Genomic DNA, 115,343 nt, shown 5'->3' on the forward strand with positions numbered 1-115,343 from the left:
AAACTATGCGCAAACATTCCACAAAAGACAACAAAAGAACAGTTTCATATTTTAACAATTGATACAAAACAAAAAAGCCACTCGATTTGAGTGGCTTTTCGTGAACGCAGAAGGATTCGAACCTTCGACCGCCTGCTTAGAAGGCAGGTGCTCTATCCAGCTGAGCTATGCGTCCTTTTTCGACTTAATCTTAATATTCAATAGAAATAATTACACTTATTTCCACAACCTAAGACTCTATAAAATAAAAAACCCGCTCGTTTGAGTGGGTTCTTATGTGAAGGCAGAAGGATTCGAACCTTCGACCGCCTGCTTAGAAGGCAGGTGCTCTATCCAGCTGAGCTATGCCTCCATTTGTTTTAAAACTCAATGAAAAGTTTTAGTCGGGGTGGCAGGATTCGAACCTGCGGCCTCCTGCTCCCAAAGCAGGCGCGATAACCGAGCTACGCTACACCCCGAAGGCAAAATTTTTATGCGGAGAGACAGGGACTCGAACCCTGGCACCGATCACTCGATGACAGTTTAGCAAACTGCTCCATTACCACTCTGGCACCTCTCCAAGCTCAGAGAAACGTGTCTCGTTTTGCGGTTGCAAATCTAAGACATCATTCCGTATCTCACAACTATTTCAAAGACTTTTTTCAATATTTTTTCATCTTTTTTCAAAATCACTTCACTATCAAACAAATAGAATTATATAAATTTTACTAATAATTTAAAAATAGAATCAAAACACTCAAAATTTGAATTTGTTTAAATAAAGATTAAATTTGCTTCATTAACTAAATCACACAGAAAATGAACAAAAGAGTTGTTATTGTTTCTGCCGTTAGAACCCCTATCGGAAGTTTCATGGGAGGATTATCTACAGTCTCAGCCCCAAAATTAGGTGCTGTTGCTATTAAAGGAGCTTTAGAGAAAATACAATTAGACCCCAATTTAGTTGATGAAGTATTCATGGGTAACGTAGTACAAGCAGGAGTTGGTCAAGCTCCAGCACGTCAGGCAGCTTTATTTGCCGGATTATCTAATGAAGTAACTTGTACGACTGTAAACAAAGTTTGCGCATCAGGAATGAAAGCAGTTATGTTCGGTGCTCAAGCAATTGCTTGTGGGGATGCCGAAATCGTAGTTGCTGGAGGAATGGAAAACATGAGTTTGATTCCACATTATGTACAAATGCGTAATGGTACTAAATTTGGTCCAACTACAATGGTTGATGGAATGCAAAAAGATGGTTTGACGGATGCTTACGATAACAACGCAATGGGAGTTTGCGCTGATTTATGTGCAACTGAATACAACATCAGCCGAGAAGAACAAGATAATTTTGCCATTCAATCATACGAAAGAAGCGCAAAAGCTTGGGACGCAGGAAAATTTGATTCAGAAATCGTTCTCGTTGCAGTACCACAAAGAAAAGGAGATCCAATAATCGTATCAAAAGACGAAGAATACACTAATGTTAAGTTAGATAAGATCCCTTCATTAAATGCAGTTTTCACCAAAGACGGAACTGTAACTGCTGCAAACGCTTCAACTATAAATGATGGTGCAGCTGCTGTAGTATTAATGTCCGAAGAAAAAGCGATTGCCCTAGGTTTAAAACCGCTTGCTTACATAAAAGGTTATGCAGATGCTGCACAAGAACCAAAATGGTTTACAACAAGTCCGGCAAAAGCATTACCAAAAGCATTAGACAAAGCAGGAATCTCAATAAGCGATGTAGACTATTTCGAATTCAACGAAGCTTTTGCTGTTGTTGGATTAGCAAATTCAAAAATATTAGATCTAGATAACGATAAAGTAAACGTAAATGGTGGTGCGGTTTCATTAGGTCACCCACTAGGTTGCTCAGGAGTTCGAATTATCGTAACTTTAATCAATGTTTTAGAACAAAACAATGCCAAAATTGGCGCAGCTGCTATTTGTAATGGTGGTGGTGGAGCTTCGGCAATTGTAATCGAAAGAGCATAAACAAATATAAATCAGGAGTTATATAAACAATAACTCCTGATTATTAACTCATAATACATCTTAAATGTTCGGAATTTGTAATCTAGCCATAGTGCCTGTTCGATTTGAACCAAGTGACAGAAGCGAAATTGTTACCCAACTTTTATTTGGAGAACATTTCGAAATTCTAGAACAGCAAAATCAATGGTCTAAAATTAAAATCCAATTCGACGATTACGAAGGTTGGGTTGATTCCAAGCAATACCAAATAATATCCGAAGCAAATTATAACTTACTATCATCTGATGCACTAATTTTAAATGCCGATTTAATCGATTATATCACATCTCCTGATAATTTACTTTTACCTATTCCGCTTGGAGCATCGCTAACTTTTTTAAACAATAGCGAAATAAACACTTCCAATTTTGAATTCGAAGGCACAAAAACCAGCGGTATAAAACCTAAAAGCAGCTTAATTAACACTGCATTTATGTACCAGAATGCACCCTATCTTTGGGGAGGAAAAACTCCTTTTGGGATAGATTGCTCTGGTTTTACACAAATGGTTTACAAATTAAACGGCTATAAAATTCATCGTGATGCCTCACAACAAGCATTACAAGGTGAAGCTTTAAGCTTCATCGAAGAAAGTGAAGCCGGCGATTTGGCCTTTTTTGATAATGAAGAAGGAAATATCATTCACGTAGGCATAATCATGAACAATAATTACATCATTCATGCCAGCGGAAAAGTACGAATTGACCGTCTAGACCACCTGGGAATCTACAATCCCGAAACAAACAGACATACTCATAAACTACGTGTCATCAAAAAGATTATCTAATTCCTCTTTTTCAAATTACAGAAACTTTAGAGCTAATTTATACATCGTAAAAGTAACTTACGTATAAAAATCAGACTTAACTTAAAAATAATTAGAATGTCAAATGCACCAGAAATAATTGCAGAAATTGATAATTTTTTAGATAAGTATTCACTGAAGAAAAATAAATTAACCACTCAGGATTTAATTAGTTATATCGAAGAGAAATGGCATCAGGCAGACGATGAAAAATATAAGATCCACCAGGGAAGTATTTTTATTGGCCGAATGATTAATGAATATATAGAACTACAAGACTATAATAATATGCAAAGGTGGCTGGATATGATGGATCTTCATTCTCTATCTCAAAAACACCCAGGTTATATAAACAATTATTACAGTGGCGAATGTTGTTTAGAATGCGGAAACGAAGAAAAGGCATTAGAATATTTTCATTTATCCTATAATGAAAATCCAGATTATATATTTACCTGTGCACCATTTTGCATTGAGTTTTTCAATAAGCATCTTGAAAACACTAGAGAACTTCCAGAAAAGCAAGAAGAAGAATCATACTACAATATTATTGAGCTAAAAGATTGGCAATTATTCTTTAATGAAGAAAACGCATCAATAGAATATGTAATACTAGACGGAGATTCAGATGAAATTGAAGAACATTCAATCGAGCATAATAACGGAATTGAATATCTACAAAACAACCAGACAACAATCCTAGAAAGTATCCTTACGAAACTTTTAAGTAAGTATCCCGAATTACAAGAAATCTATGATTATCCCGAGGAGGAAAAACAGGATTTCATGCCAGATGTAACTCAAATAAAAGATTTTTCAGACCTATTATCACCATCCACGATTTATATAACATCAGTATTCAAAGATGGTATTCCGTACATTGGCTATATGTTTTCATGCTCTTGGGATTCAGAACACGGATTAGGTGTAATGACACATAAAAACAGAATAATCGAAATAGGCGGAGCAGATACTGCATTCTCAACTTGGTCAGCAGAAGAAGACTTAAACAAAAACTAAGAAATCTTTTTAATCCATTTAATCTGTGGCAAAAAAAATTAACCGCAAAGTACACAAAGATTTACGCAAGGTTCGCAAAGCTTTTAAAATCAAACACTTTTAGGGCAATTTGTGTAATTCTCGGCTAAAACCTTTTAATACAAATCTCCATATTTAATTAAGACGTATCACTTTTCTAAACTCCGAAGGACTATTCCCCCTCTGTTTCTTAAAGAATTTATTAAAATGACTTTCATCCGCAAAACCAAATTCATATGCAATCTCATTGATACGTTTATCACTAAATTGCAAACGATGCTCAATCAGTTTCGTTTTATAATTACTAATATACTGCTGCATCGTTTCATTAGCGTGTTTCTTAAAGTAACGTCCTAAATACGTATTCGAAATCCCGAAATAATCACTAATCGATTCCGCTTTAATTCGTTCAGGATAATAAATATTATTCTGAATATATTGCAAGATATCCATTGCTTTAGCCTCACAACCAATATTTACCTGCTCAGGCAAATACTTTGCAATGTTTCTGGCAACCACAATAATTAAAGTATTTACCAATTGCTGAATCAGCTCTTTATTATAAACATCCTTATCCTGATGTTCACGACAAATTGCTTCAATCATTACCTTAACCAGACATTTATCAGCGTGATTTTTTAAAATACACCCAGGCTGATGATTGGCATTTTGCAAAATATACTCTAAACGCTGAATATTCTCATTCTGCAAACTAGAATTCTTCAAGTAAATATCGTTGAATCTCAAAAAGAAAAACTTCGTTTTAGACTCAATTGTGAAATTATGACAATCTTCAGGAGTCAACAAAAACATATGTCCCGCATCATATTCAAAAATATTTTTGTTGATACATTGCGAGCCCGTTCCTTCTAAAATATAAACCAGTTCAAAGAAATTATGACGATCTCCAACATCAGGATATACATCCAGTGTTTCAAAAGAAACAGTAAACGGTTCATATAGATTTTCTTTTTTCATAACGCCACTTAAATAATTGATTTTGCAAATGTACCTAAAAAACACAAAAATATACAAATAAACAGCCGTAAAAATGGTATAATTTTGTCAAACAATTTTCAAGCATATAAAATACAATATTATGGAATATAGAAAACTAGGTAATACCGAACTAGAATTATCAGCAATTACATACGGAGCATTTGCCATTGGAGGCACAATGTGGGGCGGAAACGAAAAAAAAGATTCAATAGCATCAATACACGCCTCAATCGATAATGGCGTAACAACATTAGACACCGCACCATTCTACGGATTTGGATTAAGCGAAGAAATGATTGGCGAAGCCCTAAAAACACAAGACAGAACAAAAGTACAATTGCTAACCAAATTCGGACTTGTTTGGGACGGCAGCAATCAAGGCAAAGGAGAATTCTTTTTTAATGCCGAAGACAACGGAAAACAAATTCCTGTATATAAATACGCTTCCAAAACCAATATTATCAAAGAAGTCGAAGAAAGCTTAAAACGCCTTCAAACAGATTATATCGACTTACTACAAATTCACTGGCCAGACTCCACTACTCCAATTCAGGAAACAATGGAAGTTTTAGAAACCTTAATCCAACAAGGAAAAATCAGAGCAGCAGGAGTTAGTAATTACAATCCCGAACAAATCAAAGAAGCCCAAAAAACAATACACTTAGCATCAAATCAAGTTCCTTTTAGCATGTTGAATCAGGCAATTCAAACCGATTTAGTACCGCTTACAATCGCAGAAAATATCGGAATCATCGCTTACAGTCCAATGGAAAGAGGTTTATTAACCGGAAAATATTTCACCGACAGCAAACTAAAAGATAACGATCACAGAAACGGATATTTCGGTCAGTTTGATCTTCAAAAAGTAAAAACTTTAGTCGAAGAACTAAGCTCTTTAGCCAATACCAAAAATGCAACAGTAGCACAATTAGTTTTACGCTGGACAACATTACAAAAAGGAATTACAATCGTTCTCGCAGGTGCACGAAATGCCGAACAAGCAATTTCTAATGCAAAAGCAATGGATTTCAACTTATCAACTTCAGAACTTGACTTTATCGATCAGGCAATTTCAAAAACAAAATAAGAAACATTTGGGTGTGACCCGTAAAAAACGGGTCGGGTCATCCGCTAAATCTTTTATTTTTTAAAGAAAAAAATAAAAGGATACCGCTGCTCCCCCTCACACAAAACCAATAACTACACATTAGAAGATTAAAAATGAAAAAAATATTTATTATCAACGGAAGTCAAAATTTTGCACATTCAGGTGGAAAATTCAATGAAACCGTTACCGATTGGACAATTGAATACTTAAAAAGCAAAAATTACGAAGTAAAAACAACCGACATAAAACAAGAATTTGACCTTGATGAAGAAGTCGAAAAATTTGTTTGGGCAGATGTAGTCGTTTATCACACATCCGTTTGGTGGTTTCAGGTACCAAATGGCTTCAAAAAATACATCGACGACGTATTTACAGCAGGACACAACAAAGGAATTTACAAAAGTGATGGTAGAACCAGAACAAATCCAGATATCAATTACGGAACTGGCGGACTTTTGCACGGACGCAAATATATGCTAACTACAAGTTGGAATGCCCCTGCAACAGCTTTTACATTACCAGAAGAATTCTTCGAGCAAACATCTGTAGATGATGGGGTAATGTTTGGCTTTCATAAAATGAATAAATTTGTAGGAATGCAAAAATTAGATGGATTTCATTTTCATGACGTCGAAAAAGGTGCAACTGCAGAAAATATTGGTATCTTTAAGCAGAATTACACTACACATTTAGAACAAACTTTTAAAACCTTATAATCATGATTTCAATTACAGCCATTATTAAAAGTAAAAAAGAAAACATCGAACAAGTTAAAACTTTAATCGAAAATCTGATAAATCAAACCCGAAAAGAAGACGCTTGCGTGCGTTACGATCTACACAACGCCGAAAATGTTTTTATCATTTGGGAAGAATGGAAAGATCAATCAGATCTTGACATACACGACAATCAATCTTACTTACAAGAATTCATTACAAATAGCGAGAACTTACTTTCGGCACCAATTCAGGTTTATAAAACAGCACAAATACTATAACAATGAGAGCACTTTTTATAAATACTTACGAATCAGAATTTGTAAGCACACAAGTAGAAAAACCAACTCCAAAAAAAGGAGAAGTTTTGGTTAAAATACATGCAAGCGGCGTAAATCCAATCGATAACAAAATCAGAATTGGAGTTTCTCCTTATGCATCACCCATGTTACCCGCTATTTTAGGAACAGACCTTGCCGGAGTTATCGAAGCAATCGGAGAAGGTGTTACCCGATTCAAAGTTGGCGACGAAGTTTACGGACTAGCAGGTGGCGTTTTAGGACTTCAAGGAACTCTAGCAGAATATACCGCTGTTGATGCCGATTTGTTAGCCATTAAACCAAAAAACCTAACCATGAAAGAAGCTGCCGGAATTCCGCTAGTACTACTTACAGCATGGGAAGGTTTAATCGACAGAGCAAAAGTAAAAAAAGAAGATAAAGTCCTTGTACATGCAGGCGCAGGCGGAGTTGGGCACATGGTTGTACAACTTGCAAAAACATTTGGTGCAGAGGTTTATGCAACCGTTTCTAAACAAAAAGAAGAAATCGTAAAATCGTACGGAGCAACTCCTATTGATTATAAAACCACTCAAGTCGAAGAGTATGTAAACCAATACACAGACGGAAAAGGTTTTGATATTATTTATGATACCGTAGGAGGTCAATCTCTTGATGATTCATTAAAAGCCATTCGTCATTACGGACAAATTAGTAGTTGCGCCGCCTTTGGCACACATACTTTAGCAACAAGTTCACTACGTTCAGCAAGTATTCACGGTGTTTTTGTATTATATCCAGCAATTAGTGGCGAAGGAAGAAAACATCACAGCGACATCCTAACGGAAGCAACAAAATTATTCGAAGAAGAAAAATTAAAACCTCTTATTGATTCTCGAAAATTCACTTTAGACAATGCCATAGAAGCGCATAAAGCAGTGAGTGATGGTTCTTCTACTGGACGAATTGTTGTAGATATCGTTTAAGTTTTATAATAAGACTTACAGGTCTTCAATTTCCATGACTTCCCGTTGGTTTTAACCAACGGTTTAATAACAATAATAAAAAAGGCTTTAACCGAATCACTATAGATTCGGTTAAAGCCTTTTTTAGTTTATTTAATCCCGCCAAAAGCACCAAAACACATATTCTTGTGTAAGATTTCGACACTCTTAAAACCTACTTTTTTCATTAAATCAAGTTGATAATTCATCGATCTGGGAGAATCTTCTTTGGCAACATAATCCAATACATTTTTACGATATTCCTTTCCTCCTAAACCTTCTAGATAATCACCATATCTTTCCCAAGTATATTCATTTAGCAACTCCGTATCTTGAGTAATTAAATCTGAAATCATAAAACATCCTCCAGGTTTTAATAGTTTAAAAATCTTAGTAAAGGTAGTTTCCCAATCCTGATCATCACGTAAATGATGCAAAACTGCACCAGCCAAAATAATATCATAGTGGTTTTCCTGTAGTCCGACTTCACGAATATCCCCATGCTTCACTTCTACCCTTCCGTTAGTTTCATCAGAAACTCTTTCAAAAGCTTTATCCAGCATAGGTTTGCTCAAATCAACCAAAGTACAATTCAAATCTGGTACTTTAGACAACATCATTAATGTATAATTTCCCGCACCGCAACCTATATCCAAAACATTTTTGGCATTAGGAACAATCCTCTTAGATGCTTCCGTAATAAGTTCCAACGAAATTTTTGCATCAATTGTAGATAATTGACCCGTATCTAAATTTGAAAATCGTTCGACATCATTATCAAAGCGTTCCCTAATTTCTGCAGTAGTTGATTTTTCCATAGTTTTTTGTTTTAGGTTTTCACGCAGATTTGGCAGATTAAACAAATAATCATAGACATTAAAATCTTTATATCCCAATCACAATCAGGAGTGGCTAAAAAATAATCCGCTCAATCTTCCAAATCTGCGTGAAACATTTTTTTCATAAAGATATTCTTTTGCTATTCCCAAATAGCAAACAGAATTTATAAAACTACGTTATCTAAAATATTTTTCGGCTCAAGCCAAAGAATTAAATACGATCAAATTAACCCGAAAACATTACTTTCCTAAAACCAAAAGTCAAGAAACGATAAAATCAAAATACGAAACACAAGCACATTTATTTATCCAAATTAAATTACTCAGGCTATAAAACATTATGCTTATCGCGAACTTTTAAATACCTTAGCAAAAAATAATATTACCTCATAAAAACAATCAAAATGGCTGAGCAATCTTCAATTCAGTGTCCAAATTGCGGAACAACAATCGATGTAAATGATATCTTAAAACATCAATTGGAAGATAGCATCCGTAAAGAATTTCAGCAAAAAGCTACAGCACAGTCAAAAGAACTGGAGCTCAAAAACGAGCAATTCGAAAAAGCCAAAGCCGAATTTGAAGCCAAGAAAAAACAAGAAAACGAACTTTTTACAGAACGTTTAGACCGTGAAAAAAAGATTGCTGAAAAAGAAATCACCGAAAAACTAAAAACAAAACTAGACGAAGAAAACAAAGACCGTTTACTTTCGATGGAAAAAGAACTTTCGGAGAAATCTGAAAAATTACGTGAACTAAATAAAATGGAGGGCGAAATTGCCAAACTTCAGCGTGAAAAACTAGAAATAAAAGAAGCAATCGAAGCCGAATCTCAAAAGCAACTCAACGCTACTTTGGTTCTGGAACGCGATAAAATTCGCAAACAAGAAGAAGAAAAAAACGAGTTAAAGATAAAAGAATACCAGAAACAATCCGACGACCAAAAGAAGCTTATCGAAGAAATGAAACGCAAGCAGGAACAAGGTTCTATGCAATTGCAAGGCGAAGTAATGGAATTAGCAATTGAAGAATGGCTAGCTTCTAATTTTCCTCTGGACAGTATCGACGAAGTAAAAAAAGGAGCCAATGGAGCCGATTGTTTGCAAATAGTAAACACCCGCGAATTACAAAATTGTGGTTCTATATATTACGAAAGCAAGCGTACCAAAGCTTTCCAACCCGCTTGGATTGAAAAATTCAAAAATGATATTAGAGACAAAAAAGCCAATATTGGAGTTCTTGTTACCGAAGTAATGCCAACCGGCATGGATCGTATGGGAATGCGCGACGGAATCTGGATTTGTACTTATGATGAATTTAAAGGATTAAGCGCCGTTTTACGTCAGTCCTTAATACAAGTGAGTCAAGCTGTACAAGCACAAGAAAACAAAGGTGATAAAATGGCAATGCTATACGATTTCTTAACCAGTAACGAATTCCGCTTACAAATAGAAGGTATTGTAGAAGGATTTACACAAATGCAAAGCGACCTAGATTCCGAGAAAAGAGCCATGCAACGCATCTGGAAACAACGCGAGAAACAAATAGAAAAAGTAGTAAATAATACATTAGGAATGTACGGATCTATTCGTGGTATTGCCGGAAACGCAGTTCAAACCGTAAGAGCTTTAGAGCTAGATTTTATTGAAGATCAAACAGAAGAATTAGAGTAAATTAAGGTGCAAAGGTTCCGAGGTTCTTATACAAGAAAAAAAATACTTTTTAGACAACATATCACACAAACTTGTCTTTCTGGAATCTCCACGAGTAGCTCCAATAGTTATTGATCTATTTGCGGAGATTTTTACTTCATAAAAGCAAAAAAAGAGAACCACTTTTATACATGAAACCATATTAAAGAAAAAATCTCCGATACTAATTCGACTTTGCGCCAAATTACTATCGGAGATTTTATAGTTCTTCCGAATAAATATCTACATCAAGATTACTTAGTCAACTTTTCTTAAAACCAAAAGCAACCCAGATGGATTTGACAATGATAATCTATTATTGCCTACAGTATAAGTTGTAGTACTTTGAAGTGCTTGCAAAAACTCCCCTTCTTTATTGTTACCACTGCAAGCCATTAACGTTGAAGCTACATTTGTGAAACGCAATAAATCTTTCTCATAAAAAATACTTCCGTTAACTTGATTACATCCTGCAAAGCCTGAAAATCTATTCTCAGAACTATAAATTTCGATTCTTGGCAATTCCTTTTGAAAATCAGCTACTGCAACTTTTTTTCCATTTAATTGTTCTAAAACCCAGATATCATGCAAGCGATAATCAGTAATATATCTTCCACAACCTTCAATGTTTTCTACGCTACCATCGCTACTATTAGTAATCTCGATTTTAACATTGTAAGGCGATTTATCTCCAGACATTGTATCTGTACAATCCATTTGTTGGATAGTAATACTCATACTAACCGTTTTAGTACTAAAACGATACAACTTAACATTTGCATCCATAGCTGCTATAGGATCAACATAAGGAGAACTAACTTCTTCTAATCCTGCGATCAGCGATGTAAATCTGATTGATTCTTTTCCTATTTTCAAACCCCAAAAAGGTTCATTTCCAGTAGCTTTAAAAAACATAGAACCATCATATTCGTCTGCATTATTTGTATTCATAGATGCAGGATTATCCTCTTTTGGTTGTGTTAAAGGTTTTACTGTCGTTTTACAGCTAAAAGACAAAATTGCGACCGAGACTAATAAAAATAGTTTTTTCATGTGTGTAATTTTAAAATTAATGCATTGATTTTCAAAACATTAACTTCTTCAATAAATAAAATAAATTTACGGCTAATTTACAATAAAAAAATAAGTGCAACAATCAGCAGTAAATAAGCGCTAATTCATTTGTACTCTCCCTAGTACGATTCCTGTTGACTTTTAGATTATTTATATATCTTAAATTATGTATCTTTGATTGTATATATCCCTTATAAATGACAACACCTTTTCAAAAAGCAAGCGAATGGATTGATGCCGAAAATGCTCAGGATCCATATCATGAAATCGATAAAAATACTACGTATCCGAAAGAGTTATTATACTCTAACAGAATGTACGCTAAATTGATGTTTTTTTATCCAGAAGCATCGCAAGAAATACAAATTGCATCTAAAGCCCAACATATTTGCAGATGGAAAGTTACCCGAGAATCTTACCCAATGGATCGTGTGGGATATTTAAAATGGAGAGAAGATCTGAAGAAATTTCATGCCAAAACTACTGCTGTAATCTTAGAAAAAGCAGGCTATAATCCGGAATTTATAGCTCGTGTATCTTTTTTAATCGAGAAAAAATTACTTAAAAAAGATGCTGAAACTCAATTGCTAGAAGATGTAATTTGTCTTGTGTTTTTAGAATATTACCTTGACCCATTTGTACATAAACACGATGAAGAGAAACTAAAAAACATCATCAAAAAAACGTGGGATAAAATGTCAGATAAAGGACATCAAGAAGCTTTAAAAATAAATTATAACACAGAAAATCTAGAATTAATAAAAGCTTCTTTAGGCTTGTAATTTTATACAATTTTCTTCTATTAATATCCTCTATTTTAATTTTTAGAGGCGCTTTGTTACGCAGTTATTTTCCAAATCTTGAACAACTGATATGATTATAAAACCGAAACAAGATTCTAAATAAATAATTTCAATAAATATTTATATATTACTTAAAGAACTTAGGTTAGTTCATCGCTATTTATTGTATTATTTTCACTTATATGCTTGCAATAAAGATGCGTCTAATTATCATAAAAGCCATAAAAAAAAGGGCATCCGTTTATCAAAAATGACAAACGCACAAGAATACACACTAAAACATTCATTATATGACTTTTATCACTAAACAAGCCATATAAATCCTATAAATTTACGCCACATATAAATAACTCATTAATGAAAAAGATAAAAATTATCGCTTTATTACTATTAGGAGGAATAAGCGTTGATATGCAAGCACAAGAATTTGATGCAAATTTACAGATTAGACCACGTTACGAATTCAGAAATGGATATAAAACCCTTTTACCAGAAGGTCAAGCAGGAACCTCTTTCGTTTCTCAACGTTCCAGATTAAATTTAAACTTTGCACAAGACCAACTAAAAGTAAAATTAACACTTCAGAATACAAGAACTTGGGGAGACGTTGCAAATGCTAATGTTACTGACAAAAATGGAATTGCAGTATTCGAAGGATGGGCACAATATGATTTTGATAAAAAGTGGAGTACCCGTGTGGGCCGTCAGGTTATTTCATACGATAATCAACGTATACTTGGAGAAATGGATTGGGCGCAACAAGGACAAAGTCATGATGCATTAATGGTAAGCTTTCATCCTAAAAATCATCAGTTGGATTTAGGAGCTGCTTACAATTCTAATGCAGAAAATGTAATCGAAACCCCATATACAGTTTCTAATTACAAAGCAATGCAATATGCTTGGTATCATACTAATATTGATGCAGTAGGCATAAGTTTGTTAATGTTGAATACCGGTTATGAATATGCAGATCATGAAAATAAATTATTGGTAGATTACAAACAGACTTTTGGAACGTACTTAACCTATAAAACTAAAAAGCTAGATGCAAACCTTGGCGTTTATGGGCAAACTGGTAAAAGCACAGACAGAAGTGTAAGCGCCTGGTATGCTGGAGCAAATTTAGGCTATGCCGTAACCGATGCATTTAAAGCTTCATTAGGTTATGAATTTTTATCCGGAAAAGATATGAATGATGGAAGTGCAGTTATAAAATCATTCAATCCTATCTTCGGAACCAATCATGGTTTTAATGGTTATATGGATTATTTTTATGTAGGTAATCATCAAAATAGTGTTGGTTTACAGGATGCCTATTTGAAATTAAGTTATAATGTCAAAAAATGGCAATTTGCTTTAATACCTCATGTATTTCATGCACCAAACAAAGTTATAACTCCAGCAAATGAAGAACTTGAATCCTATTTAGGAACAGAGGTTGATTTAACTTTTGGTTATGCTTTCAAAAAAGACATCTCAATTACAGGCGGTTATTCTCAAATGTTTGGTTCTAAAACCTTAGAATTCTTAAAAACAGGAGATGCTGGCCATACTAACAATTGGGCTTGGCTAATGATTTCAGTAAACCCTAGAATTTTTACTTTAAAAAAATAGGGCTTTTATTATTAAAACTCATTTTTCATCACTTACCCTTTGTCCCAAAACAAAGGGTATTTTTTTATAATCTATAAAATACTTGTAACCATTAAACATATATTTCATGAATATTTAGCCTAATTGAATTACCTGATATAATATTAATAAGACATACAATTCTTTATTTTATTATTTAAAAAAAGTGATAGCTTTATTATTAAGGAAAAACTTAACATTGCCGTATATTTATATTGATTATATTTACTTAACTGAAAGTTAACATTTTAGAAACATCGTTACTCTTTTATCATTACTAACTTCAGAAGTTTTCAATTATAAAGTCTATATCATATGGAAAAAAAAGCAACAGAAGGTATTCCTCAAAATACTGATTTACCAAAGATCGATAACGTTCAACCAATCGTAGAAGACAAAAAGGAAAAAACTACAGCATCGGTAAAAAGTCCACAAAGAGCTCGTGTGAGAAAAACAACAGTAACTAAACCTGTTGTAAAAACCCAAACTAAGGTCACTACTTCACCTCAAAAAACTGTGCAAAAAGCTCCTGAAAAAGCAGTTGCAACAACTAAGCCTGTTGCAAAAACGCCAACCAAAGCTACTTCTGCATCAGTAAAAAAAGCAACTACACCAATTGAGAAACAAAAAGAAGTAACTCCTGTTGCGAAACCACCAGTAGTCTCAAAAGATAAAAAAATTACAGCACCAAGTACAGGTAATTTAGTTCATGCAATAGGAGAAATTATTAAGGATACATCAAAAGATAAAAAGAAGAAAAAGATGAAAGATAAGGACAAAGAGAAAGAAAAAAAGAAATTAGCTAAGAAAAAAGAAAAAGCTAAAAAGGATAAAAAGAAAGAGAAAGCTAAAAAAGCAAAACTTAAAGCTAAGGCCAAAAAGAAAGAAAAAACGAAGAAAGCAAAGGAAAAAGCTAAAGCTAAAAAAATAGCGAAAAAGAAGGCGAAAAAATCGAAATCGAAATCAAAAAAGAAAAAATAAATTTAAGATAGGGTTTGACTTTAAGGAGTTGAACCCTTTTTTTATTTGGAGAAGCTACGACTTTGCATAGTTTAACATGCGTTTAAATATTATAATATCGTTAGTCCCCCTGAGGCAGAGTCGAAGAATAATGAGAAACTCCATAATCTTTGTCAAGCTACTTAATGAGAGTCTTCATTCGTCAGAGATTCATTTTTTTTTGGTTTCACGCAGATCTCACAGATTTAAGCAGATTTTATTTTAAAATTAATTGGAATGAATTAGTGTAATTCGTGGCAGAAATTTTACCGCAAAGGAAGATAAGGTTTAGTGAAGCTGCACAAAGTTTCTCCTCAATTTTTTGTAAAACTAAAGTTCCTTACGCTCTTAGTTTTTTACTTTGACAAAGGTGTTTCGTAACGATTTACCCCCCAATAGTAATCATACTACGATTGTCTTGGTTTAAATTAGGGTTATTTAATTCCTTTATCGTAGTCATTCCTGCTCTCACTTTTTTCTTGCTGCTAATTGCTGCAGAAATCAAATTGGCAATCGTTTCTCCATTCCTAAAAGGAGTCAATAAATCAGTTTCGGCATTAGAGAACAAACAGTTTTTTATTTTACCATTTGCCGTAAGGCGGATTCTATTGCAACTATCACAAAACGGATTTGTTACTGAACTAATAATTCCAAAGCTACCTTGGTAATCTTTAATTTTAAAAGTTCTGGCTGTGAAGTTTTTTTCATCTGCTAACTTTTCAATCTGAGATGGGATGTAATAATTTGAAAGAGTTTCTAAAATCTGTTTTTGGGAAACCATTTTGCTTTTATCCCAAGCATTTCCTGCAAAAGGCATAAACTCTATAAACCGAATGGATAAGGGTAAAAACTCTGTTAGTTTAATAAAATCAATAACCTCATCATCATTAAATCCTTTTATTAAAACGACATTAACTTTTACATTAAAATCATTATTTAAAAGCAAATGCAGGTTGTCAATTACTTTCTCAAACTGGTTACGAAGCGTTATCGAATTGAATTTTGAAGCAATTAAAGTATCCAGACTCAAATTAATGTCCCGAACATTAAATTGCTTTAAAACGTCTAAATGTCGGTCTATCAAAATACCATTGGTGGTAATAGAAAGTTTAATATTAAGAGTCGCCAATTTTGAAATAATTTCAGGGAAGTCTTTTCTTAAAAGTGGTTCTCCTCCCGTTAATCGGATTTTATCAACACCGTTTTGTACAAATGTTTGTGCGATAGCAAAAACCTCATCGGCAGTCATTAACTCATTTTTTGGAGTTAATGTAATTCCATCGGCTGGCATACAATATGTACAACGCAAATTGCATTTCTCTATGAGAGAGATACGCAAATAGTTGTGCTTACGCCCAAAATCATCTATTAAAACTGTGTTATTTGGCATCATGATTATTGCCTTTTAAAATATGAAATACATGCAAAACATGCGGAAAAATAGCATCCATAGATTCTCTAGCTCCATTTGTTGATCCTGGCAAAGCCAACACCAAAGTCTTACCTAAAGTTCCTGCAACTGTACGTGATAACATGGCATACGGCATACGTTCTTGCCCGTAATTACGAACGGCTTCTTCGATACCCGGAATACGACTTTCTAATAACGGGGCTAGTGCTTCGGGAGTTACATCACGTGGCGATAAGCCTGTTCCTCCTGTAAAAATCACTAGCTGATTCTCTTTTGCGTAATCTTTCGTTCTTTCCTGAATAATATCAACTTCATCAGGAATAATCTCATAATGTGTCGTTTCTACACCACAAGATTCTAGTTTTTCGACAATAATTTTACCAGAACGATCTTCTTTATCCCCTGCAAAAATAGAATCGGAACATACAAAAACTGCTGCTTTTATAGTTGCTGGAAAACGATTCTTAAATGATGATTTCCCACCTTCTTTATTAATTAATTTTATTGTAGATATCTCAATCTCTTTATCAATTGGTTTAAGCATATCATACATTGTAAGCGCCACAATTGATGCTCCATGCATTGCTTCGACCTCTACTCCTGTTTTGTAAACCGTTTTAACTTTAAATATAATTTCGATAGTTAAACCTTCTATTTTATATTCTACAGATGTAAATTCGATTGGAATCGGATGACAATCCGGAATGGATAAATGGGTGTTTTTTACAGCAAATAATCCTGCTGTTTTTGCCATTTCCATTACATTTCCTTTTGGTACTAAATTATTAACAACTGCATCAATAGTAGCTTGTTGGCTTACTTTTACAATTGCGGTTGCGGTTGCTGAACGTAACGTATTTATTTTATGGGTAATATCAACCATTTTCTAGGTATTTTGCTTCCAGGTGAAAGTATCGTTTTCAAATAATTCTTTGCCAAAAATAGGCACATCGGTTTTTATCCAATTTACAATAGCTTCTGTAGCTTCATAAACTTGTTTGCGTCTTGTAGCCGAAACAAAAACAAATAAACAAATCTCACCCGCTTTTACTACGCCCAAACTATGATAAATATGCATGCATGTTAAATCATATTTGGCAAATGCTTTTTCTCGAATTGTATGCAAAGCCTCATTTGCCATATCAGTATAAGCCGAATAATCAATAGCGACTACTGTATTATCATGAATAACATCGGCACGAACTTGTCCTAAAAAAATATTGTGCGCACCAATAGTATGTTTTGATTGGTGTTTCGCAATAGATTCGGCGATAAATTCAGAAGAAATTGGCCCTTCTACAAATACATTTTTACTCATTATTTTTATTTTTATGTCATGGATAAAAGTTTTTTAGCCACGAATTTCTCTAATTCTATTTTATCTTCTTATCACTGATTACACAGATTTTCACAGATTTTTTAAATCCTTTTAATCTTTTAAATCTGTGACTAAAAAATTAACCGCAAAGTTCACAAAGATTTACGCAAAGTTCGCAAAGCTTAAAACTTAGAATCTCAGAGTCTTAGCACCTTAGTTCCTTAAAAAAAACCTTTGAACCTTTGAACCTCTATGCCTTTGTCCCTTCCTCCATCAATTGATTCAATACCAAAGCTCCTCCAATTATACTTTTTACATTTTTAAACTGATGCTTATTAAGTAATTCCATTGCTGTTTTACTTCTTATTCCAGACTGGCAAAAAACATAAATAGTTTGGTTTTTATCCAGTTTTTCTATTTCACTTTCTAAATTCAATAACGGAATCTGAATTCCATTTTTAAAATTCATTTTCGGAAATTCATCTGAATTTCTAATATCTAAAAAAAGAACTCCATCTGTATCTATTTTATCCAAAATAGTTTCGGCTGCTATTTCTTCAACTTGATTTTCAATTGTTTTATATTTTGCTTCAAAAGCAGATTTATCGATGACAAGGTTTTCCTTTTTTTCAAAGTCATACTTTTGTTGTTCGTTATTCAACAAATTATAAACCAATATTTTGCTACTCAACACCTCTCCTATTTCTAAAATCATTTTTATGACTTCATTTGCTTGTAACATTCCAATAATTCCAACCGAAATTCCAATTACGCCCGCATCATTACAGTTTAAAGATCGGCTATTTTCATCTGGATATAAGCAACGATATGTAGGTCCGTTTTTATAATTAAAGACCGAAACTTGCCCTTCAAACCTATAAATTGAGCCGTAAACTAATGGTTTGTTTACAATGCAACATGCATCATTTATCAAGTATTTTGTTAATAGATTATCGGTAGCATCAACTATTATATCATAATGTTTAAATAAATCGAGTGCATTTTTCCCCGAGAGCCTTTTGGAAATAGCATTTATTTTTGTTGTTGGATTTAATTCAGTTGCCATGCGTTTTGCTTGCTGCACTTTACTTTTTCCAACGGCATCATTTTTATAAATAACCTGACGGTGCAAATTACTCAACTCGATTACATCATCATCTACAATTCCTATTTCCCCCACGCCTGCAGCTGCCAAATAAGGTAATATAGCCGATGCTAAACCACCTGCACCAATTATCAATACTCTGGCTTTAAGTAATTTTTGCTGACCATTCTCTCCTACTTCTGGAAGTATAACTTGTCTATTATAACGTGATGCTGACATATCAAATGTATTTATCCACCTGCAAATGGTGGCAATAGAGCAATTATATCATTGCTTTTTAATTCATAATCAGTTGTTTTTGGCACTATCTTCTGATTGATTGCTATACTAAACGAAAGTGTATTTAACTGATATTTTTTATCTAAATCGCTTAATAATTGTTCCAATGATAAATCCCCCAAAGGAACTTTCTCTGTTGGACAATTTGTTTTATCAGCTACAGCACCAAAATATTTAACCTCTATCATGGCTTTAAATTTAAATTCTGATAAATAAACTCATCTTCCAAGTATTCTTCAAAGTAGGAGTTTAGTTCTAATATATTTCTTACTACTTCGCCAATAACTATTATTGATGGCGAAGCTATCTCTTTATCTTTAACCAATTTTACGATTGTACTAATCGTTCCTGTTACTTTCTTCTGATTGTCTTTTGTTCCGTTTTGAATAATCGTAATAGGCAAATCATCCGTTCTATTTTTTTGGTACAATGCAATTATTTCCTCTAGTTTATGCATCCCCATTAGAATAACAACCGTTGCTGCCGATTGCGATGCTAAATTTATATCTTTTGACAGCTTATGATCTGCAGTCGTTCCTGTAATAACCCAAAAGCTTTCGGCTATTTCTCTTTGTGTCAAACTAATTCCGTTTGTCGCAGGAACTCCTAATGCCGATGAAATTCCGGGAACAACATCTGTTTCCAGATTAGACTTTTGAGCATATTCTATTTCTTCAATACCCCGCCCAAATACAAAAGAATCTCCTCCTTTTAACCGAACAACATGACCGTAACGATTTGCCATCGATACAATCAATTCGTTTATCTGATCTTGACTATATGCATGACAGCCTAAACGTTTCCCTACAAAAACAATTTCTGCATTTGTAGCATATTTTAATAATTCTTCGTTTACCAAAGCATCGTACAAAACCACATCTGCACTTTCTAATGCTTTTATCGCCTTAATCGTAATTAACTCTACATCTCCTGGCCCAGCGTCTACTACGGTTAATTTAGGTCTTAATGATATCCTCATAACATCGTATTTAAATTGGCATTAAGATCATTTAATTCGTCTGGCGAATTGATATTGGTAAAATTAAGACTTTGACTTTCGTCAAAAGTTATAATTTGATGTGGCACTTTGGCAATCAGATTCATTAATTTCAAATCTCCCTGAGCAATTGCTTCTTTTATAATCGGAAGATTTTTCTTGGCATAAATCCCAATCAAAGGATGCATTCTGCTCTCTGATGATAAAACGGTAATCGCTGCTTCTTCATCATGTTTCTCGATTAACTCAGCTAATAATTCGGTAGATATTAAGGGAATATCACAACTCAAAATCATACTAAATTCGCTCTCTGAATGAAATAAAGCGGTATAAATCCCTCCCAGAGGTCCTTTGTCAATTTCGATATCACTTATTTTCTTATACTCCAAATAGTCATAATCATTTCCATTTGTAACCAAGAATATGTTGTTTGTAATAGGCAAAATAGCCTGAATGATATGTTCTATAAAGGGTTTGCCTTTAAACAATACTAATCCTTTCTCAGATTGCATCCGGGAACTTTTTCCTCCACATAGAATAAAAACTGCCAGATCTTTCATATCAAACCATTTATAAATTAAATCTTTTTTCTTTTTACCACATAGCTACATAGTTTTTAAACTTAAAAAGGCGTTCCACTTTACATGAATTCACATAGCTATGCGAGAATAATGTATTATCTATTTAATCTTCTTTCAAATTTCAACCTATGTTTCTATGTGTTAAATATTTTTCATTTTATGGAAATATCAATTTTACGCTTGCCAGCAGAATAACTACTCCTAAAACATATTTTAATGTTTTATTAGAGAAATACCCACTTCCGTAATAACCGCCTAAGATTCCTCCGAAAACCGCAATTGGTACTAAATAAAAACTATCTATAGGAATGGTTTTTCCTCCTAGAAAATAACCTGTTATTCCCGCTAGTGAATTTACGAAAATAAATAGACTTGAAACCGCTGCAGACTCTTTAACTGATGCCCAACCTAAAAATAATAAAATCGGACTTAATATAATTCCACCTCCAATTCCTAACATTCCAGACAATAATCCTATTCCAAAACCTAATGCCAATGCAAAAGGAAGTTTTATTACAACAGCTTCTTTTTCTTTAAAATTAAAAAAACCAAATAATCTAAAGGCTGCAAATACCAAAACTAATCCTAATATTACTTTGTAAACCGTATTATCTAATGTTATAAATCCTCCTATAAAAGCTGCTGGAATTGATGCTATCGCAAAAGGATAAAAGAGCTTGGGCTTAAAATAATTCATCTTATAATAAAAGAAGAAAGAGATACTGGACACAAACAAATTAAGCAATAATGCCGAAGGTTTCATTATACCAATCGGGAATGCAAAAATTGCCATAAGTGCCAAATAACCTGAAGCTCCACCATGACCAACGCTTGAGTATAAAAAAGCAATTACTACTAGTGCAATGCTAAAAATGATTAAATTTTCGGTCGTTAATATGTTCATAATTATATTTAATCTAATGGCAACAAGGTTACATCCTCACCTTTTTTAATTTCTGTGCTGTCGTAAGGTACAAAAAGTAAGGAATTTGCTGTTGCAAAAGTATTCAACATTGCCGAACTCTGACTGTCTAATACACTTACATGAGTTTCATCATACAGCGCTTTTAAAAATAATGTTTTCCCTGTGGTATTGATTACCGCTGTACTTAGTTTTCGAACAATTCTTTTTAAATGTATTTCCTCAAATCCCATCATCTTTTTTAATGCTGGTAAAACATACACATAAAAACTGGTAAGCGACGATGCTGGATTTCCGGGTAATGCAAAAATTAATTTTTCTTCTTTATTTCCAAAAAATAATGGTTTTCCAGGCTTTTGATTTATTTTATAAAATAACTCTTCTACTCCCTTTTTTAATAAAGCTTCTTTAACAAAATCATAATCACCAACCGAAATTCCTCCTGAAACAAGAATCATATCGTATTTTGATAAAAGCTTTTTGAGTACTTTTTTGGTGGCTTTTAAATTATCTTTTACTCTAAAAACTTTTACTTTTTTAATTCCTGCAGTTTCAAGAGCTGCTTGCAACATAATCGAATTACTCTCGAAAATTTTACCTAATTTTAATTTCTTCCCTGGTTGTACTAATTCGTTTCCTGTAACCAGAATTGCTGCTTTTGGTTTGCTATATACGCTAACTTCTGTAATTCCTAAACAAGCTAAAAAGCCAATTCCTGCTGGTGTTAATAGCGTATTTTTTTCGAGCATGATATCGCCTTCATTAACCTGTTCGCCTTTTGCTCTTACGTTTGCATTAGGCTCTGGCATTTTATCTATCATAATCGAATCTCCATTTACAGTAACATGCTCTTGCATTACTACGGTATTAACAGAATCGGGTACAAATGCTCCTGTAAAAATTCGTATTGCCTGATTTGCTTTAATTTTATATTTATCATTATCTCCTGCTTGCGAAATACCAACTACATCATATTGTTTGTTTTCTGAACGTGTAAAGGCATAACCATCCATAGCCGATTGGCGAAATGGAGGCATTGCAATAGGTGCATAAACCGTTTCTGCCAAAATATAGCCAAGTGATTTACAAACTTTAATTTTACGAACTGGCATTTTTATACTATTGTCAGCAATAATTGACAAGGCTTTATCTACTTGAATCATGGCGCTATTATTTGCAAGTAAAAATACTCATTAAGAGATGAATTAATAAACAAGTACTCTAAAAAATGGAAGTGTTTTTTGAAAAATAAATATTGAAAAGTTAGCTATTTCTTTTTGAAATTTCCAGTTGGTAAATAATACATCCATGAAAAACCTATTAAGAATAAAATAGCTGAAGCAATAAATGCTGGTAATAATATTTCTTTATTATTATCCAAAGCATTGTTAAGAGATGCATATAACAACCAAATTTGGATACTCACATTTAAAATCAAAATAAAAATGAGTGTCGAAAGTATATTATTCAACTTATTTGGGTTGGCACGATTCTGACTTCTTCTAAAAGTACTCATACTAATTATTTTAGGGTTATACTAGCTTTCTTTACGTTCTGCGAATGCTTTTACAAAAACACCTTTGTCTTTAAAAAACACTTCCAATTGTGGTAAAGCTCTTGGAGGAGGTCCTGCTATTACATCTCCTGTCATAGCATCAAATGAACCTTCATGGCAGGGACAATGTATTATTCCTGTTCCCGGTTTATAAAATACAGAACAGGACAAATGCGTACATTTTTGTTCGTATGCCTTAAAATCTCCACTTTCCAGATGTATTAAAATATAGGGTATTGTACTTCCTTCAATTACAAAACCTCTTGTTCCTCCTATCGGAACCTCATCTTTATTGCAAATAAAATGCTCTCCTTGAACTCCTTCTTTTGGCAACAAATAAGCTTTGGCAGCAACAAATCCGCTTCCGACCATTAACCCGCCAGAAACAAAAGTTAGGAATTTAGCAAAGTCACGTCGACTTACCTGAGTAGATTCTTGCTTTTTTATTGGGAAATCTTTTTTCCAGTTTTGATTTAAATTATCTTCTTTTGACATGGATTTAGATTTAATATATTCTTAATTCATTACTGCCTTTTGGCATCATAATGTTTACTTTGGTATGAACTGTTTCTTGTCCGAAGATGAATGTATTTATCGGAGTACTATTTGGTCTCATTTCTTCAATTTCGGCTCTTGTACCATAAAACAAAGCTCCACTTGGACAAACAGTTGCACACATAGGTTTTTTACCTACACTAGTTCTATCATAACACATCGTGCATTTCATCATTAAATCGTACTCTTCCATCTTTTTAGGAACACCAAACGGGCATGCCATAACACAGTTTGAGCAACCAATACATCTTTCGGTATTAGCAGTATGTACTATTCCGAATTCATCTTGCGAAATCGCATCGGCCGGACATACATTTGCACATACCGGATCCTCACAATGCATACAAACTTGTACCGTTGTTTGAATTGTTGATGAACGCTCAACATAATTCACACTAATCAATGATTCTTGCCCATTGGTTTCACATTCTGCACAAGCCATTTCACAGGCCTTACAACCAATACAACGTTGCAGATCTACAAAAAACTCTTCATTTCTATTGAAATTAGTTAAATTCATAATGTCTTTTTTATAGATTAAACACTTGCATAAGCTTCCGATTCTTTGGATGGAGGTGCTATTTTTCCTTGCGGATCTAATAGACAGGCACAAACTTTAAACTCGGGTATTTTAGAAATTGGATCTAAAGTTCCTGGTGTAAGTTGATTTGCCGATTTAGCTCCGGGCCAATGATAAGGTATAAAAACTGTATCTTTTCGGATAGTCTCTACAATATTTGCTGGAAAAATCCCTTCTCCTCTTCTTGTCGCAACTCTAACCAACTCTCGTTGTTTAATTCCGTATTTTAAAGCAAGTTCCGGATGAATCTCTACCATTGGTTCAGGAAATTGATCTACCAATTTACCTATTCGCCGTGTTTGAGTTCCGCTTAAATATTGCGAAACAACGCGCCCTGTAGTAAGAATTATAGGATATTCATCATCGGTAACTTCGCCCGGTAATTTATAGGGTGCTGGATTAAAATGTGCTCTTCCATCAGGAGTTGCAAATTTTTTATCTTCCCATAATCTCGGTGTTCCCGGATGATCGTCTGTTGGACAAGGCCAAAAAACCCCCATATTATCTTCTACCTTTTTATATGATATTCCAAAATAATCCGCTGTTCCTCCTTTTGAGGCAACTCGAAGCTCATTAAAAATTGCTTCACTATTTTCGTAAGTAAACTTATCTTCTTCTCCCAATCTTTTGGCTAATTCCAAAAATATCGAGGTATCTGTTCTCGCATCCCCCGGAGGAGTAACTGCTTGACGGATTCGGATAACACGTCCTTCTGCCGATGTAGTCGTTCCTTCTTCTTCCTCTTGTAGAGAACCTGCAAGAACAATATCTGCATGACGAGCTGTTTCGTTCAAAAAGAAATCGATACATACATAAAACTCTAACTTTTCCAGTGCAGATCTTACATAGTTATTATTCGGTAATGATACCAATGGATTAAAACAAATAGAAATTAATCCTTTGATCTCTCCACTATGGATTGCTTCAATAATTTCATAAGCCGTAAGTCCTTTTCCTGGCATATCTTTCTCATCTATTCCCCAAACTTTCGAAATATATTTACGATGTTCCGGATTTTCGATATCTCTATTTCCTGGTAATTGATCACATTTATGACCATGCTCTCTACCTCCCTGTCCATTTCCTTGTCCAGTTATTGTTCCGTAACCACAATAAGGTCTCCCGATTCTTCCTGTTGCAAGAACTAGATTAATACAACCTAATACATTATCAACACCTTTGGAGTGATGCTCAATTCCGCGTGCATGAAGTAAAAAGCTTGTTTTGGCTTTACCCCATAATTCTGCGGCTTCTCTAATTTTATTTTTATCGATACCTGTAATCTCTTCTGCCCATTCTAAGGTATAGTCTTTTACAGCATCTAATGTTTCTTGAAAACCCGATGTATGATTGTCTATAAAATCATGGTCCAACATATCATGATCTACCAAATATTTTAGCATAGCACCGTATAATGCCGAATCGGTTCCTGGTTTTACATCCAGATGAACATCTGCGGTTCGAGCCAGCGGAATCATCCTTGGATCTATAACTATTAATTTGGCTCCACGATCTCTTGCTTTCCAAATCCAATGGGTCAATGTTGGAAAAGTTTCACTAATATTTGCACCTGCAACAATAATTACTTCGGCATATTCTAAATCCGAATAATTATTTGAGGCACGATCCAATCCAAAAGCTTTTTTATTCCCCGCTCCTGCACTTACCATACAAAGCCTGCCGTTATAATCCAGATTTCTGGTCTTTAATGCAACACGTGCAAACTTCCCTACCAAGTAACTTTTTTCATTTGTAAGCGATACGCCCGATAACATCGAAAAAGCATGTTTGCCATATTTCTCCTGAATTCTTTTTATCTCGGATACCGTTTTATCCATCGCTTCATCCCAAGTCGTTTTTTCGAAACCTTTTCCTTCTACTCTTTTTATAGGATGTAAAAGACGATCAGGGTGATTATTTTGTAGATAACGCTGTACTCCTTTTGGACACAAACGTCCTTCGTTAAAAGGAAACTCCATCCACGGTTCAAAACCTACTACTTTATTTTCTTTTACTAATAATTGAATACCACACTGCATTCCGCAGAAACAACAATGTGTTTTTACCACTTCATCTGGTTCATCTCTACCTTGGTAACCATCTTTGGGAGCATAATTTAAATGCGGTCCAAAATCTTCAATAATCTTTTCGGTTGATACAGGTAATTTTGCCATGTTTGTTTTTGTTTGTTTTTGTTTAAAGCTTTCAGTCGCAGTTCTCCGTTTCAGTCTCTACTTAATCTGAAAACTGCGACTGGTACTGAACACTAAATAAAAATTATCCAAATAAGCTTCCGCCACTTTCTAATCTTGCTCTTAAATGTGCTTGCGCCAAACGGGATCTTTTTCCTTCTGGACTTAAATCAAGATGTGAAGTTCCATCTTCATGTGTAAAGTCAAATCCCAATTGTTTCGTAACAATTTTTAAATCGTTAATATGTAATTGAGTTGCAAATTCTTCTCCGGTATGCGGACAAACTGCCATTCCTTTTTTCATCCCTTCTTTCTTATAAATATGTGCACCTATTTGAGCAGGTCGCTGGATAATATGAAAGAATTTCCCAAAAGGAATCCATATTAAGAACATAATTACTGTTACAGCGTGAATTACAGCTAGAAAATCATACGCAAACCCTTTCATAAACTGATAGGAATAGGTAAGACATAACCCTGTAACCGATATTGCAATCAATAAAATAAGTGGTAATAAATCCCCTTCAAAAGATTGTGTAGCTATTAAACCCGGGTTTGTTAATCGTCTTCGCAAATAATAAATAGATCCGAATATAACCAACCACGAAGACCAGTTTAAAGCATGGAAAATCAAGAATGCAAGGAAAGATCCAATTTTGAAATCCATCATTTTAAATCCAAAAAAATGAGCTTCATAAATCGATATTGAATCTGGTGCCAATGTAAAATGTATCCATCCAAATGTAAGCGGAATTGTGATTGCAAATGCTGACATACATCCTAATGCAATACAAAAATGAGCCACCCAACGGTACTTACTTCTAGGATAGATGAATTTTTGAACTACTATATTTTCTACCGATTCTTTACCTAAAAACCACATATGAGCAAAAATTTTACCCGTAAATAGAAATTTAAGACTACGCTTGAAATACATCCATGTTGGTGGTCGTTGCAACCAAACTGAATAACGGTATACTATTCCGAAGAAAGCGAATACTGTTCCGAATAAATAAGTAACTAGTGCAGCATCAAAATTTTGTAGTTGTCTCGACCCGTAAAACACAAGCACTATAGTCAATGCAGACACTAGAGTTGCTACAAGTAAAGCTTTGGTATTAAAGGTTTTATTTTTCATCCTTAATTTAAATTTAATGATTACTTACTAACTAGGTTTCTCACAACCTTTACGATTATAGAACCACCAATTTATACCTGTAGCTAATATAGCAAAAATAGCAACGCCAATAAAGAATTGATTTACAGTACCATTAGCCGAAAGATTGTTTCCGATTAATTTAGAAAAGATAAACGGTCCAAATGCTGCGATTGCTGCTGTCCAACCAATAACTCCAGCTGCCTGACGCTGATTTTCGGCAAAAATAATCGGGTATTGTCTAAACGTACCTGCGTTTCCTATTCCTGTAAAAAAGAACATTGCTAAAATTACTATTACAAAAAGAGGAAATTGATCCATACTCGTTGGAGCTACTAAACCTTCTGTAACCAATATAATGGCTCCTGCCAAAATTCCTAAACCTGTAATTGTAGTAAGAATAGCACCACCTACTTTATCGGCTACAAACCCAAAAATAATTCTACTTGCTGATCCAATAAGAGGACCGTAAAAGGCATACACTAATGGATCTGGTGCGTTATGGAAATCACCATATAAAAACTTAATCATTAAAGGAAATGCCGCAGATAAACCCGCAAATGTTCCAAAAGTCATCACGTAAGTAATAGTACAATACCAAGTATGTTTATTAGAAAAAATATCTAGTTGTTCTTTAATTGAAGCTTTCATTGGTATACTTCTTAAATAATACCAACTTAAAATGGACAATAATATTAAGAAAGGAACAAACCAGAATGCAGCCGATTGTAAATAAATTTCAGTGTTTTTTACCGCCGTATTATCTGGTTTTATATCATTTAATATTTTCTCTGCCAATTTTGGATTTGCATTTGCAATAGCTTTGGCTTTAGCATTTATTGGCAATGAAGTAAAAAGAACCACTTTATCGCTTGATTGAGTAGTGGTACTCACTGAGTCAATTACATTTTGCTTTACGTTAGCTAATATTTTTGTCTGTACTTCGGCATCAAGCGCTGCAAAAACTTCTTTTTGCTTTTCGATACTTGAATTCTGGAAAACATTTATTGTTTCCTTAGGATTAATACTTGTAAATACAGAGGCTGCACCATAAATCCCAACACTAATAATAAGTGGTGTAACAAACTGCGCTACCGAAACACCAAAATTTCCTATTCCGGCTTGTATTCCAAGAGCTGTACCTTTAAGCCTTTTTGGGAAAAATAAACTTGTACTTGGCATATAAGAGGAAAAATCACCTCCACCAAAACCTGTTGTAAACGCTAATACTGCAAATACCCAAAATGGTGTATTTATATCCATTACGGCAAAACCTATTCCGATTACAGGAATTAATTTAAGTGCTGTAGCAAAAGATACTACGTGGCGCGTTCCGTATATAGGTAATATAAAAGTGTGAATAATTCTTAAAATCCCTGCTGCTAATCCAGGAATTGCAGTCAACCAAAAAAGCTGATCTTTGGAAAAATTAAACCCTAATCCTGGTAATTTAACTGCAATAACACTCATCATAAACCATGAGGCAAACGATAATATTAAAGTAAGCGTTGTTATTGTTAATGTTCTCCATGCAATTTTACTTCCGGTAGAGTTCCAAAATGCTTCATCTTCGGGCTCCCATTTGTCTAACCAAGTTTTCATATTATGTATTATTTAATTTTATTTTTAATGATTGTCTTCTATTTCTCTGGTGAAATTTGGTGATTTTGTTCTCATAACGTTTATGATTGTTCGGTGCATCCACAACAAACAAAGAACTGATACTATGAAAATAAATATCCAGGAACTGGTCCAGAGCCCAGTATAATTAAGTAGATAACCAAAGATAATCGGACCTACAAATCCACCTAATCCACCTATTAAACCTACCATTCCGCCTACAACTCCAACTTCATTAGGAAAATATTCGGGAATGTGTTTATAAACTGCTGCTTTACCAATTCCCCATGAAATACCTATAAGAATTACCAAAATCACATAAACCCAAAGATTGGCACTAAATTTAATTTGAGTGATTCCCTGAGCTAATAATTCTTTCTTTTTCACTTCTTGATTTTGTTTTACAACAATCTCCTGCCAAGAATTTTTAACTGGAAAAATTGCGGCATCATCATCACCTGAAATTATTTTTGTATTGACTTTATGCTCTTTGCCATTTACTATTATTGCATCGGCAGAAACTTCGGTAACAACACCATTATTGCTAGCCAGAACTCCGGGACCTGCTGTAAAAATTTCCATTTTAGGGAACATCAATAAAAAACTTATAATTATCGATGAACCTAAAACCCAATACATTACTTTTCTAGCTCCGAATTTATCGGATAAATAACCTCCAAAAGCTCTAATTATTCCGGAGGGTAAACTGAACATTGTTGCAAACATTCCTCCCATTACCAACGAAGTATGATAAACATTCATGAAATTTGGCACTAACCATTGGGAATAAGCAACGAAACATCCAAAGACTAAAAAATAGTACGTTCCAAAACGCCAAACTCGAATGTTTTTAAGAGGAGACATTAGTTCTTTCATTGTTTTTGAAACACCTGGGTTTGTTTTGTTTTTAGCAAAAACAATAAAAAGTATTCCTATAAGAACTAAAACTGCTGCATAAATTATGGGCAACATCTTCCAACCATTTATAGGATCTTTCTCTGATAAATGATTTAATAAAGTAGGCGCCACAAACGTAGTAATTGCTGCACCTGCATTTCCCATTCCGAAAATACCTAAAGCTCTTCCTTGCCAGTTTTGGGGATACCAAGCCGAAGTATATCCTATACCTACTGCAAAACTGGTACCTACTAATCCAAAAAGAAAACTTAAAACTGCAAAACTCCAGAAGGAATTGGCAAACGGAAGAAGGAAAAGTGGAATAGAACATAATAATAGTAAAATGGAAAATATAATCTTACCTCCGTATTTATCTGTTAATATACCAATTGGAAGTCTAAATATAGATCCTGATAAAATCGGAATTCCTAATAACCAGCCAGTTTCTACAACTGTCCAATTGAATATCCCTTTATCTACCAGATAAGTAACCAAAACACCATTTAGTGTCCAGCAAGCAAAACATATTGTAAATGCTAATGTGTTTAAAAATAAAATTTTGTGCGATTGAGATAAACTACTCATAATTGACTGTTTTTAATATCGTTTTTAATTAAATCAGTACTCTAGTCATGAACTTCTTTAATTAAAAAAAACAAAATTAAAGAAATCAATTACTACTTAAAATGACATTTGTCATATTAAGGACAATGTTATCCTTAATTATTTCTTTATCCCCACTCGGACAGTATTTTAAACAATAGTGGTTTTATTCCGAATAAAATTAACCAAAAATTATATACAAAAAGAGAATTACCTCATATCAATAAAGAATATAAATAACTATATATCAGACATATAAAATAAGTACCTTTTGTGATTAATTTTTATTATATAAGAAGATTATCTGATTTCACGGGTCTGATTTTGCTGAAAATTAAATAACAATTGAGATAATCTGGTTCTTTTCATATTAAAATATTTATGAAATGAAGTCCTTTTTGTTAATCAAATTAAGTTTTAAAAATAAAAACGTAATAAAAAAGCTATTTTTCACAAATAAGTTACTCTTTTTATGCATTCAAAATCAAGAAATAAACAACACGTAATCACCTTATAAACAAGTTATTAAACCATTAAAAAAATTCAAAAACTACCTTTATCTCATTATTTTTAAAAATAATTATCAATTTTTTTGGTTTTTATTATAATAAATTTAACTTTGTCTATAGAATTAGTAGAGTTATAATAAAATAATCTATATTTTGAAAACAATCGAGAGAATATCGAACTACATCCTTCCTAAAGTATACACTTATAACACCTTCTGTTATATGTGTATCTGTTGCTAATTCTCATCGTAATACTTTCCGTTTATGTTTGGCTATATAAAAGCTATAAACTTATCATAGATTAGACAGAACGAATCTTATTAAATACCCATCCAAAATTATCTTACTGGAAATAAAAACCTATTCTTTACCGTAACCGTAAGGAATGGCTTGGTGAAATAATATGCAAAAACTAAAATAAACTCTAAAAACTAAAATAAATAATTAACTAAAAAAAGGAAAATGAAAACTAAGAATAGAAGTTGCTGTAAATAAAAAAAGCCATTTCTGCGGCAACAGAAATGGCAGGCTTAAAAAAAAATGTGAATCTCTTTATAAAGGAAAAACGGATGTTGATTTCTCAACTTTCCATGCCTTTACTATTTAAACCAATACAAAGAAATGAAAAAAAAATTAAACATATACCCATTGTTATTTCTTCTGCTGCTATCAGCAGGAATTGATGCTCAAAATACAACTCCTCTTATACAATCCAAGCTAGACGGAAAGGTGGTCGATGATATTACAAATCAACCAATTATAGGAGCTTCCGTAAATATTAAAGGTACTACACATGGAGTAGTAACAGATACAGAAGGAAAATTTTATTTCCAAACCGGTCAAAAATTCCCATATACTTTAATTGTAAGCTATATAGGATATAAAAAAGCCGAAATAATAGTCGATAAAAACCCAGTTACCATAAGTTTAAAAGAAGAACGTCAGGAATTAGATGAACTAGTAGTTGTAGGATATGGTGCCCAAAAGAGAAAAGACATTACAGGTTCTATAGCTTCGGTTCCAAAAGCAAATCTTACTCAAGTTACCTCATCTGCAGACAACCTATTACGAGGAGCAATTCCCGGAGTAGTTGTTACCCAGAGTTCTGGACGTCCCGGAGCCTCATCAAGTGTACGTATCCGAGGAGGAAACTCAATTACAGCAGGAAATGAACCACTTTATGTTATAGATGGGATTTTAATTTACAATGATAATAGTAATAGTACCGCCGGAGTTGCTTACTCCGGAGCAACAGTAAATGTATTATCAACGATTAATCCAGGCGATATAGAATCTATAGAGGTTCTTAAAGACGCTTCGGCAACGGCAATATATGGATCACGTGGTGCCAACGGTGTGGTAATTATTACAACCAAAAAGGGTACAAAAGGACAAGACAATATTTCCTATCAAGGCTATTTTGGGTTTCAAAATGTTTCCAAAAAATTAAAATTAATGAATGCAAGTCAGTGGGCAAGTTTGCGTAATGACGTTCAGGCTAGTATAGGTCAAGCTCCATCTTTTTCGCCAGCTCAGATAGAAGCTCTTAAAACTTCGGGGGGATATGACTGGCAATCGGCTGCATTTAGAACTGCAGCTCCTGTCCAAAATCATCAATTGACTTTCTCTGGTGGAGATGAACGTTCCAGATATGCTGTTTCTGCTGGTTATTTTGATCAGCAAGGAGTTGTAATTGGATCAGATTTCAAACGAATTTCTCTTCGTGCCAATTATGAAAGAAATTATTCTCAAGCTTTTAAATTTGGTGTAAATGCCAATTACAGTAATTCAATTTCTAATGGTGTAGGAAGTAATTCTAGCAGCCGACAACCAAACCCATTGGTTGCTGCATTACTAACAGCCCCTGTAGTTCCTATTAAAAATGATGATGGCGGCTATAATGTAACCAATAATCCTTATGCTACCTCGGTTAATGGATTTGTACCAAACCCAATTAATGATTTGGAAAATACAATCAATGAAACCAAAATTAATAGAATATTGACAAGTTTATTTGGTGAATATAAAATAACAAAAGAACTAACCGCCAAAGTCGCTGTGAGTGGTGATGTGATTGGTACCAAACAAAATTATTATGCGCCATCAAATACTACAAATGGTGCAGGAACAAAAGGATTAGCTTCAGTTGGTGATAGATTAGTAAGTTCTGTATTAAATGAAAATACGTTAAATTACAATACCCATTTTGGCGAAGACCATAAATTCTCGGCTTTGGCGGGATATACACTTCAATACACACAAGGAGAAGTTGTTAATGCTGGTGCAAATACATTTGTCAATGATGCAAATACCTACAATGCCTTGCAAGATGGTGTAGGTGTAAAACCATACAGTGATGCATTCGAAAGTGTATTAAAATCATGGTTAACAAGGGTAAATTATTCTTATAAAGGAAAATACAACCTTACGCTATCTGCTCGTGCAGATGGATCATCAAGATTTGGTTCGCAATCGCTTTGGGGTTATTTTCCTTCTGCAGGATTTTCATGGAATATCACCGAAGAAGAATTTGCCAAAAACATTAAAGGTGTAACCGAAGCCAAACTAAGATTAAGTGCAGGAACAACAGGAAATCAAGAAATTGGGAATTATCTTTCTTTAGCTTCAATGGGATCTGTTAACTATGCTTTTGGGGGTACATTACAAACAGGATTGGCTCCTACCCGATTAGCAAATCCTGATTTAAAATGGGAAAAAACAAACCAATATAATGTTGGTTTAGACTTATCATTATTAGACCGAAAAGTAAATTTTGTTTTCGATGTGTACTATAAAAGAACAAAAGATTTACTTATAAATGTACCTATTCCGCTTACTTCAGGATATGCTACAGTTCTTCAAAACATTGGTGGTGTTGAAAATAAAGGTGTTGAAATTGGATTGATTACAGAAAATTTAAAAACAGAAAACTTCTCATGGAATTCAAATTTTGTGTTCTCTGCTAATAAAAATAAAGTAGTATCAATTGGAAACGGAGTTGATCAGTTTTTTCCGGTAGTCCCAAATGGTTCTTTATTACAACAACAGCCCGTAACAGTAAAAGTAGGATTGCCTTTGGGAACATTCTGGGGATACAAAACCAATGGTATTTTCCAAACTCAGGAAGAAGTCAATACACAACCTAAAATAAACAGTCTTGCCAATACCAAAGTTGGAGATCGAAGATATGTAGATACTAATGGAGATGGAGTTATTACTGCTGCAGATAAAGTTAACCTTGGAAGTTCACAGCCAAAATTTGTGGGAAGCTTTAGTAATACTGTTTCTTATCGCGGCTTCGATCTTAATTTTTCTTTCCAAGGATCTTATGGTGGTAAAATATTTAATGCGTTAAACCAACAATTAGAAATCTCGACTCTTGGAACCAATGCTGCAACTACTCTGGAAGATCGCTGGACACCTACAAATCCAAGTAATGAAATTCCTAGAGCATCAAGTTCTCCTGTAGGGATAGTTTCGGAACGTTATGTAGAAGATGCTTCTTTCTTAAGATTAAAGCTCATCACTTTTGGATATACATTACCTAAAAGCCTTTCTTCCAGACTGGGAACAAAGAGCATCAAATTTTATGTATCTGCCGAAAACTTAATTACATGGACTAAATACACGGGATATGATCCGGAGGTAAGTACATATGAACAAAATAATCTATATCCCGGAATTGACTTTGGATCTTATCCAAACTCTAAAACATTCATCTCCGGCTTGAACGTAACTTTCTAAGTAAAAAATATAACAATGAAAAAAATAATAATAACATTTATATTCAGTGCAAGTCTATTTATTTCGTGCACCGAACTAGAGGTAACACCAACCTCATTTGTAACCGAAGATAATTTCTTTAAAACACAAGATGATGCTGTCGCAAGCGTAAATGCAGTATATGCTTCTTTGAGCCTCGATCCGGGAGAACAAAGTTTATTTGGAAGAAACCTGTATTTCCTTACAGATATGGGATCGGATTATGCTGCAGCAGGAGTTTCGGCAACCAATCCTCAAGTGCGAGCAATGAGCAGTTTGACTCACGATGCAACTAATGATCGTGTACAAGTAGCTTGGCGCCAAATTTATAATGGGATAAACAGAGCCAATGTATCTATTGATAACATCCCTAAAGTATCAGGTTCGGAAGTTGTAAAAACAAGATTAATCAACGAAGCTAAATTCATCAGAGGGTTGCTGTATTTTCAGGCTGTTCGCCTTTGGGGTGGAGTTCCGATAGTCTTACATGAACCAAAATCTATTCAATTAGAAAGTCTAAAATCAAGAAGAGAAACAGTTGATGCAGTTTATAACCAAATTATATCGGACTTAAAAGATGCCGAAAACTTACCTCCTACTTATGCTTCAAGCGATGCCGGACGTGCTACTTCGGGAGCAGCAAAAGCTATTTTGGCTAAGGTATATTTGACAAGAAAAGATTGGCCAAATGCTATCCTTAAATCCAAGGAAGTTATTAATGGTGGATATGGATATGCTCTTTTTGAAAGTTTTGCAGATATTTTTAATAAAACAAAAAAGAACGGAAAAGAACATATTTTCTCTGTACAATTCGAACCAAATCAAGCAGGAAATGGATCTAGTGGAAGTACTTTTCAAGGAACTTCTTTTACGGGATTTACAGCCACAGAACCAGCAGATATAATCTCGGATGTAGCCTTATTTTATGATATCTATGAAGCAGGAGATACTAGAAGAGATGTGAGTTATGCAAAACAATTATTGAATCCTTCTACTGGAACACTTTATACTTTTCCAAAGCCAATTTTTAAAAAATACCTGGATCTTACCAATCTGGCGACACCTGGTAATGTGGCAATTAATTTCCCTATTATTCGCTATGCCGATATTCTATTGTCTTTAGCGGAAGCGATAAATGAGCAAGGAGCACCAACCACAGAAGCTTATGAATTAATCAATCAAGTAAGAAGAAGGGCTTATGGAAAGCCAATTAATACACCAGACGCAACTGTTGATTTATCAGGACTAAATCAGGTGACTTTTAGAGATGCACTTCAAGAAGAACGTAAAAAAGAATTTGTACAGGAAGGACAACGCTGGTATGATTTAGTTCGCTGGGGAACGCTGGTTACCGAAGTGAAAAAGGTCGCAGCCAAAGCTTCTGTTACAGATAGAAATAATTTATATCCAATCCCACAAAGCGAACGAAGTATTGATCCTGTAGGATTACCTCAAAACCCACTCTATTAACTACAAACCATAAAAAACTATTAAAATGAAAAAAATTAATATTAACAACACAATCAAAAGTCCTAAAAAAGCGCTTTTGATTACTGCTCTCCTGGCCACACAATTAGGAGCAGTACAAGGATTTGCACAAACAAATCCAAATCCAAATGCAAATGCAAACTTTAAAGGCGTAATAGGCAAAACCTTAGCCGACTCTAAAGAATATTGGCCTGAGCCTGTTACAGCACCAAAAGGCGCACCAAATATAATCTGGATTTTGCTTGATGATGTAGGCTTTGGTGCTTCTAGCTCTTTTGGAGGATTAATACAAACACCAACATTTGATAATTTAGCAAATAATGGTTTACGTTATACTAACTTTCATACAACAGCTATTTGTGCGCCAACACGTGCGGCATTATTAACCGGAAGAAATTCGGGTAAAGTGCATGTTAGCGGGTTTTCGCATACAGTTATGTCAGCAGGTTTTCCTGGTTGGGACGGAAGAATCCCATCTGATAAAGGAACTATCGCTGAGATTTTAAGAGATAAAGGATATAACACTTTTGCAGTTGGTAAATATGGATTGACTCCTGATGAGGAAGCTACAGATGCTGGACCGTTTGACAGATGGCCGACAGGTAAAGGTTTTGAGCACTTTTTTGGTTTCTTAGGATCACAAACCGATCAATACAAACCAGATTTAGTCGAGGATAATGCCCATGTTACCCCAGATGGCAGACATTTAACAGATCAGATTACCGATAAAGCCATTAGTTATATTACCAAGCAACATAAAGCTGCACCCGATAAACCATTCTTTTTATATTATGCACCTGGAGCAGTTCATGCACCTCATCAGGTAGCTGATTCCTGGAGCGATCAATATAAAGGTAAATTTGATGAAGGTTGGGATGTATATCGTGAAAAAGTATTGGCTAATCAGAAAAAACTGGGTGTAATTCCTGCCAATGCTATATTACCAGAACGTAATCCGCTTATTACCGATTGGAAAAAATTATCCGCAGATCAAAAGAAAGTATACGCCAGATTCATGGAAGTATATGCTGGATATCTTACTTATACCGATCATGAGATTGGAAGAATCGTAAATCATTTAAAAGAAACCAACCAATTAGAAAACACTTTAATTTTTGTTGCAATTGGAGATAATGGAGCTAGTAAAGAAGGGACTTTACAAGGTACAATTAACCAATCTCTTTTTTCTAAAACAGTATCTGATGAACAAAATCTTCAGAATAATTTAAACAATATTGGAGAAATTGGTACGGCCAAAGGATTAAATACCAATTATCCTTTAGGATGGGCACAAGCAACAAATTCGCCTTTTAAAAACTGGAAACAAGATGCGCAATCAGAAGGAGGAACACGTAACCCATTGATTGTTTATTATCCAAAAGAAATTAAAGAAAAAGGCGGTATCAGAAATCAATACAGTCATGTAACCGACTTACTTCCTACAACCTTAGACATTGCAGGAATTAAAGCTCCTGAATATATTAGAGAAATCAAACAAGATGCTATACAAGGTTCTACTTTATATGCTTCGCTAAATGATGCCAAAGCTGAGTCCTTACACAAAATACAATACTACTACATTTTTGGGAACAGAGCTATTTACAAAGATGGATGGAAAGCTGCTGCAGCACATCTTCCTGATTCATTTGCCATAAAAAATTCATTAGGCAAAAACGAAGCACCAACGCCAAGCAATTTCGATACTGATGTTTGGGAATTGTATAACCTAAACGAAGATTTTAATGAGCGTGTAAACTTGGCAAAAAAGTACCCAGAGAAATTAGCCGAACTTCAGAAATTGTTTGATGAGCAAGCAAAAGAAAACAACGTATATCCGCTAATCGACTGGCAAGATGTATTTAACAGAAGAATACATAATCTTGGTGCCGACAAAGGAAAAACACTTCAGGAATTGGCTAAAAAAGCAACACAATCTGGAGCAACAAATTAATAATAAATTATGATTCAGGTCTTTTACCTTAACATAAAAGGCCTGAATCTAATACATTTTACAGATATGAAACGAGTAGACTTTGAAATAATAGGAAAAAAAATTATCGTTGGAACGATCCTTTTTTTAGTTCCGCTAGTAATTCTAGTTGGAGGTTTAACACTAATAAATCAACTTTTAAAATAAAAAATCATGGCAACAATTCAAAATTCACAAAAAAAGCTAACAAGGGATTTGAGTATAAGTCTTTTGATATATGCATTGCCAGTGTTGGCAATTTACCTTTATTTTAGATTAAATAGTGGTATTATAAGCGAATCTCATATTGCATTACCATCATTCTTGGAATTTGCAAAACCTGCGTTCGAAAATATCCGCACTTGGGGATTAATCGTTTTTATGTTGGTTCTGGGTATCGTAGAATTTGCAGCCGGTTTATATGATGATCAATGGACAGGTGAAGAACGCAAAATAGACATTGTTTGTTTCTTGGCTCCAAAATTACTTTTACCACCAATAATTGCTTTTTTTAGTTTAACTGCATTACCTTATTTAATTCCAAATCTTCAAAACATACTTTCATGGGTTCCGTTTTGGGGAGGCTTTTTCTTAATTGCTATAGCCGATGATTTAACCCAATATTGGTACCATCGCTTGCATCATCAAGTTCCATTTTTATGGCGTTTTCATAGAACACACCATTCCGCTCCATATATGGGAATGGCGATGGCTTCCAGACAAAACTTTATTTACACCGTTTTCTTTTCTCAAATTTACTTAACGGCCACATTAACCTATTTAGGTTTAGGATTACCTGCTTTATTTGTTCTGGTTATAAAAAGTTTTATCACTCTAGGAGCGCATTCAAGTATTGCGTGGGATAAACCGTTTTACAAATACAAAGTTTTACATCCTATTGCATGGGTTCTGGAACGATTAATTTCAACTCCGGCAACACATCATGCACATCATGCAGATACAAGCGGAGACGGTGTTGGACATTTTAAAGGCAACTTTGGGAATATGTTTTTCATTTGGGATATGATCTTTGGAACAGGTTTAATCACCCGTAAATTCCCAAAATCATACGGAATCAAATCATACAAACAAGAAGAATGGTACGCACAATTTCTTTGGCCAATATTCAAATCTAAAAAAGAAGGAAGTGCTCTGGCAGAAGGAGTTCTTGCTGTTCCATTAACTCAAAAAGCAAATAATACTATTTCTAAAAGTCCAAGTCCGGCTTATTTTGAACAGCAAACACAATCATAAAGTCATGAAAAATAAAATATTTAAAAACAGTATCACAGCAGTAATCCTATTTTTTACAATTGTAAGCTTTCCGCAAGATAAAAGCTCTAGTATAATAACACTGGATTTATTTTACACGAAAATTAAAAGTCAAAAAAATCCACAGATAATTGACGCCAGAGGTCCCGAAGAATTTGCTTTAAACCATATTAATGGCGCAGTCAATTTTAATTTGGAATCAAAGAATTATGCCAAATCTGTAGCAGCCTTAGATAAATCTAAACCTGTATTTATCTATTCTATTGGTGCTGGAAGAAGTGTTTGGTTGGCAAACGAATTACTCAAAAATGGTTTCAAAGAAGCATACAGTCTCGAAGGCGGAATTGCCAATTGGATAGGAAATGGAAAACCTTTTTATGCCAATTCAAAAAGCAAATTATCAATCGCAGAATATAATAAAATCATTGCCGATAATAATTCTGTTTTGGTTGATATTGGTTCACAATATTGTGCTCCTTGTAAAAAAGTAAAACCCATTCTGGAAACCATAAAAGCGCAATATGGTGATAATTTAAAAATCGTAGAAATTGATTTAGAAGATAACCCACAAGTAATTGCCGATCTTAAGACGATAAAAGTTTTCCCAACCTTAATCCTATATCAAAAAGGAAAAATTGTTTTCAAAAAAGAAGGATTGGGCGATTTAAAAAAAGATGTTGATGGGGCTTTAGCACAAAGTAATTAAAGGTTCTGAGGTACTAAGGTTTAAAAAAAAGGTACTGAGGCACTAAGGTGCAAAGGTTCAAAGGTTTCCTGTAGAGGCGCACCGCAGTGCGTCTAACGATTCAAAGGCTTTATAGAAATAAATAATCCTTCAAGTCCTTTTAATCTGTGGCAGAAAAAGAAGCAAAGCTTTTACGCAAGATTATTATACCTACAAGGTCAAAAAAGACCTTGCAGGAAAAAACAAATAAAATTAAAATGTCAATTAAAACAAAACAATTTACAATTCACGAAGACTGGACAGTCGTTATTTTAGGATTTATAATAATTGGAATCTCCCTTTTTATTTTTCTTCCAGAAGTTCCTATTTTCAAATGGTCAAATGGAACAGATTTACTAAGTGATGTATTCGATTCCTGGAATCTACAAATCATAGGATTACAATTTATATACCTTATTTCGATAGGAACAATTGGAGCTTTTTTAATTGGAAAATCGGTAAAAAACTTTTTATTCGGTTTCCCTATAGTTTATATATTAACCGTAATCGCCTTGATTATTGCTGGAAATACTACAGTAAAAGGTTTTAATCTGGAAGCCGTAATTTTTAGCCTGATTATTGGTCTTGCCATCGGTAATTTCTTTAACCTTCCAGAATGGTTTCGTTCTGCCCTTTCTACAGAAGTATTTGTAAAAATTGGATTGGTTTTATTGGGAACCAGTGTTATATTTTCAGATATTCTAAAAGCTGGATCATTAGGATTAATTCAAGCTTTAGTAGTTGTATTATCTGTCTGGTACTTTGCTTTTTGGTTGTGCAAAAAACTAAAAGTCGATGATGAGTTAACAATGATGATTTCGAGTGCAGTTTCTATCTGCGGTGTTTCTGCTGCGATTGCTACTTCGGGAGCCATCAAAGGAGATTCCAAGAAACTATCTTATGTTATTTCGATTGTATTGGTAACAGCAATTCCTATGATGATTTTTATGCCTATTATTGCTAAGTATTTCAATTTTCCCGAAGAAGTAACCGGAGCGTGGTTAGGCGGAAGCATCGATACATCCGGAGCTGTTGTAGCTTCTGGTTCTTTGGTTGGTGAAACGGCGCTAAAAATTAGTACAATTGTAAAATTCTCTCAAAATGTATTGCTAGGAATAGCTGCTTTTGCAATATCTGTATATTGGACTTACACACATAATAACTCGTCCGAGGTTGTTGAATCAAAACCAACTTTGGGAGTTATCTGGGAGCGTTTTCCAAAATTCGTTATTGGCTTTATTGCCGCTTCATTACTATTTTCTTTCCTCCTTACTCCCGAAACTAGAGATAGCGTAAAAGACAGTTTAAAGAATCTACAAGGTATTTGGTTTGCTTTAGCTTTTACAAGTATTGGACTCGAAACCAACTTTAAAGATTTACTGAGTAATAATAGCCGAAAACCTTTGTATGCATTTTTAATCGCGCAATTATTCAATGTAATCATAACCCTAATAATCGCCTTTTTACTATTTAGCAATTAATCTAATTATGAGAACTTTGACAAAGTTAAAAAGTTAAACTCAATGATTTTCGACACTTTAAAATACCAATTAGAATGAAAAAAATAATTATCACACTAAACCTTCTACTTACAACAACCGTTTTAGTTCAGGCACAAAATAATACTCAAAAACCTAACATCATCCTAATCATGGTCGATGATATGGGCTATTCGGATTTAGGAAATTATGGTTCCGAAATAAAAACCCCAAACCTAGATAAACTAGCAAAAGAAGGATTGCGATTGCGAGAGTTTTATAATAACTCTATTTGCGCACCAACGAGAGCTTCCTTGTTAACGGGACAATATCAGCACAAAGCCGGAGTTGGTTTCTTTGATGTAAATCTAGGATTGCCAGCTTATCAGGGATATTTAAATAAAGAATCATTGACCTTGGGAGAAGTCTTTCGTTCTGGAGGTTACAGCACTTTATTATCAGGAAAATGGCACGTAGGATCCGAAGATCAGGCACAATGGCCAAACCAAAGAGGATTTGATAAATTTTATGGGATCTTAAAAGGGGCATCAAACTATTTCGATACCAAACCATTGCCTTTCGGAAAAACACCATATCCTGTAAAGTTGATTAGAAATAATGAGGAACTGCACCCAAAAGACGACTCCTATTATTTTACAGATGAAATCGGAAATAATGCCGTAACATTTCTAGAAGAACAGAATAAAGAAAACAAACCCTTCTTTTTGTATTTGGCTTTTACGGCACCACATTGGCCGCTACAAGCAAAACCAGTTGATATTGCCAAATACAGAGGCAAATTTGATGAAGGCTGGGATGTTTTAAGAGAAAAAAGAATTCAGAAACTAAAAGAAAGTGGACTCCTTCAGGCAGATCAAACAGTTGGTCCAAGAGATCCCGAAGTACCGGAATGGAGTAAACTAACCTATGACGAAAAACAATTCTGGAAAGCCAAAATGGAAGTTTACGCTGCAATGGTCGATAATATGGACCAGAATGTTGGAAAAGTTCTCAATGAATTAAAAGCGTTGAAAAAAGATAAAAATACGCTAATTATTTTCATTTCTGATAATGGCGCTCAAGGAGGTTTTAATAGTTATAACCCATTAGGAAGAAATCTTGTAAGGAATACTGGTCCGGTGGGAACTTCGGGTTCATTCGACTATCAGGAACAAAACTGGGCTTATTTATCCAATACCCCTTTGCAACAATATAAAAATAATATGCATGAAGGTGGATTTAGTTCTCCGTTTATTGCCTGGTATCCGTCCAAAATTAAAGCAGGTAGAATTGATAAAGGTACTGGACATATCATAGACCTTGCCCCTACCTTTTATGAATTGGCAGGAATAAATTACCCAAAAGAATATAATGGTGTGTCGACAAATCCTTTGGTTGGGAGTAGTTTGTTACCGGTTTTATTTGATGATGCATCTCAAGTAAACCGAGACACACCATTATTTTGGGAAAGAGCAGGAAACAGAGCCGTAAGAGATGGCAAGTGGAAACTGGTTTCTATTTACCCATCCTACGAATGGGAACTTTATAACATCGATACAGACAGAGGTGAAACTAATAATGTAGCACAGCAAAATCTAGGTATTGTGAATGAATTATCAGCAAAATATTTTGATTGGGCAGACAAAACCGGAGTAGTTGAATACAGTAAATTTAAACTTAAAACCGAGGTAATGCCTGGTGGATCTCCATTAAAAAAATAATATAGAAGACATAAGCTTGTAATTTTGCTTGCCTAAAAAAGATAACCATGTAAGTTATATAAGTTCATTTAAGAGAAGCATTTAAAAACTTACATTTTCTTTAATAACTTATATGGTTTTAAATAGTTTAATCATCGATTTAATCTTTTAATGCTCCTATTTCATTAAAATAAATCACTTTCTGGATTTATCTAGACATTCAAAAGACAGAAAAATAAGTATAAAAAATATCGTACTTATTTTTCTGTCTTTTTTTTATTTAAAAAAAACAACAATATAACTAATTAATAATCACTTAATTAAATTTAATTCACCATGATTATTTGGTACTTATCCCCTTCTATTTAAATAAATTTTAGAAAAAATTTGGTTTTTATTATAATAAATATAACTTTGTCTATAGAATTAGTAGAGTTTAAATTATATTTAAAACCAAAAAAAACTACATCTTGAAAACAACTGAAAACATAGCACATTACATTCTTCCTATAAAAAACACAAATAACACTTTTTGTTATATGTGCTTCTGTTGTTAAATCTCACACACCTATTTTGTTTACTATCGGTTTCATTTCATAGAATCCGAATTTAAGACGAATTTCTTTAAAGCCCAAAAAGCATCATATTGGATATTACAACTATCACTTTGATACAAAATTCTGTGTCAAAATGATTATCACGCTATAACTACAAATCAACTAAATAACAACTAAAAAAATAAAAATGAACCTAACTATCAATTAAGGAAAAATCCTTTCTACGGCAATAGAAATGGCATCAATAAAAGAACATTTATCTCTTAAAAAAAGGAAACCAAACAGGGTGTTTAAATTAAACTTTCAGCCTCTTTATAATTACAAAATCAGTACAAGGAATGAAAAAAAATACAAAACTTATTTTATGGATTAGCATTTTGTTTATCTCAATCGGAATCAATGCACAAAATACAGAACCTAATATTCAATCTAAACTTAACGGAACGATTGTAGATCAAATAACGAATCAACCTATTATCGGTGCATCGGTAAATATTAAAGGAACGACACATGGTGTAGAAACAGACCTAGATGGAAAATTTTATTTCCAAACAGGTCAAAAATTTCCTTACACATTAATAATTAATTACATAGGATATAATACTAAAGAAATTATAGTCGACGGAAGTCCTGTCGTAATAAAACTTACGGAACAGGTAGAAAAACTAGATGAAATAGTTGTTGTAGGATATGGCACATCGGCCAAAAAAACATTTACAGGATCAACAGCAAAAATTGAAGCCAAACAAATTGCAAATCGTCCTGCACAAAGTTTCGATCAGTTATTAGGTGGTCAGGCAGCGGGATTAAACATTGTTCAACCAAGCGGATCATTAAATAATACTCCTGTAATTAGAATTCGAGGGATAAATTCGATAACAAGTTCCTTATATCCCTTAATTATCGTAGATGGTGTAACTGTATTTACGGGAACGGCAGGTGGAGCAATTGGTAACAATCCGCTGTCCGATATTAACCCAAATGATATTGAATCTATAGATGTTTTAAAAGATGCTTCGGCAGCAGCAGTATATGGTTCTCGCGCTGCAAATGGAGTAATTGTTATCACTACTAAAAAGGGGAAAAAAGGAAAAGTAAATATCAATTATGATGTTTGGGTTAGCTGGAATAAAGCTTCTAATCTACCAAAGCTTCTAAATGCTACAGATTATGTTACAATTAAAAATGAAGCCCGAACAAATGCGGGACTTACACCAGCATTTGCCTTAGGACAAAATCCCGACGGAACAACTACAGACACAAATTGGTATGATGTAGCATATCAAACTGGAGTTTCACAAAATCATAACCTTAGCTTTTCGGGAGCAACAAATTCTACCAGCTATTTTGTTTCTACAAATTACTCCGACCAAAATGGAATTTTAAAAACCAATGAATTTAAAAAGAAAGGAATCCGTTTGAATTTTGAGCAAAAAGTAAATAATTCATTTGTCTTAGGAACAAACTTCTCTTATAATAACTCCATAAATTCAGGTCCTAATTCAGGTTCTTCAACGCCTAATTCGGTTGCATCATCGGCAGGAAATAGTGTTAACACACAATATATCGGTTTACAGCCACTTGGAAGACTTACATATATTTTACCTTCAAATATTGCTATTTACAATCCGGATGGTTCTTACAATATAAATCCTAATAACGGAAACATAGGATACGGACCTAATAACAGTGCATTAGGAGTAATTAATGCTTACAACTTGCAAACAATATTGGATTTAGACAAAAATACCTCCGAAAATAACACCTTTATAGGAAGTGTTTATGCAGAACTTGAAATTATCAAAAACCTAAAATTCAAAACTGTCTATGGCATCAATAATTTTGTTGTAGAAAACAAAGAATTTAGAAATCCATATAGCGGAGATGGTTTTTCGACTAAAGGAGCTGCTACAAATTCGAATACAAAATACTCCAGATCAAACTGGACTAATACCCTAACCTACTCGACTGTAATTAATGATAAACACAATCTAAAAGTACTATTAGGTCAAGAAAAAAATGTTCGCGAAATTAATGGTTGGGGAGCAATAAGAACAGGCTTGACAGATCCCTTTTTTACCAGTTATCAGGGAGGTTTTACAACTATTACTCCTGGTCCTTCTATCCAGACAGAAAATGTACTACTTTCTTATTTTAGCAGTATTGGCTATGATTACGATAAAAGATATTTACTGAATCTTAATTTTAGAAGAGATGGATTATCAGCATTGGCAGCTGGAAATAAATGGGGGAATTTTGGTGGTGCATCAGTAGGTTGGAATGTATCTGAAGAAGGTTTTTTCAAAAAATCATCAATAAAAGAAGTTCTTAATGCTTTGAAAGTTAGAGCCAGTTATGGAATTGTAGGGAATAGCGAATTAAACGATTATGCTGCCTTATCGCAATATACAGCGGGAACATATGGCGGAGTTCCAACACTTAATTTTGCTCAATCCGGAAATCCGAACTTAAAATGGGAAACTAGTAAGAAACTTGATTTTGGAATCAATTTAGGATTGTTTAATAATCGAATTACAATAGAAGCCGATTATTATAAAAACAACATCAATGACTTAATCCTAAATGCACCACAAGCTTTATCACAAGGAATTCCAAACAACTCTATTGCAGCAAATGTAGGATCATTATACAATAAAGGATTTGAGTTTACAGTAAATGCAAATATTATAAATGGCAATGATTTTCAATGGAATGCAAGTCTGAATTTATCAACCATAAAAAACAAAGTTACTTCATTGGGAGGATATGGGGATATTTATCCAACGGCTTTAAGCACTTTTGGAATTCAAAATGTTACTCGAGAAGGCTATTCTGTAGGATCCATTTTTGCTGTACCAACAACAGGTGTTAATCCAGAAAATGGAAATAGAGTTTATGTAAACTCAAATAACGAAGAAGTTCAGTACAATGCACTTACGAAAGCTTTTACCTATCTAAACGGAAATACCGCTCCAGCAATAGACAACTACCGTGATGGGCGTATTCAAGGTCCTTCTTTACCAACATATTACGGAGGTTTAAACAATAATTTATCTTATGGTAATTTCGATTTAACTATTGGTCTTACTTTTTCAGGTGGTAATAAATTATACAACGGTACAAGATCAACCTTATCCGATCAGCGCTTTTTTAACAACGGAACTTTCATAAAAGACCGTTGGACCACACCTGGACAAGTTACAGATGTTCCCAAATTAGTCTATGGAGATAGTTTTTCTGGTGGTTTCTCATCAAGTAACTCTGCTTATGTTGAAGATGGATCTTATTTAAAAGTAAAGAACATTGTGTTAAGTTACAGAATTCCACTTAAAAATGATCTGATTAACAAATACATAACATCTGCTAAAATATATGCTCAGGGATCTAATTTATACACTCTAACAAAATATCGTGGTTCAGATCCAGAGATTTCAATAAATGGAAACTCAATCAATTCGGGGAAAGATCAAAACGTACCTGTAAACTCATCAGTATTTACCTTAGGACTTAATGTAGGTTTATAAGGCGCTAATCTTAATTAAATAAAAACAACATGAATCTCAATTATAAAAGCTACAAAAAAAGCATCCAAAAAACGTTTATTATCGCCCCATTTATAGCATTAATATTGGCAGGATGTAGTGATAATGCTTTAGATACTGTACCGCAAACAAGTATTTCGACAGAAACAGCATTTAGCACTCCCGAAAAGATTTTGGCTCAAATAAACGGACTATACGGTCAATTTAGTAATCCGTCACTTTATGGTGGTCGTTACATAATTTTTAATGAACAAAGAGGAAATGAATTCAGCCAGAATGATGGGAACAATTCTACAGGCGCCAATGTTTGGAATCAATCCATAACTGCATCAGGAGATTTTGTAAACTCTGTTTGGAGCGTTGCTTACACCTCAATTAATTTCTCGAATATTCTAATCGATAATTTAGCAAACTCAACAGTTGTAACCGAGGATTTACGTAAAAATTATATTGCCGAAGCTAAGTTTGTAAGAGCCATTTCATATTTAAGCTTGGTACAAACGTATGCAAAACCTTATGCGCAAAACAGTGCTGCACTAGCACTTCCGTTACGCTTAAAAGGGAATACATCGGGAGGATTTAATGACTTCGCCTTTAGCAGTGTTGCCGATGTTTACACTCAAATTTTAAAAGACCTTGACGAAGCCGAAACAGATTTGCCAGATAGTTATTCAACCGCTATACTTACAGCTTCAAGAGCACACAAAGCAACAGCCATTGCCTTAAAAACCAGAGTCTATTTAAACAAAGGAGATTATGCAAAAGTAATTACTGAGGCAAGTAAACTAGTACCGGAATCAGCTCCTTTTCAATACGTTTCTGGGAGTTTAACGCATCGTTTAGAACCTAATGTTGCAACCGTTTTTGGAGGTTCATATGTGGGTAATGAAGCTATTTTCACGATTCCGTTTACAACCGCAGCAGAAGCTCCGGGATTACAAAGTGCACTTGGAGGAAATTATTTGACACCTGTAATTTATTTTAACTCAGCAGGAATTATTGCCGATGGTGTTTTTGCTTCTCCAACTTCAACAGATGCAAGAAAAGGTTTGGTTATCACAAATTCAACAGGACAAAAATTGCTTAATAAATTCAAGAAAAGCGGAGCTCCTTTTACAGATTATGTTCCAGTGATTCGCTACGCCGAGGTCCTATTGAATTACGCCGAAGCTGCAGCACAAAATAACAATTTAACCTTGGCCATAACTTTATTGTCGGCAGTTCGAAACCGTTCGGATGCAGCTTATGTTTTCACTACAGGAGTAACTACCAAAGAAGAATTGATTGCTACAATTTTAAATGAAAGAAGAATAGAACTCGTTGGCGAAGGATTCCGTACACCGGATTTATTGAGAAGAGTTCAAACACTTCCCGGAAAAACAGGAAATGCAGGTGTTGCGCCCGAGGTATTGCCTGCAGCAAGCAATTATGTTTGGGCAATTCCAAGTAACGAATTGGCTTATAACAAACTGGCTCCGAGATAAAATACTATAACCCTTTGGGCGTAATTGAAAAAAAACATTTAACACATAGAAACATAGATTCTGAGTTTTAAATAAGGAAACAAAAAGAAAAATATTTTCTCTCACATAGGATGCTATGTATATTTTAAAGAAGTGAAACGCCTCATTTGAGAAAGCAAAATCTATGCTTCTATGTGTTAAAAAATAATTACACCCAACTGATTACTATAATCTTTATAAAACAAAAAAAGAAATAACGAAATGAGAACTAATTTTAAATGGCTGTTTATAATTTTCGCTACGACGATTATTAACGCACAACAAAAAAACGTTGCCGAAAAGATTTTTATCAATGGTAATATTATTACGGTCGATGCCAAAAATAGCACTGCACAAGCTATTGCAGTCAATAACGGTAAAATTCTAGCGGTTGGAAGTAATAGTACAATCCAAAAACTAAAAGACAAAAACACGATTATTATCGACTTAAAAGGAAAAACAGTTGTACCCGGATTTATTGATGGTCATAGCCATTTTATGGGTTTATCGAGATCGACTACGGTAAATGTAGGTTCGCCACCAATGGGTGATGTTAAAAATATTGCCGACTTGGTAGACCGAATTCAGTTTTTTCAAAAGCAAAAAAATATCGCTCCAGGCGAATGGATCGATGCTTATGGATATGACCAAGATCAATTAGAAGAAAAAAGACATCCAACTAAAGAGGATCTTAATGCTGCTTTTCCAAACAATCCAGTAACCGTTACAAACATCAATGGACACATGTCGGTTTCGAATTCGTATGCCCTAAAACTTTCAGGAATTGATGCCAATACTCCTAATCCTGCCGGTGGTGCGATCGAAAGAAAAAAAGGCACCAATGAACCTACAGGATTATTACAAGAAAATGCGAGCAGATTACTTAAAAGACCCGCAAAACCTGCTCCTACTTTAGACGAACAATTAAAAGGTTTAAAAGAGCAGCAATTATTTTATGCAAGCAACGGTATTACAACTGCTCAGGATGGATACACGAGTTATGAGTCACTACAATTATTACATAAAGCGGCAGAAAAAAACGAGTTATTTATTGATATCGAAGCCCTACCGGGTTATCCAACATTAGACGAAGTATTAAAAAATCCTGATTTTAAATTTGGTGTACTAAAAAACCATTTAAAACTGGCTGGAACAAAAATGATTGCTGATGGTTCCCCACAAGGTAAAACTGCTTTTTTTAGTAAATCTTACTTAGTAGAAGTACCAGGTTGTAACCACGATGTATGCACTGGTTTTCCTAACATTACACAAGATCAGTTTAATGATTTAGTCATTAAAGCATTCAAAAATAATGTTCGTCCATTTGTACATTGCAATGGAGATGCTACGATTGATATGTATTTAAAAGCGATCGAAAATGCGAATAAAACCTTGAATACAAACAGTAACGACCGCAGACCGGTAACTATTCACTCTCAGTTTGTAAGACCCGATCAGTTAGATGATTATAAAAAACTGGGAATCATTGCCGCTTTCTTTAGTAATCACGCATTCTTTTGGGGCGATGTACATGTTCGCAACTTAGGTGTAGAAAGAGCCAGTTTTTTAAGCCCTTTAAAAACAGCCATAAATAAAGGTGTTGTCGCCACCAACCATACTGACTATCCGGTTACACCATTAAATCAGTTGTTTTTATTATGGACATCTGTAGAAAGAAAATCCCGTTCCGGACAAGTTATTGGTCCTGACGAACGTTTAACTCCTATCGAAGGTCTTCGTGCCATCACAATAAACGGTGCTTACGAATATTTCGAAGAAAATAGTAAAGGTTCAATCGAAACTGGAAAACTGGCAGATTTAGTTGTGCTTTCTGATGATTTAACCAAAATAGAACCTTCTAAAATAAAAGATATTACTGTTTTGGAAACCATAAAAGAAGGAAAGACAGTTTTTAAAAAATAATAATTTAAAACTCAAAAAATGACTCAGATAAACATAAACCCCGCACCTGTTACATCAATGATAATCCGAAAAAATACTGCCGAATTTTTCTGGCTTAGTGAAACTGTTACAGAAAACACAAACTCACTTCAGAACAAGAATACAAAAGTGAAAAAAGATTTTAAAAAAAATAAATAAAAATGATTGAAGGCAAAATTGAAACAGTAGCCATTAGAACCCCGGAAAGAGTCGCTGAAATTTCTTGGTTTAATGACATTATTGGTGGAGATACAGAATATTTAGGCGTTCTGGATAATGATCGCCGAAGCAGTTACGAACATTGTCGTGAAATAACATTAGAAGCCGAAAAACTAGGATTTAGCAGCATATTATATCCATCGGCTTATACTGTAGGACAAGACGGATTGGCTTTTGCGGCAAGTGTTGCACCCGAGACTAACAAGATTACTTTTTTACTCGCTATTCGTACTGGAGAAATTCATCCGCCAATGTTGGCGAGAGCAATTTCTTCATTAGATCACATGTTAAAAGGGAGATTGATATTGAATATAATCAACTCGGATTTACCAGGAACAAGAGAAGATCCAAATTTAAGATACCAAAGATGTTCTGAAGTTATTCAGATTTTGCAACAGGGCTGGACGCAAGACCGAATATCGCATAAAGGTGAAATCTATCAATTTGATTTGCCATCAGATCCTGTAAAATCATATCAGCAAAATGGCGGTCCATTATTATATTTTGGAGGAACTTCTCCAGGTTCCAGAGCAGTTTGTGCCAAACATTGCGATGTGTTCTTAACCTGGCCAGAATCTGAAGAATCAATGTACGCAACATTAAAAGAAATGAGCGAACGTGCCGCTGCCGAAGGACGAACAATTGATTTTGGGTTAAGAATTCATGTCATAGTTCGTGAAACACAGGAAGAAGCAAGAGCTTACGCCAAAAAGCTAATTTCAAAATTCGACGAAAAACGCGGATTAGAAATTAGAAGTCGTGGTGAAGATTCGCGCTCCTTAGGTGTTTTAAAACAGGACGAATTAAGAGAAACTTCGGATGAGGATGGTTATGTAGAAGATATTCTATGGACCGATATTGGTAAAGTTTTCTCTGGCTGCGGAAGTGGTTTGGTAGGAAGTGCCGATCAAATTATTGAAAAACTAAATCGCTATATGGACATGGGGTTTAGATCTTTCATTTTCTCCGGATTTCCATTAATTGAAGAAGCGAACTATTTTGCCAAATTAGTTTTACCACGTTTGCCTAATGCTTCGTTACCTCATTTACAAGGAAGAATTCCGCAAGAAATACCTTCGACACCTTTAACCAATGCAGAACTGGTATAGCTATAAAAATAAAAAAACAGAATGTCAGAAATAGAAAAAAAACAAGAATATAAAAGAGAACTCGGTCTTGCCGATGCTGCCTTATTGGTAGCCAGCGGAATGATTGGTTCTGGAATTTTTATTGTAAGTGCCGATGTTACCCGTAATGTTGGATCGGCAGGTTGGCTTATTTTAGTTTGGTTAATCGGTGGATTCATGACATTGATTGCGGCTGTTAGTTATGGAGAATTAAGCGGAATGTTCCCTAAATCTGGAGGCCAATATATTTATTTAAAAGAAGCTTACAATCCCCTTGTGGCATTTGTTTACGGCTGGAGTTTATTTACCGTCATACAAACTGGAACCATTGCGGCGGTTTGTGTATCGTTCTTTAAATTTCTAGCGTACTTTTTTCCGCTTTTCAGCGAAGATTTGGTAGCCTTTAAAATTGGGGAATCTTTTACCGTTTCTCCTGCACAACTCTCTTCTATCGTCTTGTTATTTATTTTGACTTATATCAATACCAAAGGAGTGAAACTTGGAAAGTGGATTCAGAAGTTTTTTACAGGAACCAAACTTATAAGCTTACTAATTCTTATTGTCTTCGGGTTTATCTTTTTCAAACCCGAAGTCTGGCAGGCAAACTGGACGAATCCTTTTCATTTACAAAAGCTAAATCCTGATGGTTCATTTTTACAATATACCAATACACCTGCTTTTTGGGGAGCAATTGCTTCAGCATTAGTTGGAACCGTAATTAGTTACGATGCGTGGAATAATGTGACTTTTGTTTCTGATGAAATAAAAAATCCAAAACGAAATATTGGCTTGAGTTTACTTTTAGGTACTGCAGTTGTAACCATCATATATGTTTCTTTAAACATCATGTTTACCGCAGTATTACCTATAGAAGCAATTGGAACACCCGAAAAAGACCGAGTTGGAATTGCTGCTGCACAAGCCATCTTTGGTTCTAGCGGAACGTCGATTATTGCGCTAATGATTTTGATTGCATCGTTTGGATGTGCCAACGGAATGATTTTATCAGGCGCAAGAGTCTATCAAAGCATGGCAAAAGACGGATTGTTTTTCAAGAAAACAGCCATTTTAAACAAATATTCTGTTCCTGCAAATGCACTTTGGATCCAGTTTTTCATGGCCGTTATTTTAAGTTTAAGCGGTCGTTACGGAAATTTATTAGACATGATTTCTTTTGTAGTCGTTTTATTTTACGTCATAACCATTGCTGGGATTTTTGTTTTAAGAATTAAAAAACCAAAACACGAAAGACCATATAAAGCCTTTGGATATCCATTTTTACCCGCCATTTATATTCTTTTAGGATCAGCATTTTGTATTTTATTAATAATCTACAAACCCACTTATACCTGGCCGGGATTAATCATCGCAGGTATCGGAATACCCATTTATTATATCAGAGAGAAGTTTTTAACACAAAAAAAATAAAAACATTTTATGAATTCGTTTTATCAAGAAATAGCAAAGGAATATTAGAACTTCTTTGGCAGACATCAATAAAATCAAAAAAAAGCTGGAGTCCTTACTTTTAATTATGATACTGGAGGAAGATATTTTTCTGCAAACGAGTTATCCAATTCCCTTTCATAATACTGTAATTCAATAATGTAAATATTATTTTATAATAAATTAAACAGCATTTATTTCAAACGCTTTTATTTTTATTTTAAATTTATCTATAGAACGAAATGTGTTTTTATGCAAAGAATCTATGAAACACTTTAACAAAAAAATTAACCTTTAAACCATTAAATCATGGCTGAACCAAAACAACAACAGACAGCATTAGGAGATGTTGCAGCAAGACAATTAGCAATTGCAACACGTACAGTTCCCCAAATTGGGACGATCACACCACGTTGGTTAACACATCTTTTGCATTGGACACCGGTAGAATCGGGTGTATTTCGTTTGAATAAAGTAAAAGACGGAAGTCATATCGAAGTAGATTGTTCTGCACGTGACGAAAGGGTTTTACCAAACACTTTTGTCGATTATATCGATAATCCAAGGGAATATAATCTTGCAGCAGTACAAACTATTGTTGAAGTACATACTCGTGTATCGGACTTGTACAGCAAACCATACAATCAAATTTCGGAACAACTACGTTTGGCTATTGAAACCATCAAAGAACGTCAGGAAAGCGAGTTAATCAATAATAAAGATTATGGTTTACTAAGTAATGTTGCGCCTTCGCAAATTATCAAAACCAGAACTGGCGCACCAACTCCAGACGATTTAGACGAATTATTGACAAAAGTATGGAAAGAACCAGGGTTTTTCTTATTGCATCCATTAGCAATTGCAGCTTTTGGTCGCGAATGTACACGTCGTGGAGTACCACCTCCTACTACATCTTTATTTGGATCTCAATTTTTAACATGGAGAGGAATTCCGCTTATTCCATCAGATAAATTACCTATCGTAAAAGGGAAATCCAAAATCATTTTATTACGCACAGGCGAAAGTCGTCAAGGTGTTATCGGGTTAATTCAACCTGGATTACAAGGCGAACAATCACCAGGATTATCAGTTCGTTTTATGGGAATAAATGAAAAAGCAATTGCTTCTTATTTGGTATCACTTTATTGCTCATTGGCAATATTAGTAGATGATGCCATCGCAGTTCTTGAAGATGTAGAAATAGGAAAGTACCATGAGTATAAATACTAACAACAACGGCTTACCCAACATTGATAATTTGCAGCTTTTGGCGAACGAATTGTTCAAGACATTACCTAATGAGTTCCCTAAGGAAATTTCGTTAAGTCCTGATCGAAATGAACATCCGCGCGCTACAAAAATTGCAGAAACATTGTTGAATACCGGAAATTTAAATGGTAACAACCCGACGCCCATTCCGTCGCAAAATATAGCTGGCGTACCTTCTGCTCCACCTTCATTTAGCGGTTTTGGAGCGTCGCCAACAGTTGCCAATTATGGTTCAGGAGCCTCGGCTTTATATCCAAATGCCGGAGCTGGATTTGATCCTCAAAGTGGCGTTTCTTCATCTGGAATCCCACACGGAAATAATGTCAATGTCAACAATCCGCAAACTGGTTTTCATGATGTAAATTTCAAGAATGGAGGAACAACACAATTAAACGAAGAAACGTTTTTTTCGAAATTGCTTTTAAACAATGATTATTTGCCTTTTCAAACAGAGAGTTCTTCTTTTGAAACCGAATTAAATGCTGCATTAAAATTTGTTGATACACAATTTACAAAGCGTGTAGATTTTCCGTTAATCGGAAATGAAAGCACAAATTCGTATTATTTTTTAGAGCAAAATCCATTTGCTTTTGATCAGAGAAATACCAATTTAGCAGTAGGAAATACTTTTGAACCGCAAGAATTTAGCCATTTAACAAGCTCTCATTTTGATGCAAATCTTATCAAAAAAGATTTTCCCATTTTAAGAGAAACCGTAAACGGCAAACCTTTAGTTTGGTTTGATAATGCTGCTACGACCCAAAAACCACAATCGGTTATTGATCGTATTGCTTATTTCTACGAACACGAAAATTCGAATATTCATCGTGCAGCACATGAACTTGCAGCTCGTGCATCGGATGCTTACGAAGCAGCACGCGAAAAAGTAAAAACATTTTTGAATGCAAGTTCTGTTAACGAAGTTGTATTTGTTCGCGGTGCTACAGAAGGTATTAATTTGGTAGCACAAAGTTGGGGCGATCATAATTTAGTTGCTGGCGATGAAATCATTATCAGTAATCTGGAACATCATGCCAATATTGTTCCATGGAAACGTTTGGCCGATAAAAAAGGCTTGAAACTACGTGTAATTCCTGTAGATGATGATGGACAAATTTTGTTAGACGAATATGCAAAACTATTAAATTCAAAAACCCGTTTAGTCGCTTTTACACAAGTTTCAAATGCACTAGGAACCGTAACTCCAGCCAAGAAAATAGTAGAAATGGCACATGCTGCCGGAGCAAAAGTTTTAATCGATGGTGCACAATCCGTTTCGCACATGAAAGTTGATGTTCAGGACCTGAATCCAGATTGGCTTGTTTTCTCAGGTCATAAACTTTTTGGTCCAACCGGAATTGGCGCTTTGTACGGAAAAGAAGATTTACTAAACGAAATGCAACCGTACCAAGCTGGTGGAAACATGATTCAGGATGTCACTTTTGAGGAAATAAAATACCACAAAGCACCCAATCGTTTTGAAGCCGGAACAGGAAATATTGCCGATGCCATTGGTCTTGGTGCTGCCATAGATTATGTTACAAAACTAGGAATCGACGCCATCGGACAATACGAACATGAGTTATTGCAATATGCAACAAGATTGCTAAAAGAAATTCCGGGGGTTCGATTAATAGGAACTGCTGCCAATAAAGCAAGCGTACTTTCTTTTAATTTACAAGGATATACCAATGACCAGGTTGGACAGGCCTTAAACAAAGAAGGAGTTGCAGTTCGAACCGGGCATCATTGCGCACAACCTATTTTGCGAAGAATGGGAGTAGAAACTACTGTTCGACCATCTTTGGCTTTTTACAATACCACACAAGACGTTGATACTTTCATCAAAACGTTGTGGGAACTCAAAAAAGTTAGATTTTAAAAATAATATAGAGTAAATGCGTACATGAACTCAAAGAAATAGTTGCTTTTTTTGATATTTTAAGCAATTATAAACGAAAAGCGATAGTCCTTGGACTGTCGCTTTTTTAATTTTCAGGAGCTATCTCCTGCTGTACACTATATCTTTTTCTGGCAAAAGAAGCCATAAAAAGGATGCCGTTTCCATCAGGGCTAGACACAAATATTATAACTAAATTTTAAATATGAATTGATACAAATTTTAATGATTAGCTTCATTACTGCCAATTTGTGATTCGAAACTAAAAGTCGAACCGACGAAGTTAATTCTGGTTTATTTTTTGTATCAATATCCAGACAGATTCCCATCTGGATTAGGTTATACATTAATAATTACGATTTAAAATCATTAAGTGCTTTTTCGATAATTTCAAGACAATCCTTAATTTGATCTTCGGTAATAACCAAAGGTGGAGCCAAACGAATTTTGTTTCCATGAGTCGGTTTAGCCAATAATCCGTAATCTCTAAATCTTAAACAAATCTCCCAAGCCAGATCAGACTCTTCATCACAATTGATTACAATTGCGTTTAATAATCCTTTACCACGAACCAAAGTAATAAGGTTATTACGTTTTGCTATATCATTTAAACCATTACGCAAAATGGTTCCTAAACGCTCTGCATTTTCAGATAAATTTTCATCTCTTACAACTTCAAGAGCTGCAATCGCAACAGCAGCAGCAACTGGATTCCCTCCAAAAGTTGAACCGTGTTGTCCCGGTTTAATAACGTTCATGATAACATCATTACACAATACAGCCGAAACAGGATATACACCACCAGAAATTGCTTTTCCTAATATTAAAATATCTGGTTGCACATTTTCATGATGCACAGCCAATAATTTTCCTGTACGGGCAATTCCCGTTTGAACTTCATCGGCAATAAATAAAACATTATGTTTTTCACAAAGCGCTTTGGCTTTAGCCAAATATCCTTCAGAAGGAACATAAACTCCAGCTTCACCCTGAATTGGTTCTACAAGAAAACCAGCTATATTTTTAGAGGATTCCAATACTTTTTCCAAAGCATCAAGATTATCATATTCTATTTTTATAAATCCAGCAGTATAAGGACCAAAGTTCTTGCGTGCACTTTCATCATTTGAGAAAGAAATAATTGTAGTCGTTCTACCATGAAAGTTATTCTCACAAACTATAATTTGTGCTTCATGCTCCGCAACTCCTTTTACTTCGTATGCCCATTTACGACATAATTTTATAGCAGTTTCTACAGCTTCGGCACCAGTATTCATTGGTAAAACCTTATCAAAACCAAAAAACTTAGTAACAAATTCTTCGTAGTTTCCCAATTTATCATTGTAAAAAGCTCTCGAAGTCAACGTCAATGTTTGTGCCTGATCCACCATTGCTTTCACAATTTTAGGATGACAATGTCCTTGATTTACTGCAGAGTATGCCGATAAAAAATCATAATATTTTTTTCCGTCAACATCCCATACATAAACCCCTTCACCTCTTTCTAAAACTACTGGTAATGGATGGTAATTATGAGCACCATATTTATTTTCTTTTTCAATTAATACATTAGATTTTGACGAAAGAATTTGTTGAACCTGTTCCATGATCTTAATTTTTAACTTTTTACAAAAATAACACTATTTTTCAATTTTACAATAAAATTCAATACTTTTGACTCGTATTCATACTTTAAAAGTCAATTTCACCTTATTTAAACAAAAACAGAGTCATTTTAATTTCAAAACAAACTTCATGGATTCATTAGACGAATTTGACATCAATATTATCAAACAACTAGAAAAAGACGGTCGAATGGCATATTCTGCCATTGCAACCAATTTAAAAATATCAAACACAATGGTACATCAACGTATCAATCGGTTGATAGAGCAAGGCGTATTATCGGGAATTAAACCTGTTGTAAATGAAAAAAAAATAGGATACGACTGGGCATCATTTACAGGAATTACCCTAAATAAAGATTCCGATTCTGACAGAATAATCGAGGAGTTAAAGAAAATTCCAGAAATCACAGAATGTTATTATGTAACAGGATCATTTACACTTTACATAAAGATAATAGCCAAAAATCATGAACATATGAGAAAAATACTTTACGAAAAAATCGATAGTATTTCGGGTATTGCCAAAACAGATTCTATTATAGAATTAGGGTGCGCTTTTAAACGAAACATAGGTCTTTAAGTTTTTGCAAAAAAGATATAAAATAAAGAGAAACAGAGACAAAACCTTTCGTTAATTTTCGGATATTTGCTTTTAAATTATCAAATTATGAAAACCTCATATCTTTTTATTTTAGGAATTTTACTAAGTACTACAACTATGTTTGCACAATTAAAACCAGTAAAATATGCCGATGGCAATCAAATTTTAAATGGATTAGCTATTCAGCCAACAACAAAAAGCAATAATAAACCGGGTATTTTAATGTTACCAGCCTGGTTGGGAATCGACACAGCATCCAAAGCAATTGCCGAAGATTTAGCCAAACTAGGCTATTATGTTTTTATTGCCGATATATATGGAGAAGGTAATTATCCAAAAAATGCAAGTGAAGCTGGTAAAGTTGCCGGATTTTACAAAACCAATTATACCGAATACCAAAAAAGAATCAATCTGGCTTTACAGCAATTAATAAAATCAGGGGCCAATGCCGATAATATAGTTGCAATTGGATATTGTTTTGGCGGAACAGGAGTTCTGGAAGCTGCAAGAGGGCATCTTAATGTAAAAGGCGTAGTTTCATTTCATGGAAGTTTAGCCAGAGATGCTGCCAGACCAAACGAAACTATTAATACCAAAGTTTTAGTTTGCCACGGTGCCGATGATCCATTTGAATCCAAAGAAGAAATTGCCGCATTCCAACAAGAAATGCGCGATACCAAAGCCGATTGGCAAATGATTTATTATGCCAATGCTGTACATTCATTTACCAATCCTGAAGCTGGAAATGACAATTCCAAAGGAGCTGCATATAATGAGAAAGCCGCAAAACGTTCTTTTGAACATTTGAAGCTTTTCTTAAATGAAGTCTTGAAAAAATAATTTTAACTATCTCAAACCAAATACCACCAAATTCTTTATGTCAAAAAGTCCTTTAAGAAAAGACAAAACCTGCTTGAACTGCAGGCACGTTGTCGAACAAAAATTTTGTCCTAATTGTGGACAAGAAAATACCGATACCCGAAAAACATTTCATCACTTATTCATTCATTTTTTTGAAGATTTAACGCATTATGAAAATGCTTTTTGGCGTACCATTAAAAACCTTTTATTTAAACCAGCTGCTTTAACGAAAGAATATCTTTCGGGGAAACGCTTATCTTATTTAGCACCAGTCCGCCTTTACATTTTCATCAGTTTTGTAACTTTTCTTTTAATCGCAATATTTCCTCTTCATGTAAATGACAACTCAACCGATACTCTTAAATCCGAAAATATACAAAAACAAACTTCAGCCATAACCAATTCGCTAAAAGAGGACAAAGATGTAAAAGCGCTATTGAATTCTAAATCAATTTCCAGCGAGGACAAAAAAGCTATTGAGGAAGTTTTAAGCAATCCCCAAACAAGCAAAAAAAGCTTAGTACAATTTGGATATAAATCTGTTAATCAACTAGACTCCATTCAAAAATATGGTTCTAAAGCCGAAAAACTTTCCGACTTTAGTTATTGGATAAATAGAAAAATCCAACTTATAAAAGATAAAAATACTGGTCGAGAAGCACTCGATAAATTCGCAGAATCTTTTATTCATAATTTGCCTAAAGTTTTATTTATTATCATGCCCTTTTTCGCATTCTTTTTATGGGTTTTTCATAGTAAAAAGCGTTGGTATTATTTTGATCACGGCATATTTACCCTACATTATTTCTCATTTTTACTACTTATTTTTCTAGTTATATTTATAATCGGAAAAATAGGAGTCTTATTTGGAGGCAACCCTATTGTTGATACAATAGTAAGGCTCATCACTATTATTGGATCAATATGGATGTTCTATTATTTTTTTCCAGCCCATCATCGATTTTATGGAGAAACAAGAACGGTGTCATTTTTTAAAAGTATAACATTGTTCTTCATAAATTCATTTTTTATACTATTTTTACTAGTCGCATTCGCTTTTTACACATTTATCAATATACATTAAACAAAAAATGAAAAAAATTATAATCCTATTATTAATTGCTTCGGCATTTTCATGCAAAAATACTCAAGGAGTCGTTGCAAAAGACAATTCGGATCCAACCAAATATATGAACACTATTACAGCCAAAGATTTAAAAAAACATCTTTACATAGTAGCTTCAGATGAAATGGAAGGAAGAGAAACCGGGTCTAAAGGGCAGAAAAAAGCAGGTGTTTACTTAATCGATCAATATAAAAAAGATAAAGTTCCTTTTCCTAAAGGAGCTACCGATTATTACCAACATATTCCAGCTTCTTACCTAAATGCCAAAAGAAATCAAAACTTACCAGACTCAGAGAATATCTGGGCGTATATAGAAGGTTCAGAAAAACCAGATGAAGTTTTGGTTATTTCTGCACATTACGACCATGTAGGAGTAAAAAACGGTGAAGTATATAACGGTGCCGACGATGATGGTTCCGGAACTGTTGCTTTACTAGAAATGGCTCAGGCATTTGCAAAAGCTAAAAAACAAGGTCACGGTCCAAAACGTTCTATCTTATTCTTACATGTAACCGGAGAAGAACATGGTTTACACGGTTCTCGTTTCTACTCAGAAAATCCATTGTTTCCTATAGCAAATACGATCACCGATATCAATATAGATATGATCGGACGTCGTGACGTAGAACATGCAAAATCAAACAACTATGTATATGTAATCGGTGCCGACAGATTATCAAGCGATTTACACAATATTGTTGTAGCTCAAAACGAAAAATACACCAAATTAGATTTAGATTTTAAATTTAATGATCCTAAAGATCCTAATCATTTCTATGAGCGTTCTGATCATTATAATTTTGCTAAACTTGGTATTCCAGCAGTATTTTTCTTTAATGGAGTTCACGAAGATTACCACCAAAAAGGTGATGAACCACAAAAAATCGAATACGATGCTTTAACCAAAAGAACACAACTTGCTTTTGTAATAGCGTGGGATTTAGCAAATAGAGATAATAGACCTGTAGTTGATAAGAAGTAGGTCCTGATCCCGAAGCTTCGGGGCTGAGGTTCACAAAAAAGGATGAGAAAAACTCATCCTTTTTTTATATTATAGATTCCAATCACTCAGATATGTACAACGATAGTACGGAAATTCTTTCCGCGCCTGTAATCTATTTCAATAATCAAACCCCAAGTTTATAACATTTTAAATCCCAAAGGGATGTTATATTTATAGAAATTCATAAAATCGTTTAGCAAAACCCCATTTGGGGTGACATATATAGCAATCCGAAGAAAAAACAAAATAGCGCTACGCTGTAGCTTTATCCCAAAATTCTATGAAAATTCTATAAAAATTATGCTCCACTGGAGCAATTATCAATCATATTTTCTGAAATTAAAAAAAAGAGGCTGTCTGAAAAGTAATTTTTCAGACAGCTTCTTTTACTATATATCTTAATACTTTAGTAACTCAAAATCTTAGCAACTTTAAACCTTCCTCTAATCATTCATAGAAATCAAAAACTCTTCGTTGTTTTTAGTTTTCTTGAAACGATCATTGATAAAGTCCATAGCTTCTACAGGATTCATATCTGAAAGGTATTTTCTCATGATCCACATTCTTTGTAATGTTTTTTCGTCTAGTAACATATCGTCACGACGCGTACTTGAAGAAGTTAAATCAATTGCAGGAAAGATACGTTTGTTTGCAATCTTACGATCCAATTGCAACTCCATATTACCTGTACCTTTAAATTCCTCAAAGATAACTTCATCCATTTTTGATCCCGTTTCGGTTAATGCTGTAGCAATGATACTTAACGAACCACCGTTTTCTACATTACGTGCAGCTCCAAAGAATCTTTTTGGTTTCTGTAACGCATTTGCATCAACACCTCCACTTAATACTTTACCAGATGCTGGTTGTACTGTATTATAAGCTCTTGCCAAACGTGTAATAGAATCTAAAAGAATCACTACATCATGACCACATTCTACCAAACGTTTTGCTTTTTCCAATACTATATTGGCAATTTTCACGTGTTCTTGTGGTTCTCTGTCAAAAGTAGAAGCAATTACTTCCCCACGCACACTACGTTGCATATCGGTAACCTCCTCAGGACGCTCATCTATAAGAAGAACGATTAAATATACTTCGGGATGATTTGCAGCAATAGCATTTGCAATATCTTTAAGTAACATCGTTTTACCTGTTTTAGGCTGTGCTACAATCATACCACGTTGTCCTTTTCCTATTGGAGAAAACAAATCGATGATACGAGTTGAAATTGTACTATGCTTTTCGGCTAATTTGAATTTTTCTGAAGGAAAAACCGGAGTTAAATGTTCAAAAGAAACACGATCACGAACTACTTGAGGATCATGTCCGTTTATTTTTAAAACACGAACTAATGGAAAAAATTTCTCTCCTTCTTTAGGAGGACGCACAACTCCTTTTACAGTATCACCTGTTTTAAGACCAAACAATCTGATTTGCGAAGTTGATAAATAAATATCATCTGGAGAGGCTAAATAATTATAATCTGAAGAACGTAAGAATCCGTAACCGTCAGGCATCATTTCAAGAACACCTTCGCTTTCGATAATACCATCAAACTCGAAATCAGAGTCTCTGAAATTATTCTTTTTATTCTTAAAATTTGGATTTTGATTACCGTTGTTCCCGTTTTGATTCTGATTAGGATTTTGATTCGGGTTCTGGTTAGGATTTTGTTTATTCTGATTCGGGTTAGTTTTCTTAGCCTGAATTGGCGCTTCTACTTTTTCCGATGTATTTGATGGAGTTTCAACAGAAGCCTCACTAGCAGGAGCTTCAACTGGAGTTTCGGTTTCCGTAACAACTTCTTTTGCTGCTTCTTTTTCCTTTTGTAAAGCGACCTTTTTTTCATAGGCCGATTTATTGAATTTTATGATTTTTGGAGCTTTCTTCTCAGGAACATCTTTCTCAGGAGCACTATTTTCTGGAGATTCAACAGTTTCTATCGATTCTGTCGCTACAACTACAGGAGGAGTTACTGGTGCATCTGGAATTTCAGTTGCTTTATTTTCTTTTTCTTCTTCAAAAACTATGTTCTTCTGAACTGTATTCTTTTGTATAGCTGCTTTCTTTACCGGGACAATTCGAGCTCTCTTGGGCTTATCGTCTTCAACAACTTCATTAACTTTTTGTGCTACTGGGGGTTGGGCAGAAGTCTCTTGATGTGCTAAAATCTGACTAATTAAGGTCTCCTTTTTTACACCGTTAAATTTTATGGTTTTAGCTAACTTAGCTATTTCTTGAAGCTCAGAAAGCTTCATTTCTTTTAATGCAGAAATATCAAACATGAATGTTCTATGAGTTTAATTAATTTTCGGAAATACTGTAAAAGAATGGTAGTACTATTTTATTTGAATCAACCGCAGTATGAAGTGCTTACGGTATTGTGATGCAATAATACGAATAAAATTTAATCATACAATAGCATTTATGAAAAAGAAAATATATTTTTGTAAAACAATTTCTAAAAAAAAATGATACAACGTATTCAAACCATATATTTGATTTTAACATTTGCAGTTACTGGTATTTTAATGTTTTTTATTCCGCTTTGGACAACAGCAGATAATAAACCTTATTATTTCATGCAAAATCAATTCTATGTTATTTTACTTGGTTTGAGCACAATGTTATCAATAGTAAGTATTATCTCATACAAAAAAAGACAAAATCAGTTTGTCATGGGCAGACTGAATATAATATTAAATTTAATTTTATTAGGATTATTTGTATATCATTCACTAAATTTATCTGGAGAAACACCTGCTGTTTCAGAGAAAGGTATTGGGATGTTTCTGCCTATAGTTGCTATCGTATTATTAGTTTTAGCTAATAAGGCCATCAAAAAGGACGAAGATCTTGTGAAATCTGTGGATAGATTGAGATAAACCTATAAACTTAAATTTTTTGTGCGAAGGAAACCCGAATTTAAAAATTCGGGTTTTTTTGTAAAAAACATTGAGATGGCAACAGTTTTATAAATAAAATTAAATTCTTGTAACACTTATAATCCCTTATTTTTTCCTAAATTTGGAGCCATATAGCTATCATTTTTTATGAAAGACAAAATACGAGTGCATCTAGCCGATGATCATCAGGTACTTATTGATGGGCTTACCAATTTATTACATACCGTTTCCGACTTTGAAGTAGTAGGTTCGTCACTAAACGGAATGAATATTTATGAAGATGTCACTATAAACGATACCAATATCTTAGTACTGGATATTAGTATGCCCCAAAAAGATGGCATAGAAGTGCTAAAGGAATTTTCTGAAAAAGGATTTCCCTGTAAAGTAATAATTCTTTCCAGCTACGATGATTTAAAAATCATAAAAGAAGTAATGAATCTTGGAGCCAGCGGCTATCTGACAAAGAAATGTGCAGGTGAAAATATCATCGAAGCAATTGAAGCTGTTAACCAAGGTGAAGAATATTTTTGTGATTCGGTAAGAGAAAAAATATTTACTACGTTTACCAGAGGTAATCCAAAACTTAATGAAAGAGTACGTGAAGAAAACTCTATTTTGAGTTGTCGCGAACTTGAAATTATCACCTTAATTTCACTTGAATATAGTGGAAAAGAAATTAGTGAACTACTTTTCATTAGTACCAATACAGTTGAAACACACCGTAAGAATATCATGAAAAAGTTAAAAACCAAAAACACTATTGGTTTGGTTAAATATGCTATCAAGAATAATTTGATTAAATCATAATTAAAATAGTTAAACGAAAAAAGTGTTTCAAAATTGAAACACTTTTTTTTTGTTTTCTAATTAATTTATGCCCTTTTTACTTAAGTTAATTAGCAGTTATTTCATTTTAAGACTTTATTAAACATCAGTTTTTCCACCTTTGTCAATCTCTTCTTTTGGGTCTGGTTCTTTTTCTTTATCATCCTCAAGGATTATATCGTCACCAAGATCATTATTTGAATCTTCTGTTGCTAAATTGTAAATTTCTTCTCCTTCTAAAAATTGTTTTGACATGAGTTTTTTCTTATTAAAATTGATTAACTCCCAAATTATTTTAAGACATTTTGAGATATGTCTTGTTTTCCATACTATTAATCTTAAACCCTATTAATAACAAAATAAAAACCCTAACAAAAAGCACTCCTGTTCAGGTGTGCTTTAAGAAAATTATTCTTACTTATTAAAATTAAAGATCTCCTTTCCCTCCTTTATCAATTTCCGGATCTACTGGTGCATCACCTCCATGGATAATTTTCTGCTCTGTTCTGGTTAATTTTTGAATTCCTTCTACTTCCAAAAAATTTTCTAACATAATATTAAATTTATTAATAATAACAATTTTACTACACCTTACTATGAAAAACCGCAAAAAAATAACGAGTTTAGTTAGTGAAATTCACAATCATATTAACCTTGCCCCTTACCTCCTTTATCAATTTCTGGATCTACTGGTGCATCACCTCCATGAATAGTTTTTTGCTCTCTTCTTGTCAATTCTTGAATTCCCTCTACTTCTAAAAAATTTTCTAACATATTATTTTTGGTTAAATTAGGCAATACCTCAATCATTTTAAGACATTTGAGACATATGTCTTTTGTGATTAATCACTTACAAAAAAAAACAAAAACTTATTATTCCCTATCCTTTGTAATTGACTATACAATAATAACTAATTTTTTCTAAACTAGAAGAGATTTAATTATTAAATTTGAAATAGAATACTGGAAATTTATCTCTATAAAATAACAATCGTATTAAATGCATAAAACTCGAATTATTTCATTGATCGTTATATTACTAATTTGTTTTAGCACCAAACTTTACCCTCAAAATAAGGCACTTCAAAAAGATGAAATTGAAAAATCACTAAAAGAAGCAATCACAAACTATAAAATCAATAACTACGAGAAATCTTTAAGAGAATCAAGAATCGCATTAAAACATGCAATTGAAATCAATGATAATAATCTTATTGCGCGTTGTTACAATATAATAGGAGCAAATTTTGATGATCTAATCATGCTAGACAAAGCTTTAGTATTTTACCAAAAAGCATTATACTATATTGATAAAACTGACGACAGTAAACTAAAGGCTAAAATTCATAATAATCTGGGAAATACCTATTTTTTCTATAAAAAAGAGTATCAAAAAGGAATCAATCACTATGAAAAATCCCTACAATATAGTGAGAATTCTGCTGACAATTCAAGAATATATCTTAGAAAACTTAATATTACCTGGGCCTATTTTGAAATTAAAAATTTTGACAAAGGTTTAGATTATTTAAATTATATAAATAAATTTAAGCAATATGGAGACGAGCCCAGTCAGGTTGCCCTAAACATGTTAAATGGGATATATAATGACCATATTAACGATACTATAAAAGCAAATACTTTTTTCATGAAAGCGATTGCACTAGGAAATGAAAGTCATGAAAAATTTGATTTAGCAAAAACACATGAAAAATATGCAGCCTTTTTATCCAAAAATCATAACTACAAAAAAGCGTTTGAAAACATAATCCAACTCAACACTCTAAACAGAGAACTCACTGAATCTATAGAATTAAAAAAGACTAAGCTTGTTGGCGTCAATCTTGAATTAGACGAATATAAAAGAGAAGTTGATAAAATCGAAACTCAATATAAATCTAAACAGGAGTTTTTATTACAGGAACAATCACGTAACAAAAAAGTAGTTAGTATCATGGTTTCTTTGTTCCTTGTGAGTATTATTTTATTTTACTTTTTCTATCAAAACACAAAACTGAAACAAAATAACAGACTTAAAGATATACAAAGTAAAATACAGCAAAACATCATTAATGCAAGTATTGATGGACAAGAAAGCGAACGTAAAAAAATCGCATTATTCCTACATGATAATATTAGTGCACTATTATCTTCAGCTGGAATGCACCTAAATGTTTTTTCGACGCAAAACGAGCCTGTTTCTGAAGAAATTCTTAAAACAAAATTCATACTGGAAGAAGCACATGATAAAGTACGCGATCTATCTCATGAACTTTTACCGACATTATTAGTTCGTTTTGGTCTGTTCTACGCTCTTGAAGATTTATGTGAAAAAAATTCCAATTCAACTATTCACTTTGAATATTCTTGTACAATACCCTCAAAAACACGTTATCATGAAAAATTTGAAATGAGGATTTATTTTATCATTTCGGAACTTTTAAATAATATCATAAAACACAGTGAAGCAACTATCGCAAGTGTTTCATTGGTAGAGGAAGATTCAAAGCTTATTATTAATGTAAACGACAATGGAAAAGGATATAAAACCAATAAATTCAATATCATTGAAGGTTTTGGACTAAACCAAATTCGAGCCAGAATTAAAAATCTAAAAGGAGAGATAATTGTTAAGTCCAAAATTGATATGGGAACATCAATTAGGATAGAGGTCCCGATAATGCATCAATCTTAATTAATAACATAAAACTCTTTCTTTAAAACTATCATCTGGATTTAAAACTCTCTCTACTCCTAAAAAATTATAGTAACCATATCAAAAATTTTTTTTTTTTTGATACTTAGAGCTATAAACAACAACTATATTAAATGCATAAAAGCCAAATTATTTCATTACTGATTATATTACTATTTTGTTTTAGCACGAACTTTTATTCTCAAAATAAGCAACTTTCAAATACCGAAATTGAAAAATTACTAGACGAAGCCACAAAAAACTGGAGAACCGATAACTACGAGAAATCTTTAAGAAATGCGAGAATTGCATTAAAGCAGGCAATTAACATTAATGACAATGCTCTTATTGCACGATGTTACAACTTAATAGGAGTGAATTTTGATGATCTGATCATGCTGGACAAAGCTTTATTATTTTACCAAAAAGCGCTACAATATGTTGATAAAACTGACGATGTTAAATTAAAAAGCAAAATTCATAACAATCTGGCAAACACCTATTTTTTCTATAAAAAAGAATATCAAAAAGGAATAAATCACTATGAAAAATCACTCGAGTACAGCAAAAATTCTGCTGATAATTCAAAAGTATACCTTAGAAAACTTAACATTACCTGGGCCTATTTTGAGATTAAAAATTTTAAGAAAGGTTTAGATTATTTTAATTATATAAATGAGTTTAAACAATATGGAGATGAATCGACCGAAGTTGCACTAAATATGTTAAATGGCATATATAACGATCACATAAAAGATACTATAAAAGCAAATGCATTTTTCTTGAAAGCGATTGCATTAGGGAATGGAAGTTCTGAAAAATTTGATTTAGCAAACGCACATGAAAAATACGCAAACTTTTTATTCAAAAATCACAACTACAAAAAAGCTTTTGAAAACATAACCCAACTTAACATTCTCAACAAAGAACTCACCGAATTTGCAGAGTTGAAAAAAATTAAATTTGTAGGAGTTAATCTTGAATTAGACGAATATAAAAGGGAAGTTGATAAAATCGAATCTCAATACAAATCCAGACAAAAACATTTACTAAAAGAACAATCACGCAATAAAAAAGTAGTAACCATCATGGTTTCTTTGTTTATTGTAGCTATTATTTTATTTTACTTTTTCTATCAAAACACAAAACTAAAAGAAAACAACAGACTTAAAGATATACAAAGTAATATTCAGCAAAACATCATTAACGCAAATATTGACGGACAGGAAAACGAACGTAAGAAAATCGCATTATTTCTACATGATAACATTAGCGCGTTATTATCTTCTGCGGGAATGCATTTAAATGTTTTTTCGACGCAAAACGAACCTATCACAGAAGAGATTCTTAAAACCAAATTTATTCTAAAAGAAGCACATGATAAAGTACGAGATTTATCTCATGAACTTTTACCTACTTTATTGGTTCGCTTTGGTATGTTTTATGCGCTAGAAGATTTGTGTGAAAAAAATTCTAACTCTACTATTCGCTTTGAATATTCCTGTACCGTACCTTCAAAAACTCGCTATCATGAAAAATTTGAAATGAGGATTTATTTCATCATTTCGGAGCTTTTAAACAATATCATAAAACACAGTGAAGCAACTATTGCCAATATTACATTGGTAGAAGAAAATTCAAAACTTATTATTAATGTAAACGACAACGGAAAAGGTTACAAGACCAATAAGTTTAATATTATTGAAGGTTTTGGACTAAATCAAATTCGAGCCAGAATTAAAAATCTAAAAGGAGAAATAATAGTTGAATCCAAAATCGACACAGGTACATCAATTAGGATAGAGGTTCCAACAATGCATGAATCATAAACTAATCACGTAAAACACTTTTATTTTAAATTATCATCTGCATTAAAATCTAATCTACAGCTAGGAAATACAGTAGTCATATCGAGAATATTCTCCGTAACTCCCTAGTTAATTATTGAATATCAGCGATGCACTAATAACGTAACAAATTTAATTATTAAATTTGAAACAAAATGTTTGAAATTTGCCCCTATAAAGTAACAATCGTATTAAATGCATAAAACCCGAATTATTACCTTACTTGTTATATTACTAATTTGTTTTAGCACTAACTTTTACTCTCAAAATAAGCCACTTTCCAAAAAGGAAATTGAAGTTCTTGCTGATCAAGCTGTAAAACTTATGCGTGAGGGACATTATGAGAAATCATTAATACAATCCCGAATTACCTTAAATCATGCCATTGCCATTAAAGATGCAAATCTTATTGCGAAATCATACAATACCATTGCTGCCAATTTCGATGAACTTACTGAGCCAGATAAAGCGTTATTTTATTATCAAAAAGGAATCTTTTATGCTGAGAAAACCAATAACAACCAACTTAAAAACTGGCTTTATAATAATTTAGGTAATATTTATTGTTTCAACAAAAAAGAATACGAAAAAGGAATTTCATATTATAAAAAGTCACTTAATTGTAGTGTAAAAATAAAAGACTCTGTACAAATTGTTTTTACAAAATTAAATATTGCTTGGGCTTATTTTGACATTGGCGGTTACGATGATGGTTTTCCTTTTCTAGATTACATTAATAAATACCATCCAAAACATGGGGATGAATCTACACTTGTTGTTTTAAACATGCTTAATGGAATGTATTACAATCATAAAAAGGATTACTCCAAAGCTGACTTTTTCTTTAGCAAAGCAATAAAATATGGTCTTGAAGGAAGTGAAAAATCAGATTTATCTTTTGCCTATCAGGAATACTCTAAATTTTTATCTAAAATAGGAAACCATAAATCTGCTTATGATAATCTAACTCATTTTACTATCTTAAATGAGGAACTAAACAATGAGGAGAAATTGCGTAAAGTTCACGTTGCTGGTATGAATCTAGAGATAGACGAATACAAAAGGGATATTGATAAAATTGAATCACAATTCAAATCCAAACAACAATCTCTTTTATTAGAACAATCACGCAATAAAAAGGTGGTTAGCATTATGGTTTCTTTATTTATTGTTTCCATTATTTTATTCTATTTTTTCTATCAAAATACTAAACTAAAACAAAACAACAGACTTAAGGATATACAGAGTAAAATACAACAAAACATCATTAATGCTAGTATTGACGGACAAGAAAGCGAACGAAAGAAAATCGCATTTTTTTTACATGATAACATTAGCGCTCTATTATCATCTGCAGGAATGCATCTAAATGTTTTCTCAACACAAAACGAACCTGTCTCTGAAGAAATTCTTAAAACAAAATTTATTCTTGAAGAAGCACATGATAAAATACGTGATTTATCTCATGAGCTTTTACCCACATTATTAGTTCGCTTTGGTATGTTTTATGCTCTTGAAGATTTATGTGAGAAGAATTCTAATTCGACCATTTTCTTTGAGTATTCCTGTACAATTCCTTTAAAAACACGCTATAGCGAAAAATTTGAAATGAGAATCTATTTCATTATTTCGGAGCTTTTAAATAATATCATAAAACATAGTGAAGCCAATCTCGCCCATGTTTCATTAACAGAAGATAACGGAAATCTAATTATTAATATAAGTGATAACGGAAAAGGCTACAAGACCAATAAATTCAATATTATCGAAGGTTTTGGACTAAACCAAATTCGAGCAAGAATAAAAAATCTAAAAGGGGAAATCGAAGTTAACTCTAAGATTAGTATTGGAACCACTATTAGAATCGAAGTACCAATAATGAATAATAAATCAACAACTGAAAGTTAATTTCTTTTTTCGATTTCTATAATTTCTAAATCTTTTATTTTATCTCCGTCAATCACAAATCGCAACATAGTGCGAACTTGATGAAAACCGCTTTTTCCTGCAGCACCGGGATTCATGTGCAACAAATTATTTTTTTTATCAAACATCACTTTTAGAATATGCGAATGTCCGCAGATAAATAATTTAGGAGGATTTGCTGCTATTTCGGCTTTAATAGCTGGACTATATTTTCCTGGATATCCGCCAATATGTGTAATCCAAACCGAAACATCTTCGCACATAAAACGATTATTAAGAGGAAACTCTAATCGAGCCTTTGCATCATCGATATTACCATAAACACATCGCAATGGTTTTACTTTCTTTATAGCATCAGTCACCGATAAATCACCAATATCCCCTGCATGCCATACTTCATCGGCCTGGGAAACATATTTTAAAATAGTGTCATCAATATGACTGTGCGTATCGGAAAGTAAGAGGATTTTTTTCAATTTCAGGAAAGGTTCATAGGTTGAGAGGCACAAAGGTACAAAGGTTTTCTTAAAGCTACTAAGGTTCTGAGGTACTAAGATTCTAAGGTTTTTTTTATGTAGAGACGCACCGCAGTGCGTCTAACACAACGATTGTCGTTATAGATTTATGTGGCATTAGACGCACTGCGGTGCGTTTCTACAGAATAATGCTATGTAAAAAACCTTTGAACCTTTGCCTCTTTGTTTCTTTGAGCCTAAAAAAGAAAAAACCTTTGTACCTTTACACCTCAAAACCTTTGCACCTTTACCTTGAGATATTTTATACAATTTGCATACAACGGAACGCAATATCATGGTTGGCAATACCAGCCTAATGCGTCATCGGTTCAAGAAACTCTTAACAAAGCTCTTTCGGTTTTATTAAATACTCCTATTAATTTAATGGGAGCTGGTCGTACTGATACTGGTGTTCATGCCAAAGAAATGTTTGCTCATTTTGATTATGACTCCCCTATTGCTGTTCCAAACTTAGTTCACAAACTCAACTCGTACTTACCAAAAGACATAGCTATTTATGACATTATCTTGGTTCAAGATGAGGCACATTGTCGTTTCGACGCAACGAAACGTACTTATGAATATCATATTAATACAGTAAAAGATCCTTTTCTTCAGGAATTAAGTTGGTATTTTCATCAATATCTAGATGTTGCATTGATGAACGAAGCTGCTAAAATTTTGTTAAATCATACCGATTTCCAATGCTTTTCGAAGGTGAATACTGATGTAAATACATTTGATTGTAGTATTTTTGAAGCGTATTGGAAAACCGAAGATAATAAGCTCATTTTTACCATTTCGGCCAATCGTTTTTTGCGAAATATGGTTCGCGCCATTGTTGGTACTTTGATAAATGTTGGTTTACACAAAATTACGTTGGATGATTTTGAAAATATCATTGCCAGCAAAAACCGAGACAAAGCTGGTTTTTCGGTTCCGGCTCACGGATTGTACTTAACTAAGGTTGTGTACGATTATATTACCTAATAGCCCTGATTACTTCACCAAACTTTTATTGCAATAAGAGTTCAGTGAATGTAAACATTTGAAATGTAAATCTTTAATTATTTTTAAAGGAAAAATAATTAAGATTGCAACGAAAAACAGGATATAACTCCTAAATAAAATGAAAGCAAAAGCATTTGATACTGGTCTCTTTAAACGAATTCTTACTTATACTAAACCTTACAAATGGCGTTATAATGGTGTAATCATTTTTGCCATTTCACTCTCTATTTTTGCCGCTCTTCGCCCCTATTTGCTTAAGCAAACTGTGGATGGATATATTAAAACGCACGACCAATTGGGTTTACTTTTTTATGTAACCTTAATGGGAATTGTGCTTATGCTGGAGGTTTTCTCTCAGTTTTATTTTGTGTATTGGGCAAACTGGCTTGGTCAGGATATTGTAAAAGATATTCGTACAAAGTTGTTTAAGCATATCTTGAGTTTTAGAATGAAATATTTCGACCTTGTTCCTGTGGGGCAATTGGTTACTCGTTCGGTTTCGGATATTGAGTCGATTGCAAGAATCTTCAGCCAAGGTTTATTCATGATTATTAGTGACTTGATGAAAATGCTTGTTGTACTAATTTTTATGTTTTATATGAACTGGAAACTGACTTGGATTGTGGTTGTTGCCATGCCTATTTTGGTTTTTATCACTCGTATTTTTCAGCGTAAAATGCAGGTTGCTTTTGAGGAAGTTAGAACTCAGATTGCCAACATGAACTCTTTTGTACAGGAGCGTGTTACGGGTATGAAAATTGTTCAACTTTTTAACCGTGAAAATGCTGAATACGAAAGTTTCAAGGAGATAAACGGAAAACATAAAAAAGCATGGATAAAAACCATTTTATATAACTCTATTTTCTTTCCTATTGCCGATATTATTTCGTCACTTACATTGGGTTGTATTGTAGTTTTTGGTGGTTTTAAAATCCTAAATGGAGACCATTTTACCACTTTTGGAGATTTATTCTCTTACACGATGTTTATCGGGATGTTGTTTAATCCGCTACGTCAGATTGCGGATAAATTTAACGAGATGCAACTGGGGATGATTGCCGCCAATCGTGTTTTTGATATTATCGATACCCAAGACCATATTCAGGATACGGGAACAATCGAAGCGCCTATTTTTAACGGAACTATAGAATTTAAGGATGTTCGTTTTGGATACATTCCAGAGGAAGAAGTTATTAAAGGTATTGATTTATCGGTAGAAGCTGGACAAACTATTGCTATTGTAGGTTCGACTGGTGCTGGAAAATCGACTATAATAAACTTACTGAATCGCTTTTATGAAATTAACAGCGGGACGATTTGTATTGATGGGCATAATATCGAGAACTACACTCTGGCTTCGCTACGCAAGCAAATTGCTGTGGTTCTGCAAGATGTGTTTTTGTTTGCCGATACGATTTACAATAATATTACACTTAATAATCCCGAGATAACCAAAGCTCAGGTTCTGGAAGCTGCCAAAGTAATTGGTGTTCATGATTTTATTATGAGTTTGCCTGATAATTATGATTTTGATGTTAAGGAACGTGGAGTAATGCTTTCTTCGGGGCAGCGCCAATTAATCGCTTTCTTGCGTTCTTATGTAAGTAATCCGAGTATCTTAATATTAGACGAAGCTACTTCGTCTATAGATACGTACTCTGAAGAACTAATCCAGCGTGCTACCGAAACAATTACAAAAGGTAGAACTTCGATTGTAATTGCGCATAGATTGGCAACGATTGTTAATGCCGATAAAATTGTGGTTATGGATAAAGGGCTTATTGTAGAACAGGGAACGCATCAAGAATTGATTAATCGTGCCGAAGGTTTTTACAAAAACTTATACGACTCCCAATTTGTGATTGCAAATTAGTACGGAACACTATTTTAATTACTGCTGTTTTCACAAAAAAGAGCTGATTATTAGCTTAATTTTAGTAAATTAAATCACTTTTATTTCAATCTCTGTGAAATAGCCAATGTAAATTTACCTTGAAATAAAAATTAAACCTTTTTTTAAAATAAATCCTTAAATTCGCAATCTCGATTATTAGTTAAAAAAGAGAAAATGAAATGCCTTTTTAGTGCTTTCAATTTTAAAAATAAAATAAATACTTAAAAAATGAAATACGACGTTATTGTTTTAGGAAGTGGTCCAGGCGGATATGTTACTGCCATTAGAGCATCACAATTAGGCTTTAAAGTAGCCGTAGTTGAAAAAGAAAACCTAGGTGGTGTATGCTTAAACTGGGGTTGTATACCGACGAAAGCATTACTTAAATCGGCTCAGGTTTTTGATTATCTAAAACACGCTTCCGATTACGGATTGACTGTTTCTGAATTCGATAAAGATTTCCCTGCTGTTGTACAACGTAGCCGTGGTGTTGCCGAAGGAATGAGTAAAGGTGTTCAATTCCTGATGAAAAAAAACAAAATTGACGTTATCGAAGGTTTTGGTAAACTTAAGCCAGGAAAAAAACTTGACGTTACAGATAAAGACAATAAAGTTACCGAATATAGCGCAGACCATATTATCGTTGCTACTGGAGCCCGTTCTCGTGAGTTACCAAACTTACCTCAAGATGGTGTAAAAGTAATAGGATACCGTCAAGCGATGACATTACCAACACAACCAAAATCGATGATTATTGTAGGTTCTGGTGCTATTGGTGTTGAGTTTGCACATTTTTATAACTCAATGGGAACTGAGGTTACTATTGTAGAATTTATGCCAAACGTTGTCCCTGTAGAAGACGAAGATATCTCTAAACAAATGGAGCGTTCTTTGAAAAAAGCTGGAATTAAAATCATGACCAACTCATCTGTTGAGCGTGTTGACACAACTGGTGCAGGTGTAAAAGCTTTTGTTAAAACTGCAAAAGGCGAAGAGGTTCTTGAAGCAGATATTTTATTATCGGCTGTTGGTATTAAAACTAACATCGAGAATATTGGTCTTGAAGAAGTAGGAATCGCTACAGATAGAGATAAAATCTTGGTAAACGCTTACAACCAAACTAATATTCCTGGATATTATGCAATTGGAGATGTTACTCCAGGTCAGGCTTTGGCTCACGTAGCTTCTGCCGAAGGAATTAACTGTGTAGAAAAAATTGCTGGATTACATGTACAACCTATCGATTACGGAAACGTTCCTGGATGTACGTATGCTACTCCGGAAATTGCTTCTGTAGGTTTAACAGAAAAACAAGCTAAAGAAAAAGGATACGAATTAAAAATTGGTAAATTCCCATTCTCTGCTTCTGGAAAAGCTAAAGCTGCTGGAACTCCAGACGGTTTTGTAAAAGTAATCTTCGATGCCAAATATGGCGAATGGTTAGGATGCCACATGATTGGTGCTGGTGTTACAGATATGATTGCCGAGGCAGTTGTAGCTCGTAAACTAGAGACTACCGGTCATGAAATCTTAAAATCTATTCACCCTCACCCAACAATGAGCGAGGCTGTTATGGAAGCTGTTGCTGATGCTTACGGCGAAGTAATTCACTTGTAAAATACCAACGTAAAGATGCACAGCAGTGTGCGCTTTACAGGCTATATTTAATTTTCAATTTAAAATCCGATTTGTGAAAACAAGTCGGATTTTTTTATGATTTATTAAAACTCTAGAGATCTACTACTGGGCGTGGCTACAGTTATGTTTTTTTACATGCTTCATACAAAACCAATAAAATATTAACCATTTCGTATAAAATTACAAGGTAAATTATGATAATAAAGTGTTATTTTCGCGGCACCAAATCTAATCCTCAGTACTAATATGAAAAAGATATTCTTCATTATTACAATTACTTTATTCCTACCAAATAGTTTTTTTGCCCAGACAAAAAAAGAAGTTAGTCAAAGTTCTGAAACACAAAGTGTTTTTTCAAAATCATATGATTATGTAAATGATTTCGAAAAAATACTAACCTCAAATCAGATAACGACTTTAAAGACTACTTTAAAATCATGTGAAACAGACTCAGGTAATAAAATTATTATTGTAACAACTTCCTCCATAAAACCTTATACGGATATTCCGGAATACACATTAGGTTTGAATACCTATTTAGCCAATGATTTAAAACTGAATACTGCAGTTTTAATTATCCTGAGTAAAGAGTTAAGACAAATTCAGGTTCAAGGTGTTGATAGCCTACGTAGTAAACTTACTGATGATGAAACTAAAGATATTATAGCCAATTTTGCATTACCCGAATTTAAGAAAGGGGATTATTATAAAGGATTGGAAAAAGCAGTATCGCAAATAATAATAAAACTGAAATAGCAATTTCAAAAAAATTCAATACTATATAGAATCCGATTTGTGAAAACATATCGGATTTTTTTATATTAGCAATTGGACTGACGGCTATTATAATATAACGACGCAATAAGTATAAATAAGACACCTATATAAAATCACTCCAATAAAACTTAAAACCTCATTGTAAAAAAAATTATTCTTCTTTTTTTCTTTGCAATCGGATTAAATTCTGCTCATGCCGAATGTGGAAAATACAAGATTAGATTCACTCCAATGAATACTAATGGAAAGACATTAAATACAACAAAGTGGATAAATTTTGAAAGTCCATATATGAATGACAAAAGTTGTTATTAAAGAAAAAACAAAAACTAGATTTGTAACAAATAATAAAAGCAACCGTCTATATTATAAACCAATCATTTACAGCCAAAAAACAATGTTATGAAACCAAAAAGTATTTGCTTAATCGGATTACTCTTTTTTGTTCTTAGTTATATAATGTTTTCACAAGGTTCTAAACTAGCATATTTTCAAAAACCCATAGATTTTGCTCATTGGTTTAACTTAATTGGGGCTGTATTATTACTTTCTTTTAATGACGTATTCCCAAAGAACAAACTTAATTTTGTAGCCTCTTTTTTAACTACTCTAGGAGTTATAGGTCATATAGGGCTTTGTACTATTGACTTTATTATGTGGAGTTTTGGAAATGACGAAATCGCAAAAACAGAATTAGGCAATCAGATAAGTAATACGCCATCTATTTTATATCCTTTTGTTATCATCGGACCTTCGCTACTTTTTGTCGGGTTAGCAACGCACGCATTAAATTTTATTAAAACTCACACCATTAGTACCTTAATGGTAATAATTGGAGCACCTGCAGTAGGATTTACTTTCTTTGTATTAAAAAACGGGACTTATATGGTGTTAAGTTGTATCCTTTTTGCTTTAGGATTATTTTTACTTCTTTATAGAAATGAAGGAAGAAGAATATTGACCAAATAAAAACCGATTCTTATTTCTGAAAAAACTGCAAATGCCAGTGGACAAGAAATTACAACAGATCTTTTGAAATTAAAAAATCAATACATCAAATTAGGAAAAAATCAAATAAATTTACAGAAATTACAAGTTGATAATTCTGATTATGGTGTTTATGGGAAAATAAATTATGGCAACATTCGACTGGGCATAATTCGTCAATTCAAGAAAGTTATAATTAGTTTTGATAATAATTACCTCAAATTAGAAAATTAATAGGCAAGCTTAAAAAACAAATGAAAAAACTAACAACATACCAGATCGATTCTTTCACAAAAGAAAAATTCAAAGGAAATCCAGCAGGAGTAGTTGTAAATGCCGATGGATTGAATGATTATCAAATGCAGCAAATCGCAAGAGAATTAAATAACTCCGAAACAGCTTTTCTTTTCTCTCCAGATAGTGAGGATTGTGATGGAGTAATACGATACTTTACGCCAAGTACCGAAGTTCCTATTTGCGGACACGCTACTATTGCTGCAATGTATGCCAAAGCTCATGAAGACAATTTGGATTCTTGTGTATTAAAATTCAAGACCAAGATTGGTATTCTACCTTTTGAGATAATCAAAAATAATGGAGACTATCAAATTTTAATGACTCAGGGAAATTTTGAACTAAGTCCTGCATTTAATGAAGATATAACCACCAGAATGATAACTGCATTAGGTCTTGAAGAATCTGATAGAAATGAAAAATGTCCAATCCAAATAGCTTCTACAGGGCACTCTAAAGTTATGATTGGAATTAAAAGCAGAACAAAACTCAATGCTTTATCTCCAAACTATAATGCTCTAGCCAATTTAAGCAAGGAGATTAATTGCAACGGATATTTTGTCTTTACATTCGATTCTGATGATAAAGACATCTTGACTTACGGCAGAATGTTTGCTCCTGGAATTGGTATAAATGAAGACCCTGTTACTGGTAATGCAAATGGACCACTTGGAGGTTATTTGGTACAAAATAAAATTGTAGATTTTAAAAATGATACGTTTGAATTTAACGGAAGACAAGGAGAAAAAATAGATCGTCTTGGGGTAATAAAAGTTAAAGTAAAGATTGAAAATAATAAACCGGTATTGATTCAGATAAAAGGGGATGCTGTAGTTGTTTTTAGAGCCGAAATTGAGATTTAAAATTGATTACATCTATTTCTCTCAATTAAAAAATAACACACATAAATGAAAATTGTAGAAATTAGAAAAAGTGACCTTGATTCCTTAAGAAATACATTCTTAAAGGAAAGACAAACAACATTTTCGTGGGTAGATTCGGCACATTTTATTTACATGATTTTGATACGGAAACTGAAGGAGAATATTGTCCATGACTAATTATCCAAATAAACCTTAAAATGAAAAAATATAAATCCAAAATTGACACTCCATTAATAGTTTTTTTATCGATCATTTTTATCCCTTCACTATTTAAAATGTTATATGATAAAGATTGGTACGTGGCATCTTTTATGACTCTTGCAATACTATTTATTTTACATCTATTTTCAACAACCTATTATATTATTACCGAAAATAATTTAATTGTAAAATCAGGGTTTCTGGTATCTATTACGGTTGATATTCGGAATATAAAAAAAATGTCCGAAACAAATACCCTTCTAAGTTCACCCGCATTATCATTTGACAGACTTGAGGTTTTATATAATAAATTTGATACCGTTGTAATTTCACCAAAAGACAAACAGGAGTTTATTCAAACACTAAAAAATATTAACCCTGAAATAGAGATTAAGTTAAAAGCATCAAATCATGAAAAAGATATACATTGTTGAATTTCCGTCAAATCTGGGATTAAAAGAGCCGCAACCTAATAAAGAACCTGGAGTAAAACATTTACCAGAATGGTTAAAGAAACACGATTTGTATAATTCTCTCAATCCAGAAAGTATATTGTGACTTGTTCCTTTTGGAAATTAAAAATAAGAATCTGGATGGATTTTGGCTTTATATTGATGTTGGTGTTTTAAACGATATAATAATGCCTTGCGCAGATAGCCAAACTCTGGATAGTTTGACCTATGAAGAATTCAATGAACTAACTTATCTTCTATTTCAAAGTGACAAACTCACTGGACTTGAAATAACAATCCTCGATCCCGACTTAGATACTACAGGACATACGCCAAAGATTTTGTAAAAAATATTAGCAATACTTTTAATTCTGCTAAGGCAAACAAGGAATAGAAATGATATTCAGATAATTTTTACAAATAAAAAACTTCATTTATTTACTTTGTAATAAAAAAGACATATTTTTGTAAGGTTATATTTATGACAAATTATTTATATAACTGATTTTAAATACTTTTAATAATTAACAATATAAATAATGAAAACAAAATTCCTTACATTAGTAATTGCAATTTTTATGGTGGTAAGTTGTAAAAATAACAACGACAATCAAAAAGTTGAAACTGGAGATTTAAATAAAGATTTGACTTCTCTGGAAAAATTAACAACAGGCAATCAACGCTTTTTGGATGAGAAATCAATCCATCCCCATCAAAACAAAAAATCTGTTTTAGAAAATCAGAATGGACAAAAACCATTTGCAGTTATTATAACCTGTTCTGACAGTAGAGTTTCTCCCGAAATTGTGTTTGACCAAGGCATTGGTGATTTATTTGTGATACGTAATGCCGGAAACTTAATTTCGGATATCGATATGGGAAGCATTGAGTATGCTATAGAACACTTAGATTCTAAATTAATCGTTGTTTTAGGTCATACTGAATGTGGTGCAATAAAAGCCTATATCAATGATAATGATGGAGCCTATAAGAAACATTTAAGCCATATCGATAATATTGTAGAAATGATATCAGAGGAAGATGAAGAAAAACAAGCTGATAAAACAACTCCTAAATCAACTGACTATCTAGGTGCAATTAAAGCTAACATCATGCACTCTACAAAGCTAATACAAGATAATCCTATCATAAAAGAGTATAAAATAAAAATTGTACCAATGTTATATGATGTTCATACTGGGCAAATTGTAAAGTTGCAATAACAAGACTACATGCAAAATAATCCTTTAAAATGGTATAAGGTAACAGTAGTTTTTTATATCTGCTGTTTACTTTTTACTACAATTAACCTATACAATTCTTACAAATATTACATCATAATATCCGAATCTTTAATTTGCATATTTTTTATATTATTAGCTCTAAGTAAGACTAATAAAATAAGAGAATTAACTTACAATCATATTAAATATATCTTTTCAAAAAAATATCGTTTGGCATTTGCCGTAACATTTTGTATTTTTTCATTAGGTATAAATTATGCCCTTGGAATAAGAACTAATACTGAAATTGAAAAAAACGGAATAACAACAGAGGCTATTATTCAGAGTCAACTTAAAACAGCCAAAGCAACATACCAAAGATCCTTAAATTCATATACTATTTAGTACAAAAGAAGGAAAAGAATACACTATTTCGAAAAGCGTAGATAAAGCTTTTTATGAAAAAAAAACCATAAGCAAAAAAATAAAAATTAGATATCTACCAAATAACCCATCTATTTTTAAAATAATATAATTGCTGTTTAAATTAATAAAAAAATTATATTGCTATGAAATACAAAAAATATTTAATCCCAGTTCTATTAGCCATTTTGTTTTATGTAGTGTTTATTTCTTCATTCTTAATAAATATTTGGGGATACATCGTTGATAAAAATTACTATATCCCAAAGGAATCTAACCTATTTATCTTTAATGCTACCGTTATGCAAAAGGGTTCTAGTGATGCTTGGGTATATGGCGAAGATTACAATAATTACTATTTTAATGCAGGTCTAAAAACTGAAGATATTATTTGGATTTCTAAAGTAGATATGAAAAGTTGTCCTAACTTTGAACCTACAAATATTAAAACTTGGTGCGGAGCAGAAATTCCCCATGAAAAAATTAAGAATTAGATAAAAAATAAATAACAAGAATGACAATAGAACAAATTATCGATGCCCAAATGTTGGCTTTTGACAATAGGGACATAAAAAACATGATGCCATTATATAGCGATAACATCAAAATTATTAATTTCTCTGATAATTCAATAACCATTAATGGAATAGGTGACTGTGAAAAAATGTTTATCACATTATTCGAAAACTCACCAAATCTTCGAGCCGAAATAATAAAAACAATCCATTTTGATAATAAAATAATTGTTCAGGAATACATCTACGGTAGAAATGGAAGCGATGAAAGAACGGAACAAGTAGTTATTTTTGAAGTGAATGACCAAAAAATAACCCGAATGGATTTGATAAGAAAAGCCGTTTAGCTTACGCAAAAATGCATCTTAAATGATTATAAGTTATTTTATAAAAAATAACTTATAATCACTGCTTCGTTTAATGTGACAAAAATTAAATTCCGAATGTTATGAAACCAAATTTTAGTAAATTCCCAAGGTTAAAAACTGAGAGATTAGTATTGAGAAATCTGGAAGTCCAAGATTTTGAATTTATCCATAAGTTACATTCTGATCCAATTGTAAACTCATTTGTAGGTAGGGATAATTCCTCCAATTTAGATAAAGCAGAAGCATATATAACCCGAATAAATAATCTGATTGCCAAGAATGAGTGCATATATTGGGTAATTGCGTTAAAAGAAAATAATGATTTAATAGGTTCTGTATGTCTTTGGAACTTTGATTTGGAGAATGATATAGTCGAAATTGGCTACGAAATGTTAACACAATACCAAGGAAAAGGATTTATGTCGGAAGCATTGAAAGAAGTTGTAAAATATGCTTTTGAAGGAATAAAGGCATCGCTTATAACAGCTTTTCCTTCCTCAGATAATATCAATTCGGTAACTATATTAAAAAGAAATAATTTTCAATACGAAGACAAACCTTATAATAATACGCATCTTAATGTAAAAAATATAGTAACTTATACTTTGAGGAAGCCATAAATAAAAGCAAAAGTCATAGTCAATAACATGAAACAAAATAAATATGATGATAAATCTTTCTTCGAGAATTATGGCAAAATGCCACGTTCTGTCGACGGATTAAATGCAGCAGGAGAATGGTATGTTTTACGTGAAATGTTACCTGAGTTTAAAGATAGAAATGTTCTAGATTTAGGTTGTGGATACGGTTGGCATTGTATTTATGCAAAAGAACAAGGCGCAAAAAATGTTGTTGGGGTTGATTTATCTGAAAAAATGATCCAAAAAGCCAAAGAGAATTCAAAAGGCTTAACCATAGATTACAAACAAGGCGCAATTGAAGATATCGACTTTAAACCCGAAGAATTTGATATTGTAATTAGTTCCCTCGCATTTCATTATGTAAAAGATCTTGAAACTGTTTTTAACAAAATTAATCAGTACCTAAAGAAAGGTGGCAGCTTTGTTTTTTCTATGGAACATCCTGTATTTACATCTCGACCAGAACAAGATTGGTTTACCGATACAGATGGAAATCGCTTGCATTGGCCAATTGATAATTATCAAAATGAAGGCATAAGATACACACAATTTCTAGGTCACGAAGTAATTAAATACCACCGAACTTTCGAAACTATTGTAAATACATTAATCAAAGCCAACTTTACTGTCAAACAAATATCTGAACCGAAACCTTCTACCGAAATACTTGAGAAATATCCCGAAATGATTGACGAGAGCAGAAGACCTATATTTATATTGATTTCGGCGGTTAAGAATTAATAATAATCAGGCTGTATAAGATAAATGAACTCTAAGTTTTCTTTACCTAAAAGACTAACCATATAAGTCCATTTGAGAGAAACATTTAAAAACTTATATTTTCTTTAATAACTTATATGGACTTAAATAGTTTTAGAAAGTTGACTTATTTGCTTTAAAAAAAAATAAAATTTCATTATATAATTCTACCCGGCTTTTCTCCAAATGCATAACATGAGTTCCTTTTTCCAATACCACATACTTCTTTGATTTTGCATTTTCTAGAGAGAGGAATAAATTTTCGGCATCGGCATTATTAGGATATTTGTCCCATTCACCTCTTATTATTAAGGTTGAAGATTTAATATCCCTCGGATTATAATAGGGTTTATTGTGCAATAGATCTTCGACATCTTGATTTGGACCTGAAGGGAAACGGATACTTTCTGTTTTAAACTTTCTAAGTAATGGATCACTTTTTCTCCAATTTTCTCCCCAATTAGTAAAAATTTCTTTTTCTAATTGACATATTTCTCCATCAGGAGTTAGACTTTTCATGGCATCAATCCTTTGTTTAGGAGTCATCTCATCAAAAGAACCTTTAATGTTTTCAGCTTCATACGGTTCGTTTCTTACGGTTATGGTCGCAAATAAAACTAGTTTCTCAATTTTCTCTGGAAATTTTGATGCATAAAGTGCTGCAACACTTCCACCCCATGAATGACCTATCAAATACACTTTATTTTTACCCGTCTTTTTTATAATTAAATCTACAGCCTTATCAACATCCAAAAACACATCCTGAGCTCTGCCAACGACTTTACTTTCTTTAGAATGATTTTCCATTTCTGGATAGCGATCAGAATTTCCATAACCTAAGAAATCCAATGAAAATACGTCATACCCATTCTCTGATAAATTGGTCATCCAAGAGGTATTATTCATTTTAAAATTAAAAGAAAGAGCCGTTGGGAATGATGAACCATGAAGAAAAAGTACCGGATAATCATTTGAAATTACTTTAGGTTGCATATGATTAATTGCAATATCTAAATTATTAATCCGACTTTGTATTTTTAAAACTTCAATACTATTCATTGTGTTTTCTTTAGAAATGATTCTGTTATTCTGTGCGTTTATTTGATATAACCCTAAAATACAAATCAATACAGATATTTTATATCTTATCATTCGTTTATTAATTTTAAGCAAAAATAAACTTCCAATATCTTTAATACTTCATTTAATACTTAACTATGAGTACAAAATAGTTGAATAAACATGAACTTAAAAGTAATGAGCAATCTCTATTTTTTGTAACAAAAAAAATAATCTCACGTCTTATAAAGAAATCATCATCATGACAATCAAAACAATCAACCATTATTTATTACTGTTATTCTTTATAGCTTCGCTCTCATTATCAGCTCAGGTTGATAAAAACTCAGACTTATATAAAACTATCATTTCCAGAGATAGTCTGCTCTTTAAGGTTGGCTTTAATACTTGCGACATCAATCAATTTGAAACTTTATTAACCGAAGACTTTGAGTTTTTTCACGACGAAGACAGTATATCCAATAAAAAGAAATTCTTATCTAATATTCGCAACGGATTATGTGCCTCTTCTAAAACATATCAATTAAGAAGAGATTTAATTGCCGGAAGCACCGAAATTTATCCACTCTATAAAGACAAAGTTCTTTATGGTGCAATACAAACAGGTATTCATAAATTTTACAGAATAACCACAGACAAAAAAGAAACTCCCGGAAGTAGTGCTCGATTTACCCATTTATGGCTGTTGCAAAAAGGAAACTGGAAACTAGCTCGAGGACTTAGTTACGATCATCAAAACAATAATACCATAGCTAATAAATCGGTAATTTTCGACAATGATGCCGAAATTGAAAATTGGCTCAAAGAAAACAATGTTCCTACCCTTGGACTTGGCATAATCAATGATGGGAAACTACAACAAATTAAAGTTTTTGGTGACCTAAAAAAAGGAGTAACGGCACCTTACAATACTATTTTTAATGTTGCTTCACTGACCAAACCAATTACTGCAATGGTTACTTTAAAATTAGTAAGCTTAGGCAAATGGGATTTGGATGAACCACTTTATAAATATTGGATTGATCCAGATGTAGCAAATGATCCTCAAGTTAAAAAACTAACTACAAGACATATTTTAAGTCATCAAACGGGTTTTTCGAACTGGCGTTGGAATAATACCGATAAAAAACTACACTTTCAATTTGAACCAGGGACGAAATACCAATACTCCGGTGAAGGTTTTGAATATTTACGAAAAGCATTAGAAAAAAAATTCAATAAAACGCTTGACCAATTAGCAAAGGAATTGATATTTGCCCCTTTGCAAATGAACGACACCAATTATATATGGGATAAAAAAACAGACGAAACAAGATTTGCAATAGGATATGATCCAAAAGGGAATGCGTACGAAACGGAGAAAAGAAAAACTGCAAATGCTGCCGATGACCTCTTAACAACCATTGAAGATTATGGAAAATTTCTAGTTAGTGTAATGAATGGAGATGGATTATCAAAAAAAGTTTTTGACGATATGAAAACTAATCAGGTAGAAACAAAAGCAGGAAAACATTTTGGCTTAGGCCTTGAAATCTACGATTTGGGAAATGGAGAAACAGCATTATCACATGGCGGTGCAGACAGAGGTGCACAAACGATCTTTTTTATACTTCCGAAAACAAAACAAGGAATCATAATTTTTACCAATGTCGATGATGGTTATAAAGTATATGAAAAACTACTCACCCATTATCTGGGAAATAATGGAAAAAAAATAATCGAAATCGAAACCAAAAAATAATTTAACAACTCAAGAATTAACCAACCAAAAAACATGAATACTAATAATCAAGATGAACAAATTAGATGTCGAAAATGTCATTCGACACAAATATATGCCGATAAAAAAGGGTTTAGCGGAAAGAAAGCTTGTTGTGGAGCAATTCTGGCTGGTCCTTTGGGCTTATTATGTGGAACTCACAGATCGAATAAAGTTAGATTAACTTGTCTAAAATGTAAACATACCTGGTAAATGAAACTAAATGAATTTACATTAGGCTGTCACGGAATTCCCGAAAGGTGTTTTAAAATCAATGATAAACACATGGCTTTCTGTGCAAGATGTTTAGGTGCAAGCATCGGACATATTTTATGTGCAATATGTTATTTTGTGTATTTCCTTCCTCCTTTTTATTTCTCGATTATCGGTTTAGCATTAATGCTTGCAGATTGGTATTTACAAAACTCATTGCACAAATATCATAGTAATTTCATGAGATTACTTACTGGTATAATCGGCGGATTCTCAATGGGAATTATTATCTGGGAAGCAATTGATATTGTTATAAAATTTTAATTTTATATTTAAGAGTAAAACACTAAAACTTTTGCCCGTGTGGTATGGTGGCGGTATTGGAAACAACCGTAACACTTCTGTAAGTGTAGGACACCTTAGCTATGCGGGTTTTATATTTCCTAAAATTACAGAGTTATGAGTACAAACAATCTTTCAAAAGAAGCCGAAACAAGGCTTGCTGATTTTTTTTAACAAAACAATAGACCCAAAAGCTATGGCTAAGGAGATAAGGCAAGTAAATTACATACTCGCTTTAGGTCTTATGAGGGAACATGAAACCCTTCAACTCAAAATAGTCAACTTAGAAAAAAATTTTTTATTGGTTAAATGAATTAGCCGAAGTTTTAAATCCTTATTTGGGAACCGAATAAATTTCTCTTATTACACTTTTAAAATAAAACAGAAACCTCGATTCTAAAAAAGTCGAGGTTTGTTATTATAATGAAAATTGACAATCGTGTATTAGTCTTTTTTTAAGTAAAAAAAAAAGACTGTCTATTATGGGACACCGTGAAGTCTCCCGACTTCATACCCGTTCCTTCTTTTTATTTTTTTGTTATGTCCATTGTTGTTGTTGTTGTTGTTGTTGTTGTTGTCGCTACAAAGTCAGGAGACTTCACCTCTCACTCTTGCTAACTGTGACAATCCTTTTCAATATGTCGATGCCCTTATTGTTTTACAATTTTAATAATCTGTCAATAATTATTTTATAGATATTTTATTTCTAAGATTATTCAAAAAAGTTTCATTTACTTTGTCAAATTTAACGACTCCAAAATCTTTTATTGACCATACTTTTGTCGGTATTTTCCTGTCCGAATTACTTCGGTCAGTATATTCTTCGCCATACTTATGCAGATATATCTCATTGGTATTTTCATCTATCTTAAATGTTGTATATGAATTCACAAACATAAAGTCCACGCAAAATATTTGTTGAATTGTAAAATAATTATTCTTACTTACAATTCCGCCATATCCATCTGCAGGACAATTATCATCGTATTTAAATACTAAATTATAATTATCATTTTTTTTATAATATTTATTACCTGTCTTTTCTAAAATAACTATAGGATTAGAATTATGTTGAGCATTATCTTTATTCTTAATTTCCTCTTTTTCTAATGTCAATATTTTATATTTTATATTCTTCAAACTAATTAATGTACTATCTAGAATATAAAACCCTTTAGGAATCGAAATCTCTTGTTTCTCTACTTTTGCAAATTCATATTTACCAAACATTCTATCAAAAGTAATTATCGAATGGGCTTTGTTTTTATCCTCAAACTCAATACTAAGTTTAGAATAATCAACATTTATAAATAAATCTTCTAACTTCTTAAAATCTTTCTTTCCTTTTTTAAAAAAAATCATTGCATCTTTATAATCAGGAGAACTCTTTCCTCCAAAATCTTCATAATTAGCAATTATTTTATTAAAATAACTTTGATTTATTAGATATGCAACCTCACAAACTTCATTCGTTTCAAATTTTTTGTTTAATATATTTTTAATATTTTCAAAACTTGGAACTTTAACTTTTTTATCAATTACTTTCAAAATCATTGTGGTATCACGATTAAAACCAAGAGTAGTATTTTTCTTTTCTTCACCATAAAAAATAGCATCATAGCTAAAAGTTATTTTTACTTTTTGCACTGCATCATTTGAAAATATTAATGTCTTTCCATCTAATAAATCGCTCGCCAAATAAGCTGGTTGTATTAGAATTTCAGTTCCATTGTTTTGAATTATGAAATCATCCTTAATGTTATTTATATCATTAACAGTGCTAACTCCATCAAATGCAACAGAAGTGTTTTTAAATTTTAGAACAATTCCATTATGTTTATTACTTAAGTCATTCTTATTTTCTTTTTTGCAACCAATCAAGACTAGAAAAACGATTAATACTATTATCCTCATTTTATTTGCATTTAAAATCATTTCCATTTTTTTATTATATTAATCTCTTCACTTACCTAGGAATTCCAGCAGTTAGCAAAAGCATTTCACTCTTACTAACTGTAGCTATTCATTTCAATACGTCAATGATCCTGTTATCTTTATAATTTTATCCTTGAGCTAATTTTATTTACTAATACTGGAGGGTTATTACACTAGCTTAAAAAAAACAAATTATTCTGATTTTATTTTACTCTTATATACATATCCTTTATTACCAGATTTTGTTGACACAAACCACCAATCTCCAGAATCATCAAGTATTTCAATCTCTTCTCCAGATTTAACTTTTTCAATTATTGCAGATGAGCTGTTTTTTTCTTTCCTTAAATTAGTATAACCATCTAAATCCTGAATTTTATACACTATTTTAGTATCTTCTGAATCAGGATTTTCTCCATAAATATTCTCCACATAATCTTTCAATCTTTCCAAATTAAAGTAGTTGTTTTGTTTTAAAAAAGATTTATAATTCGTATTGGTCATTAAATTAGACTCAACATGCCCTACAATACCTATTCTTAAATCCTTTTCATATAAGAAAGCTATATATTTTTCGGGTTCAATATAGTTATTTGGATTCCTCCTTATTTTTTTTATTATTTCAGAAAAGCTATTGTATCCGTTACCAGTTTTTGTTTCTGTATACCCTTCTACATGACCTTTATAAACTAAATTTTCAATATCATCTAATATTTTTTCTCTTAATAAAAATTTTTTTGAATTAACATCATTTGAGAAAATTAAATCATGAAATAAAACACTATTATCAAAATCAAAATCTTTAAAAACAAACTTAACCAATTCTTTATCAGAACTATAACCATAATCCACAACTAAATCAATCAATTGTTGTTTATTATTCAATTTCAACCAATTGAGCGCAACCTTATCATCATAAAAAACATACGAATTATAATAATATTCTAAATTATCGTTTATGACATCACTATCATCTGTCTCAGGATCTTCTATTAAAATAAATTTATCTTCTTTAATTGCAATCTCAGTAAACATAGCTGGTCTCAAAGCAACTATCTTATTTTTGTAATCATATACATTTATATTATAGACTTCAAATACTTTATCTTTAAATTTTTGCTCATCAAGAAATTTAAATTTTCTATTTAAAAGACTAGTCTTTACCTTCTTTATATAATCTACAGATAAAGTATCATAATTATATTTTACACCATCTCCTATATCCGTTATATTGTAAGGAGCATTTTTTGAGTCATTCATACTTACATTTTTTTCTATACTTACATTTTTTTCATCTACTTTATCTTTACAAGAGATTAAGCTGATTAAAAGAGATAAGATAATTACATTTGTTTTCATTCTATTTTTATTTAAATTCCAGTCCATTTTTTTGTTCCCTTTTTAGCATCATCCCAAGTTGATTCCGTTACTTTTCTCTCTTCAACAATGAATCTCACAGGTCTACCATCATTTAAAACTAAATCTGGTATCTCATTTATAAAATTTGTAACAGCTGATGTACTTGTACCACAATTAAAGGTGAAGCATCCTACTGAAAATCTTGGGCAATACTGATGTAATGCTACTCCACCTCTTGGTCCATCTACACCAGATATTCCGTTTTCATCAGATGCTGTCTTACTTTCAGAATCTATAACATAAATCTTATATGTTTGTCCAGGAAGTCCTGGAACTAAAAAATATTCACCTGGTGGGATTTCATTGTATTGTCCAAATCTTTTATCTGAATGTTTAAAAGAGCCTTTCTTTTTACTATAAGTCTGATGTGTATCTCTACTTAAATAAGTAACATGGTCAGGTTCTGGGAGTTTTTTTGAAGTCAGGAGTTTTTTATATGTTTGCAAGCTCATATCTTTATAAACACTTGTTTTATACATTACCCAATAAATATTTTGAGCAGGATCTTTTTCTTTCTTTGTGTCTTTACCTGAAACAATTATCACAGTTCCTTTATCAATATTTATTGAAGATCCTTTTTGACAATTGTTAACTTTTAAAACATCTACTGCATTTTTAAAATATTTTTTCCGCCCTTCTAAACCTTTTAAAGCAGTGTTTATTTTTTTTGTTACTTTTTCGACAGCCTGTACATTATTTTCATTAGCAACGCTATTTATATTATTTTTACCCCAAAAAGCTAATGCCGAAGTCATTGCATCTTTTGCATTATTTTTTAATTTATAAGGGTTATCACCATCAGTCCAATCAACATCTGACTCATTATCAATTTTCATATTAGCATTAAAATATTTCTCTAATTCTTGATAATTACTTTTCCATGTTATTTGTTTAAATCCTTTACCACTATACAACCAACCGTCACCTGAATTCACATGCAATTTACCATTAGGATGTGTTTTACCATAAATTGCATTAGCTAATTTTATTTGCTGATCGAGTGTAAGACCTGGCGTTTTCGCTTCATTTGCTCTCCCTAGCCTTTTTGCTTCAGTTTCTTTTTCATCTTTTGAATTAAATTGTATAAAATAAGAACTAAAAGTCCCTATAAGAGGTTTCCAATACCAATTAAAGTTTTCCTGTAATGAATAAAATTTACTTTCCTCAGCTATCTGAGATAAGAAATGTGCTTTTCTTACACAAGTATTTATACCTACTTTTTTACGATATTTATTTAAATGTGGTAAAGCTGCCTTTATCATTGTTTCGTTATCTATCAAACAATTTCCTTTACTATCAACACAAATCTTTTTAATTTCATCAAGAGTAATATCTTTATCACAATTTGGACAAGTTCCTTTCTTCTCATCCTTCTTCTCCTCCTTTTTATCAGGCGTAGCAAGTTTCGAAACACTATTTACAATCTCCATAGGATCGGGTAGGATTGTAGACAATACTTTAAGCTTCGACTCTCCCCAATCGTATATTGCGCTTCCTACAGTTTCTAATATTCCTTTTTCCTCCATTTGAGACTTCCCTTTTGTAGCGGCTGGTACAGGAGGTTTCGGTTTTTGGGGAGTTGGCCTAGAAGGAATTGGTTTGGGTTTTGCGTCAGGCGTTTTGTTATCGGGATTAATTACATTTATATTATTACTACTGGCTATTTTTTGTCTAAAAATTTCAGCAGTTACATAATATTCATGAAATTTCCCTTCGCTTTTATCGCCTTTGGCCAATTGTGCATTTGCCATTTTTGCAAAATCCGTTGCTAGTCTAAATTTAATATCTGCAATACCATTCGATATCAGTTCGGATTTCGTTACTGCTTTATTATTTTTGTTTATTTCGCTATGTCCTTTACCCGGAGCATCGTCTTCCCATAAGGTTACATGTACGGTACAATTATCAAGATTAAGGCAATGTACCCTTGCCAATACTGTTTGGTTATAAGCAAACGGCTTGGTTTGTTTCTTACCTAGTGCATCGCATAGCTCTACACCTATAATCTTGCGCTCAACTGTTTTTTGAGGTTTGATATCTAGCGTAGCTTTTTCTTCGCCCATGCGTGCCACTATACGTATCGCTTGTCTTGTAAGGCTTATTTCGGTGAATGTATAGGCAGCTTTGGGCCCTGTTTTATTATTTTTTTCTTTTAGCTTCCATTTTCCATATTCCAGAACAGATAAAGACCATTGCACTTGCGCTAAAAAGGGGTTACTTCCCAATGGAATAACTTGCCCAGGAAATAAGCTCCCGGGAAGATTGGAGTTACTTACGGTATAAGTTACTTCCTTCCCTGTCTCAGGATTTGGATTACCAATTATTTTAAAATTTGACATACTAAATTATTTAAAACTAAAGGCTAAATTATATTGTAAAATATAATCTAACATTTAGGCTAAAGTAATTATTATATTGTAAAAATAAAATATAATTATAAATAAATTTCCTATAAATATAAACAAGCAACACTAGTTTCTTATGATTGCTTTTTTTGTTTAAATATGCTGCAATATTTTTCATAACTTCGGTTGCTGTTTTAAAAAACAATCAAATACTCATGAATCAGCATAGTATCAATATATCAAATAATAAAGCCATTAGCCTTCAAATGGTAGAAATTCCGCAAGGTCAAATCATAATGAGGGATGACAGAATTAAACATACCTGGACAGCAAATATTCAGCCTTTCTTAATGGCAAAATACCTTGTAACGCAAGATTTATATTTTGAATTTACTAAGGATTCTCCAAGCACTTTTAAAGGAAATAAAAAACCTGTCGAAACTGTATCGTGGATACAGGCAGTCGTTTTTTGTAATTTACTTTCTGAGAATTCAGGATTTACACCTTGTTATTCTTGGAATAATGACAGCGAAGAAATATTTTTTGATAACAAAGCAAATGGCTACCGACTTCCTACCGAAGCCGAATGGGAATATACATGTAAAGCTGGAACTACAAGTATAAGATATAGCGAAATTGATAGAATTGCATGGTATAAAGAAAACTCAGAGAAAACAACACATGATGTAGGAACGAAAGAGCCCAACTCATTTGGTCTTTATGATATGCTAGGAAATGTATGGGAATGGTGTTCGGATATATACAATGAAACGGTTTATGGCTCCTACCGCATTTTTCGTGGTGGTGGCTGGTATGATAATGAAAGAGGTTGTATGGCCACAAATCGAAGACGCAGCCATCCTACGTCGTTTAAAATTGATGATTTAGGATTTCGATTAGCTCGAAATTTATAATACAAAAACTATGATAAAACTAGAAAAATTTGATAATACAGATTTCGAAAAATTAATAACTTGGGTGGATAATGAAGAAATGTTAGTTCAATTTTCTGGTCCGATTTTTAAATTTCCATTAACAACTGAGCAATTAGAAAATTATGTAAAAGAAGAAAATAGAATACCATTTAAAGTAATCGATACAAAATCGAAAGAAGTAATTGGACATGCAGAAATATATCAATCCGAAGATAATTTGGCTAAGCTATGCCGAATACTTATCGGCGAAGAAAAATATCGAGGAAAGGGAATTGGGGAGGAAATAGTTAATCTTCTGGTACACTATTCTTTCGAAAAGTTAAACGTAGAACAAGTAGAACTTAATGTATACGATTGGAATAAACAAGCTATTAGATGTTATGAAAAATCGGGATTTACAATAAATCCAGATAAACTAAGTGAAATCATAGTTCAGAAAAATATTTGGATCTCAATTAATATGACAGTAAATAAAACCAATTGGAAAATAAATTTAAAAAAATAATCGACAATTTTATACTATTCCTGTAACAGAATACATTTTATCAGTCTATTCTATAAGGCAATAGAATTAAAAAAATAACCAATTAAATAACCATAACCAAATGAAACAATTTATACTATCACTATTAATCGGTTTAATTTCTATGACTGTTTTTGGACAAGAAATTACAGGACAATGGAATGGTGTCCTAAATGTTCAGGGAACCCAATTAAGACTCGTTTTTAATATTACTAAATCCGATACAAGCTTTAAATCAACAATGGATAGTCCTGATCAAGGCGCAAAAGATATTCCAGTAACTACAACAAGTTTTGAAAACTCAACTTTAAAACTTACTGTTGCAAATGCCCGAATTGAATATGAAGGCACTCTTGGTAAAGACAATAAAATTGTTGGTACTTTCACCCAAGCCGGTCATGCTTTTCCTATGAATTTATCGAGAGAAAAAATTGAAAAAGAAAAACTAGTACGACCACAAGAACCAACCAAACCATATCCTTATTACTCAGAAGAGGTAACTTTTAAGAATGAGAAAGCAGGAATAACTTTGGCTGGAACATTGACATTACCTAAAAAAGAAGGCGTTTTCCCTGTAGTGATTTTAATTAGCGGAAGCGGCCCACAAAATCGGGATGAAGAATTAATGGGACACAAACCTTTCCTTGTATTATCTGATTATTTAACCAAAAACGGAATTGCAGTTTTGCGATATGATGATAGAGGAACAGCAGCATCTACTGGAGATTTTAAAACTTCTACCTCTTTTGATTTTGCTACGGATGTTCAAGCTGCAGTAAACTATTTACAAACCAGAAAAGAAATCAACAAACAAAAAATTGGATTAATTGGTCATAGTGAAGGCGGATTAATAGCACCAATTGTTGCCTCAAACTCCAAGGATATTAACTTTATTATCCTACTCGCTGGTCCTGGAATTCCTGGAGATCAATTACTTTTGTTACAACAAAAAGTAATTGCAGAAGCAGCAGGAATGAATAATGCTGAAATTCAAAAATCACAGGAAATGAACAAAACTGCTTTTGGTATCGTAACAAAATCCAAGAATGCAGAACAATTAAAAACGGATTTAACAACCTATATCACAAAAGCATCTGAAAGTGCTACAGATAAACCTGCTGGGATAACTGAAGCTGAATATATAAAAATGCAAGTTGATAAAATCTCAAGCCCTTGGATGGTAAATTTTCTTAAATATAATCCAGTTCCTACATTAGAAAAAGTAAAATGTGCTGTTTTAGCGCTTAATGGTTCAAAGGACTTACAAGTTCCACCAAAAGAAAATCTATCAGCCATAAAAGAAGCAGTATTAAAAGGAGGAAATAAAAACATAACGACCAAAGAATTGCCAAACCTTAATCATTTATTTCAGGAATGTGAAACTGGTTTACCGAAAGAATATGCTACTATTGAACAAACGTTCTCTCCAATAGCGCTGAACGAAATTCTAAGTTGGATAAAAATACAAACGAAATAAAATACATTTTACAATTAAACAAATGAATAGAATTACCGTTTTTTGTGGATCAAGTTTTGGGAACAAAAAAGAATACGAAACCCAAGCTTTTAAACTTGGACAAACAATGTCCGAAAATAATATCGATTTGGTTTATGGCGGAGCCAAAGTAGGACTTATGGGTGCTGTAGCAGATGGAGTTTTAAATAAAAATGGAAAAGTGATTGGTGTTTTACCAGACTTCCTGATGAAGAAAGAAATTGCTCACGATAATTTAACCGAATTAATTATTGTAAAAAGCATGCACGAAAGGAAAACCAAAATGAACGAATTAAGCGATGGCGTAATTGCTTTACCAGGTGGATTTGGAACTCTGGAAGAGTTTTTTGAGATGCTTACATGGGCGCAACTCGGACTTCATAAAAAACCAATAGGAATTTTGAATATTCATGGATTTTATGATTTATTATTAGAGTTTATACTAAAAATGGTAAACGAAGGTTTCTTAAAAGAAGTAAACCAACAAATGATAATCGTAAGTACAGATTCTCAGGATTTACTGGATAAAATGAAAAATTACGTAGCGCCAGAAGTTGGGAAATGGATTAAAAAGGGTAATGAATAAATCATTAAAAATCAAAAAAAATGACTGTAGATAATTTAAATTTAGAAATTCCAAAATTGATTTTTAATGCAAGCGGAGAATTAATAATCCTCCCTTCCCTTACTTCATCCAAAGATGATTTTGATTTTTTTCAGGGGAAATCCAATATTATAAATAAAAAATTAAAATATAGATTCTCCGATTGTACGGAGTGGATTGAATTTCCATCGACTCAGGAAATGCATAAAGTTTTAAACGGAATTGGTAATATTGATAATTTTCTAGCAGAATTTGATGGTGTCCCTTTTGAAGGAATGACAGTACGATTATTTAATCCAGAAACAAAATTATGGAGTATTTATTGGTCAGATTCTAATACAGGAGTTCTGGATAAACCAGTAATTGGCTCCTTCGAAAAAAAAGTAGGTCATTTCTTTTCAAGAGATATTTATGAAGGAAAAAAAGTAATTCAGTTATTTCGTTGGGATGCCAGAGACAAAAACAATCCAATTTGGAGTCAGGCAATGTCTGTCGATAATGGCGAAACTTGGGAATGGAACTGGTATATGTACATGACGAAAGTGAAATAGAAATCCCTATACAGAATAACTCAACCAATCAAACTCTTTAACACATAACATGTTAATCGATTGCTAAAATATTTTAAAATAAATCATAATTAATTTGCCTATCTACTAATAGGTAGTATATTTGTTAAAAAATACGATGACAACACGAGAAGCAATCATAGACAAAGCAGATCAATTGATAAGAGAAAAAGGTTACAATGCTTTTAGCTTTAAAGATATCTCTAATGATATTGGTATAAAAACAGCTTCAATCCATTATCATTTCCCTGCAAAATCAGACCTAGGAGTCGCGACAATCAAAGAGCATATTGAGAGATGTGAAACTTTAAAGAAAAAAGTTGCCAATGAATCTCCATTAAAAAAACTTGAAGCTTTCTTGGCAATTCATACTCAAATAAAACAGGAGAACAAAGTCTGCATTGTTGGTTCATTAGCTACAGACTTAAACACCCTGGATGAAACCATAAAAACAGAACTACAAATATTTGCAGCATTAGTTATTAATTGGTTAACCGAAGTCTTAACAGAAGGAAAAGAACTTAAAATATTTGATTTTGAATCTTCACCAAGAACAAAGGCATTGATGATAATAACAAATATGGTTGCAATTGTACAACTGTCAAGACTTACAAACGAAAATGACTTTGTGATTGTAAAAGAAACAATTCTAAAAGAACTAAAATCTAAAAAATAATGAAAAGAGTAGTAATAACAGGATTGGGAGCAGTAACCCCTATTGGTAATAATGTGTTGGAATATTGGCACTCACTAATCAATGGAGTTAGTGGAGCATCCGAAATAACAAAATTTGACACTTCTAAATTCAAAACTAAATTTGCCTGTGAGGTTAAAAATTTTAATCCTGAAAACATTTTTGAGAAAAATGAAATAAGAAAATATGACCTTTTTACTCAATACGCATTATATGTAACAGACGAAGCTATCAAAAACGCAAATATTGATTTTGATTCTTTGGATAAAAATAGAATTGGAGTTATTTGGGGTTCTGGTGATGGTGGCGTTTCAACATTCGAAGAACAAATCGGAGAATATAAATTAGGTAATGGTACACCAAGATTTAGCCCGTTTTTCATCCCAAAAAGGATTATTAACATTGCCTCGGGAGCAATCTCAATTAAATACGGGCTTCGCGGAATTAATTACACCACAGTATCTGCCTGTTCGGCAAGTAATACAGCAATAATTGATGCATTTAATTACATCCGTTGGGGTAAAGCCGATATGATAATTAGCGGCGGATCAGAAGCTTCTGTCACAGAATCTTCTATTGGAGGTTTTAATGCCTCAAAAGCATTATCCACATTAAACGATGATTGTAGTAAAGCATCACGACCATTTGATGTAACAAGAAACGGATTTGTTTTGGGTGAAGGTGCTGGTGCCATTATACTAGAAAGCTATGAACATGCATTAAAAAGAAATGCTGTTATTCTTGCCGAAATTGTTGGCGGTGGATTAGCTGGAGATGCTTATCACTTAACAAGTACACACCCAGATGGCGAAGGTGCTATTCTAGGAATGGAACTTGCACTTGAGGAAGCTCAGATAACATCGGACAAAATCAATTATATAAATGCTCATGCTACCTCAACTCCTACTGGCGACTTGAGCGAACTTAAGGCAATGGAAAAAGTATTTGGAATAAACCCAAATGCCAATATTAGTGCGACAAAATCAATGACTGGACATTTACTTGGCGCAGCCGGAGCTATTGAAGCAATTGCCTGTATAAAAGCAATTCAGGAAAACATCGTTCCACCAACAATAAATACACAAACGGTAGAACCCGAATTTTTAAATAAGTTTAATTTGACACTCGGTAAAGCTCAACCTAAAATAGTTAACTACGCAATGAGCAATACATTTGGTTTTGGTGGACATATAGCAAGTTCAATATTTAAAAAATTTACGGAATGATTTTACGTAATTAAATCAAAAATAAAGCAACCTCGTTTAAGCAATTTAAGCGAGGTTGCTTTATATATAACAATCTCATGAAATCAATTGACAATATCAAATAACAAATCGGAATAAAAATTTCCATAACTTCGTTGGTAATAAAAATATGTCATCAAACATTTAAATGAAAAACAAATCAAATCCGGTTGTCTATTTTGAGATTCCTGTAACCGATATAGAAAGAGCCATACAATTTTATACGGCAGTTTTTAATTTTGATTTTGAGCGAGATACCATTCATGATAACGAAATGGCATTTTTTCCTCTTATCGAAGGCAATAACGGAATATCGGGCGCTTTGGCAAAAGGAGAAATATACAAACCTACTATAAACGGAACACTTGTATATTTTAATACTGAAGATATTGATGCTACTTTAAACCTTGCAGTAAAAAATGGTGCCGAAGTTTTATTTCCAATAACATCAAACGGAGAATATGGCTCAGTAGCCGAATTTAAAGATTGCGAAGGAAACCGAATTGCATTACATATGACTAAAAAATAAAATATTATGAACTCTTTAGAAACCACCAAAGCTATTTTAAAAACTGGAGAAGAAAAGCTTCTGTATAATGAAAAGTCTCTAAATTTTTCATTACTTGATTTTTGGCGTTGGAGTGTTTCAGATATTGTTAGTAATGCGACACGTGGACGTTTAGCTGAATTTATTGTTGCAACAGCTGTAAATATTGACATAAAAGAAATTCGAGATGAATGGGGTGCCTATGATTTAGAAACACCCGACAAAATAAAAATTGAAATAAAATCTGCTGCATATATACAATCATGGGAACAAAAGAAACTATCGCCAATTAGTTTCAGTACAAAACTATCCCAGCCTTGGAATTCAGAAATTGATAAACGTTCAACAATCCCAATTAGAAGTGCTGATGTATATGTCTTTTGTCTTTTACATCATTTAGACAAACCAACAATTAATCCTCTTAATTTAAATCATTGGGAGTTTTATGTCTTGTCAACTGAAGAGTTGAATAATTACAAGCGAAGTCAACATTCGATAACTTTAAATTCTTTAAAAAAATTGACCAATTCTATTGAATACGATAAATTGAAAAATGAAATAGAAGAAAAAAATAAATTAAACATTAAAATTGCATCTAGCATAATCTAAAATAAAAACAAACCATTAAAATGTCTGGAGAAAAAGATTTAGAGAAATTACTCAAAAGCATGAAACCTAAACATAATGTTGGTGATTATGTTTTTTGTACCGTAGAAAGTCTTGAAAATATAGCTATCAAAGATATTGTAATGTCATTTACAGAAAGCGAAGGCATTACTTTAATCTTAAAAAAAGAAATTGCCGACGGGCTAAAACTTGATTATTCAGTTGTAATGTCATGGATAACTCTTACTGTACATTCATCGTTAGAAGCTGTGGGTTTAACTGCCGCTTTCGCGAAAGCGTTATCCGATAATAACATTAGTTGCAATGTTGTAGCAGCGTTTTATCACGACCACATTTTTGTAAATAAAAAAGACACCGACAATGCCATAACTATTTTAAATAAATTTTCAGAATAGAATTAATCCATATTCCATGACAACAGATATCATAGAAATAAACAACTTTGTCGTTTTAATCGAGCAATCAAATGCTGAAAAAACGATTATCGAAAAATGCGAAATCGATGGTGACGCTGTTGGTTTTGCTTTCTATGGTTCAGGAAATGTTGAATTGGAAATTACGTATGAAAACAAGAATATAATTATAAACAATACAACAGGAATTGCAATTTCGTTTTTCGGCAATAGCAAAGTAGGATTTGCTCACAAAATATCGCCTAATAAACCATTGCAATCTATTAGCGTATTTATGAAGATAAAAAATCTTGATACGCTGCCAGAACGCGAAAGCGAAATCTTCTCCGAATATTTACAACAACTCTTGCATCCTGAAGCCAACTTTGTAGAAGGACCAAGCTTTTATATGTCGCCCGACATGCAAAACGCAGTTCAAAAAATATTTAATACCCAATATAAAGGAGACACAAGATTAATGTTTCTTAAAAGCCAAATAACCGAATTACTGGCACATTTCTTTGCACATCTCTCTACCGAAAAAGAAGAAAATATCAAAAAAATTGACCGCGATAAACTCTTTCAGGCAAAAGAAATCATAACCCAAAACATAGCTGCTCCACCCTCATTAAGTGAGTTATCTAAGCAAATTGGTTTGAACAACAACAAACTCAAAAAGAATTTTAAAGAACTCTTTGGCATTCCTGTATTTAAATACCTTCAGGAACAACGACTAAATAAAGCGCATGAATTATTAAGCAGCACCGACAAGAACATTCAGGAAACTGCTTGGTTTGTAGGCTACGAAAGTTTGAGTTCGTTCTCGAATGCTTTTCATAAAAAATTTGGCGTACGACCAAGCGAACTAAAAAAATAATTCTTTTCGAACAAATTTTAATCCCTTTAAAACAAATACCTGATAGTCAATAGTTTTAATTTTATTTTGTTAACCAAACAACATAATCATGGAACCATTTATTATCGACACAAAAATGATTGTTTTATTATTTACCACATTATTTACTGGTCTTTTGGCTGGAATCTTTTTTACTTGGGCAAATGCCATAACTCCGGGTATAGGCAGGCTTGATGATATTAATTATCTCTGTGCTTTCCAGAACATGAACAAAACTATTTTAAACCCATTATTTTTTGTGATATTTATTAGTCCTCTCTTTTTATCATTTGCTACAGCTTACCTTTATAAATCACACTATAGCTACATCTTTTGGTTGCTACTTGCTGCAGCAATATTATATTTTGCAGGCGTATTTCTGGTAACCGTCATGGGGAATATTCCGCTAAATAATCTTCTAGAAAAGACTGATTTAACCAATATATCTCTGGAAGATGCAAGAAGTCTAAGAGATAAATTTGAACTTAAATGGAATAACCTGCACTTAATTAGAACCATAACATCGGTACTATCATTCTTTTTATTAATTATCGTGTGTTTGTTCAGAAATAATAACCTTTAATATTAGAATAAAATGACAAAAATTAGGGCAATTTTAGTTGGAGCATTAATCTGGCTAATGATATTTAGTACTTTCACAATACTGAGTTATATCCCAAACATCAAAGATTCTGTATTGCAACAATTCCTGATTGTTGTACCATTGGCAATTCCGTTTACAATTCTCGGTGCTTTTATCTTCTATAAAAACCGAAATAAAACCAACGGATTCATCGTTGGCTTAATTATAGTTACAACAGCTTTAACTCTTGACGTGTTTATAACGGTGCCGTTTACCATAATCCCAAATCAGGGAACTTATCATAGTTTTTTTACTAGCAAATTCCTCTGGATTATTGTTGCAGAGGTTGTTACTATTGTATACTTTTATTGGAAATTAAAGATTAAAACCAAATTACAAAACATATAATCAGTTTTTAAATCAGTACAAACAATATAAAGTTCAAACAAAACATGCAAACATTAGGGCTTATTGGCGGAATCAGTTGGGTATCGACCGTAGATTATTACAAACTTATCAATGAAGGAATAAATGAAAAATTGGGTGGATTAAACTTTTCTCAGTGCATTATTCACTCCTTTAATTATGAAGACATCAAAAAAAATAATGATGCCAATGATTGGGAGAAAACCTTCCAGATGTTATATGAAGCTTGCAAACACTTAAAATCTTCGGGAGCAACGGCAATTATATTATGTGCAAATACTATGCATCATATTGCCGACCGACTCGAAAAAGAAATCGGAATCCCACTAATACATATTGCCACAGTAACTGCTGCAGAAATTGAAAAAACGGGATTGAAAAAAGTGGGGTTACTTGGAACTAAATTTACGATGGAACTTGATTTCTTTAAATCGAAACTTACCGATAGAGGTATCGAAACAATTATTCCAAATGATGAAGACAGAGATTTTGTACACATGACTGTTTTTGAAGAATTAGGAAAAGGAATTGTAACCGAAAAAACAAAAAAACGATACTTAGAAATTATCGATAAATTAATACAAAATGGAGCAGAAGGAATCATTCTTGGTTGCACCGAAATTCCTCTTATTATAAAACCCGAAGATGTTGCCATCCCTACATTCGATACAGTAGTATTACACTCAAAAGCTGCTGTAGCATTTTCATTAGAGAAATAAAAATTATACTGAAATTGTTTTCCATATAAATGATATAAACTCATTTAAGTTAGCGCTGATTTATCATGCTTATATTCACTTACATCACTTATATGGTTAACCCTTTGGTTGATACCTTAAATTTATATATTTAAAATTCACATTATAATTAATTGATTTACGAATAACTACACAACTTTTATTACTAGAAAACGTTAATAAAAAACACGCCTAAACCAACCTAAATGAAAGTATTCCTGAATTTTATATTTCTTTTTCTTATCGTTTTCAATACCTCAGCACAACAAGTAAATAGTACAAAACCAGACGACAAAACACTTTATGATATTCAGGATGATGTTTTAATTAAAACCAGAGATGGAGCCTTAATCTCGGCAATTGTAGTTCGCAAAAAAGGAATAACCACCCCTCAACCCGTTATTTTACAATTTACAATTTATGTTCGCGATAGAGATATTAAAGGACTAAAAGAAGCCGTAGATAATGGTTATATTGGAGTTATGGCTTATTCGAGAGGAAAAAGATTTAGTCCCGATGAAATATTTCCATACGAGCATGATGGTAAAGATTCCTATGCTGTTATCGATTGGATCAGCAAGCAATCATGGTGTAACGGAAAAGTTGGAATGTATGGCGGTAGTTACAACGGTTTTACACAATGGGCATCGACAAAAAAACTTCATCCTGCACTTAAAACAATTGTTCCTTATGTTGCCAACAGAGCCGGAATGGGTTTACCGATGGAAAATAGCATTTTTATAAATCCAAATTACGAATGGGCATTTTATGTAACCAATAATAAAACTTTGGATACTGTTGTGGGAAATGACAGAAAACGTTTCCGAACCATGCAAGACAGATGGTGGAACTCGGGTGTTGCTTATCGCAAAATTGACAGCATAGATGGTACGTCAAATAAGTATTTACAAAAGTGGTTGTTACATCCCGGTTACGATAAATACTGGCAAGATATGGTTCCCTACAAAGAAGAATTTGCTCAAATAAACATCCCTATTTTATCTATAGATGGTTATTATAATGATTCCCAAATATCTAGTTTATACTATTTAAGAGAGCACGTTAAGTACAATAAAAATGCCGAACATTATCTTGTTATTGGACCTTATGGCCATTTTGGTGCACAAAAAGGTGGAGACCCAATTATAAACGAATATAAAGTAGATCCTATAGCAATTTTTAATACCAAAAAACTAACCTACGAATGGTTTAACTACATTCTTAAAGATAGTGCTAAACCTAATGTTTTAAAAGATAAAATAAACTACGAAGTAATGGGCGCAAATGAATGGAGGCATGCACCATCATTAGAAAAAATGAGTAATGGTTTTCTTAAATTATATTTAACCAACACAAAATCGAAAGATAAGTATTTATTATCCGATAAAAAGCCAGCCAAATCTGGATTCTTACCTCAGGAAGTAGATTTTGCCAACAGAGAAATTAGCAATAATGATTATTATCCAGATCCTATCATCCGCAAAGAACTCGATACTATAAATGGCTATTTTTTTATAAGCGAACCGCTTGATAAACCAATTGTAGTTAATGGTGCTTTTGAAGGCGAAATAAAAGCCCTTATCAATAAAAAAGATATGGATATAGGCGTAGTATTATACGAAGTGATGCCTAATGGCGAATACTTTCACTTATCATACTTTTTAGGCAGAGCCAGTTATGCAAAAGATATTACAACTCGAAACCTTCTTGTGCCAAACAAAATAGAAAGTATTCCGTTTACAAATACTAGGTTAGTAAGCAAGCAATTAAGCAAAGGAAGCCGCTTACTTGTAGTAATAAATGTAAACAAAAATGCTTTCGCACAATTAAATTACGGAACAGGTAAAGACGTAAGCGACGAAACCATCAAAGATGCCAAAGAACCCCTAAAAATAAAATGGTATAATGATAGTTTTGTTAAGATTCCAATCTGGAAAAACTAGAAAAGATAAACTTCATTGAGTTAAATTATTTACTACCACAGATAATTTATAAAAGAAACGCAGATAAAACGGATTCACAAAAGTAAAGACGCAGACAAAAACAGATTTTTAAACCAATAAAAAAATTCGTTTTTATCCGCGTTTTCGCCTAAGCGAATCCGTTTTATCCGTGTACCGTTTTTTAACCACAGATTTCATCCCGAAGCTTCGGGATTGCGAACCCTGCGAAAATCCTTGCACTCTTTGCTGTTAATTTTCAAACTATAGATTCCTTTTTTTAACTAAATAAAAACTTAAATTTCCTTAACTTCGTTTGCAACATAAAACCTCTGTAAATTATGGCATGGAATCCTGAAAAATATAACGAGTTTAAAGCCCTTCGCTACAAACCTTTCTTTGATTTGGCTGCCCATATTCTGGATAAACCAAATATGAAAGTAATTGATTTAGGTTGCGGAACCGGAGAGTTAACCAATATGTTATCCAAAAAACTTACCAATCCTTCAGTAAAAGGTATCGATTCTTCGAAAGAAATGCTGGAGAAAGCCATAGAGTTTACCTCGATACAATTTGACCAAAAAACTATCGAAGAACAAATCAATACGGGAGAAAAATGGGATTTAGTTTTCGCAAATGCATCCATACAATGGGTAGACAATCACGAAGAATTATTTCCTAAAATTATATCATTATTAAATCCCGATGGACAATTGGCAATCCAAATGCCTTGTCAGAACGAGAATTTACTCAATCAGATAGTACTCGAATTAGTACAGGAAGAACCGTACAAAAGTGCATTGAATAATTGGAAACGACTTTCACCTGTACTTACAATGGATGATTACGCCCAAATTTTATTCGAAAATAGTGGTACGGATATAGTTATTTACCAAAAGGTATATCCTATGATAGCCAACTCACATGACGAATTATATGAGTTTATTCTGGGTTCAACCTTAGTTCCCTATTTTGAGAGATTAAAAGGTGAAATAAAAGAACAATTCATCCAGGAATTTAAAAACAGAATCGCCAAAAAGTTTCCTAAAACGCCATCATTATATGCGTTCAAAAGAATCCTTTTATATGCAAAATTCTAAACTATAACTAGAAAAAAATAACGAAATGAGTAGTAATCCAAAATCTGTTGAAGCCCAAATGCTGATAAGAAAACCAGCAGCAATTGTTTTTAATGCATTTATAGATCCGAATGTAACCAAGAATTTTTGGTTTACAAAAGGCAGTGATACACTCGCTGTAGGTAAAAACATTATCTGGGAATGGGAAATGTACAACGTATCGACTACCGTTTTTGTAAAAGAAATTATCGAAAACGAAAAGATTTCTATCGAATGGAACGAACCTAAAACAACCGTTGATTTCGAATTCAGAAAAATAACTGATGATACAACTTATATAGTTATCAAAAATTATGGTTTTGATAAAGAAGGTGACGAACTCCTAAATATAATCAAAGATTCTACAGGCGGATTTACTACAGTTCTTGATGGGCTAAAAGCCTGTTTAGAGCATAACATCAACCTAAATCTTATAGCCGATAAATTCCCAAAAGAAGCTTTTAATAAATAAAAAAACACCAAAAACTATTATCTAATTACATCTACAAACAAATGAAAAAAATTATTCTAGGACTCTTTACATTACTATCTGCCCAATCAATTTTAGCACAAACTCTGGAAAAAATGCAATGGTTTAATGAACCAGCCAAATGGGAAATAAAAAACAATAGCCTAAGCATGACCGTAACGCCACAAAGCGATTACTGGAGAATTTCGCATTATGGTTTTACAGTCGATGATGCACCGTTTTACTACACAACATACGGAGGAGAATTTGAAGCCAAAGTAAAACTAACAGGCGCGTACAAAGTTCGTTTTGACCAAATGGGATTAATGATTCGCACAGATCATAAAAACTACATAAAAACAGGAGTCGAATTTGTAGACGGAAAATTCAATATCAGCACCGTAGTTACACACGGAAAAAGCGATTGGAGTGTAACAACACTAGATAAAGTACCACCATATATCTGGATAAAAGTAATACGACGATTAGACGCTCTCGAAATTTATTATTCCTATGATGATAAAACATACATCATGACACGCAATGCGCCACTTGAGGATAATGCTCCAGTAATGGTAGGATTAATGGCCGCTTGTCCTGATGGAAAAGGATTTGAAGCAAAATTTGAAAACTTTACAGTAAAACATTTACCAGACCAACGTCGTATCGAATGGTTGAAAAACAATCCCGAATAATTTTAAATTATCGCTATTGCGAATACATAACACGAGAAACGCATGAGAAACTTCTCCATATTTGGCACAATAGTATGTTGGTTTGCTATAATCGGTCAATTTTATCTTTCTATCGAAAATAGAGTCGCTTCGATTGAAGAAACCGTTATTCGTTTTTTTAGTTATTTTACAATACTTACCAATATACTGGTCGCACTATATTTTACTGCAAATCTTTTAAATAAAAAAAATACATTAAAAAGATTCTTTGCCAAACCAGGCGTGCTTACAGCCATTACGATATATATAACCAGTTTAGGGATTATATACCAGTTCTTGCTAAGACATATTTGGAACCCAGAAGGATTGCAGTTTATAGTAAATGAATTACTGCACAGTTTTATTCCTGTGCTATTTATTATTTATTGGTGGCTTTATGAAGACAAAAAATCTCTAAAATGGAGCTTTATAGGATCCTGGTTAATTTATCCGCTTATCTATTGTATTTACATTTTGATACGAGGAAGCATTTCCAGCTTTTACCCATACCCTTTTGTCGATGTAAATGCATTAGGATATGAAAGAGTGATTGTAAACGCATTATTTATTGCCATATTCTTTGCTTTTATAGCTGTTATTTTTATTGCTATTGCAAAAAAATCAATTAAAAAAGATCCGATAAAAGAAATCAAAATTAAAAAGAATGGATAAATTCGACTTTTTAAATTTAATAGCAACGATTGCAGTTTTCGTTTCATTACTTTTTGCTTTCTTTTTACTAACCGTAAAAACGAAAAACAAACTGGCAAACCGATTATTTGCAATATTTCTTCTTTTAAATGCCCTTGACACCAGCGGTTTTTTAAATTACAGCTTCATTAATTTGGATTATTTCAGACTCTCCTTCTATTTGCTGAGTATGCCAATATTCTATCTTTATGTAATCTCACTTTGTTATAATGATTTTCAATTAAAACCTAAACACTTATTACATACAATTCCGTTTGTAGTTTTTAATTTAGTTTTAACACCAAGGTTATATTTAGCCAATGATGCCGATAAAAAGTACTTTTTCGAACATTTACAGCAAATGCCCGAAATCTATTTTTCCCATATTATAGGTGAGCTACAATATGCATTTTATATTATTGCAATCTTTTTAACCTTGAAAAAGTATAAAGAAATATATCTGGAAAATTATGCAAATCCAAATACGTCATTATACAAATGGTTATTACAAATAATGGTGTGTTTTTTAATCGCCCATTCGATCGTTATTACCCGAGACCTCTTAAGATATAGTGATTATAATGAAATCTTCATTGGGATAAATGTAATTATAGGAATTGGAGTTTTGTTTATTACTTGTTGGTTTGTACTAAAAGCGTTGAACAATCCAGAACTTTTTAGAGGAATCGATTCCAAATTACAATTGGTAAAAGATATACTTCCAGAATCAGAGAATAATTTAATTATTCAGACTCATATTGCATTGCTAAAAAAATATATGGAAGAGGAAGAACCCTTTCTAGAACCTTCACTTACGATACAAGAACTTGCCACGCAGATAAAAATGCCAGTACGAGATTTATCTATACTAATCAATCATCATATGAATCTCCATTTTTTTGATTTTGTAAATGAATATCGCATTAAAAAAGCTATGAAAATCCTGAGTGATCCTTCAAAAAAGAATCTTACTGTTTTGGAAATCTTATATGAAGTTGGTTTTAATTCAAAATCTTCATTTAATACTTCATTTAAGAAATATACAAATCTTACACCTACAGCCTTTAGAAGCCAGTCATAATAACGTTTTCACAAAAAGTCATCCTTCTTTATATAAAAGTCGAACTGTTTTTTTTTAATAAAAAATGGTTCGACTTTTTTAATCGGTCGCCTATCCAGATTTTCTGCCGCAAATTTGTTTTGAATTTTAAAACATATTAAAACCAAAAGCTATGAAAAAATTAATCAAAATTAAAATGTTATCCATTTGGATACTGTTCACTTCTTTTCAGATAATTGGATTGAATGCTCAAATAAACAAAGGAGTCTTGAAAATAAATGTGCCGGTAACATCTGAAATTTCATCAAAAGAAATACATCACTACAAATTAAAATTAGAAAAGAATCAGTTTGCTTTTTTTAGATTAAAACAACAAAATGCTGATGTAATAATAACAACTTATGATACCAATAATAATAAAATTGCTGATTTTGATAGTCCAAATGGTGCATTTGGCGATGAACTATTTACTATAAATTCAACCAAAAAAGGAGATTATTTAATAGAGATAAAAACCCTTGAAGAAAATTCTCAAAAAGGAAAATATGAATTAAATTTTCAAAAAACAAGCCCAAAAGCAATTACTCCAAATGAAAAAGTAGATGAACTTTTAACCAGATATGATAATATAAATGCTCCAGGAGTTGCGGTTGCAGTTGTTAAAGACGGAACAATCGTATATAAAAAAGGATTTGGATCCTCAAATCTGGAATATAACATCCCTATAACCCCTACTTCTATATTTAGTATCGCTTCGGTATCCAAACAATTCACTGCATTCTCAATACTATTATTAGAAAAAGAAGGCAAATTATCACTGGATGATGATGTCAGAAAATACATTCCGGAGTTAACCGATTTTGGATATAAAATAACAATCCGAAATCTTGCTAATCACACTAGTGGAATACGCGACCAAGGCGATTTAATATGTCTTTCGGGAACACGATTAGATGATGTAATTACAAATGAGCAAGTTTTTAAACTCATTACAAATCAAAAAGAATTAAATTTCATTCCGGGTTCACAATACGAGTATTGCAACTCAGGCTTTGTATTATTGGCAAAAATTGTAGAAAGAGTATCAGGTAAAAAGTTCTCAGACTTTACTGCCGAACGAATATTCAAACCTTTAAAAATGAATAATTCTTTCTTCTTGGACGATTACGAAAAAATAATCAAAAACAGAGTATACTCCTATTCCCCTATTGGAGATACCTTTAAGAAAAGCATCTTAAATTATTCTATCGTAGGGTCCACAGGATTATCAACAACTATCGAAGACTTAAGTTTATGGGCATTGAATTTTGAAAAACCAATTGTAGGAGATACGATTATCTTCAATAAAATGAAAAAACAAGGCGTACTCAATAACGGCGAAAAAATATCGTATGCTTTGGGACAGGAAATAAAAAAATACAAAGGTCTTAATGTTATTTTCCATGGTGGCGGTGATGCCGGATATCGTTCTTATTTATTACGAATTCCCGAAGAAAAATTTTCTGTAGTAATTATGTCAAATTCCGAAGCTTTTAATCCATTGGACATTGTGTATAAAATTGTAGACTATTACTTGGAAAATAAACTTACAGAAACAACTCCTGAAAATAAATCTGATAAAATCACAATAAGCAATACTACTTTACAATCCTACATTGGAGATTATGAAGTGCTTCCTGGTTTGATTTTTAGTATAACCCAAAATGCCGATAAACTGTATTTGCAAACCTCCGATGACAATCAAAAGAAACCTTTACAAGCAATATCCGAGAGCGAATTTATGATTGGTAACAATAAAATTTCATTTTATAAAACCAACGGACAACAAATCGATTTATTAAAATTTAAAGTTGCAGATTTTATATACAACGGAAAAAAAATCCTAATAAAACCATTTGATAAAACGAAAGTGCAATTATCCCAATATACTGGTCGTTATTACAGCGAAGAATTAAATACTGAATATACATTTATCATCAAAGATAACATTCTTACGGCAACACATATTCGAAATTCAGATATAACTCTAAAACCATTTCAGCCTGATACTTTTATTGGTAGCGAATGGTACTTCCATAAAATTGAATTTATAAAAAATGAAGAATCTATAATTACAGAATGCAAAATTTCTGGTGCCAAAGCAACTATAAGATTCAAGAAAATGGAATAAAAATTTTCCTTTACAAAGTTAATATAAGATTAAGGACTTTCTAAGAAGATGAACTTTTTAGAAAGTCCTCTTCATTTCAATAATTAATTGATAAATTAGCTTAAATAACAGGAAATATCCCTAACTCGTAAACTTTATATAAAAAAATGAGCCTTGAAAATAATTATATAGAAATTAATAAAGAATCATGGAACAGTCGGGTCGAATCCCATCTTAAATCTGAATTTTATGATATCGAAGGTTTCCTAAAAGGAAATACTTCTTTAAACAGTATCGAATTAGAATTACTAAGAGATATAAAAGGAAAATCGATATTGCATTTGCAATGTCACTTTGGTCAAGATAGTATTTCTTTGGCAAGACTTGGTGCAAATGTTACTGGCGTAGATTTATCCGACAAAGCTATAGGTAGTGCCAATAAACTTGCTAAAAAAGCTAATTCATCTGCAACATTTATATGTTGCGATATTTATGATTTACCAAACCATTTAAACCAGAAATTCGACATTGTATTTACAAGTTACGGAGCAATCCCTTGGTTACCGGATCTTGACAAATGGGCAAAATTAATTTCGGATTTCCTTAACCCAAATGGTAAGTTAGTCTTTGCCGAATTTCACCCAGTAGTGTGGATGTTTGATGATAATTTTGAAAAAATAGGATATAATTATTTCAATTCGGGAGCAATAATAGAAACTCAAGAAGGAACTTATGCTGATAAGAATGCACCAATACAACTAGAATATGTATGCTGGAATCATGGTATGAGCGAAGTAATAAATAGCTTAATTAAAAACGGGCTGGAACTAAATTCCCTAAATGAATTTGATTATTCGCCATACAATTGCTTCAGTAACACAATCGAGTTTGAACCAAAAAAATACAGAATAAAACATTTGGATAATAAAATCCCAATGGTGTATTCTATAGTTGCAACAAAAAAATAGCAAGCTCAAAAATTAAACATATAAGAGATGTGAGTAAATATAAGCATGACTAATTCTATCTAACTCTTTGCAAAAGGAACGCGGGTGATAAGGATTTTAAAAAATAATAGATAAAAAATCCGTTTAATCCGTGTTTACGCGATAGCGAATCCGTTTAATCCGCGTTCCTCTACAGACTATTTACTTTGTAAACTTAAATGAACTTATATGGTTAAAACAATTTGATTGAATTATATTTTTGAGAATACTTGGATAATTTAATCATTAAAATCATCACATTATGCAAACAGCAATTGGATCAATTCTAGTCGCCATTTTTCTATTTCTATCAGGAATTCATATTTATTGGGGATTTGGAGGGAAATGGGGAAACGATGCCGCAATACCAACAACCGAAAATAATGAAAAAGTAATAAATCCAAAACTAAAAGAATGTATGGTAGTTGCCATTGCACTGCTTATTCTTTCGGTTTTAGTTTTAATAAAATCACGAATCATAGCCTATAGTTTACCTAATTGGTTACAAGAATGTGGTATATGGTTTATTTTGATATTATTTATGATAAGAGCTATTGGTGATTTTAAGTACGTGGGATTTTTCAAAAAAGTCAAAACCACAAAATTTGCACAAATGGATACAAAATACTTCTCTCCACTATGTTTATTAATTTCGCTTTTAGCATTAGCGTTAACAACATGATTTTTTGCGCTACTTTTACATATAATAACAATATAATTTGAAATCAAAATGGAATTAATTACTATCGAAGAGTTTTTTATTATCGGATTATCGGTAAGAACAACCAATGAAAATGAACAATCTGCAACGGATATTCCAGCGCTATGGAATAAATTCATGACCGAAAATACAATAGAAAACATTCCGAATAAAATAGATAATTCCATCTATTCTGTCTACACCGAATATGAAAAAGATTATACAAAACCATACACTACGATTTTAGGTTGCAAAGTTTTGAGTTTAGACAATATTCCAACCGGAATGACTGGAAAAACTATTGCAAAAGAAACCTACAAACAATTTACAGCCAAAGGAAACTTAGCCCACGGTATTGTAATCCAGAAATGGATAGAAATTTGGAATACCGACCTCAACAGAAAATATACTGCCGATTTTGAGATATACGGCGAAAAAGCATCCAATCCAGAAAATGCCGAAGTACCTATTTTTATAGCTATTTAATTATTTTTTAAATTCTCTAGCAAAAACACAAAGTTTTTAGTTTATATAATCTGTTTTATTTGCGACTTTACGAGAATTTGTTATTATTGTATTTAACACATAGAAACATAGATTTTATATATAAAATAAAGAATACAAAAAGAAACACATTTCTTTCACATAGCTAGTTCTGTGCTTTTTAAATAAGTGAAACGCCTTTTTTGAGTTTACCAAAAACTATGTTTCTATGTGTTAAGAATAACTACACTCACCAAGTTATACTTTTATTAAAACAAAACAATAATGCAACCAAACCTAATTCAACACATAAAAAAGTACATCGAATTAAACGATGAACAAACCCAATTAGTTTTGGCTAATATCAAGCCTATTTCCATAAAAAAGAAAAGCTATTTACTAGAAGAAGGTCAAATATGCTCTTCGCTATATTTTGTAGAAAAAGGCTGTTTGCGTTTCTTCTTTATCAATGAAAAAGGAACCG

General features: G+C 32.8%; 106 protein-coding genes, 4 tRNA genes and 1 pseudogene (1 of these 111 running past the window's edge). 78 read left to right on the plus strand and 33 right to left on the minus strand.

Annotation, left to right across the window (positions count from 1 at the left end):
- Positions 1–101 precede the first annotated feature (101 nt).
- From OIU83_RS00005 to OIU83_RS00020, 4 genes are all read right to left on the minus strand, one after another.
- Positions 102–175 (minus strand) — tRNA-Arg (locus tag OIU83_RS00005).
- A 103-nt stretch (positions 176–278) separates the two neighbouring features.
- A tRNA-Arg gene (locus OIU83_RS00010) sits at positions 279–352 on the minus strand.
- A 31-nt stretch (positions 353–383) separates the two neighbouring features.
- A tRNA-Pro gene (locus OIU83_RS00015) sits at positions 384–458 on the minus strand.
- Positions 459–475: 17 nt separating this feature from the next.
- Positions 476–559, minus strand: a tRNA-Ser gene (locus tag OIU83_RS00020).
- A gap of 239 nt (positions 560–798) precedes the next feature.
- Here OIU83_RS00020 and OIU83_RS00025 point away from each other — a divergent pair.
- The 3 genes from OIU83_RS00025 to OIU83_RS00035 all read left to right on the plus strand — a co-directional run bounded on the left by OIU83_RS00025 (position 799) and on the right by OIU83_RS00035 (position 3,841).
- Entirely contained in the window at positions 799–1,977 is a 1,179-nt protein-coding gene (locus OIU83_RS00025; protein ID WP_264204233.1) for an acetyl-CoA C-acyltransferase, read from the plus strand.
- 64 nt (positions 1,978–2,041) lie between these two features.
- Positions 2,042–2,803 carry a C40 family peptidase gene (locus OIU83_RS00030; RefSeq protein WP_264204234.1) on the plus strand — a complete coding sequence of 254 codons (762 nt, stop codon included), beginning with the start codon at positions 2,042–2,044 and terminating at the stop codon, positions 2,801–2,803.
- Positions 2,804–2,899: 96 nt separating this feature from the next.
- Positions 2,900–3,841, plus strand: coding sequence for a DUF6985 domain-containing protein (locus tag OIU83_RS00035; RefSeq protein ID WP_264204235.1), 942 nt, complete (start codon positions 2,900–2,902; stop codon positions 3,839–3,841).
- Positions 3,842–3,994: 153 nt separating this feature from the next.
- Here OIU83_RS00035 and OIU83_RS00040 read toward each other — a convergent pair whose 3' ends face one another.
- The gene (locus tag OIU83_RS00040; protein ID WP_264204236.1) at positions 3,995–4,837 is read right to left on the minus strand and encodes an AraC family transcriptional regulator; all 843 of its coding nucleotides are present in this window, start codon (positions 4,835–4,837) and stop codon (positions 3,995–3,997) included.
- A gap of 121 nt (positions 4,838–4,958) precedes the next feature.
- Here OIU83_RS00040 and OIU83_RS00045 point away from each other — a divergent pair, with 121 nt between their 5' ends.
- The 4 genes from OIU83_RS00045 (at position 4,959) to OIU83_RS00060 (ending at position 7,946) form a co-directional block, all read left to right on the plus strand.
- A complete protein-coding gene (locus tag OIU83_RS00045) occupies positions 4,959–5,945 on the plus strand; it encodes an aldo/keto reductase (protein WP_264204237.1) in 987 nt (328 codons plus the stop codon).
- Positions 5,946–6,079: 134 nt separating this feature from the next.
- On the plus strand, positions 6,080–6,682 hold the full coding sequence (locus OIU83_RS00050) for an NAD(P)H-dependent oxidoreductase (protein WP_264204238.1): 603 nt from the start codon (positions 6,080–6,082) through the stop codon (positions 6,680–6,682).
- A gap of 2 nt (positions 6,683–6,684) precedes the next feature.
- On the plus strand, positions 6,685–6,963 hold the full coding sequence (locus OIU83_RS00055) for a putative quinol monooxygenase (protein ID WP_264204239.1): 279 nt from the start codon (positions 6,685–6,687) through the stop codon (positions 6,961–6,963).
- A 2-nt stretch (positions 6,964–6,965) separates the two neighbouring features.
- A complete protein-coding gene (locus OIU83_RS00060; RefSeq protein ID WP_264204240.1) occupies positions 6,966–7,946 on the plus strand; it encodes a zinc-dependent alcohol dehydrogenase family protein in 981 nt (326 codons plus the stop codon).
- A 128-nt stretch (positions 7,947–8,074) separates the two neighbouring features.
- On the opposite strand, the gene OIU83_RS00065 is transcribed toward OIU83_RS00060, so the two are convergent.
- Positions 8,075–8,782: a class I SAM-dependent methyltransferase gene (locus OIU83_RS00065; protein ID WP_264204241.1), complete on the minus strand. Its 708-nt coding sequence runs from the start codon at positions 8,780–8,782 to the stop codon at positions 8,075–8,077.
- Positions 8,783–9,207: 425 nt separating this feature from the next.
- Between OIU83_RS00065 and OIU83_RS00070 the strand changes: the two genes are divergently transcribed.
- Positions 9,208–10,476, plus strand: a complete 1,269-nt coding sequence (locus OIU83_RS00070) for a DUF2130 domain-containing protein (RefSeq protein WP_035621360.1) — start codon at positions 9,208–9,210, stop codon at positions 10,474–10,476.
- A 276-nt stretch (positions 10,477–10,752) separates the two neighbouring features.
- Here the strand turns inward: OIU83_RS00070 and OIU83_RS00075 are convergent, their stop codons facing one another.
- Positions 10,753–11,547, minus strand: coding sequence for an META domain-containing protein (locus tag OIU83_RS00075; RefSeq protein ID WP_264204242.1), 795 nt, complete (start codon positions 11,545–11,547; stop codon positions 10,753–10,755).
- A 218-nt stretch (positions 11,548–11,765) separates the two neighbouring features.
- Between OIU83_RS00075 and OIU83_RS00080 the strand changes: the two genes are divergently transcribed.
- From OIU83_RS00080 to OIU83_RS00090, 3 genes are all read left to right on the plus strand, one after another.
- Positions 11,766–12,350, plus strand: coding sequence for a DUF4202 domain-containing protein (locus OIU83_RS00080; protein WP_264204243.1), 585 nt, complete (start codon positions 11,766–11,768; stop codon positions 12,348–12,350).
- A 378-nt stretch (positions 12,351–12,728) separates the two neighbouring features.
- Positions 12,729–13,988: an alginate export family protein gene (locus tag OIU83_RS00085; protein WP_264204244.1), complete on the plus strand. Its 1,260-nt coding sequence runs from the start codon at positions 12,729–12,731 to the stop codon at positions 13,986–13,988.
- 333 nt (positions 13,989–14,321) lie between these two features.
- The gene (locus OIU83_RS00090) at positions 14,322–14,987 is read left to right on the plus strand and encodes a hypothetical protein (RefSeq protein ID WP_264204245.1); all 666 of its coding nucleotides are present in this window, start codon (positions 14,322–14,324) and stop codon (positions 14,985–14,987) included.
- Positions 14,988–15,390: 403 nt separating this feature from the next.
- Here OIU83_RS00090 and moaA read toward each other — a convergent pair whose 3' ends face one another.
- From moaA to OIU83_RS00170, 16 genes are all read right to left on the minus strand, one after another.
- The gene (gene moaA / locus OIU83_RS00095; RefSeq protein ID WP_264204246.1) at positions 15,391–16,398 is read right to left on the minus strand and encodes a GTP 3',8-cyclase MoaA; all 1,008 of its coding nucleotides are present in this window, start codon (positions 16,396–16,398) and stop codon (positions 15,391–15,393) included.
- Positions 16,385–17,299, minus strand: a complete 915-nt coding sequence (moaCB, locus tag OIU83_RS00100) for a bifunctional molybdenum cofactor biosynthesis protein MoaC/MoaB (protein ID WP_264204247.1) — start codon at positions 17,297–17,299, stop codon at positions 16,385–16,387. The genes moaA and moaCB overlap by 14 nt, the downstream gene beginning before the upstream one ends.
- Positions 17,300–17,302: 3 nt before the next feature.
- A complete protein-coding gene (locus tag OIU83_RS00105; protein WP_264204248.1) occupies positions 17,303–17,734 on the minus strand; it encodes a molybdenum cofactor biosynthesis protein MoaE in 432 nt (143 codons plus the stop codon).
- A gap of 250 nt (positions 17,735–17,984) precedes the next feature.
- Entirely contained in the window at positions 17,985–19,058 is a 1,074-nt protein-coding gene (gene moeB / locus OIU83_RS00110) for a HesA/MoeB/ThiF family protein (RefSeq protein WP_264204249.1), read from the minus strand.
- Between the two features lie 11 nt (positions 19,059–19,069).
- Positions 19,070–19,306, minus strand: coding sequence for a MoaD/ThiS family protein (locus OIU83_RS00115; RefSeq protein WP_264204250.1), 237 nt, complete (start codon positions 19,304–19,306; stop codon positions 19,070–19,072).
- A complete protein-coding gene (cobA, locus tag OIU83_RS00120) occupies positions 19,303–20,097 on the minus strand; it encodes a uroporphyrinogen-III C-methyltransferase (protein WP_264204251.1) in 795 nt (264 codons plus the stop codon). Before cobA ends, OIU83_RS00115 begins: the two co-directional genes overlap by 4 nt.
- Positions 20,094–20,675, minus strand: coding sequence for a molybdenum cofactor guanylyltransferase (locus OIU83_RS00125; RefSeq protein ID WP_264204252.1), 582 nt, complete (start codon positions 20,673–20,675; stop codon positions 20,094–20,096). Before OIU83_RS00125 ends, cobA begins: the two co-directional genes overlap by 4 nt.
- A gap of 178 nt (positions 20,676–20,853) precedes the next feature.
- Positions 20,854–21,600, minus strand: coding sequence for a sulfite exporter TauE/SafE family protein (locus OIU83_RS00130; protein WP_264204253.1), 747 nt, complete (start codon positions 21,598–21,600; stop codon positions 20,854–20,856).
- 8 nt (positions 21,601–21,608) lie between these two features.
- Positions 21,609–22,781, minus strand: coding sequence for a molybdopterin molybdotransferase MoeA (locus OIU83_RS00135; protein WP_264204254.1), 1,173 nt, complete (start codon positions 22,779–22,781; stop codon positions 21,609–21,611).
- Positions 22,782–22,885: 104 nt separating this feature from the next.
- Positions 22,886–23,134 carry a DUF6755 family protein gene (locus tag OIU83_RS00140; protein WP_264204255.1) on the minus strand — a complete coding sequence of 83 codons (249 nt, stop codon included), beginning with the start codon at positions 23,132–23,134 and terminating at the stop codon, positions 22,886–22,888.
- 21 nt (positions 23,135–23,155) lie between these two features.
- Positions 23,156–23,668: a Rieske (2Fe-2S) protein gene (locus OIU83_RS00145; RefSeq protein WP_264204256.1), complete on the minus strand. Its 513-nt coding sequence runs from the start codon at positions 23,666–23,668 to the stop codon at positions 23,156–23,158.
- Positions 23,669–23,678: 10 nt separating this feature from the next.
- Positions 23,679–24,248 carry a 4Fe-4S dicluster domain-containing protein gene (locus OIU83_RS00150; protein WP_264204257.1) on the minus strand — a complete coding sequence of 190 codons (570 nt, stop codon included), beginning with the start codon at positions 24,246–24,248 and terminating at the stop codon, positions 23,679–23,681.
- Positions 24,249–24,265: 17 nt separating this feature from the next.
- Positions 24,266–26,482, minus strand: coding sequence for a molybdopterin oxidoreductase family protein (locus OIU83_RS00155; RefSeq protein WP_264204258.1), 2,217 nt, complete (start codon positions 26,480–26,482; stop codon positions 24,266–24,268).
- Positions 26,483–26,585: 103 nt separating this feature from the next.
- On the minus strand, positions 26,586–27,638 hold the full coding sequence (locus OIU83_RS00160; RefSeq protein WP_264204259.1) for an MFS transporter: 1,053 nt from the start codon (positions 27,636–27,638) through the stop codon (positions 26,586–26,588).
- A gap of 27 nt (positions 27,639–27,665) precedes the next feature.
- Positions 27,666–29,258 carry an MFS transporter gene (locus OIU83_RS00165; RefSeq protein WP_264204260.1) on the minus strand — a complete coding sequence of 531 codons (1,593 nt, stop codon included), beginning with the start codon at positions 29,256–29,258 and terminating at the stop codon, positions 27,666–27,668.
- Between the two features lie 24 nt (positions 29,259–29,282).
- On the minus strand, positions 29,283–30,758 hold the full coding sequence (locus tag OIU83_RS00170; protein WP_264204261.1) for an MFS transporter: 1,476 nt from the start codon (positions 30,756–30,758) through the stop codon (positions 29,283–29,285).
- Between the two features lie 1,148 nt (positions 30,759–31,906).
- Between OIU83_RS00170 and OIU83_RS00175 the strand changes: the two genes are divergently transcribed.
- The 15 genes from OIU83_RS00175 (at position 31,907) to OIU83_RS00245 (ending at position 57,163) form a co-directional block, all read left to right on the plus strand.
- Entirely contained in the window at positions 31,907–35,029 is a 3,123-nt protein-coding gene (locus OIU83_RS00175; protein ID WP_264204262.1) for a SusC/RagA family TonB-linked outer membrane protein, read from the plus strand.
- A 15-nt stretch (positions 35,030–35,044) separates the two neighbouring features.
- Positions 35,045–36,517, plus strand: a complete 1,473-nt coding sequence (locus OIU83_RS00180) for a RagB/SusD family nutrient uptake outer membrane protein (protein ID WP_264204263.1) — start codon at positions 35,045–35,047, stop codon at positions 36,515–36,517.
- A 25-nt stretch (positions 36,518–36,542) separates the two neighbouring features.
- Complete coding sequence (locus tag OIU83_RS00185; RefSeq protein WP_264204264.1) at positions 36,543–38,486, plus strand: arylsulfatase; 1,944 nt, start codon at positions 36,543–36,545, stop codon at positions 38,484–38,486.
- 192 nt (positions 38,487–38,678) lie between these two features.
- On the plus strand, positions 38,679–39,758 hold the full coding sequence (locus OIU83_RS00190; RefSeq protein ID WP_264204265.1) for a sterol desaturase family protein: 1,080 nt from the start codon (positions 38,679–38,681) through the stop codon (positions 39,756–39,758).
- Between the two features lie 4 nt (positions 39,759–39,762).
- Positions 39,763–40,482 carry a thioredoxin domain-containing protein gene (locus OIU83_RS00195; protein ID WP_264204266.1) on the plus strand — a complete coding sequence of 240 codons (720 nt, stop codon included), beginning with the start codon at positions 39,763–39,765 and terminating at the stop codon, positions 40,480–40,482.
- A gap of 236 nt (positions 40,483–40,718) precedes the next feature.
- Entirely contained in the window at positions 40,719–41,981 is a 1,263-nt protein-coding gene (locus OIU83_RS00200) for a YeiH family protein (RefSeq protein ID WP_264204267.1), read from the plus strand.
- A 74-nt stretch (positions 41,982–42,055) separates the two neighbouring features.
- Complete coding sequence (locus OIU83_RS00205) at positions 42,056–43,699, plus strand: arylsulfatase (RefSeq protein ID WP_264204268.1); 1,644 nt, start codon at positions 42,056–42,058, stop codon at positions 43,697–43,699.
- 874 nt (positions 43,700–44,573) lie between these two features.
- Positions 44,574–47,759, plus strand: a complete 3,186-nt coding sequence (locus tag OIU83_RS00210; RefSeq protein WP_264204269.1) for a SusC/RagA family TonB-linked outer membrane protein — start codon at positions 44,574–44,576, stop codon at positions 47,757–47,759.
- 29 nt (positions 47,760–47,788) lie between these two features.
- Entirely contained in the window at positions 47,789–49,261 is a 1,473-nt protein-coding gene (locus tag OIU83_RS00215) for a RagB/SusD family nutrient uptake outer membrane protein (RefSeq protein WP_264204270.1), read from the plus strand.
- Positions 49,262–49,501: 240 nt separating this feature from the next.
- Positions 49,502–51,202 (plus strand): amidohydrolase, encoded by a 1,701-nt coding sequence (locus OIU83_RS00220; protein ID WP_264204271.1) that lies wholly within the window; start codon positions 49,502–49,504, stop codon positions 51,200–51,202.
- A gap of 18 nt (positions 51,203–51,220) precedes the next feature.
- On the plus strand, positions 51,221–51,379 hold the full coding sequence (locus tag OIU83_RS00225; RefSeq protein WP_264204272.1) for a hypothetical protein: 159 nt from the start codon (positions 51,221–51,223) through the stop codon (positions 51,377–51,379).
- Positions 51,380–51,381: 2 nt separating this feature from the next.
- On the plus strand, positions 51,382–52,548 hold the full coding sequence (locus OIU83_RS00230; protein WP_264204273.1) for an LLM class flavin-dependent oxidoreductase: 1,167 nt from the start codon (positions 51,382–51,384) through the stop codon (positions 52,546–52,548).
- A 21-nt stretch (positions 52,549–52,569) separates the two neighbouring features.
- On the plus strand, positions 52,570–53,994 hold the full coding sequence (locus tag OIU83_RS00235) for an APC family permease (RefSeq protein WP_264204274.1): 1,425 nt from the start codon (positions 52,570–52,572) through the stop codon (positions 53,992–53,994).
- Positions 53,995–54,321: 327 nt separating this feature from the next.
- On the plus strand, positions 54,322–55,242 hold the full coding sequence (locus tag OIU83_RS00240) for a family 2A encapsulin nanocompartment shell protein (protein ID WP_264204275.1): 921 nt from the start codon (positions 54,322–54,324) through the stop codon (positions 55,240–55,242).
- Complete coding sequence (locus tag OIU83_RS00245) at positions 55,226–57,163, plus strand: family 2A encapsulin nanocompartment cargo protein cysteine desulfurase (RefSeq protein WP_264204276.1); 1,938 nt, start codon at positions 55,226–55,228, stop codon at positions 57,161–57,163. Before OIU83_RS00240 ends, OIU83_RS00245 begins: the two co-directional genes overlap by 17 nt.
- Positions 57,164–57,534: 371 nt before the next feature.
- Here the strand turns inward: OIU83_RS00245 and rocD are convergent, their stop codons facing one another.
- Positions 57,535–58,788: an ornithine--oxo-acid transaminase gene (gene rocD / locus OIU83_RS00250; protein ID WP_264204277.1), complete on the minus strand. Its 1,254-nt coding sequence runs from the start codon at positions 58,786–58,788 to the stop codon at positions 57,535–57,537.
- Between the two features lie 148 nt (positions 58,789–58,936).
- Here rocD and OIU83_RS00255 point away from each other — a divergent pair, with 148 nt between their 5' ends.
- The 4 genes from OIU83_RS00255 (at position 58,937) to OIU83_RS00270 (ending at position 62,379) form a co-directional block, all read left to right on the plus strand.
- Positions 58,937–59,389 (plus strand): Lrp/AsnC family transcriptional regulator, encoded by a 453-nt coding sequence (locus OIU83_RS00255; RefSeq protein ID WP_264204278.1) that lies wholly within the window; start codon positions 58,937–58,939, stop codon positions 59,387–59,389.
- Between the two features lie 87 nt (positions 59,390–59,476).
- Positions 59,477–60,250, plus strand: a complete 774-nt coding sequence (locus OIU83_RS00260) for a dienelactone hydrolase family protein (RefSeq protein ID WP_264204279.1) — start codon at positions 59,477–59,479, stop codon at positions 60,248–60,250.
- Between the two features lie 37 nt (positions 60,251–60,287).
- Complete coding sequence (locus tag OIU83_RS00265) at positions 60,288–61,355, plus strand: DUF3667 domain-containing protein (protein WP_264204280.1); 1,068 nt, start codon at positions 60,288–60,290, stop codon at positions 61,353–61,355.
- Between the two features lie 7 nt (positions 61,356–61,362).
- Positions 61,363–62,379: a M28 family peptidase gene (locus OIU83_RS00270; RefSeq protein WP_264204281.1), complete on the plus strand. Its 1,017-nt coding sequence runs from the start codon at positions 61,363–61,365 to the stop codon at positions 62,377–62,379.
- 464 nt (positions 62,380–62,843) lie between these two features.
- Here OIU83_RS00270 and rho read toward each other — a convergent pair whose 3' ends face one another.
- A complete protein-coding gene (gene rho, locus OIU83_RS00275; RefSeq protein ID WP_264204282.1) occupies positions 62,844–64,688 on the minus strand; it encodes a transcription termination factor Rho in 1,845 nt (614 codons plus the stop codon).
- 186 nt (positions 64,689–64,874) lie between these two features.
- On the opposite strand from rho, the gene OIU83_RS00280 reads away from it, so the two are divergent.
- A complete protein-coding gene (locus OIU83_RS00280; RefSeq protein WP_264204283.1) occupies positions 64,875–65,288 on the plus strand; it encodes a DUF4293 domain-containing protein in 414 nt (137 codons plus the stop codon).
- Between the two features lie 168 nt (positions 65,289–65,456).
- The gene (locus OIU83_RS00285) at positions 65,457–66,119 is read left to right on the plus strand and encodes a response regulator (protein WP_264204284.1); all 663 of its coding nucleotides are present in this window, start codon (positions 65,457–65,459) and stop codon (positions 66,117–66,119) included.
- A 117-nt stretch (positions 66,120–66,236) separates the two neighbouring features.
- Here OIU83_RS00285 and OIU83_RS00290 read toward each other — a convergent pair whose 3' ends face one another.
- From OIU83_RS00290 to OIU83_RS00300, 3 genes are all read right to left on the minus strand, one after another.
- Positions 66,237–66,392, minus strand: a complete 156-nt coding sequence (locus OIU83_RS00290; RefSeq protein ID WP_264204285.1) for a hypothetical protein — start codon at positions 66,390–66,392, stop codon at positions 66,237–66,239.
- 172 nt (positions 66,393–66,564) lie between these two features.
- Positions 66,565–66,690: a hypothetical protein gene (locus OIU83_RS00295; protein WP_264204286.1), complete on the minus strand. Its 126-nt coding sequence runs from the start codon at positions 66,688–66,690 to the stop codon at positions 66,565–66,567.
- Between the two features lie 95 nt (positions 66,691–66,785).
- Positions 66,786–66,911, minus strand: a complete 126-nt coding sequence (locus tag OIU83_RS00300) for a hypothetical protein (RefSeq protein WP_264204287.1) — start codon at positions 66,909–66,911, stop codon at positions 66,786–66,788.
- 226 nt (positions 66,912–67,137) lie between these two features.
- On the opposite strand from OIU83_RS00300, the gene OIU83_RS00305 reads away from it, so the two are divergent.
- From OIU83_RS00305 to OIU83_RS00315, 3 genes are all read left to right on the plus strand, one after another.
- Entirely contained in the window at positions 67,138–68,832 is a 1,695-nt protein-coding gene (locus OIU83_RS00305; protein ID WP_264204288.1) for a tetratricopeptide repeat-containing sensor histidine kinase, read from the plus strand.
- 134 nt (positions 68,833–68,966) lie between these two features.
- A complete protein-coding gene (locus tag OIU83_RS00310) occupies positions 68,967–70,661 on the plus strand; it encodes a tetratricopeptide repeat-containing sensor histidine kinase (RefSeq protein WP_264204289.1) in 1,695 nt (564 codons plus the stop codon).
- Positions 70,662–70,874: 213 nt separating this feature from the next.
- Positions 70,875–72,587, plus strand: coding sequence for a tetratricopeptide repeat-containing sensor histidine kinase (locus tag OIU83_RS00315; protein WP_264204290.1), 1,713 nt, complete (start codon positions 70,875–70,877; stop codon positions 72,585–72,587).
- On the opposite strand, the gene OIU83_RS00320 is transcribed toward OIU83_RS00315, so the two are convergent.
- The gene (locus OIU83_RS00320) at positions 72,584–73,081 is read right to left on the minus strand and encodes a metallophosphoesterase family protein (protein WP_264204291.1); all 498 of its coding nucleotides are present in this window, start codon (positions 73,079–73,081) and stop codon (positions 72,584–72,586) included. The two genes, OIU83_RS00315 and OIU83_RS00320, sit on opposite strands and share 4 nt — an antisense overlap.
- Before the next feature lie 291 nt (positions 73,082–73,372).
- Here OIU83_RS00320 and truA point away from each other — a divergent pair, with 291 nt between their 5' ends.
- The 14 genes from truA (at position 73,373) to OIU83_RS00390 (ending at position 85,169) form a co-directional block, all read left to right on the plus strand.
- Entirely contained in the window at positions 73,373–74,110 is a 738-nt protein-coding gene (truA, locus tag OIU83_RS00325) for a tRNA pseudouridine(38-40) synthase TruA (protein ID WP_264204292.1), read from the plus strand.
- A 139-nt stretch (positions 74,111–74,249) separates the two neighbouring features.
- Positions 74,250–76,004, plus strand: coding sequence for an ABC transporter ATP-binding protein (locus OIU83_RS00330; protein WP_264204293.1), 1,755 nt, complete (start codon positions 74,250–74,252; stop codon positions 76,002–76,004).
- Positions 76,005–76,253: 249 nt separating this feature from the next.
- Positions 76,254–77,642, plus strand: coding sequence for a dihydrolipoyl dehydrogenase (lpdA, locus tag OIU83_RS00335; protein WP_264204294.1), 1,389 nt, complete (start codon positions 76,254–76,256; stop codon positions 77,640–77,642).
- A 267-nt stretch (positions 77,643–77,909) separates the two neighbouring features.
- Entirely contained in the window at positions 77,910–78,419 is a 510-nt protein-coding gene (locus OIU83_RS00340; RefSeq protein ID WP_264204295.1) for a TPM domain-containing protein, read from the plus strand.
- Positions 78,420–78,842: 423 nt separating this feature from the next.
- A complete protein-coding gene (locus OIU83_RS00345; RefSeq protein ID WP_264204296.1) occupies positions 78,843–79,409 on the plus strand; it encodes a hypothetical protein in 567 nt (188 codons plus the stop codon).
- Between the two features lie 272 nt (positions 79,410–79,681).
- On the plus strand, positions 79,682–80,584 hold the full coding sequence (locus tag OIU83_RS00350) for a PhzF family isomerase (protein WP_264204297.1): 903 nt from the start codon (positions 79,682–79,684) through the stop codon (positions 80,582–80,584).
- Positions 80,585–80,802: 218 nt separating this feature from the next.
- Positions 80,803–81,240: a PH domain-containing protein gene (locus tag OIU83_RS00355; RefSeq protein WP_264204298.1), complete on the plus strand. Its 438-nt coding sequence runs from the start codon at positions 80,803–80,805 to the stop codon at positions 81,238–81,240.
- Complete coding sequence (locus OIU83_RS00360) at positions 81,218–81,364, plus strand: hypothetical protein (protein ID WP_264204299.1); 147 nt, start codon at positions 81,218–81,220, stop codon at positions 81,362–81,364. The genes OIU83_RS00355 and OIU83_RS00360 overlap by 23 nt, the downstream gene beginning before the upstream one ends.
- Position 81,365: 1 nt before the next feature.
- The gene (locus OIU83_RS00365) at positions 81,366–81,605 is read left to right on the plus strand and encodes an arginase family protein (RefSeq protein WP_264204300.1); all 240 of its coding nucleotides are present in this window, start codon (positions 81,366–81,368) and stop codon (positions 81,603–81,605) included.
- Between the two features lie 192 nt (positions 81,606–81,797).
- Positions 81,798–82,481: a carbonic anhydrase gene (locus OIU83_RS00370; protein WP_264204301.1), complete on the plus strand. Its 684-nt coding sequence runs from the start codon at positions 81,798–81,800 to the stop codon at positions 82,479–82,481.
- Between the two features lie 569 nt (positions 82,482–83,050).
- The gene (locus OIU83_RS00375; protein WP_264204302.1) at positions 83,051–83,398 is read left to right on the plus strand and encodes a hypothetical protein; all 348 of its coding nucleotides are present in this window, start codon (positions 83,051–83,053) and stop codon (positions 83,396–83,398) included.
- Between the two features lie 20 nt (positions 83,399–83,418).
- Positions 83,419–83,766, plus strand: a complete 348-nt coding sequence (locus OIU83_RS00380) for a nuclear transport factor 2 family protein (protein ID WP_264204303.1) — start codon at positions 83,419–83,421, stop codon at positions 83,764–83,766.
- A 101-nt stretch (positions 83,767–83,867) separates the two neighbouring features.
- Positions 83,868–84,407: a GNAT family N-acetyltransferase gene (locus OIU83_RS00385; protein WP_264204304.1), complete on the plus strand. Its 540-nt coding sequence runs from the start codon at positions 83,868–83,870 to the stop codon at positions 84,405–84,407.
- A gap of 27 nt (positions 84,408–84,434) precedes the next feature.
- Positions 84,435–85,169 carry a class I SAM-dependent methyltransferase gene (locus tag OIU83_RS00390; RefSeq protein WP_264204305.1) on the plus strand — a complete coding sequence of 245 codons (735 nt, stop codon included), beginning with the start codon at positions 84,435–84,437 and terminating at the stop codon, positions 85,167–85,169.
- A gap of 132 nt (positions 85,170–85,301) precedes the next feature.
- On the opposite strand, the gene OIU83_RS00395 is transcribed toward OIU83_RS00390, so the two are convergent.
- Positions 85,302–86,339, minus strand: coding sequence for an alpha/beta hydrolase (locus tag OIU83_RS00395; protein ID WP_264204306.1), 1,038 nt, complete (start codon positions 86,337–86,339; stop codon positions 85,302–85,304).
- 169 nt (positions 86,340–86,508) lie between these two features.
- Between OIU83_RS00395 and OIU83_RS00400 the strand changes: the two genes are divergently transcribed.
- The 4 genes and pseudogenes from OIU83_RS00400 to OIU83_RS00415 all read left to right on the plus strand — a co-directional run bounded on the left by OIU83_RS00400 (position 86,509) and on the right by OIU83_RS00415 (position 88,934).
- Positions 86,509–88,008, plus strand: a complete 1,500-nt coding sequence (locus OIU83_RS00400; RefSeq protein WP_264204307.1) for a class A beta-lactamase-related serine hydrolase — start codon at positions 86,509–86,511, stop codon at positions 88,006–88,008.
- Positions 88,009–88,041: 33 nt separating this feature from the next.
- Positions 88,042–88,239, plus strand: a complete 198-nt coding sequence (locus tag OIU83_RS00405) for a hypothetical protein (RefSeq protein ID WP_264204308.1) — start codon at positions 88,042–88,044, stop codon at positions 88,237–88,239.
- Positions 88,240–88,563, plus strand: a complete 324-nt coding sequence (locus OIU83_RS00410) for a DUF2085 domain-containing protein (RefSeq protein ID WP_264204309.1) — start codon at positions 88,240–88,242, stop codon at positions 88,561–88,563.
- A gap of 135 nt (positions 88,564–88,698) precedes the next feature.
- Positions 88,699–88,934, plus strand: a pseudogene (locus tag OIU83_RS00415) (hypothetical protein).
- Positions 88,935–89,265: 331 nt separating this feature from the next.
- Here OIU83_RS00415 and OIU83_RS00420 read toward each other — a convergent pair.
- From OIU83_RS00420 to OIU83_RS00430, 3 genes are all read right to left on the minus strand, one after another.
- The gene (locus OIU83_RS00420; RefSeq protein ID WP_264204310.1) at positions 89,266–90,495 is read right to left on the minus strand and encodes a hypothetical protein; all 1,230 of its coding nucleotides are present in this window, start codon (positions 90,493–90,495) and stop codon (positions 89,266–89,268) included.
- A 213-nt stretch (positions 90,496–90,708) separates the two neighbouring features.
- On the minus strand, positions 90,709–91,902 hold the full coding sequence (locus OIU83_RS00425) for an SH3 domain-containing protein (protein WP_264204311.1): 1,194 nt from the start codon (positions 91,900–91,902) through the stop codon (positions 90,709–90,711).
- The gene (locus OIU83_RS00430; RefSeq protein WP_264204312.1) at positions 91,887–94,274 is read right to left on the minus strand and encodes a glycoside hydrolase family 19 protein; all 2,388 of its coding nucleotides are present in this window, start codon (positions 94,272–94,274) and stop codon (positions 91,887–91,889) included. Before OIU83_RS00430 ends, OIU83_RS00425 begins: the two co-directional genes overlap by 16 nt.
- Positions 94,275–94,495: 221 nt before the next feature.
- Between OIU83_RS00430 and OIU83_RS00435 the strand changes: the two genes are divergently transcribed.
- From OIU83_RS00435 to OIU83_RS00555, 25 genes are all read left to right on the plus strand, one after another.
- Positions 94,496–95,194, plus strand: coding sequence for a formylglycine-generating enzyme family protein (locus OIU83_RS00435; protein ID WP_264204313.1), 699 nt, complete (start codon positions 94,496–94,498; stop codon positions 95,192–95,194).
- Between the two features lie 10 nt (positions 95,195–95,204).
- Entirely contained in the window at positions 95,205–95,720 is a 516-nt protein-coding gene (locus tag OIU83_RS00440; RefSeq protein ID WP_264204314.1) for a GNAT family N-acetyltransferase, read from the plus strand.
- A 100-nt stretch (positions 95,721–95,820) separates the two neighbouring features.
- Entirely contained in the window at positions 95,821–97,215 is a 1,395-nt protein-coding gene (locus tag OIU83_RS00445; protein ID WP_264204315.1) for an alpha/beta hydrolase family protein, read from the plus strand.
- Between the two features lie 22 nt (positions 97,216–97,237).
- A complete protein-coding gene (locus OIU83_RS00450) occupies positions 97,238–97,819 on the plus strand; it encodes an LOG family protein (RefSeq protein ID WP_264204316.1) in 582 nt (193 codons plus the stop codon).
- A 20-nt stretch (positions 97,820–97,839) separates the two neighbouring features.
- On the plus strand, positions 97,840–98,388 hold the full coding sequence (locus OIU83_RS00455) for a hypothetical protein (RefSeq protein ID WP_264204317.1): 549 nt from the start codon (positions 97,840–97,842) through the stop codon (positions 98,386–98,388).
- A gap of 136 nt (positions 98,389–98,524) precedes the next feature.
- The gene (locus OIU83_RS00460; protein ID WP_264204318.1) at positions 98,525–99,082 is read left to right on the plus strand and encodes a TetR/AcrR family transcriptional regulator; all 558 of its coding nucleotides are present in this window, start codon (positions 98,525–98,527) and stop codon (positions 99,080–99,082) included.
- A complete protein-coding gene (gene fabF, locus OIU83_RS00465) occupies positions 99,082–100,326 on the plus strand; it encodes a beta-ketoacyl-ACP synthase II (RefSeq protein WP_264204319.1) in 1,245 nt (414 codons plus the stop codon). The genes OIU83_RS00460 and fabF overlap by 1 nt, the downstream gene beginning before the upstream one ends.
- Before the next feature lie 166 nt (positions 100,327–100,492).
- Positions 100,493–100,873, plus strand: coding sequence for a VOC family protein (locus OIU83_RS00470; protein ID WP_264204320.1), 381 nt, complete (start codon positions 100,493–100,495; stop codon positions 100,871–100,873).
- Between the two features lie 6 nt (positions 100,874–100,879).
- Positions 100,880–101,500: a hypothetical protein gene (locus OIU83_RS00475; RefSeq protein ID WP_264204321.1), complete on the plus strand. Its 621-nt coding sequence runs from the start codon at positions 100,880–100,882 to the stop codon at positions 101,498–101,500.
- Between the two features lie 20 nt (positions 101,501–101,520).
- Entirely contained in the window at positions 101,521–101,913 is a 393-nt protein-coding gene (locus OIU83_RS00480; protein WP_264204322.1) for an ACT domain-containing protein, read from the plus strand.
- A 16-nt stretch (positions 101,914–101,929) separates the two neighbouring features.
- Positions 101,930–102,787 (plus strand): helix-turn-helix domain-containing protein, encoded by an 858-nt coding sequence (locus OIU83_RS00485; protein ID WP_264204323.1) that lies wholly within the window; start codon positions 101,930–101,932, stop codon positions 102,785–102,787.
- Positions 102,788–102,875: 88 nt separating this feature from the next.
- Positions 102,876–103,388, plus strand: a complete 513-nt coding sequence (locus OIU83_RS00490; protein WP_264204324.1) for an anthrone oxygenase family protein — start codon at positions 102,876–102,878, stop codon at positions 103,386–103,388.
- Positions 103,389–103,400: 12 nt separating this feature from the next.
- On the plus strand, positions 103,401–103,796 hold the full coding sequence (locus OIU83_RS00495; protein WP_264204325.1) for a DUF5367 domain-containing protein: 396 nt from the start codon (positions 103,401–103,403) through the stop codon (positions 103,794–103,796).
- 44 nt (positions 103,797–103,840) lie between these two features.
- Entirely contained in the window at positions 103,841–104,533 is a 693-nt protein-coding gene (locus tag OIU83_RS00500; protein WP_264204326.1) for an aspartate/glutamate racemase family protein, read from the plus strand.
- A gap of 224 nt (positions 104,534–104,757) precedes the next feature.
- On the plus strand, positions 104,758–106,494 hold the full coding sequence (locus OIU83_RS00505; RefSeq protein WP_264204327.1) for a CocE/NonD family hydrolase: 1,737 nt from the start codon (positions 104,758–104,760) through the stop codon (positions 106,492–106,494).
- Positions 106,495–106,832: 338 nt separating this feature from the next.
- Entirely contained in the window at positions 106,833–107,591 is a 759-nt protein-coding gene (locus tag OIU83_RS00510) for a methyltransferase domain-containing protein (protein ID WP_264204328.1), read from the plus strand.
- Positions 107,592–107,616: 25 nt separating this feature from the next.
- Complete coding sequence (locus OIU83_RS00515) at positions 107,617–108,081, plus strand: SRPBCC family protein (protein ID WP_264204329.1); 465 nt, start codon at positions 107,617–107,619, stop codon at positions 108,079–108,081.
- A 41-nt stretch (positions 108,082–108,122) separates the two neighbouring features.
- Positions 108,123–108,773 carry a DUF1349 domain-containing protein gene (locus tag OIU83_RS00520; protein WP_264204330.1) on the plus strand — a complete coding sequence of 217 codons (651 nt, stop codon included), beginning with the start codon at positions 108,123–108,125 and terminating at the stop codon, positions 108,771–108,773.
- Positions 108,774–108,815: 42 nt separating this feature from the next.
- Positions 108,816–109,463, plus strand: a complete 648-nt coding sequence (locus OIU83_RS00525; protein WP_264204331.1) for a Pr6Pr family membrane protein — start codon at positions 108,816–108,818, stop codon at positions 109,461–109,463.
- The gene (locus OIU83_RS00530; RefSeq protein WP_264204332.1) at positions 109,456–110,562 is read left to right on the plus strand and encodes a helix-turn-helix domain-containing protein; all 1,107 of its coding nucleotides are present in this window, start codon (positions 109,456–109,458) and stop codon (positions 110,560–110,562) included. The genes OIU83_RS00525 and OIU83_RS00530 overlap by 8 nt, the downstream gene beginning before the upstream one ends.
- Positions 110,563–110,713: 151 nt before the next feature.
- Positions 110,714–112,711 (plus strand): serine hydrolase domain-containing protein, encoded by a 1,998-nt coding sequence (locus OIU83_RS00535; RefSeq protein WP_264204333.1) that lies wholly within the window; start codon positions 110,714–110,716, stop codon positions 112,709–112,711.
- A gap of 146 nt (positions 112,712–112,857) precedes the next feature.
- Positions 112,858–113,658, plus strand: coding sequence for a class I SAM-dependent methyltransferase (locus tag OIU83_RS00540; protein WP_264204334.1), 801 nt, complete (start codon positions 112,858–112,860; stop codon positions 113,656–113,658).
- 280 nt (positions 113,659–113,938) lie between these two features.
- Entirely contained in the window at positions 113,939–114,358 is a 420-nt protein-coding gene (locus OIU83_RS00545; protein ID WP_264204335.1) for a DUF3995 domain-containing protein, read from the plus strand.
- Positions 114,359–114,406: 48 nt separating this feature from the next.
- Positions 114,407–114,862, plus strand: coding sequence for a GyrI-like domain-containing protein (locus OIU83_RS00550; protein WP_264204336.1), 456 nt, complete (start codon positions 114,407–114,409; stop codon positions 114,860–114,862).
- Positions 114,863–115,144: 282 nt separating this feature from the next.
- Positions 115,145–115,343: the 5' portion of a Crp/Fnr family transcriptional regulator gene (locus OIU83_RS00555; RefSeq protein ID WP_264204337.1), read on the plus strand. It continues 374 nt past the right edge of the window; only the first 199 of its 573 coding nucleotides appear in the window; its start codon is at positions 115,145–115,147; its stop codon lies off the right edge, out of view.

The organism is Flavobacterium shii, from assembly GCF_025847235.1.
Lineage (GTDB): Bacteria > Bacteroidota > Bacteroidia > Flavobacteriales > Flavobacteriaceae > Flavobacterium > Flavobacterium shii.

Coding starts and splice junctions, on each gene's coding strand:
- OIU83_RS00305 (WP_264204288.1), top strand. CDS start 67,138: ATGCATAAAACTCGAATTATTTCATTGATCGTTATATTACTAATTTGT.
- OIU83_RS00085 (WP_264204244.1), top strand. CDS start 12,729: ATGAAAAAGATAAAAATTATCGCTTTATTACTATTAGGAGGAATAAGC.
- OIU83_RS00295 (WP_264204286.1), bottom strand. CDS start 66,690: ATGTTAGAAAATTTTTTGGAAGTAGAAGGAATTCAAAAATTAACCAGA.
- fabF (WP_264204319.1), top strand. CDS start 99,082: ATGAAAAGAGTAGTAATAACAGGATTGGGAGCAGTAACCCCTATTGGT.
- OIU83_RS00315 (WP_264204290.1), top strand. CDS start 70,875: ATGCATAAAACCCGAATTATTACCTTACTTGTTATATTACTAATTTGT.
- OIU83_RS00355 (WP_264204298.1), top strand. CDS start 80,803: ATGAAAAAATATAAATCCAAAATTGACACTCCATTAATAGTTTTTTTA.
- OIU83_RS00520 (WP_264204330.1), top strand. CDS start 108,123: ATGAAAAAAATTATTCTAGGACTCTTTACATTACTATCTGCCCAATCA.
- OIU83_RS00330 (WP_264204293.1), top strand. CDS start 74,250: ATGAAAGCAAAAGCATTTGATACTGGTCTCTTTAAACGAATTCTTACT.
- OIU83_RS00420 (WP_264204310.1), bottom strand. CDS start 90,495: ATGAGGATAATAGTATTAATCGTTTTTCTAGTCTTGATTGGTTGCAAA.
- OIU83_RS00385 (WP_264204304.1), top strand. CDS start 83,868: ATGAAACCAAATTTTAGTAAATTCCCAAGGTTAAAAACTGAGAGATTA.
- OIU83_RS00495 (WP_264204325.1), top strand. CDS start 103,401: ATGACAAAAATTAGGGCAATTTTAGTTGGAGCATTAATCTGGCTAATG.
- OIU83_RS00185 (WP_264204264.1), top strand. CDS start 36,543: ATGAAAAAAATTAATATTAACAACACAATCAAAAGTCCTAAAAAAGCG.
- OIU83_RS00400 (WP_264204307.1), top strand. CDS start 86,509: ATGACAATCAAAACAATCAACCATTATTTATTACTGTTATTCTTTATA.
- OIU83_RS00255 (WP_264204278.1), top strand. CDS start 58,937: ATGGATTCATTAGACGAATTTGACATCAATATTATCAAACAACTAGAA.
- OIU83_RS00220 (WP_264204271.1), top strand. CDS start 49,502: ATGAGAACTAATTTTAAATGGCTGTTTATAATTTTCGCTACGACGATT.
- OIU83_RS00345 (WP_264204296.1), top strand. CDS start 78,843: ATGAAACCAAAAAGTATTTGCTTAATCGGATTACTCTTTTTTGTTCTT.
- OIU83_RS00380 (WP_264204303.1), top strand. CDS start 83,419: ATGACAATAGAACAAATTATCGATGCCCAAATGTTGGCTTTTGACAAT.
- OIU83_RS00265 (WP_264204280.1), top strand. CDS start 60,288: ATGTCAAAAAGTCCTTTAAGAAAAGACAAAACCTGCTTGAACTGCAGG.
- OIU83_RS00075 (WP_264204242.1), bottom strand. CDS start 11,547: ATGAAAAAACTATTTTTATTAGTCTCGGTCGCAATTTTGTCTTTTAGC.
- OIU83_RS00105 (WP_264204248.1), bottom strand. CDS start 17,734: ATGAGTAAAAATGTATTTGTAGAAGGGCCAATTTCTTCTGAATTTATC.
- OIU83_RS00260 (WP_264204279.1), top strand. CDS start 59,477: ATGAAAACCTCATATCTTTTTATTTTAGGAATTTTACTAAGTACTACA.
- OIU83_RS00505 (WP_264204327.1), top strand. CDS start 104,758: ATGAAAGTATTCCTGAATTTTATATTTCTTTTTCTTATCGTTTTCAAT.
- OIU83_RS00280 (WP_264204283.1), top strand. CDS start 64,875: ATGATACAACGTATTCAAACCATATATTTGATTTTAACATTTGCAGTT.
- moaCB (WP_264204247.1), bottom strand. CDS start 17,299: ATGGTTGATATTACCCATAAAATAAATACGTTACGTTCAGCAACCGCA.
- OIU83_RS00235 (WP_264204274.1), top strand. CDS start 52,570: ATGTCAGAAATAGAAAAAAAACAAGAATATAAAAGAGAACTCGGTCTT.
- OIU83_RS00035 (WP_264204235.1), top strand. CDS start 2,900: ATGTCAAATGCACCAGAAATAATTGCAGAAATTGATAATTTTTTAGAT.
- OIU83_RS00090 (WP_264204245.1), top strand. CDS start 14,322: ATGGAAAAAAAAGCAACAGAAGGTATTCCTCAAAATACTGATTTACCA.
- OIU83_RS00550 (WP_264204336.1), top strand. CDS start 114,407: ATGGAATTAATTACTATCGAAGAGTTTTTTATTATCGGATTATCGGTA.
- lpdA (WP_264204294.1), top strand. CDS start 76,254: ATGAAATACGACGTTATTGTTTTAGGAAGTGGTCCAGGCGGATATGTT.
- OIU83_RS00135 (WP_264204254.1), bottom strand. CDS start 22,781: ATGATTCAAGTAGATAAAGCCTTGTCAATTATTGCTGACAATAGTATA.
- OIU83_RS00490 (WP_264204324.1), top strand. CDS start 102,876: ATGGAACCATTTATTATCGACACAAAAATGATTGTTTTATTATTTACC.
- OIU83_RS00515 (WP_264204329.1), top strand. CDS start 107,617: ATGAGTAGTAATCCAAAATCTGTTGAAGCCCAAATGCTGATAAGAAAA.
- OIU83_RS00060 (WP_264204240.1), top strand. CDS start 6,966: ATGAGAGCACTTTTTATAAATACTTACGAATCAGAATTTGTAAGCACA.
- OIU83_RS00025 (WP_264204233.1), top strand. CDS start 799: ATGAACAAAAGAGTTGTTATTGTTTCTGCCGTTAGAACCCCTATCGGA.
- moeB (WP_264204249.1), bottom strand. CDS start 19,058: ATGTCAGCATCACGTTATAATAGACAAGTTATACTTCCAGAAGTAGGA.
- OIU83_RS00285 (WP_264204284.1), top strand. CDS start 65,457: ATGAAAGACAAAATACGAGTGCATCTAGCCGATGATCATCAGGTACTT.
- OIU83_RS00195 (WP_264204266.1), top strand. CDS start 39,763: ATGAAAAATAAAATATTTAAAAACAGTATCACAGCAGTAATCCTATTT.
- OIU83_RS00245 (WP_264204276.1), top strand. CDS start 55,226: ATGAGTATAAATACTAACAACAACGGCTTACCCAACATTGATAATTTG.
- rho (WP_264204282.1), bottom strand. CDS start 64,688: ATGTTTGATATTTCTGCATTAAAAGAAATGAAGCTTTCTGAGCTTCAA.
- OIU83_RS00170 (WP_264204261.1), bottom strand. CDS start 30,758: ATGAGTAGTTTATCTCAATCGCACAAAATTTTATTTTTAAACACATTA.
- OIU83_RS00540 (WP_264204334.1), top strand. CDS start 112,858: ATGAGCCTTGAAAATAATTATATAGAAATTAATAAAGAATCATGGAAC.
- OIU83_RS00310 (WP_264204289.1), top strand. CDS start 68,967: ATGCATAAAAGCCAAATTATTTCATTACTGATTATATTACTATTTTGT.
- OIU83_RS00300 (WP_264204287.1), bottom strand. CDS start 66,911: ATGTTAGAAAATTTTTTAGAAGTAGAGGGAATTCAAGAATTGACAAGA.
- OIU83_RS00130 (WP_264204253.1), bottom strand. CDS start 21,600: ATGAACATATTAACGACCGAAAATTTAATCATTTTTAGCATTGCACTA.
- OIU83_RS00350 (WP_264204297.1), top strand. CDS start 79,682: ATGAAAAAACTAACAACATACCAGATCGATTCTTTCACAAAAGAAAAA.
- OIU83_RS00430 (WP_264204312.1), bottom strand. CDS start 94,274: ATGTCAAATTTTAAAATAATTGGTAATCCAAATCCTGAGACAGGGAAG.
- OIU83_RS00055 (WP_264204239.1), top strand. CDS start 6,685: ATGATTTCAATTACAGCCATTATTAAAAGTAAAAAAGAAAACATCGAA.
- OIU83_RS00510 (WP_264204328.1), top strand. CDS start 106,833: ATGGCATGGAATCCTGAAAAATATAACGAGTTTAAAGCCCTTCGCTAC.
- OIU83_RS00485 (WP_264204323.1), top strand. CDS start 101,930: ATGACAACAGATATCATAGAAATAAACAACTTTGTCGTTTTAATCGAG.
- OIU83_RS00480 (WP_264204322.1), top strand. CDS start 101,521: ATGTCTGGAGAAAAAGATTTAGAGAAATTACTCAAAAGCATGAAACCT.
- OIU83_RS00045 (WP_264204237.1), top strand. CDS start 4,959: ATGGAATATAGAAAACTAGGTAATACCGAACTAGAATTATCAGCAATT.
- OIU83_RS00450 (WP_264204316.1), top strand. CDS start 97,238: ATGAATAGAATTACCGTTTTTTGTGGATCAAGTTTTGGGAACAAAAAA.
- OIU83_RS00270 (WP_264204281.1), top strand. CDS start 61,363: ATGAAAAAAATTATAATCCTATTATTAATTGCTTCGGCATTTTCATGC.
- OIU83_RS00425 (WP_264204311.1), bottom strand. CDS start 91,902: ATGGACTGGAATTTAAATAAAAATAGAATGAAAACAAATGTAATTATC.
- OIU83_RS00500 (WP_264204326.1), top strand. CDS start 103,841: ATGCAAACATTAGGGCTTATTGGCGGAATCAGTTGGGTATCGACCGTA.
- OIU83_RS00180 (WP_264204263.1), top strand. CDS start 35,045: ATGAAAAAAATAATAATAACATTTATATTCAGTGCAAGTCTATTTATT.
- OIU83_RS00230 (WP_264204273.1), top strand. CDS start 51,382: ATGATTGAAGGCAAAATTGAAACAGTAGCCATTAGAACCCCGGAAAGA.
- OIU83_RS00395 (WP_264204306.1), bottom strand. CDS start 86,339: ATGATAAGATATAAAATATCTGTATTGATTTGTATTTTAGGGTTATAT.
- OIU83_RS00160 (WP_264204259.1), bottom strand. CDS start 27,638: ATGAAAAATAAAACCTTTAATACCAAAGCTTTACTTGTAGCAACTCTA.
- OIU83_RS00360 (WP_264204299.1), top strand. CDS start 81,218: ATGAAAAAGATATACATTGTTGAATTTCCGTCAAATCTGGGATTAAAA.
- OIU83_RS00200 (WP_264204267.1), top strand. CDS start 40,719: ATGTCAATTAAAACAAAACAATTTACAATTCACGAAGACTGGACAGTC.
- OIU83_RS00190 (WP_264204265.1), top strand. CDS start 38,679: ATGGCAACAATTCAAAATTCACAAAAAAAGCTAACAAGGGATTTGAGT.
- OIU83_RS00530 (WP_264204332.1), top strand. CDS start 109,456: ATGGATAAATTCGACTTTTTAAATTTAATAGCAACGATTGCAGTTTTC.
- OIU83_RS00030 (WP_264204234.1), top strand. CDS start 2,042: ATGTTCGGAATTTGTAATCTAGCCATAGTGCCTGTTCGATTTGAACCA.
- OIU83_RS00405 (WP_264204308.1), top strand. CDS start 88,042: ATGAATACTAATAATCAAGATGAACAAATTAGATGTCGAAAATGTCAT.
- OIU83_RS00080 (WP_264204243.1), top strand. CDS start 11,766: ATGACAACACCTTTTCAAAAAGCAAGCGAATGGATTGATGCCGAAAAT.
- OIU83_RS00455 (WP_264204317.1), top strand. CDS start 97,840: ATGACTGTAGATAATTTAAATTTAGAAATTCCAAAATTGATTTTTAAT.
- OIU83_RS00155 (WP_264204258.1), bottom strand. CDS start 26,482: ATGGCAAAATTACCTGTATCAACCGAAAAGATTATTGAAGATTTTGGA.
- OIU83_RS00370 (WP_264204301.1), top strand. CDS start 81,798: ATGAAAACAAAATTCCTTACATTAGTAATTGCAATTTTTATGGTGGTA.
- OIU83_RS00125 (WP_264204252.1), bottom strand. CDS start 20,675: ATGAAAGATCTGGCAGTTTTTATTCTATGTGGAGGAAAAAGTTCCCGG.
- OIU83_RS00225 (WP_264204272.1), top strand. CDS start 51,221: ATGACTCAGATAAACATAAACCCCGCACCTGTTACATCAATGATAATC.
- OIU83_RS00470 (WP_264204320.1), top strand. CDS start 100,493: ATGAAAAACAAATCAAATCCGGTTGTCTATTTTGAGATTCCTGTAACC.
- OIU83_RS00215 (WP_264204270.1), top strand. CDS start 47,789: ATGAATCTCAATTATAAAAGCTACAAAAAAAGCATCCAAAAAACGTTT.
- cobA (WP_264204251.1), bottom strand. CDS start 20,097: ATGAGGATATCATTAAGACCTAAATTAACCGTAGTAGACGCTGGGCCA.
- OIU83_RS00205 (WP_264204268.1), top strand. CDS start 42,056: ATGAAAAAAATAATTATCACACTAAACCTTCTACTTACAACAACCGTT.
- OIU83_RS00065 (WP_264204241.1), bottom strand. CDS start 8,782: ATGGAAAAATCAACTACTGCAGAAATTAGGGAACGCTTTGATAATGAT.
- OIU83_RS00475 (WP_264204321.1), top strand. CDS start 100,880: ATGAACTCTTTAGAAACCACCAAAGCTATTTTAAAAACTGGAGAAGAA.
- OIU83_RS00525 (WP_264204331.1), top strand. CDS start 108,816: ATGAGAAACTTCTCCATATTTGGCACAATAGTATGTTGGTTTGCTATA.
- OIU83_RS00375 (WP_264204302.1), top strand. CDS start 83,051: ATGAAATACAAAAAATATTTAATCCCAGTTCTATTAGCCATTTTGTTT.
- OIU83_RS00210 (WP_264204269.1), top strand. CDS start 44,574: ATGAAAAAAAATACAAAACTTATTTTATGGATTAGCATTTTGTTTATC.
- OIU83_RS00435 (WP_264204313.1), top strand. CDS start 94,496: ATGAATCAGCATAGTATCAATATATCAAATAATAAAGCCATTAGCCTT.
- OIU83_RS00240 (WP_264204275.1), top strand. CDS start 54,322: ATGGCTGAACCAAAACAACAACAGACAGCATTAGGAGATGTTGCAGCA.
- OIU83_RS00390 (WP_264204305.1), top strand. CDS start 84,435: ATGAAACAAAATAAATATGATGATAAATCTTTCTTCGAGAATTATGGC.
- OIU83_RS00050 (WP_264204238.1), top strand. CDS start 6,080: ATGAAAAAAATATTTATTATCAACGGAAGTCAAAATTTTGCACATTCA.
- OIU83_RS00460 (WP_264204318.1), top strand. CDS start 98,525: ATGACAACACGAGAAGCAATCATAGACAAAGCAGATCAATTGATAAGA.
- rocD (WP_264204277.1), bottom strand. CDS start 58,788: ATGGAACAGGTTCAACAAATTCTTTCGTCAAAATCTAATGTATTAATT.
- OIU83_RS00445 (WP_264204315.1), top strand. CDS start 95,821: ATGAAACAATTTATACTATCACTATTAATCGGTTTAATTTCTATGACT.
- OIU83_RS00165 (WP_264204260.1), bottom strand. CDS start 29,258: ATGAAAACTTGGTTAGACAAATGGGAGCCCGAAGATGAAGCATTTTGG.
- OIU83_RS00040 (WP_264204236.1), bottom strand. CDS start 4,837: ATGAAAAAAGAAAATCTATATGAACCGTTTACTGTTTCTTTTGAAACA.
- OIU83_RS00290 (WP_264204285.1), bottom strand. CDS start 66,392: ATGTCAAAACAATTTTTAGAAGGAGAAGAAATTTACAATTTAGCAACA.
- OIU83_RS00535 (WP_264204333.1), top strand. CDS start 110,714: ATGAAAAAATTAATCAAAATTAAAATGTTATCCATTTGGATACTGTTC.
- OIU83_RS00340 (WP_264204295.1), top strand. CDS start 77,910: ATGAAAAAGATATTCTTCATTATTACAATTACTTTATTCCTACCAAAT.
- OIU83_RS00150 (WP_264204257.1), bottom strand. CDS start 24,248: ATGAATTTAACTAATTTCAATAGAAATGAAGAGTTTTTTGTAGATCTG.
- OIU83_RS00175 (WP_264204262.1), top strand. CDS start 31,907: ATGAAAAAAAAATTAAACATATACCCATTGTTATTTCTTCTGCTGCTA.
- OIU83_RS00545 (WP_264204335.1), top strand. CDS start 113,939: ATGCAAACAGCAATTGGATCAATTCTAGTCGCCATTTTTCTATTTCTA.
- OIU83_RS00440 (WP_264204314.1), top strand. CDS start 95,205: ATGATAAAACTAGAAAAATTTGATAATACAGATTTCGAAAAATTAATA.
- OIU83_RS00140 (WP_264204255.1), bottom strand. CDS start 23,134: ATGAGTACTTTTAGAAGAAGTCAGAATCGTGCCAACCCAAATAAGTTG.
- OIU83_RS00410 (WP_264204309.1), top strand. CDS start 88,240: ATGAAACTAAATGAATTTACATTAGGCTGTCACGGAATTCCCGAAAGG.
- OIU83_RS00070 (WP_035621360.1), top strand. CDS start 9,208: ATGGCTGAGCAATCTTCAATTCAGTGTCCAAATTGCGGAACAACAATC.
- moaA (WP_264204246.1), bottom strand. CDS start 16,398: ATGATGCCAAATAACACAGTTTTAATAGATGATTTTGGGCGTAAGCAC.
- OIU83_RS00145 (WP_264204256.1), bottom strand. CDS start 23,668: ATGTCAAAAGAAGATAATTTAAATCAAAACTGGAAAAAAGATTTCCCA.
- OIU83_RS00115 (WP_264204250.1), bottom strand. CDS start 19,306: ATGATAGAGGTTAAATATTTTGGTGCTGTAGCTGATAAAACAAATTGT.